General features: G+C 50.7%; 104 protein-coding genes, 3 tRNA genes, 3 rRNA genes and 6 pseudogenes (1 of these 116 only partly in view). 65 read left to right on the top strand and 51 right to left on the bottom strand.

Annotated elements, in window-relative coordinates; genetic code table 11:
- Positions 1-61 precede the first annotated feature (61 nt).
- Together FAH66_RS08390 and FAH66_RS08385 are read right to left on the bottom strand one after the other, a co-directional pair.
- Positions 62-1,051 carry a peptidylprolyl isomerase gene (locus FAH66_RS08390; RefSeq protein ID WP_137041297.1) on the bottom strand — a complete coding sequence of 330 codons (990 nt, stop codon included), beginning with the start codon at positions 1,049-1,051 and terminating at the stop codon, positions 62-64.
- On the bottom strand, positions 1,048-3,447 hold the full coding sequence (locus FAH66_RS08385) for an LPS-assembly protein LptD (RefSeq protein ID WP_372512713.1): 2,400 nt from the start codon (positions 3,445-3,447) through the stop codon (positions 1,048-1,050). The genes FAH66_RS08390 and FAH66_RS08385 overlap by 4 nt, the downstream gene beginning before the upstream one ends.
- Before the next feature lie 69 nt (positions 3,448-3,516).
- On the opposite strand from FAH66_RS08385, the gene amgK reads away from it, so the two are divergent.
- The 3 genes from amgK (at position 3,517) to FAH66_RS08370 (ending at position 8,088) form a co-directional block, all read left to right on the top strand.
- The gene (gene amgK / locus FAH66_RS08380; protein ID WP_004520257.1) at positions 3,517-4,521 is read left to right on the top strand and encodes an N-acetylmuramate/N-acetylglucosamine kinase AmgK; all 1,005 of its coding nucleotides are present in this window, start codon (positions 3,517-3,519) and stop codon (positions 4,519-4,521) included.
- 83 nt (positions 4,522-4,604) lie between these two features.
- The gene (gene mnmG / locus FAH66_RS08375; protein WP_137041296.1) at positions 4,605-6,500 is read left to right on the top strand and encodes a tRNA uridine-5-carboxymethylaminomethyl(34) synthesis enzyme MnmG; all 1,896 of its coding nucleotides are present in this window, start codon (positions 4,605-4,607) and stop codon (positions 6,498-6,500) included.
- A gap of 133 nt (positions 6,501-6,633) precedes the next feature.
- On the top strand, positions 6,634-8,088 hold the full coding sequence (locus FAH66_RS08370; protein ID WP_137041295.1) for a KAP family P-loop NTPase fold protein: 1,455 nt from the start codon (positions 6,634-6,636) through the stop codon (positions 8,086-8,088).
- 74 nt (positions 8,089-8,162) lie between these two features.
- Here FAH66_RS08370 and FAH66_RS08365 read toward each other — a convergent pair whose 3' ends face one another.
- Positions 8,163-8,756 carry a 5-formyltetrahydrofolate cyclo-ligase gene (locus FAH66_RS08365; protein ID WP_137041294.1) on the bottom strand — a complete coding sequence of 198 codons (594 nt, stop codon included), beginning with the start codon at positions 8,754-8,756 and terminating at the stop codon, positions 8,163-8,165.
- Between the two features lie 78 nt (positions 8,757-8,834).
- Here FAH66_RS08365 and FAH66_RS08360 point away from each other — a divergent pair, with 78 nt between their 5' ends.
- From FAH66_RS08360 to FAH66_RS08290, 13 genes and pseudogenes are all read left to right on the top strand, one after another.
- Positions 8,835-9,077, top strand: a complete 243-nt coding sequence (locus tag FAH66_RS08360) for a hypothetical protein (protein WP_137041293.1) — start codon at positions 8,835-8,837, stop codon at positions 9,075-9,077.
- Between the two features lie 176 nt (positions 9,078-9,253).
- Complete coding sequence (rpsB, locus tag FAH66_RS08355; RefSeq protein ID WP_002230071.1) at positions 9,254-9,982, top strand: 30S ribosomal protein S2; 729 nt, start codon at positions 9,254-9,256, stop codon at positions 9,980-9,982.
- A gap of 121 nt (positions 9,983-10,103) precedes the next feature.
- Positions 10,104-10,958 carry a translation elongation factor Ts gene (tsf, locus tag FAH66_RS08345; protein WP_137041292.1) on the top strand — a complete coding sequence of 285 codons (855 nt, stop codon included), beginning with the start codon at positions 10,104-10,106 and terminating at the stop codon, positions 10,956-10,958.
- A gap of 219 nt (positions 10,959-11,177) precedes the next feature.
- The gene (gene pyrH, locus FAH66_RS08335; protein ID WP_002243681.1) at positions 11,178-11,897 is read left to right on the top strand and encodes a UMP kinase; all 720 of its coding nucleotides are present in this window, start codon (positions 11,178-11,180) and stop codon (positions 11,895-11,897) included.
- A 163-nt stretch (positions 11,898-12,060) separates the two neighbouring features.
- Entirely contained in the window at positions 12,061-12,531 is a 471-nt protein-coding gene (gene rlmH / locus FAH66_RS08330; RefSeq protein ID WP_003682681.1) for a 23S rRNA (pseudouridine(1915)-N(3))-methyltransferase RlmH, read from the top strand.
- 169 nt (positions 12,532-12,700) lie between these two features.
- Positions 12,701-13,342 (top strand): orotate phosphoribosyltransferase, encoded by a 642-nt coding sequence (gene pyrE / locus FAH66_RS08325; protein WP_003682682.1) that lies wholly within the window; start codon positions 12,701-12,703, stop codon positions 13,340-13,342.
- A 99-nt stretch (positions 13,343-13,441) separates the two neighbouring features.
- Complete coding sequence (locus tag FAH66_RS08320) at positions 13,442-13,837, top strand: MJ0042-type zinc finger domain-containing protein (RefSeq protein ID WP_137041291.1); 396 nt, start codon at positions 13,442-13,444, stop codon at positions 13,835-13,837.
- Positions 13,834-15,147 (top strand): amino-acid N-acetyltransferase, encoded by a 1,314-nt coding sequence (gene argA / locus FAH66_RS08315; protein WP_137041290.1) that lies wholly within the window; start codon positions 13,834-13,836, stop codon positions 15,145-15,147. Before FAH66_RS08320 ends, argA begins: the two co-directional genes overlap by 4 nt.
- 44 nt (positions 15,148-15,191) lie before the next feature.
- Positions 15,192-15,971 (top strand): exodeoxyribonuclease III, encoded by a 780-nt coding sequence (locus FAH66_RS08310; protein ID WP_137041289.1) that lies wholly within the window; start codon positions 15,192-15,194, stop codon positions 15,969-15,971.
- Positions 15,958-16,302 carry a hypothetical protein gene (locus FAH66_RS08305; RefSeq protein WP_070748538.1) on the top strand — a complete coding sequence of 115 codons (345 nt, stop codon included), beginning with the start codon at positions 15,958-15,960 and terminating at the stop codon, positions 16,300-16,302. The genes FAH66_RS08310 and FAH66_RS08305 overlap by 14 nt, the downstream gene beginning before the upstream one ends.
- Before the next feature lie 10 nt (positions 16,303-16,312).
- Positions 16,313-16,846, top strand: a complete 534-nt coding sequence (locus tag FAH66_RS08300) for an alpha/beta hydrolase (RefSeq protein WP_137041288.1) — start codon at positions 16,313-16,315, stop codon at positions 16,844-16,846.
- Positions 16,847-17,005: 159 nt separating this feature from the next.
- A pseudogene (locus FAH66_RS08295) lies at positions 17,006-19,116 on the top strand (TonB-dependent receptor).
- Positions 19,117-19,286: 170 nt separating this feature from the next.
- Positions 19,287-19,982 carry a thiol:disulfide interchange protein DsbA/DsbL gene (locus FAH66_RS08290; protein WP_137041287.1) on the top strand — a complete coding sequence of 232 codons (696 nt, stop codon included), beginning with the start codon at positions 19,287-19,289 and terminating at the stop codon, positions 19,980-19,982.
- Positions 19,983-20,147: 165 nt separating this feature from the next.
- Here the strand turns inward: FAH66_RS08290 and ffh are convergent, their stop codons facing one another.
- Positions 20,148-21,518, bottom strand: a complete 1,371-nt coding sequence (gene ffh / locus FAH66_RS08285) for a signal recognition particle protein (protein ID WP_003684000.1) — start codon at positions 21,516-21,518, stop codon at positions 20,148-20,150.
- Positions 21,519-21,700: 182 nt separating this feature from the next.
- On the opposite strand from ffh, the gene FAH66_RS08280 reads away from it, so the two are divergent.
- The 6 genes from FAH66_RS08280 to rrf all read left to right on the top strand — a co-directional run bounded on the left by FAH66_RS08280 (position 21,701) and on the right by rrf (position 28,210).
- Positions 21,701-22,513, top strand: coding sequence for a cytochrome C assembly family protein (locus tag FAH66_RS08280; protein WP_070461213.1), 813 nt, complete (start codon positions 21,701-21,703; stop codon positions 22,511-22,513).
- 447 nt (positions 22,514-22,960) lie between these two features.
- Positions 22,961-24,501 (top strand): 16S ribosomal RNA (locus FAH66_RS08275).
- Between the two features lie 105 nt (positions 24,502-24,606).
- A tRNA-Ile gene (locus FAH66_RS08270) sits at positions 24,607-24,683 on the top strand.
- Positions 24,684-24,688: 5 nt separating this feature from the next.
- A tRNA-Ala gene (locus FAH66_RS08265) sits at positions 24,689-24,764 on the top strand.
- Positions 24,765-25,112: 348 nt separating this feature from the next.
- Positions 25,113-28,001 (top strand): 23S ribosomal RNA (locus FAH66_RS08260).
- 95 nt (positions 28,002-28,096) lie between these two features.
- A 5S ribosomal RNA gene (gene rrf, locus FAH66_RS08255) occupies positions 28,097-28,210 on the top strand.
- The 16S, 23S and 5S rRNA genes sit together here with 2 tRNA genes alongside, the layout of an rRNA operon.
- Positions 28,211-28,355: 145 nt before the next feature.
- On the opposite strand, the gene FAH66_RS08250 is transcribed toward rrf, so the two are convergent.
- From FAH66_RS08250 to FAH66_RS08220, 7 genes and pseudogenes are all read right to left on the bottom strand, one after another.
- Entirely contained in the window at positions 28,356-29,186 is an 831-nt protein-coding gene (locus tag FAH66_RS08250; RefSeq protein WP_137041286.1) for an integrase core domain-containing protein, read from the bottom strand.
- Between the two features lie 38 nt (positions 29,187-29,224).
- Positions 29,225-30,040 (bottom strand): stealth family protein, encoded by an 816-nt coding sequence (locus FAH66_RS08245; protein WP_244284925.1) that lies wholly within the window; start codon positions 30,038-30,040, stop codon positions 29,225-29,227.
- A 55-nt stretch (positions 30,041-30,095) separates the two neighbouring features.
- Complete coding sequence (gene rfbC / locus FAH66_RS08240; RefSeq protein ID WP_167480331.1) at positions 30,096-30,638, bottom strand: dTDP-4-dehydrorhamnose 3,5-epimerase; 543 nt, start codon at positions 30,636-30,638, stop codon at positions 30,096-30,098.
- A 53-nt stretch (positions 30,639-30,691) separates the two neighbouring features.
- The gene (gene rfbA / locus FAH66_RS08235; RefSeq protein ID WP_137041284.1) at positions 30,692-31,558 is read right to left on the bottom strand and encodes a glucose-1-phosphate thymidylyltransferase RfbA; all 867 of its coding nucleotides are present in this window, start codon (positions 31,556-31,558) and stop codon (positions 30,692-30,694) included.
- A gap of 73 nt (positions 31,559-31,631) precedes the next feature.
- Positions 31,632-32,699, bottom strand: coding sequence for a dTDP-glucose 4,6-dehydratase (gene rfbB / locus FAH66_RS08230; RefSeq protein WP_137041283.1), 1,068 nt, complete (start codon positions 32,697-32,699; stop codon positions 31,632-31,634).
- Between the two features lie 115 nt (positions 32,700-32,814).
- Positions 32,815-33,738 (bottom strand): annotated as a pseudogene (gene galE / locus FAH66_RS08225) (UDP-glucose 4-epimerase GalE); the annotation flags it as partial.
- 45 nt (positions 33,739-33,783) lie between these two features.
- The gene (locus FAH66_RS08220) at positions 33,784-34,590 is read right to left on the bottom strand and encodes an integrase core domain-containing protein (protein WP_137041282.1); all 807 of its coding nucleotides are present in this window, start codon (positions 34,588-34,590) and stop codon (positions 33,784-33,786) included.
- Positions 34,591-34,719: 129 nt separating this feature from the next.
- Between FAH66_RS08220 and FAH66_RS08215 the strand changes: the two are divergent.
- The 4 genes and pseudogenes from FAH66_RS08215 (at position 34,720) to FAH66_RS08200 (ending at position 41,457) form a co-directional block, all read left to right on the top strand.
- Positions 34,720-35,627, top strand: a pseudogene (locus FAH66_RS08215) (transposase).
- A gap of 137 nt (positions 35,628-35,764) precedes the next feature.
- On the top strand, positions 35,765-37,543 hold the full coding sequence (locus FAH66_RS08210; protein WP_137041281.1) for a transferrin-binding protein-like solute binding protein: 1,779 nt from the start codon (positions 35,765-35,767) through the stop codon (positions 37,541-37,543).
- A gap of 86 nt (positions 37,544-37,629) precedes the next feature.
- Positions 37,630-40,359 carry a lactoferrin/transferrin family TonB-dependent receptor gene (locus FAH66_RS08205; RefSeq protein ID WP_137041280.1) on the top strand — a complete coding sequence of 910 codons (2,730 nt, stop codon included), beginning with the start codon at positions 37,630-37,632 and terminating at the stop codon, positions 40,357-40,359.
- A gap of 91 nt (positions 40,360-40,450) precedes the next feature.
- A pseudogene (locus tag FAH66_RS08200) lies at positions 40,451-41,457 on the top strand (IS5 family transposase).
- 405 nt (positions 41,458-41,862) lie between these two features.
- Here the strand turns inward: FAH66_RS08200 and FAH66_RS08190 are convergent.
- Positions 41,863-42,396: an acyltransferase gene (locus FAH66_RS08190; RefSeq protein ID WP_167480330.1), complete on the bottom strand. Its 534-nt coding sequence runs from the start codon at positions 42,394-42,396 to the stop codon at positions 41,863-41,865.
- A 389-nt stretch (positions 42,397-42,785) separates the two neighbouring features.
- On the opposite strand from FAH66_RS08190, the gene FAH66_RS08185 reads away from it, so the two are divergent.
- The 3 genes from FAH66_RS08185 (at position 42,786) to FAH66_RS08175 (ending at position 46,446) form a co-directional block, all read left to right on the top strand.
- Positions 42,786-43,556 carry an abortive infection family protein gene (locus FAH66_RS08185; RefSeq protein ID WP_137041278.1) on the top strand — a complete coding sequence of 257 codons (771 nt, stop codon included), beginning with the start codon at positions 42,786-42,788 and terminating at the stop codon, positions 43,554-43,556.
- 74 nt (positions 43,557-43,630) lie between these two features.
- Positions 43,631-45,904 carry a Tex family protein gene (locus FAH66_RS08180; protein ID WP_137041277.1) on the top strand — a complete coding sequence of 758 codons (2,274 nt, stop codon included), beginning with the start codon at positions 43,631-43,633 and terminating at the stop codon, positions 45,902-45,904.
- Positions 45,905-46,104: 200 nt separating this feature from the next.
- Positions 46,105-46,446, top strand: coding sequence for a hypothetical protein (locus tag FAH66_RS08175; RefSeq protein WP_003683849.1), 342 nt, complete (start codon positions 46,105-46,107; stop codon positions 46,444-46,446).
- A 57-nt stretch (positions 46,447-46,503) separates the two neighbouring features.
- On the opposite strand, the pseudogene FAH66_RS08170 reads toward FAH66_RS08175, so the two are convergent.
- Positions 46,504-47,393, bottom strand: a pseudogene (locus FAH66_RS08170) (LysR family transcriptional regulator).
- A 128-nt stretch (positions 47,394-47,521) separates the two neighbouring features.
- Here FAH66_RS08170 and FAH66_RS08165 point away from each other — a divergent pair.
- Positions 47,522-47,917, top strand: coding sequence for a DoxX family protein (locus FAH66_RS08165; protein ID WP_137041276.1), 396 nt, complete (start codon positions 47,522-47,524; stop codon positions 47,915-47,917).
- A 15-nt stretch (positions 47,918-47,932) separates the two neighbouring features.
- On the top strand, positions 47,933-48,538 hold the full coding sequence (locus FAH66_RS08160; RefSeq protein WP_137041275.1) for a nitroreductase family protein: 606 nt from the start codon (positions 47,933-47,935) through the stop codon (positions 48,536-48,538).
- A gap of 110 nt (positions 48,539-48,648) precedes the next feature.
- On the opposite strand, the gene cysS is transcribed toward FAH66_RS08160, so the two are convergent.
- From cysS to rpmE, 17 genes are all read right to left on the bottom strand, one after another.
- A complete protein-coding gene (cysS, locus tag FAH66_RS08155) occupies positions 48,649-50,070 on the bottom strand; it encodes a cysteine--tRNA ligase (protein ID WP_137041274.1) in 1,422 nt (473 codons plus the stop codon).
- Positions 50,071-50,072: 2 nt separating this feature from the next.
- On the bottom strand, positions 50,073-50,705 hold the full coding sequence (locus FAH66_RS08150) for a MutH/Sau3AI family endonuclease (RefSeq protein ID WP_079454083.1): 633 nt from the start codon (positions 50,703-50,705) through the stop codon (positions 50,073-50,075).
- On the bottom strand, positions 50,695-51,510 hold the full coding sequence (locus FAH66_RS08145) for a DNA-methyltransferase (protein WP_137041273.1): 816 nt from the start codon (positions 51,508-51,510) through the stop codon (positions 50,695-50,697). Before FAH66_RS08145 ends, FAH66_RS08150 begins: the two co-directional genes overlap by 11 nt.
- The gene (locus FAH66_RS08140; protein ID WP_049350931.1) at positions 51,503-52,312 is read right to left on the bottom strand and encodes a Dam family site-specific DNA-(adenine-N6)-methyltransferase; all 810 of its coding nucleotides are present in this window, start codon (positions 52,310-52,312) and stop codon (positions 51,503-51,505) included. The genes FAH66_RS08145 and FAH66_RS08140 overlap by 8 nt, the downstream gene beginning before the upstream one ends.
- A 160-nt stretch (positions 52,313-52,472) precedes the next feature.
- Positions 52,473-53,627 (bottom strand): GTPase ObgE, encoded by a 1,155-nt coding sequence (gene obgE, locus FAH66_RS08135; protein WP_137041272.1) that lies wholly within the window; start codon positions 53,625-53,627, stop codon positions 52,473-52,475.
- 143 nt (positions 53,628-53,770) lie between these two features.
- Positions 53,771-54,259, bottom strand: a complete 489-nt coding sequence (locus tag FAH66_RS08130) for a peroxiredoxin family protein (RefSeq protein WP_137041271.1) — start codon at positions 54,257-54,259, stop codon at positions 53,771-53,773.
- The gene (locus FAH66_RS08125; protein WP_070826656.1) at positions 54,256-54,639 is read right to left on the bottom strand and encodes an acyl-CoA thioesterase; all 384 of its coding nucleotides are present in this window, start codon (positions 54,637-54,639) and stop codon (positions 54,256-54,258) included. Before FAH66_RS08125 ends, FAH66_RS08130 begins: the two co-directional genes overlap by 4 nt.
- Complete coding sequence (locus FAH66_RS08120; protein WP_003681812.1) at positions 54,639-55,001, bottom strand: hypothetical protein; 363 nt, start codon at positions 54,999-55,001, stop codon at positions 54,639-54,641. The genes FAH66_RS08125 and FAH66_RS08120 overlap by 1 nt, the downstream gene beginning before the upstream one ends.
- Before the next feature lie 115 nt (positions 55,002-55,116).
- The gene (locus tag FAH66_RS08115) at positions 55,117-55,944 is read right to left on the bottom strand and encodes an MlaA family lipoprotein (RefSeq protein ID WP_137041270.1); all 828 of its coding nucleotides are present in this window, start codon (positions 55,942-55,944) and stop codon (positions 55,117-55,119) included.
- On the bottom strand, positions 55,941-56,219 hold the full coding sequence (locus FAH66_RS08110; RefSeq protein WP_137041269.1) for an STAS domain-containing protein: 279 nt from the start codon (positions 56,217-56,219) through the stop codon (positions 55,941-55,943). Before FAH66_RS08110 ends, FAH66_RS08115 begins: the two co-directional genes overlap by 4 nt.
- 63 nt (positions 56,220-56,282) lie before the next feature.
- Positions 56,283-56,873 (bottom strand): MlaC/ttg2D family ABC transporter substrate-binding protein, encoded by a 591-nt coding sequence (locus FAH66_RS08105; RefSeq protein ID WP_137041268.1) that lies wholly within the window; start codon positions 56,871-56,873, stop codon positions 56,283-56,285.
- Positions 56,874-56,905: 32 nt separating this feature from the next.
- Positions 56,906-57,400 (bottom strand): outer membrane lipid asymmetry maintenance protein MlaD, encoded by a 495-nt coding sequence (mlaD, locus tag FAH66_RS08100; RefSeq protein WP_003681819.1) that lies wholly within the window; start codon positions 57,398-57,400, stop codon positions 56,906-56,908.
- A 49-nt stretch (positions 57,401-57,449) separates the two neighbouring features.
- Entirely contained in the window at positions 57,450-58,226 is a 777-nt protein-coding gene (gene mlaE, locus FAH66_RS08095) for a lipid asymmetry maintenance ABC transporter permease subunit MlaE (RefSeq protein ID WP_070748229.1), read from the bottom strand.
- 65 nt (positions 58,227-58,291) lie between these two features.
- Positions 58,292-59,092: an ABC transporter ATP-binding protein gene (locus FAH66_RS08090; protein ID WP_070712055.1), complete on the bottom strand. Its 801-nt coding sequence runs from the start codon at positions 59,090-59,092 to the stop codon at positions 58,292-58,294.
- 222 nt (positions 59,093-59,314) lie between these two features.
- A complete protein-coding gene (locus FAH66_RS08085; protein ID WP_244284917.1) occupies positions 59,315-60,202 on the bottom strand; it encodes a hypothetical protein in 888 nt (295 codons plus the stop codon).
- A gap of 138 nt (positions 60,203-60,340) precedes the next feature.
- Positions 60,341-61,999, bottom strand: coding sequence for an ArnT family glycosyltransferase (locus tag FAH66_RS08080; protein ID WP_137041266.1), 1,659 nt, complete (start codon positions 61,997-61,999; stop codon positions 60,341-60,343).
- A 235-nt stretch (positions 62,000-62,234) separates the two neighbouring features.
- Positions 62,235-62,450, bottom strand: coding sequence for a 50S ribosomal protein L31 (gene rpmE / locus FAH66_RS08075; RefSeq protein WP_003681847.1), 216 nt, complete (start codon positions 62,448-62,450; stop codon positions 62,235-62,237).
- Positions 62,451-62,731: 281 nt separating this feature from the next.
- Between rpmE and FAH66_RS08070 the strand changes: the two genes are divergently transcribed.
- Positions 62,732-63,265, top strand: coding sequence for an acyltransferase (locus FAH66_RS08070; protein WP_137041265.1), 534 nt, complete (start codon positions 62,732-62,734; stop codon positions 63,263-63,265).
- A gap of 61 nt (positions 63,266-63,326) precedes the next feature.
- On the opposite strand, the gene FAH66_RS08065 is transcribed toward FAH66_RS08070, so the two are convergent.
- The 4 genes from FAH66_RS08065 to FAH66_RS08050 all read right to left on the bottom strand — a co-directional run bounded on the left by FAH66_RS08065 (position 63,327) and on the right by FAH66_RS08050 (position 66,152).
- Positions 63,327-63,791 carry a four-helix bundle copper-binding protein gene (locus FAH66_RS08065; protein WP_137041264.1) on the bottom strand — a complete coding sequence of 155 codons (465 nt, stop codon included), beginning with the start codon at positions 63,789-63,791 and terminating at the stop codon, positions 63,327-63,329.
- Positions 63,792-64,094: 303 nt separating this feature from the next.
- Positions 64,095-64,523 carry a hypothetical protein gene (locus FAH66_RS08060; protein WP_036472499.1) on the bottom strand — a complete coding sequence of 143 codons (429 nt, stop codon included), beginning with the start codon at positions 64,521-64,523 and terminating at the stop codon, positions 64,095-64,097.
- A gap of 8 nt (positions 64,524-64,531) precedes the next feature.
- On the bottom strand, positions 64,532-65,053 hold the full coding sequence (locus tag FAH66_RS08055) for an outer membrane protein assembly factor BamE (protein ID WP_137041263.1): 522 nt from the start codon (positions 65,051-65,053) through the stop codon (positions 64,532-64,534).
- Between the two features lie 460 nt (positions 65,054-65,513).
- Positions 65,514-66,152 (bottom strand): MBL fold metallo-hydrolase, encoded by a 639-nt coding sequence (locus tag FAH66_RS08050; protein ID WP_003683764.1) that lies wholly within the window; start codon positions 66,150-66,152, stop codon positions 65,514-65,516.
- A 115-nt stretch (positions 66,153-66,267) separates the two neighbouring features.
- On the opposite strand from FAH66_RS08050, the pseudogene cysE reads away from it, so the two are divergent.
- The 5 genes and pseudogenes from cysE to FAH66_RS08025 all read left to right on the top strand — a co-directional run bounded on the left by cysE (position 66,268) and on the right by FAH66_RS08025 (position 71,316).
- Positions 66,268-67,076: pseudogene (gene cysE / locus FAH66_RS08045) on the top strand (serine O-acetyltransferase).
- Positions 67,077-67,328: 252 nt separating this feature from the next.
- The gene (locus FAH66_RS08040; protein ID WP_167480329.1) at positions 67,329-68,645 is read left to right on the top strand and encodes a hypothetical protein; all 1,317 of its coding nucleotides are present in this window, start codon (positions 67,329-67,331) and stop codon (positions 68,643-68,645) included.
- The gene (locus FAH66_RS11095; protein WP_244285059.1) at positions 68,546-69,385 is read left to right on the top strand and encodes an autotransporter outer membrane beta-barrel domain-containing protein; all 840 of its coding nucleotides are present in this window, start codon (positions 68,546-68,548) and stop codon (positions 69,383-69,385) included. Before FAH66_RS08040 ends, FAH66_RS11095 begins: the two co-directional genes overlap by 100 nt.
- A gap of 102 nt (positions 69,386-69,487) precedes the next feature.
- A complete protein-coding gene (locus FAH66_RS08030) occupies positions 69,488-70,405 on the top strand; it encodes an IS3 family transposase (RefSeq protein ID WP_208648072.1) in 918 nt (305 codons plus the stop codon).
- A 104-nt stretch (positions 70,406-70,509) separates the two neighbouring features.
- The gene (locus tag FAH66_RS08025) at positions 70,510-71,316 is read left to right on the top strand and encodes a DNA ligase (protein WP_137041259.1); all 807 of its coding nucleotides are present in this window, start codon (positions 70,510-70,512) and stop codon (positions 71,314-71,316) included.
- Between the two features lie 95 nt (positions 71,317-71,411).
- Here the strand turns inward: FAH66_RS08025 and FAH66_RS08020 are convergent, their stop codons facing one another.
- Complete coding sequence (locus FAH66_RS08020; protein WP_137041258.1) at positions 71,412-72,062, bottom strand: HAD-IA family hydrolase; 651 nt, start codon at positions 72,060-72,062, stop codon at positions 71,412-71,414.
- Between the two features lie 11 nt (positions 72,063-72,073).
- The gene (locus tag FAH66_RS08015) at positions 72,074-73,060 is read right to left on the bottom strand and encodes an RluA family pseudouridine synthase (RefSeq protein WP_137041257.1); all 987 of its coding nucleotides are present in this window, start codon (positions 73,058-73,060) and stop codon (positions 72,074-72,076) included.
- 514 nt (positions 73,061-73,574) lie between these two features.
- Between FAH66_RS08015 and FAH66_RS08005 the strand changes: the two genes are divergently transcribed.
- Positions 73,575-76,469, top strand: coding sequence for an Rne/Rng family ribonuclease (locus FAH66_RS08005; RefSeq protein ID WP_137041256.1), 2,895 nt, complete (start codon positions 73,575-73,577; stop codon positions 76,467-76,469).
- A 254-nt stretch (positions 76,470-76,723) separates the two neighbouring features.
- On the opposite strand, the gene mscL is transcribed toward FAH66_RS08005, so the two are convergent.
- Both mscL and fabI read right to left on the bottom strand, forming a co-directional pair.
- Positions 76,724-77,167, bottom strand: coding sequence for a large conductance mechanosensitive channel protein MscL (gene mscL, locus FAH66_RS08000; RefSeq protein WP_049328519.1), 444 nt, complete (start codon positions 77,165-77,167; stop codon positions 76,724-76,726).
- Positions 77,168-77,616: 449 nt separating this feature from the next.
- Positions 77,617-78,405 carry an enoyl-ACP reductase FabI gene (fabI, locus tag FAH66_RS07995; RefSeq protein WP_137041255.1) on the bottom strand — a complete coding sequence of 263 codons (789 nt, stop codon included), beginning with the start codon at positions 78,403-78,405 and terminating at the stop codon, positions 77,617-77,619.
- 208 nt (positions 78,406-78,613) lie between these two features.
- On the opposite strand from fabI, the gene ppk1 reads away from it, so the two are divergent.
- The 7 genes from ppk1 (at position 78,614) to FAH66_RS07955 (ending at position 88,266) form a co-directional block, all read left to right on the top strand.
- Positions 78,614-80,671: a polyphosphate kinase 1 gene (gene ppk1, locus FAH66_RS07985; RefSeq protein WP_137041254.1), complete on the top strand. Its 2,058-nt coding sequence runs from the start codon at positions 78,614-78,616 to the stop codon at positions 80,669-80,671.
- Positions 80,672-80,773: 102 nt separating this feature from the next.
- Positions 80,774-82,789 carry a prolyl oligopeptidase family serine peptidase gene (locus FAH66_RS07980; RefSeq protein ID WP_137041253.1) on the top strand — a complete coding sequence of 672 codons (2,016 nt, stop codon included), beginning with the start codon at positions 80,774-80,776 and terminating at the stop codon, positions 82,787-82,789.
- 397 nt (positions 82,790-83,186) lie between these two features.
- Positions 83,187-83,423, top strand: a complete 237-nt coding sequence (gene acpP, locus FAH66_RS07975; protein ID WP_137041252.1) for an acyl carrier protein — start codon at positions 83,187-83,189, stop codon at positions 83,421-83,423.
- Between the two features lie 162 nt (positions 83,424-83,585).
- Positions 83,586-84,833, top strand: coding sequence for a beta-ketoacyl-ACP synthase II (gene fabF / locus FAH66_RS07970; protein WP_039861923.1), 1,248 nt, complete (start codon positions 83,586-83,588; stop codon positions 84,831-84,833).
- 182 nt (positions 84,834-85,015) lie between these two features.
- On the top strand, positions 85,016-85,708 hold the full coding sequence (locus FAH66_RS07965) for a hypothetical protein (RefSeq protein ID WP_137041251.1): 693 nt from the start codon (positions 85,016-85,018) through the stop codon (positions 85,706-85,708).
- A gap of 141 nt (positions 85,709-85,849) precedes the next feature.
- A complete protein-coding gene (locus FAH66_RS07960) occupies positions 85,850-86,737 on the top strand; it encodes a homocysteine S-methyltransferase family protein (protein WP_137041250.1) in 888 nt (295 codons plus the stop codon).
- A gap of 98 nt (positions 86,738-86,835) precedes the next feature.
- The gene (locus tag FAH66_RS07955; protein ID WP_137041249.1) at positions 86,836-88,266 is read left to right on the top strand and encodes a basic amino acid/polyamine antiporter; all 1,431 of its coding nucleotides are present in this window, start codon (positions 86,836-86,838) and stop codon (positions 88,264-88,266) included.
- Positions 88,267-88,332: 66 nt separating this feature from the next.
- Here FAH66_RS07955 and FAH66_RS07950 read toward each other — a convergent pair whose 3' ends face one another.
- Both FAH66_RS07950 and FAH66_RS07945 read right to left on the bottom strand, forming a co-directional pair.
- Positions 88,333-88,662 (bottom strand): rhodanese-like domain-containing protein, encoded by a 330-nt coding sequence (locus FAH66_RS07950; protein WP_003683765.1) that lies wholly within the window; start codon positions 88,660-88,662, stop codon positions 88,333-88,335.
- A 52-nt stretch (positions 88,663-88,714) separates the two neighbouring features.
- Positions 88,715-89,371, bottom strand: a complete 657-nt coding sequence (locus tag FAH66_RS07945) for a protein-L-isoaspartate O-methyltransferase family protein (RefSeq protein ID WP_137041248.1) — start codon at positions 89,369-89,371, stop codon at positions 88,715-88,717.
- A gap of 182 nt (positions 89,372-89,553) precedes the next feature.
- On the opposite strand from FAH66_RS07945, the gene tpiA reads away from it, so the two are divergent.
- The 5 genes from tpiA to FAH66_RS07920 all read left to right on the top strand — a co-directional run bounded on the left by tpiA (position 89,554) and on the right by FAH66_RS07920 (position 91,929).
- Entirely contained in the window at positions 89,554-90,327 is a 774-nt protein-coding gene (tpiA, locus tag FAH66_RS07940) for a triose-phosphate isomerase (RefSeq protein ID WP_049351298.1), read from the top strand.
- A gap of 7 nt (positions 90,328-90,334) precedes the next feature.
- Positions 90,335-90,694, top strand: coding sequence for a preprotein translocase subunit SecG (gene secG / locus FAH66_RS07935; protein ID WP_004519013.1), 360 nt, complete (start codon positions 90,335-90,337; stop codon positions 90,692-90,694).
- 15 nt (positions 90,695-90,709) lie between these two features.
- Positions 90,710-90,795 (top strand) — tRNA-Leu (locus FAH66_RS07930).
- Positions 90,796-90,885: 90 nt separating this feature from the next.
- Positions 90,886-91,443 carry a UbiX family flavin prenyltransferase gene (locus FAH66_RS07925; RefSeq protein ID WP_063076774.1) on the top strand — a complete coding sequence of 186 codons (558 nt, stop codon included), beginning with the start codon at positions 90,886-90,888 and terminating at the stop codon, positions 91,441-91,443.
- Positions 91,444-91,494: 51 nt separating this feature from the next.
- Positions 91,495-91,929: a PNPOx family protein gene (locus FAH66_RS07920; protein WP_070591890.1), complete on the top strand. Its 435-nt coding sequence runs from the start codon at positions 91,495-91,497 to the stop codon at positions 91,927-91,929.
- A 53-nt stretch (positions 91,930-91,982) separates the two neighbouring features.
- Here the strand turns inward: FAH66_RS07920 and ppk2 are convergent, their stop codons facing one another.
- Complete coding sequence (gene ppk2, locus FAH66_RS07915; RefSeq protein ID WP_003683925.1) at positions 91,983-92,912, bottom strand: polyphosphate kinase 2; 930 nt, start codon at positions 92,910-92,912, stop codon at positions 91,983-91,985.
- A 167-nt stretch (positions 92,913-93,079) separates the two neighbouring features.
- Between ppk2 and FAH66_RS07910 the strand changes: the two genes are divergently transcribed.
- The 11 genes from FAH66_RS07910 to FAH66_RS07860 all read left to right on the top strand — a co-directional run bounded on the left by FAH66_RS07910 (position 93,080) and on the right by FAH66_RS07860 (position 103,026).
- A complete protein-coding gene (locus tag FAH66_RS07910) occupies positions 93,080-94,864 on the top strand; it encodes a bifunctional chorismate-binding protein/class IV aminotransferase (protein WP_137041247.1) in 1,785 nt (594 codons plus the stop codon).
- A 101-nt stretch (positions 94,865-94,965) separates the two neighbouring features.
- Positions 94,966-95,826 carry a ParB/RepB/Spo0J family partition protein gene (locus FAH66_RS07905; protein WP_039863743.1) on the top strand — a complete coding sequence of 287 codons (861 nt, stop codon included), beginning with the start codon at positions 94,966-94,968 and terminating at the stop codon, positions 95,824-95,826.
- Positions 95,827-96,104: 278 nt separating this feature from the next.
- Positions 96,105-96,458: an ATP synthase subunit I gene (locus FAH66_RS07900; RefSeq protein ID WP_049328784.1), complete on the top strand. Its 354-nt coding sequence runs from the start codon at positions 96,105-96,107 to the stop codon at positions 96,456-96,458.
- Positions 96,448-97,314: a F0F1 ATP synthase subunit A gene (atpB, locus tag FAH66_RS07895; RefSeq protein WP_049351291.1), complete on the top strand. Its 867-nt coding sequence runs from the start codon at positions 96,448-96,450 to the stop codon at positions 97,312-97,314. The genes FAH66_RS07900 and atpB overlap by 11 nt, the downstream gene beginning before the upstream one ends.
- A 63-nt stretch (positions 97,315-97,377) precedes the next feature.
- Positions 97,378-97,614 carry a F0F1 ATP synthase subunit C gene (gene atpE, locus FAH66_RS07890; protein ID WP_003676106.1) on the top strand — a complete coding sequence of 79 codons (237 nt, stop codon included), beginning with the start codon at positions 97,378-97,380 and terminating at the stop codon, positions 97,612-97,614.
- A gap of 73 nt (positions 97,615-97,687) precedes the next feature.
- Positions 97,688-98,158 (top strand): F0F1 ATP synthase subunit B, encoded by a 471-nt coding sequence (locus FAH66_RS07885; protein WP_004464459.1) that lies wholly within the window; start codon positions 97,688-97,690, stop codon positions 98,156-98,158.
- Positions 98,159-98,162: 4 nt separating this feature from the next.
- Positions 98,163-98,696 carry a F0F1 ATP synthase subunit delta gene (locus FAH66_RS07880; RefSeq protein ID WP_137041246.1) on the top strand — a complete coding sequence of 178 codons (534 nt, stop codon included), beginning with the start codon at positions 98,163-98,165 and terminating at the stop codon, positions 98,694-98,696.
- Between the two features lie 10 nt (positions 98,697-98,706).
- Positions 98,707-100,254: a F0F1 ATP synthase subunit alpha gene (atpA, locus tag FAH66_RS07875; protein ID WP_137041245.1), complete on the top strand. Its 1,548-nt coding sequence runs from the start codon at positions 98,707-98,709 to the stop codon at positions 100,252-100,254.
- Positions 100,255-100,278: 24 nt separating this feature from the next.
- Positions 100,279-101,154 carry a F0F1 ATP synthase subunit gamma gene (atpG, locus tag FAH66_RS07870; RefSeq protein ID WP_063076779.1) on the top strand — a complete coding sequence of 292 codons (876 nt, stop codon included), beginning with the start codon at positions 100,279-100,281 and terminating at the stop codon, positions 101,152-101,154.
- Positions 101,155-101,192: 38 nt separating this feature from the next.
- Entirely contained in the window at positions 101,193-102,590 is a 1,398-nt protein-coding gene (gene atpD, locus FAH66_RS07865; protein WP_003683789.1) for a F0F1 ATP synthase subunit beta, read from the top strand.
- 10 nt (positions 102,591-102,600) lie between these two features.
- The gene (locus tag FAH66_RS07860; protein WP_070591882.1) at positions 102,601-103,026 is read left to right on the top strand and encodes a F0F1 ATP synthase subunit epsilon; all 426 of its coding nucleotides are present in this window, start codon (positions 102,601-102,603) and stop codon (positions 103,024-103,026) included.
- A 367-nt stretch (positions 103,027-103,393) separates the two neighbouring features.
- Here the strand turns inward: FAH66_RS07860 and FAH66_RS07855 are convergent, their stop codons facing one another.
- The 4 genes from FAH66_RS07855 to FAH66_RS07840 form a co-directional block, all read right to left on the bottom strand.
- Positions 103,394-105,106, bottom strand: coding sequence for a flotillin family protein (locus tag FAH66_RS07855; RefSeq protein ID WP_070749116.1), 1,713 nt, complete (start codon positions 105,104-105,106; stop codon positions 103,394-103,396).
- A 189-nt stretch (positions 105,107-105,295) separates the two neighbouring features.
- Positions 105,296-105,988, bottom strand: a complete 693-nt coding sequence (locus FAH66_RS07850) for a transglycosylase (protein WP_137041244.1) — start codon at positions 105,986-105,988, stop codon at positions 105,296-105,298.
- Positions 105,989-106,072: 84 nt separating this feature from the next.
- A complete protein-coding gene (locus FAH66_RS07845; RefSeq protein WP_137041243.1) occupies positions 106,073-106,642 on the bottom strand; it encodes a hypothetical protein in 570 nt (189 codons plus the stop codon).
- A 78-nt stretch (positions 106,643-106,720) separates the two neighbouring features.
- Entirely contained in the window at positions 106,721-107,386 is a 666-nt protein-coding gene (locus FAH66_RS07840; RefSeq protein ID WP_137041242.1) for a YqiJ family protein, read from the bottom strand.
- A 4-nt stretch (positions 107,387-107,390) separates the two neighbouring features.
- Between FAH66_RS07840 and FAH66_RS11225 the strand changes: the two genes are divergently transcribed.
- Positions 107,391-107,582 carry a hypothetical protein gene (locus FAH66_RS11225; protein WP_208648071.1) on the top strand — a complete coding sequence of 64 codons (192 nt, stop codon included), beginning with the start codon at positions 107,391-107,393 and terminating at the stop codon, positions 107,580-107,582.
- 196 nt (positions 107,583-107,778) lie between these two features.
- Here FAH66_RS11225 and FAH66_RS07830 read toward each other — a convergent pair whose 3' ends face one another.
- Together FAH66_RS07830 and FAH66_RS07825 are read right to left on the bottom strand one after the other, a co-directional pair.
- Positions 107,779-108,180: a DUF596 domain-containing protein gene (locus tag FAH66_RS07830; protein ID WP_137041241.1), complete on the bottom strand. Its 402-nt coding sequence runs from the start codon at positions 108,178-108,180 to the stop codon at positions 107,779-107,781.
- A 164-nt stretch (positions 108,181-108,344) separates the two neighbouring features.
- A complete protein-coding gene (locus FAH66_RS07825; protein ID WP_137041240.1) occupies positions 108,345-108,590 on the bottom strand; it encodes a hypothetical protein in 246 nt (81 codons plus the stop codon).
- 128 nt (positions 108,591-108,718) lie between these two features.
- Here FAH66_RS07825 and FAH66_RS07820 point away from each other — a divergent pair, with 128 nt between their 5' ends.
- Positions 108,719-109,063, top strand: a complete 345-nt coding sequence (locus tag FAH66_RS07820; RefSeq protein WP_003743670.1) for a hypothetical protein — start codon at positions 108,719-108,721, stop codon at positions 109,061-109,063.
- Between the two features lie 159 nt (positions 109,064-109,222).
- On the top strand, positions 109,223-109,672 hold the full coding sequence (locus FAH66_RS11090) for a PepSY domain-containing protein (RefSeq protein WP_137041239.1): 450 nt from the start codon (positions 109,223-109,225) through the stop codon (positions 109,670-109,672).
- Positions 109,673-109,768: 96 nt separating this feature from the next.
- On the opposite strand, the gene FAH66_RS07810 is transcribed toward FAH66_RS11090, so the two are convergent.
- The 4 genes from FAH66_RS07810 to FAH66_RS07795 form a co-directional block, all read right to left on the bottom strand.
- Complete coding sequence (locus tag FAH66_RS07810) at positions 109,769-110,431, bottom strand: PspA/IM30 family protein (protein WP_137041238.1); 663 nt, start codon at positions 110,429-110,431, stop codon at positions 109,769-109,771.
- Between the two features lie 42 nt (positions 110,432-110,473).
- Positions 110,474-111,235: a hypothetical protein gene (locus FAH66_RS07805; protein ID WP_137041237.1), complete on the bottom strand. Its 762-nt coding sequence runs from the start codon at positions 111,233-111,235 to the stop codon at positions 110,474-110,476.
- Positions 111,236-111,314: 79 nt separating this feature from the next.
- Positions 111,315-111,605: an NTF2 fold immunity protein gene (locus FAH66_RS07800; RefSeq protein ID WP_137041236.1), complete on the bottom strand. Its 291-nt coding sequence runs from the start codon at positions 111,603-111,605 to the stop codon at positions 111,315-111,317.
- Between the two features lie 26 nt (positions 111,606-111,631).
- Positions 111,632-112,132, bottom strand: a complete 501-nt coding sequence (locus FAH66_RS07795) for a hypothetical protein (protein ID WP_137041235.1) — start codon at positions 112,130-112,132, stop codon at positions 111,632-111,634.
- A gap of 192 nt (positions 112,133-112,324) precedes the next feature.
- Here FAH66_RS07795 and polA point away from each other — a divergent pair, with 192 nt between their 5' ends.
- Positions 112,325-114,945, top strand: the 5' portion of a protein-coding gene (gene polA, locus FAH66_RS07790) for a DNA polymerase I (RefSeq protein ID WP_137041234.1). The gene runs 187 nt beyond the window's last position; only the first 2,621 of its 2,808 coding nucleotides appear in the window; the start codon lies at positions 112,325-112,327; its stop codon lies off the right edge, out of view.

Here is a 114,945-nt window from a genome sequence, read left to right as displayed (position 1 = left end):
GAACAATGGATTTCAGACGGCCTTATTGTACGGATTTCTGCCTTTTTAACAATACGCGCGATTAGCGTACGTCAACGTATGAGCTGCTGTGCAGTTCGCGCAGGAGGTTGGTGGTCGCCTGTTGTGCTTTTTGTTGGGACAGGTATTGGCGGACGGCGTTTTGTTGGCGCTCTTCAGGCGTACCTGCTTCGCGGACGTCGTTCAGCTTGATGATGTGCCAGCCGAATTGGGTGCGGACAGGGGCGCTGATTTGGCCGGGTTTGAGTTTGTGGACGGCTTCTTCAAACGGGGCAACCATCATGCCGTCGGCAAACCAGCCCAAATCGCCGCCATTGCCGGCACTGCTGTCTTGAGAGTATTGGCGTGCCAAACCGCCGAAATCTGCGCCGCTGCGGGCCTGTGAGTAGATTTTGCGGATGGTGCTTTCTGCGCCGACGGCGGCATTGTCGTTGTCGGCTTTAATGAGGATGTGTTGGGCATGGTATTGGCGCACAGGGTCTGCTTCAGGCAGGGTTACGCCTTGTTGTTTGGCCTGCTCGATGTAGCGTGCCACTTCGGAGTCGCTCACGCGGCTGTTTTGCATGATGGCCTGTTGACGCACTTTTTCAACAATAATGCTGTCGGCGATGTCTTGACGGACAGCGGCAGACGGATTTTTGATGTTGGGGTTATGTGCGATAACGGCTTCGATCTCGCTATCGGTCGCTTGGATGTTGCGGCGTTTGCCTGCTTGGAGGATCAGGGATTGATTGATCATTTGTGCCAAAACTTGTTGGCGCAGCTCGTTGTCGTCCATTTGTGTGCCTTTAGGCATGGTTTGACGCGCTTGCGCTACGGCTTGTGCTACTTGGCGGTGGGTAATGACTTCGTTGTCGACAACCGCGGCAATGCCGTCTGAAAGATGTACGCCGCTTTGTACGGCAGGCATGGTGGTGGCGCTGACGGCAGCTGCTTTAGCTGCGCGCGCTTTGGTCGCTTTGGCTTTAGGAGCGGCGTGTGCGCCTACTGCGAGAGTGAGTGCGGCGACGAGAATCAGGGGTTTGAAGTTCATTGTTTGACTACCTCGTTGGTTTTGCTGTAACCGGGGATGGCTAAGCGGAGTTTTTCGAATGGGTTGTTGCCGATATTGCTCAAGTCTTTGAGTTGGAGGTTGAAGAATACGGCGTTTTTGTGGCTGTTTTCGCCGGTAACATAGCGTTGGCCGACCAAGCTTGCGCTCCAGCAGCCACAGTTGCTTTTGTATTCTGCACCGATGAGCATTTCCAGCGGTTTTTTGGCTTCGATTTCGTAGTTGTAACGGGCAACGGCGTACAGGTTTTTACTCAACGGCCATTGGGCGGCAAGGTCGATTTGGCTGAGCCTGTCGTAGAAATAGTCGCCGTTGGCTTGCAGATAGATGCGTTCGTTGCGTCCGTATTTGTAGCGCGCGCTTAAGACTTTGCCGGGTTCGGGGTTGTAGGTAATCCCTGCGGCGTAGCTCTCGGCACGGCTTAGGTTTTGGTTGTAGTGGATGTCCAAATCAATGCGGGTACTCGGAGTAAGGTTGCCGTGTGCAAAGGCTACCCAGTCGGATTGGCTGCGCGGATAATTGCTGACGTTGCCGTCAGGCAGGACGTTGTCTTTTTTGAAATAAAACTTCTGGCCGATACCTGCACGGAAGAGTTCTGCACCGGTATTGGGGTTGAGGATACGGCTTTGTGTGGCCAGCGTCAGGCTGTTGGCCGAATTGATGCGGTCGTTGCCCGAATACAGGTTTTCGCGGAACAGCTGCGAATAGGTAAAGCTGTTTTCGGAGCTGTCGAAATTAGGCAGGTCGTTTTGGGACTTGGTCGGAATGTAGTTGTAAAACAGGCGCGGTTCAAGCGTTTGCAGGTATTCCCCGCCGAAGAGCCGAGCCCTGCGCTCGAAAGTCAGGCCGCTGTCGACGTTGATAATCGGCAGGACGCGGCTGACATTGCGGCCGCTTTGACCGTTGAAGCTGTTGAGGCTGTAATAAGTGGCATGTACGCCGACTTTAGGCCGGATGTAGCCCCATTGGTTGTGGAAATCCCATTTGACGCTTGGGTAGAGTACTACACGGCTGCCGTCTTGCTTGGTATCGTGGTCAAAGTGGGTGAATTGGCCTAATACGTTAAGCTGAGCCTTGCCGATATGGCTTTGCCAACGGCCGGTCAGACGGGGCATGATGGCATAAGGCTCGTCTTTATAACCGTCTTGGTTGGCCAGCGTTTGATATTTTTGTACGCGCAACGAGCCGTCGAAGCTGCCGCCCAACAGTTTGTCGCTGTAATTGAGCCATGCCTGACGGTCGAGGTTGACGTTGCGCGCGATGTCTTCGCGGCCGTAGAAGTCGCGGTAGTAATCGTCGTCAGAAACTTGGTTGTAGTTGATGCCGCCGCTGATTTTGCTGTTCAGCTGCTGCTGGTGTTTCCATTTGAACTGATAGCGGTTGTTGTGGACGCTTTTTTGGTCGTTCGGCATCCAGTCGCCATCGACTTCGCCGCTGTAATTCGGTTGCAAATAACGGACTTGGCCGCCCAGTTGCACGCCGCGTTTGCTGATGATGCCCGGGCGGATGGTGGCATCCAAATTCGGCGCAAGGTTGAAGTAGTAGGGCAGGCTCAGCTCAAGGCCGTCTGAACCTGTGGCAATGGTCGGAACGAGCAGGCCGCTTTTGCGGTTGCCGTTGATGGGGAAGTCCGCCCAAGGCGTGTAGAGGACGGGTACGCCGCCGAATACCAGCGAAGCGTGTTTGGCCACGCCGATGCCTGTCGACTCATCGGCTTCAATGCTTTGTGCTTGGATATACCAGCTGGCATCGCCGGGCGAACAGGTGTTGAATTTGGTGTTGATGAGTTTGTAGAGGCCTTTGCCTTTGAGTTCGGCTTTTTCACTGACACTTTGAAGGCGGCGGCCGCCTTGTTCGGTATTGAGGCGCACGGCGGTGCCGGAACCGGTTTGGTCTTTGAGGTTGTAAACCAATTGGTCGCCGGATACGGTCGAACCGTTTTGATATAGGGTAAAGCGGTCACCGGCGGTAACGGTATCGGTGGCTTGGTCGTATTGCGCCCAATCGGCGTTGAGAACGTCGGCATTGCGCTCGACAATGACGTCGCCTTCGGCACGGACGCCGACTTGGGTCTGACCTTCTATTTTATCGGCGTTGACGCGGGTGTAATCGGCAGGCAGGGCAGGCTCGCCGCTGCGTTTGATTTCGGCGGTTTCGGCCAGCTTGGCATCTTCGTGGTCGCAAAACAGGCAAGTGCTGCCCAAAGAAAGCGGATCGGCTTCGCTTTGGCTGGTTTTTGCCGGTTTGGATGCGGAGGTGTGGGCAGGGGTATAGTCTTCCGCCTGCGGAACAGAAGCATCTTCCGCGCGCACGGCTGTTGCGCCAAAGCTCATAATTAAGGCGAGTACCAAGGGTTTGAGTGAAAATAAACGAGCCAAAATCGCCCCTTAAATCGGTTTGCCAGTTAGAATAGCGGTTATTGTAACCTGAAATTCTGCGATACCGCTATGCAACGACAAACCGAATTACAAAACTGGCTGGAGTCTGTTTACCCGAACCAGCCGTTCGAATTGAGCTTTGCGGCAGCCGATGCTGACTTCCGTCGTTATTTCCGCGCGACGTTTTCAGACGGCCAGACCGTTATCTGTATGGATGCGCCTCCTGAGAAGATGAGTGTTGCTCCTTATTTGAAAGTGCAAAAACTGTTTAACATGGTCAATGTGCCGCAAGTGCTTCATGTGGATGAAGCGTTGGGCTTTATGGTATTGAACGATTTGGGCAATACCACATTCCTGACCGCCATGAATCAGGAAAACAGCGAAACCGCCCACAAAGCCCTGCTGCTCGAAGCCATCGACGAACTGATCGAACTGCAAAAGGCCAGCCAGCCCGGTAAACTGCCGGAATACGACCGCGAAGTCATGCTGCGCGAGATTAACTTGTTCCCCGAATGGTTTGTGGCCAAAGAATTGGGTCGCGAGCTGACTTTCAAGCAACGTCAGTTGTGGCAGCAAACCGTCGACACGCTGTTGCCGCCCTTATTGGCTCAGCCCAAAGTGTATGTCCATCGCGACTTTATCGTCCGCAACCTGATGCTGGCAAAAGGCCGTCCGGGCGTATTGGACTTCCAAGACGCGCTTTACGGCCCGATTTCCTATGATTTGGTGTCGCTGTTGCGCGATGCATTTATCGAATGGGAAGAAGAATTTGTATTGGATTTGGTCATCCGTTACTGGGAAAAAGCGCGCGCTGCCCAGCTGCCTGTGCCTGCCGAGTTTGACGAGTTCTACCGCTGGTTTGAATGGATGGGCGTACAACGCCATTTGAAAGTGGCCGGTATTTTTGCCCGCCTGTACTACCGCGACGGCAAAGACAAATACCGTCCTGAAATCCCGCGCTTCTTGAACTACTTGCGCCGCGTATCGCGCCGTTACAATGATTTGGCGCCGCTTTATGCGTTGCTGGTCGAATTGGTCGGCGATGACGAATTGGAAACAGGCTATACCTTCTAAGCTTGGTTTTTAAGATTTGATTCCACTTTTCAGACGGCCTGATCAACAAAAGGCCGTCTGAAACCTTTACAGAACACATAAACATGACTTACATGATTTACCCCAAAACCTACGACGTGATTGTCGTCGGTGGCGGCCATGCCGGTACCGAAGCCGCGCTTGCCGCCGCACGCATGGGTGCGCAAACCCTGCTGCTCTCGCATAACATCGAAACCCTCGGCCAAATGTCGTGCAATCCCTCCATCGGCGGTATCGGCAAAGGCCATCTTGTGCGCGAACTCGACGCATTAGGCGGCGCAATGGCGTTGGCTACCGACAAATCCGGTATCCAGTTCCGCCGCTTGAATGCCAGCAAAGGCGCGGCAGTACGAGCCACACGCGCGCAGGCCGACCGTATCCTATATAAAGCCGCCATCCGCGAGATGTTGGAAAACCAAGAAAACCTCGACCTTTTCCAACAAGCCGTCGAAGACGTAACGCTTGACGGTGAACGCATCAGCGGCGTGGTGACCGCAATGGGCGTGGAGTTTAAAGCACGCGCCGTCGTGTTGACCGCAGGCACGTTTTTGTCCGGCAAAATCCACATCGGTTTGGAAAACTACGAAGGTGGCCGCGCCGGCGATCCAGCCGCCAAATCCTTGGGCGGTCGTTTACGCGAATTGAACCTGCCTCAAGGCCGTCTGAAAACCGGCACGCCGCCGCGTATTGACGGACGCACGATTGACTTCTCCCAACTGACCGAACAGCCCGGCGACACACCCGTTCCCGTAATGTCTGTACGCGGCAACGCCGATATGCACCCACGCCAAGTGTCCTGCTGGATTACGCATACCAACACGCAAACCCACGACATCATCCGCTCAGGCTTCGACCGCAGCCCGATGTTTACCGGCAAAATCGAAGGCGTAGGTCCGCGTTATTGTCCGTCTATCGAAGACAAAATCAACCGCTTCGCCGACAAAGACAGCCACCAGATTTTCCTCGAACCCGAAGGCCTGACCACGCACGAATACTACCCCAACGGCATCTCCACCAGCCTGCCGTTCGACATCCAAATCGCGCTCGTGCGCAGCATGAAAGGCCTTGAAAAAGCCCATATCCTGCGCCCCGGCTACGCCATCGAATACGACTACTTCGACCCGCGCAACCTCAAAGCCAGCCTCGAAACCAAAACCATCCAAGGCCTCTTCTTCGCCGGACAAATCAACGGTACGACCGGCTACGAAGAAGCTGCCGCGCAAGGCCTACTCGCAGGCGCGAATGCCGTGCAATACGTCCGCGAACAAGACCCGCTCCTGCTGCGCCGCGAACAAGCCTACCTCGGCGTATTGGTGGACGACCTCATCACCAAAGGCGTGAATGAGCCTTACCGCATGTTCACCAGCCGCGCCGAATACCGCCTGCAACTCAGGGAGGACAACGCCGATATGCGCCTGACCGAAGACGGCTACAAAATCGGCTTGGTGGGTGAAGAGCAATGGCGCATGTTTAACGAAAAACGCGAAGCCATCGAACGCGAAATCCAACGTTTGAAAACAACGTGGTACACGCCGCAAAAACTCGCCGAAGACGAACAAATCCGCGTGTTCGGACAAAAACTCAGCCGCGAAGCCAACCTGCACGATTTGTTACGCCGCCCCAACCTCGACTACGCCGCGCTGATGACCCTGCCCGACGCACAGCCTGAAACCGCACTTGCCGACAGCGTGGTCGAACAAGTCGAAATCCAAGTCAAATACCAAGGCTATATCGACCGCCAAAACGAAGAAATCGACAGCCGCCGCGACATCGAAACCTTAAAGTTGCCCGAGGATATCGATTACAGCAAAGTCAAAGGTTTGTCGGCCGAAGTACAGCAAAAGCTCAACCAGCACAAACCCGAAACCGTCGGCCAAGCCAGCCGTATTTCCGGCGTAACGCCTGCGGCAGTGGCATTGCTGATGGTACATTTGAAACGCGGATTTAAAGATGCCAAGTAAGGTTTAATCCGAATAAAGGCCGTCTGAAACTTTCAGACGGCCTTTTTTAATAATTTTTAAAAGAATAAAAACATAAAAACTGATGACAGAGTAAAATACGTTACACAAAACCTATGACAGACAAAGGGATAATATGGAAACTCAAGCTTTAGAAAAAACTTTTGCCACACACGACGAATTTAACCGTAAGCCGATAGCCGAAAACATCATCAGGCTGCTTACCTCAGATATCGACCTTTCCCCTATGGTCATCGATGGCGGCTGGGGAACAGGCAAAACTGAATTTTGCCAAAAGCTGATTCGGCTCATGCAGCAGCAACATCCCGATTACCAGCCTATCTATATTGACGCCTTCCGTTCGGACCACAGCGGAGAGCCTTTACTGGCATTGCTTGCCGAAATCATTAAATCCTGTACGCCTGAAGATACTGATGGACAGCAGTCTGAACGCAAACGTCTCACAAGAGAAATATCGAAATTAGTAAAATTCGGAATAAAAACAGGGGCTAATGCGCTATCCCACTATTTTCTAAAACAAAGTGTGGATGATTTGGCAGAAGAATTTCAACAGATTACAAGTGATGAACAAGAAGCAAAAAATGTAGCAGAAACCGTAACCGATGTTGCTGCCAAAATTACTGACTACACTATCGATGCAACCGTCGAAGCCTTATTGAAAGAACAAATCGAAGCCGAAAAAAATCTGGAGACGCTCAAAGCCTGTCTGACAGAATTGGCAGAGGACAAACCGATTATCCTGTTTATCGACGAACTCGATCGTTGCCGTCCCGATTATGCGGTTGATATGCTGGAAGTTATCAAGCACGTCTTTGATATTGAAAACGTCAAAGTCGTGCTGGTTACGAATACCAAGCAACTGCGCGCGGCGATTAATCATCGGTATGGCGTGGAAGTGGACGCGCAAAAATATTTGGATAAGTTTTTAAAATATAGCTTTGCCTTGCCAGAGAAAGTTGTAGCTCAGTTTGAGGAAAAACAGGATTTGGTTTCAGTTGAATATTTCAAACAGTTGATACAGAGCAACGGTATAACTAGTGAGCTGAAAGGTTTGATTGGACAAGATATAACCATGAATTTCATCAGTAATTTGATTGAACGGAACAATTTATCGCTTAGAGAAACAGAAAGATTAGTCCGATTTTTAGGTATATATCACTCTTTAAGTCAAAAGCTAAGCGGTAATATTAGATGGGAATATGCTGTATTGCGTGTTACAGGTGTATTTATCTTCTGTTTCTATCCTGAATTAATGGATGGTTTTAATAAACATCGCGTTGATACTAAAGATCTTGCTCGATTGTTTAATCTTCAGTCTTTACCTAGCGTCCCATTAAATAGTTATCATATTAATTTTACAGATGTTATTGCTGTGATGCTGATTATGTATAGTAATATTAAAGATACAAGTTTTACATTTGTAATACCTCAGCATCAAGAATATTGGGAAAAGCATATAAATGAAGTTTTTTTTGAAAATCCATATATTTTCCCTCGTGGAATAGATGGGGTTCTTTCCATCATGAAAGAAACTTTCCGAGTGCTTAGTCTTGAGCAAGCAGCACAATAAAATTAAATGCCGTCTGAAACTCCAAAATCAGGTTTCAGACGGCCTTTAATCATTTTAATAAACCGATAATTATCCTATCGAGGCCGTCTGAATTTCAATACACCAAGCTCGGAAACAAAGCCGTTTAGGGGAATGTCGTGGGGTTCGGTCGGCAGGGTGTCGGTCAGTTGGCAGCCGAAGCCTACGCCCAGGGTTTGGGTTTGCAGGCGGTATTTCATGGCGGAGAGGGTGGCGTCGTAATAGCCGCCAGCCTGTCCGAGGCGGTAGCCGCGTTTATCGATGCCGACGATAGGGACAATCAGTAGGCTGAGTTGGTGGACGCGGATTTTTTTGCCGGTAAATTGGGGGACGCTCAATTTGGCGCGGCCGCGTTTGCGTTCTTGTTTGGTGCCGTCGGCAGGGTAGGGGGTGAACCACATCCGCCGCGTGTTCGGTTCGATATAGGGCAGGTAGAGTTTGGCGCCGCGTTTTTGTGCGGCACGGACAAAGCCGTCCAAACGCAATTCCTTGCCTATCGGCCAATACACACCGATTTTCCGTCCTTTTTTGATGTAGGGCTTGAGCAGGCGGTTGATGGTTTCGGTGGCGGCGTTTCGCTCGTCGGCGCTCATTTGGGCGCGTGCGCGGCGGAACTGTTTGCGTAGTGCCGATTTTTCGGGATTCCTCATTTTCAGACGGCCTTTCGGGATTGCGGTAGAATGTTGCGATTATAACGATTTTGTTAACATTCAAACAGGACGCACACGATGTGGCACATTATCGTCATCGGCTATCTTTTTGTCGCCGTGATGTTTTCCGCCGCGCAGCCCAGCATTGCGCGCGCGTTGATTTATTTGTTTTTTTGGGCAGTGTTGCCCACTGTGTTCACGGTCTTCGTCGTGACCATCCGCCGCCGCAACCGCCTGATGAAACGGCAGGAACAGACGGAGTTTGAAGCAGCCCGCCAAAAGGCGGTAGAGGCGGATGAAAAACAGGATGGAAAGGTATAAAATCCCTTTTCAGACGGCCTCTTATCCGCTATAATCCATAAGTTTTCCATTTCGGAAACACTCTTTTATTTTTTAAAACTTATGCCCACTTTCGCCGAAGGGTGCTTGACAATAGGCGCAGCCTATCAAGTTCTATGCGATTGAATGTGTGCTCTTAACCCTTTCAAGGAAATAAAATGTCTCAAATTACTATGCGTCAGATGATTGAAGCCGGTGTTCACTTCGGTCACCAAACCCGTTTCTGGAACCCGAAAATGGCTCAATACATTTTCGGTGCGCGCAACAAAATCCATATCGTAAACTTGGAAAAAACCCTGCCGATGTTCCAAGAGGCGCAAGAAGCCGTACGTCGTCTGGTTGCCAACAAAGGTACAGTATTGTTCGTAGGTACCAAACGCCAAGCCCGCGACATCATCCGCGAAGAAGCTACCCGTGCCGGTATGCCTTTCGTTGATTACCGCTGGTTGGGTGGTATGCTGACTAACTACAAAACCGTTAAGCAATCCATCAAACGCCTGGAAGAAAAAACTGCTGCCCTGGAAAACGCTGCTGAAGGCGGTTTCAACAAAAAAGAAATTCTGGAAATGCAACGCGACGTTGAAAAACTGGAACGTTCTTTGGGCGGTATCAAAAACATGAAAGGCCTGCCTGACGCGATTTTCGTTATCGATACCGGCTACCAAAAAGGTACTCTGGTTGAGGCTGAAAAACTGGGCATCCCTGTTATCGCCGTAGTCGATACCAACAACAGCCCTGACGGCGTGAAATACGTTATCCCCGGTAACGATGACTCCGCCAAAGCTATCCGCCTGTACTGCCGCGGCATCGCCGACGCAGTTTTGGAAGGCAAAAACCAAGCGCTGCAAGAAACCGTAGCCGCTGCCCAAGAAGCTGCTGCCGAGTAATCCGGCAAACCGAAGAGGGGCGTTATGCCCCTTTTCTCAAATCCCGTTCTGAAACCTTTTCAGACGACCCCATTCCCAAACACGGATACCCCGTGTTTCCCCAAAATCTAGGAGATTCAAAATGGCAGAAATTACTGCAAAAATGGTTGCCGACCTGCGCGCCGCTACCGGCCTGGGCATGATGGAATGCAAAAAAGCCTTGGTTGAAGCTGAAGGCAACTTCGACAAAGCCGAAGAAATCCTGCGTATTAAATCTGGTGCGAAAGCCGGCAAACTGGCCGGCCGTACCGCTGCCGAAGGCGTATTGGCTTACGCCATCAACGGCAATGTCGGCGCATTGGTTGAAGTAAACTGCGAAACCGACTTCGTTGCCAAAGACGCAGGCTTCGTAGAATTCGCCAACTTCGTTGCGAAAACTGCTGCCGAGAAGAAACCGGCTACCGTTGAAGAACTGAGCGAACTGGTCGAAGCAGAACGCAAAGCCATCATCGCTAAATTGGGCGAGAACATGTCTGTCCGCCGCTTCCAAGTGATCGACACAGCCAACCAACTGGTTGCCTACATCCACGGCGCATTGGCTACCGAAGGCGTATTGGTTGAGTTCAAAGGCTCTGAAGACGTAGCGCGTAAAATCGGTATGCACATCGTTGCCGCCAAACCGCAATGCGTAACCGAAGCCGAAGTAGATGCCGAAACCATCGAAAAAGAACGCCACATCTACACTGAGCAAGCCATCGCTTCCGGCAAACCTGCCGACATCGCCGCTAAAATGGTTGAAGGCCGTATCCGCAAATTCTTGGCAGAAATCACTCTGAACGGCCAAGCATTCGTAATGAACCCTGACCAAACTGTTGCCCAATTCGCTAAAGAAAACGGCACCGAAGTTGTCAGCTTCGTACGTTACAAAGTAGGCGACGGTATCGAAAAAGCCGTTGTCGACTACGCAGCCGAAGTTGCCGCTGCTGCTAAAGTGTAAGGCTGAGATGAAAAAGAAAGCACCTGGATTCCAAACGAATCAGGGTGCTTTTTTTTGAGAAAACCGTTTACGGTACCTATTTTAAGACGGCCGAATATTCAGGCTGTCTGAAAACCAAAACAATAATAGAACAACACGCCATATCATTGTAATCCGACCGTTTGAAAATTCAGACGGCCCAAACTCCGACCGACGACATTCAAGAAAGCAAGGTATCCCATGACACAGCAAATCAAATACAAACGCGTATTACTGAAACTCTCCGGTGAATCCCTGATGGGTTCCGATCCGTTCGGCATCAATCACGATACCATCGTTCAAACTGTCGGCGAAATTGCCGAAGTCGTTAAAATGGGCGTGCAAGTCGGTATCGTTGTCGGCGGCGGTAACATTTTCCGCGGCGTATCTGCACAAGCAGGCAGCATGGACCGCGCCACTGCCGACTACATGGGCATGATGGCAACTGTAATGAACGCGTTGGCACTTAAAGACGCATTTGAAACTTTGGGCATCAAAGCGCGCGTACAATCCGCACTGTCTATGCAGCAAATCGCTGAAACTTACGCCCGTCCTAAAGCCATTCAATATTTGGAAGAAGGCAAAGTCGTGATTTTTGCCGCCGGTACCGGTAACCCGTTCTTCACGACCGATACTGCCGCCGCATTGCGTGGTGCGGAAATGAACTGCGACGTGATGCTCAAAGCCACCAACGTTGACGGCGTGTACACCGCAGATCCGAAAAAAGATCCATCTGCAACACGCTACGAAACCATTACTTTTGACGAAGCCTTGTTGAAAAACCTCAAAGTGATGGATGCCACCGCTTTCGCTCTCTGCCGAGAACGCAAGCTCAATATCGTGGTATTCGGCATTGCTAAAGAAGGCTCGCTCAAACGCGTGGTAACCGGCGAAAACGAAGGTACACTGGTTCACTGCTAATCATTGAAAGGCCGTCTGAAACAGCCGAACGGGATACATTCGGCTTTCAGACGGCCTTTTATTTTCAGTCGGTTGAGGTGGGTATTGGCTCATGGTTTGAAAAGGTTAAGAACTTGCTTGACCATAATCCCCAACCGACAATTCGATAACAAAAGGATACTCCATGAATATCACCGTCTTGGCTGTCGGCACGAAAATGCCGCGTTGGGTGGATGAAGCCGTCGGCGAGTATGCCAAACGCTTCGGGCGCGATGTTAATTATGCGCTGAAAGAAATCAAGCCCGAAAAACGCGGCGCGGGTGTGAATGCGGCTCAGGGTATGGCGGCTGAAGAAAAACGCCTGTTGGAAGCCATACCGCAGGGCGCGTTTTTGGTGGTATTGGACGAGCGCGGCAAAGCGCCGACTTCGGTTGAATTGGCACAACATTTGAAAGGCTGGCAGCAAAACGGCGAACACGTCTGCTTTATTATCGGCGGTGCAGACGGCATGACCGACCGTTTGAAACAGCAGGCAAACATGATGATGCGCCTTTCCAGCCTGACCTTGCCGCACGGCATGGTGCGCGTTTTATTGACCGAGCAGCTTTATCGCGCCGTTTCGATTTTGCACAATCATCCGTATCATCGGGAATAATCCGTTTTGTTGCAGGGATAAGACGGCAATGCCGCCTTGTCGGTTTGAAAGGGAATAGGGCAAGTCGGTTTAAAGCGGGGTTGAACCTGTTTTCAGACGGCCTGATTTTTCCGCATGAATCCTTTATAATCGTTTCTTTGATAAATCAACATCTTTCGGGAGAACCCAAATGTCCGATTTCCGTCAAGACTTCCTCAAATTCGCTTTGGCACAAAACGTATTGAAATTCGGCGAATTTACGACTAAGGCCGGCCGTCAGTCGCCTTATTTTTTCAATGCCGGTTTGTTTAATGACGGCGCATCGACTTTGCAACTGGCGAAGTTTTACGCCGAGGCCATTATTGCCAGCGGCGTGAAGTTCGATATGCTGTTCGGCCCAGCCTATAAAGGCATTATTTTGGCGGCGGCAACAGCGATGATGTTGGCGGAAAAAGGCGTAAACGTACCGTTTGCCTACAATCGCAAAGAAGCCAAAGACCACGGCGAAGGCGGTGTGTTAGTGGGCGCGCCTTTGAAAGGCCGCGTGCTGATTATCGATGATGTGATTTCCGCCGGTACATCCGTGCGCGAGTCGGTCAAACTGATTGAGGCCGAAGGCGCAACGCCTGCCGCAGTGGCTATTGCGCTCGACCGTATGGAAAAAGGCACGGGCGAATTGTCAGCGGTGCAGGAAGTCGAAAAACAATACGGCCTGCCGGTGGTTTCGATTGCCAACTTGAACGACTTGTTTACGCTTTTGCAAAACAATGCCGAATTTGGCGGCTTCTTCGAGCCGGTCAAAGCCTATCGCGAACGTTACGGCGCGGTTTAAACCATAACATCATGCTCAGGTCGTCTGAAACATTTTTCAGACGGCCTGAAACATTGGCTAAAATATATTTTTGATTCAATACACTTACGGAAAATACTCATGCCTGCTTGTTCTTGTCCTCATTGTAAAACACCGCATTGGGTGAAAGATGCCCAGTTGAACGTGGCGCAGGGTTTCGTGGTCTGCACGCGTTGTTCGGGGATGTTTAAGGCCAAGGATTATCTGTCGGGCAACTTGCCGGCCGATCCGGCCCATCTGCCTGTGGCGGTAACGGATGTGCGCCTCGTGCATAATATCGGTGCGCAAATCCTCAAACATTCCAAACTCTCGCGCAAAGAAATTTCCGATTTGCTCAACAGCGCGCTCAAGGAAGAGCCTAAGGCAGAAGAGCAGGCGGCGGTCAAAACGCGCAAGGGCGGTTTCAACTGGACTTTGGCATCGCTGATTGCGCTGACGGTTTTGATTATGCAACTCTTTTATCTTGCCCTGCTATGAGTGCCATCGCCCATTTTGTCGCCAGCTTTCGTGAGGCCGCGCCCTATATCCAGTATTTGCGCGGTAAAACCATGGTAGTCGGCGTGACCGACAGCCTGTTGGAAGGCGAAACCTTGATTCGTTTGGCCGCAGATTTGAACCTGTTGGCCAGCTTGGGCTTGCGTTTGGTCTTGGTACACGGTTCGCGGCATTTGCTCGACAAATTGGCTTCGGGTCGGAATTTTGTTCCGAAATACAGCGGCAGCCGCCGGATTACCGATGAAGCGACTTTGATGGAAGTGAAGCAGGTGGCGGGGATTATCCGCAGCGATGTGGAAGCAGCCTTGTTCAGCAGCGTATCTGCACCGCAACGGAGCAAGCCGCCGGTTATCGCGTGTGGCAACTTTATTACCGCCCGGCCGTTGGGCGTTATCGATGGTGTGGACATGGGCTATACCGGTACCGTCCGCAAAATTGACGCGGAAGAAATCCGTTTGCGTTTGGATGGCGGCGCGGTGGTGCTTATCAGTCCCTTGGGACATTCGTACAGTGGCAAAACCTTCAATCTGAGTATGTGCGAAACCGCTCAGGAAGTGGCAATGGCTTTGCAGGCGGAGAAGCTGGTTTTCTTAACCGAAGAAGCCGGTATCCGCCGTGCCGACGGCTCGTTGGCCAATACTTTGTCTGTCGGCGAAGTGCAGGAATTGATACACGACAATCCGGATGCGCCGGCCGATTTATTGCATGCGGCGGTAGGCGCGTTGGAAAACGGCGTATCGCGGGTGCAGATTCTCAACGGCCGTGAAGACGGCAGCCTGTTGCGCGAGCTGTTTACCCGCGAGGGTAGCGGTACATCTATTGCGCGCGAGCCGTTTGTTTCCATCCGTCAGGCACGCAGCGACGACATTCCGCACATCATTGCCTTAATCCGTCCGCTGGCGGAACAAGGCATCTTGTTACACCGCAGCCGCGAGTATTTGGAAAACCATATTTCCAGTTTTTCTGTATTGGAACATGATCAAAACATTTACGGCTGTGTGGCGTTGAAAACCTTTTCCGAACCGGACTGCGGCGAATTGGCCTGTCTGGTGGTGTCGCCCGAAGCACGCGATGGCGGATACGGCGAATTGCTGTTGGAACATCTGTTTCAAAAAGCGCGTGCCTTAAATATCAAAACGCTTTTCGCCTTATCCACGCACACGGGCGAATGGTTTGTCGAACGGGGCTTTCAGACGGCCTCAGCCGATGACCTGCCTGCCGAACGCCGACATGAATACAATGCCAATGGTCGCAATTCCAAAGTATTTGTTTATGACTTGCAGGCCGTCTGAAAACCTCAATCCTATTATCCGTTTTTAAAAATCACGCAAATCTTATGTTGAAAATCATCTCTGCCAACGTCAACGGCATCCGCTCCGCCTATAAAAAAGGTTTTTATGAATACATCGCCGCCTCCGGTGCCGACATCGTCTGCGTGCAGGAACTGAAAGCTCAAGAGGCCGACCTGTCAGACGATATGAAAAATCCGCACGGTATGCACGGCTACTGGCATTGTGCCGAAAAGCGCGGTTACAGCGGCGTGGCGGTGTACAGCAAACGCAAACCCGACAATGTGCAAATCGGCATGGGCATTGAGGAATTTGACAGGGAAGGCCGTTTTGTCCGTTGCGATTTCGGCAAGTTGTCGGTAATTTCGCTGTATCTGCCCAGCGGCAGCAGCGCGGAAGAGCGCCAACAAGTGAAATACCGCTTTCTGGACGCGTTCTATCCCATGCTCGAAGCCATGAAAAACGAAGGACGCGACATCGTCGTCTGCGGAGACTGGAACATTGCCCACCAAAACATCGACCTGAAAAACTGGAAAGGCAACCAGAAAAACTCAGGCTTCCTGCCGGAAGAGCGCGAATGGATAGGCAAAGTCATCCATACGCTCGGCTGGACGGATATGTGGCGCACACTTTATCCCGATGTGCCGGGCTATACCTGGTGGAGCAACCGCGGACAAGCGTATGCGAAAGATGTTGGGTGGCGTATCGATTATCAGATGGTTACGCCGGAGTTGGCCGCCAAAGCCGTTTCCGCACATGTTTATAAAGACGAAAAATTCTCGGATCACGCCCCTTTAGTTGTGGAGTATGACTATGTTGCCGAATAAGGTTTTGGGTAAATATGACTGGAATGTAAACGGCAAAACCGGCGTAGGCGCGGCGTGGGTCGTGGCAGCATTTGTGCTGCCTATGCTGGTGTGGGCGGTGTTTATGCTGGCGCGGATGTCCGGCTTGGTTACACCGACCAAGGCAAATCCGACTTGGGCGTTGGTATGGCTGCTGTTTTCCCTGCCTTGCCTGCTGATTGCTGCCAAATGCTTTGCTTGGAAGGGTTGGCGACTGATTGCCAACATCGTACTTTGTCTGGCGACTTGTGCCATCCTCAGCGTGCCTGCCGCATTGCTGATTGCATTTACACTCAACGACTTGCTCAAATAGGCCGTCTGAAATGCAGAGCTTCGAACTCGAAGAAATGGCACTGTTTCTGATACGCGATGCGGATGAAGCGGAAATGTGGATAGACCGTTGGACGGTTAGCTATCCGATTGTCCACACTGCCGAAGCCGATAGTCGGCAAACCATTTCCGAATGGCAACACGCCATTCAGACGGCCTTCGAGCATATCGTCAGCAGCAATATTGCCGTCGTGGCTCATGGTGCCGGCGTGTCCGCATTTTTAGCATGGTTGTATCAAGCCGACATCCTGACGCAAAAACGCCTGACCAATATTATTTTGGTCTCGCCGCGTCCAGAAGCTTTTCCCGAGGACGAAATCCATACGTTCCCGCGTGTCCGCTGCCCTTGCCGTACAGCGCTGGTTATCGCCGAAACAAACGGCACGCCACGCGATTGGGCGCAAGAACAGGCCGACCGCTGGCATGCACGCTTGCTTCAATCACCGCATTCCGGCCAGTTAAACGGCGCACTCGGCGGCTGGCAATGGGGTGTGAAGCTGATGCAGGAAATGCTGTTAAGTAAATAGTTTAGAAGTGTCTATCAAGAAGAGAGGCCGTCTGAAACTGATATGTGTTTCAGACGGCCTTTGTTTACAAATATCATGTTAAATATAATTAAAATAAACTATTCTCATTTCTTTTTTGAAGCAATATAATTCGGTTGTTTCGTTAAATTGAGTATAAAAATGCAAATACCATTTCATTTGGCTTTATTACCCACGCTGATTATCGCTTCCTTCCCTGTTGCTGCCGCCGATACGCAGGACAATGGTGAACATTACACCGCTACTTTGCCCACTGTTTCTGTGGTCGGACAGTCCGATACCAGCGTACTCAAAGGCTACATCAACTACGACGAAGCCGCCGTTACCCGCAACGGCCAGCTCATCAAAGAAACGCCGCAAACCGTCGATACGCTCAACATCCAGAAAAACAAAAACTACGGCACGAACGATTTGAGTTCCATCCTCGAAGGCAACGCCGGTATTGACGCGGCTTACGATATGCGCGGCGAAAGCATTTTCCTGCGCGGTTTTCAAGCCGACGCCTCCGATATTTACCGCGACGGCGTGCGCGAAAGCGGACAGGTCCGCCGCAGCACCGCCAACATCGAGCGCGTGGAAATCCTGAAAGGCCCGTCTTCTGTCCTGTACGGTCGCACCAACGGCGGCGGCGTCATCAATATGGTCAGCAAATACGCCAACTTCAACAAAGCCGCAACATCGGTGCGGTTTACGGCTCGTGGGCAAACCGCAGCCTGAATATGGACATCAACGAAGTGCTGAACAAAAACGTCGCCATCCGCCTCACCGGCGAAGTCGGGCGCGCCAATTCGTTCCGCAGCGGCATAGACAGCAAAAACGTCATGGTTTCGCCCAGCATTACCGTCAAACTCGACAACGGCTTGAAATGGACGGGGCAATACACCTACGACAATGTGGAGCGCACACCCGACCGCAGCCCGACCAAGTCCGTGTACGACCGCTTCGGACTGCCTTACCGCATGGGTTTCGCCCACCCGAACGATTTTGTCAAAGACAAGCTGCAAGTTTGGCGTTCCGACCTTGAATACGCCTTCAACGACAAATGGCGCGCCCAATGGCAGCTCGCCCACCGCACGGCGGCGCAGGATTTCGACCATTTCTATGCAGGCAGCGAAAACGGCAGCCTAATCAAGCGCAATTACGCCTGGCAGCAGACCGACAACAAAACCCTGTCGTCCAACTTCACACTCAACGGCGACTACAACATCGGCCGTTTTGAAAACCACCTGACCGTAGGCATGGACTACAGCCGCGAACACCGCAACCCGACATTGGGTTACAGCCGCGCCTTCTCTGCCTCCATCGACCCCTACGATCGCGCAAGCTGGCCGGCTTCGGGCAGATTGCAGCCCGTCCTCACCCAAAACCGCCACAAAGCCGACTCCTACGGTATTTTCGTGCAAAACATCTTCTCCGCCACGCCCGATTTGAAATTCGTCCTCGGCGGCCGTTACGACAAATACACCTTTAATTCCGAAAACAAACTCACCGGCAGCAGCCGCCAATACAGCGGCCACTCGTTCAGCCCCAACATCGGCGCAGTGTGGAACGTAACACCCGCCCACACGCTCTACGCCTCGTATAACAAAGGCTTCGCGCCTTATGGCGGACGCGGCGGCTATTTGAGCATCGACACTTCGTCTTCCGCCGTGTTCAACGCCAACCCCGAATACACCCGCCAATACGAAACCGGTGTCAAAAGCAGTTGGCTGGACGACCGACTCAGCACCACATTGTCCGCCTACCAAATCGAACGCTTCAATATCCGCTACCGTCCCGACGCGCAAAATGATCCCTACACTTGGGCAGTCGGCGGCAAACACCGTTCGCGCGGCGTGGAGTTGTCCGCCATCGGACAAATCATCCCCAAAAAACTCTACCTGCGCGGCTCGTTGGGCGTGATGCAGGCGAAAGTCGTTGAAGACAAAGAAAATCCCGACCGCGTGGGCATCCATTTGGACAACACCAGCAACGTTACCGGCAACCTGTTCTTCCGTTACACGCCGACCGAAAACCTCTACGGCGAAATCGGCGTAACCGGTACGGGCAAACGCTACGACTACGATTCAAGAAACAAAGAAGTCACCACGCTTCCAGGCTTTGCCCGAGTTGATGCCATGCTCGGCTGGAACCATAAAAATGTTAACGTTACCTTTGCCGCAGCCAATCTGCTCAATCAAAAATATTGGCGTTCGGACTCTATGCCGGGTAATCCGCGTGGCTATACTGCTCGGGTAAATTACCGTTTCTGATGAAATCAGGCAAAGGCCGTCTGAAAATAAGGCTAATTATCCAAGCCATATTTCAGACGGCCTTTATAAAGGCTGAAATAAAACTAAACACATTTTTTCACTCAAATTGAACACGCCTTCAACAAAATGCCATAAAATCCGCACATTGATTTGAATGTAAAGAGATACCTATGAGACTGAAAACCTTAGCTTTGACTTCATTGACCCTGTTGGCATTGGCCGCTTGCGGCAAACAGGCTGAAACCAGCGTTCCGGCAGACAGCGCCCAAAGCAGCGCATCTGCTCCGGCAGCGCCAGCTCCATTGACCGAAGGCGTGAACTACACTGTATTGTCTACGCCTATTCCACAACAACAGGCCGGCAAAGTCGAAGTATTGGAATTTTTCGGCTACTTCTGCCCGCATTGCGCCCATTTGGAGCCGGTTTTGAGCGAACACACCAAAACGTTCAAAGACGATACCTACCTGCGTCGCGAGCATGTGATTTGGGGTGACGAAATGAAACCTTTGGCTCGTTTGGCCGCCGCAGTGGAAATAGCCGGCGAATCAGATAAAGCGAACAGCCATATTTTCGATGCGATGGTTAATCAAAAAATCAATCTAGCCGATACCGATACCCTGAAAAAATGGTTGTCCGAGCAAACTGCATTTGACGGCAAAAAAGTATTGGCTGCATTTGAAGCGCCCGAAAGTCAAGCGCGTGCGGCTCAAATGGAAGAGTTGACCAATAAATTCCAAATCAGCGGCACACCGACCGTTATCGTCGGCAGCAAATACCAAGTCGAATTTAAAGACTGGCAGTCCGGCATGACCACGATTGACCAGTTGGTGGACAAAGTACGCGAAGAGCAGAAAAAGCCGCAATAAGTTGAAGGCTGAATGAGCAAAGGTCGTCTGAAAATAAGATATTTCAGACGGCCTTTCATATTAGACGTTATAGAATAGATGGTTGCTAAAGCCTCATGGTTTTAAATTTGAATACAAAACAAAACGCCGTCTGAAATTTCAGACGGCGTTTTCTGTCAAATTAGCTTACAAACCTGGGAACATGCCTTTCATTCCCTTCATGCCTTTGGCCAAACGCATCAGTTTGCCCAAACCGTTGCCGCTGAACATCTTCATCATTTGTTGCATTTGTTCAAACTGTTTGAGCAATTTATTCACTTCCTGCACGGTTGTGCCCGCACCCATTGCAATACGGCGTTTGCGGCTGGCTTTGAGCAGGGCAGGGTTGGCGCGTTCTTTTGGAGTCATTGAGTTGATGATGGCTTCCACTTTGCCCATCGCTTTTTCAGCCGTGCCTTCGGGGATTTGTTTCGAGATTTGGCCCAGTTCGCCCGGCATTTTCGACATCAGGTTTTCCAAGCCGCCCATATTGCGCATCTGCTGGATTTGTTCTTTAAAGTCGTTGAGGTCGAAGCCTTTGCCTTTTTGCAGCTTTTTCGCCATTTTGGCGGCGGCTTCTTCATCAATACCTTTTTGAACGTCTTCAATCAGGGTCAATACGTCGCCCATGCCGAGGATACGGCTGGCAAGACGGTCGGGGTGGAAAGGTTCGAGGCCGTTGATTTTTTCGCCGACACCGATAAATTTAATTGGTTTGCCGGTCACATGGCGTACGGACAATGCCGCACCGCCGCGCGAGTCGCCGTCCATCTTGGTCAATACGACACCGGTCAGCGGTAGGGCTTCATTAAATGCCTGAGCGGTATTTACCGCATCCTGACCCAGCATGGCATCAATAACGAACAAAGTTTCAACCGGGTTGACCGCCGCATGAAGCGCTTTGATTTCGTTCATCATCTCTTCATCGATTGCCAAACGGCCGGCGGTATCGACCATCAAGACATCGTAAAAATGTTTTTTGGCGTAATCGACGGCGGCAGTTGCAATCTCAACCGGTTTTTGGTTGGTATCGGATGGGAAAAAGTCCACGCCGACCTGTTCGGCCAACAGGCGCAGCTGTTCAATCGCGGCAGGGCGGTAAACGTCGGCAGATACTACCAAGACTTTTTTCTTCTGATCGTTTTTCAGCAGGCGGGCGAGTTTGCCGACGGTTGTTGTCTTACCGGCACCCTGCAAACCGGCCATCAAAACGATGGCAGGAGGTGAAACCGATAAATCCAATGTTTTGTTTTCCTTGCCCATCAATTCGACTAAGGCTTGGTTGACCACACCAATAAAGGCTTGGTCGGGCGTCAGGCTGCCGACGACTTCTTGGCCAAGGGCCTGTTCTTTGACTGTGTTGACGAATTCTTTAACGACGGGCAATGCAACGTCGGCTTCCAGCAGGGCAAGACGAACCTCGCGCAAGGCCTCTTTAATATTGTCTTCGGTCAGCGTTGATTGGCCGCGAATATTTTTAAGTACCTTGCTGAAGCGGTTGGTCAGGTTGTCTAACATACTTATCCTTGATAATGAGAATAGCTGCCCAATACAGGGCATTCTTTGTTAAAATAAAATTCGGATTATTTTACACGATAGTCCGAAGTTATGCTTCAAGAACACAAACACGCACACCAAGGCCGTCTGAAACCCTGCCGGCTGTCCGTCAAGTGTTCACACATCTATTGAGAAAGATATTTATGCCGATTGTCTTAATCTGCCTTATGCTGGTGTATGCCGGATTGGGCGCATTTTCCTGGTTGCAACATAAAAAGCACAATAATAAGTCTTACCCGCTGAAAACCGAGCTGCTGATTTTGAGTGGCGCATTATTGGTACATGGAGCAGCATTGATGTTCCCGGTATTGCAAGATAGGGTATTGATTACCGGTTTTGGTTATTCACTCAGTCTGATAGTTTGGCTGATGTTGATGATGTACTGCCTGGGCAGCTTCTTTTACTGTCTGCGTGGGGTGCAACTCTTATTGTATCCCTGTGCCGCATTGACCTTATTGTTGGGTTTCCTTTTCCCGGGTGATTTTTCAGGCCGTCAAATCGTAGACTTATTGCCGCTGTCGCACATCGCATCATCATTGCTCGCATACGGATTATTTGGCATCGTTACCTTATTTGCCATCCTAATCCTTTTGCTCGACCGCAATCTGCACAAACGCCGTTTTTCTGCATTGGTCAGCTTCTTACCGCCATTATTGAGTTTGGAAAAACTGATGTTCCAAGGTATGTGGGCAGGATTCGTTTTATTGACCTATTCCGTTATCAGCGGTACGTTTTTTGCAGAAACCATTTTCGGCAAGCCGATGACCTTCACGCATAAAACCATCTTCAGTATTATGTCTTGGCTGATTTATGGCGCATTATTGTTGAAACACAGCATGACCGCATGGCGCGGCAAAAAAGCCGCCGTTTGGACTATTGTCGGATTTGTCAGTCTGATTTTTGCCTATGTAGGCAGTAAATTTGTCCTAGAAATTGTCCTTCAACGTATTGGATAAATAGAAATCATGTAAACAGGCCGTCTGAAATACTCTTTCAGACGGCCTTTGTTTGTATTTTTTGTATGAATGGAGAGTGTAGAAAGTTTGTTGGAGTTTTTTATAAAATAAAAACCCTTTTAAAACATGTCTGTGATTAATTTTCTGAAAATAATTTTGCGAAAGGTGTTGACTGGTTTTGTTGGGAGGCGTATAGTTCGGTTCTTCGCTGCTGACGCGGTGAAGAAAACGAAGCAGACAGTATAACACAGCTGGTTGAAATTTTCGATAATTTTAATTGACATTTGCTAAATGTACTGTATAATTCGATTTGCTCTTTAAAAAACAGATTACCGATAAGTGTGAGTGCATTAGGCCTCACACTGTTTGAAAGACAGACAAGATGATGTTTTAGACATTGTCCTGTCGGTTTCTTTGAAGCAGACCAGAAGTTATAAGTTAGAGATTGAACATAAGAGTTTGATCCTGGCTCAGATTGAACGCTGGCGGCATGCTTTACACATGCAAGTCGGACGGCAGCACAGAGAAGCTTGCTTCTTGGGTGGCGAGTGGCGAACGGGTGAGTAATATATCGGAACGTACCGAGTAATGGGGGATAACTAATCGAAAGATTAGCTAATACCGCATATTCTCTGAGGAGGAAAGCAGGGGACCTTCGGGCCTTGCGTTATTCGAGCGGCCGATATCTGATTAGCTAGTTGGTGGGGTAAAGGCCTACCAAGGCGACGATCAGTAGCGGGTCTGAGAGGATGATCCGCCACACTGGGACTGAGACACGGCCCAGACTCCTACGGGAGGCAGCAGTGGGGAATTTTGGACAATGGGCGCAAGCCTGATCCAGCCATGCCGCGTGTCTGAAGAAGGCCTTCGGGTTGTAAAGGACTTTTGTCAGGGAAGAAAAGGATAGGGTTAATACCCCTGTCTGATGACGGTACCTGAAGAATAAGCACCGGCTAACTACGTGCCAGCAGCCGCGGTAATACGTAGGGTGCGAGCGTTAATCGGAATTACTGGGCGTAAAGCGAGCGCAGACGGTTACTTAAGCAGGATGTGAAATCCCCGGGCTCAACCTGGGAACTGCGTTCTGAACTGGGTGACTAGAGTGTGTCAGAGGGAGGTAGAATTCCACGTGTAGCAGTGAAATGCGTAGAGATGTGGAGGAATACCGATGGCGAAGGCAGCCTCCTGGGATAACACTGACGTTCATGCTCGAAAGCGTGGGTAGCAAACAGGATTAGATACCCTGGTAGTCCACGCCCTAAACGATGTCAATTAGCTGTTGGGCAACTTGATTGCTTAGTAGCGTAGCTAACGCGTGAAATTGACCGCCTGGGGAGTACGGTCGCAAGATTAAAACTCAAAGGAATTGACGGGGACCCGCACAAGCGGTGGATGATGTGGATTAATTCGATGCAACGCGAAGAACCTTACCTGGTCTTGACATGTACGGAATCCTCCAGAGACGGAGGAGTGCCTTCGGGAGCCGTAACACAGGTGCTGCATGGCTGTCGTCAGCTCGTGTCGTGAGATGTTGGGTTAAGTCCCGCAACGAGCGCAACCCTTGTCATTAGTTGCCATCATTTAGTTGGGCACTCTAATGAGACTGCCGGTGACAAGCCGGAGGAAGGTGGGGATGACGTCAAGTCCTCATGGCCCTTATGACCAGGGCTTCACACGTCATACAATGGTCGGTACAGAGGGTAGCCAAGCCGCGAGGTGGAGCCAATCTCACAAAACCGATCGTAGTCCGGATTGCACTCTGCAACTCGAGTGCATGAAGTCGGAATCGCTAGTAATCGCAGGTCAGCATACTGCGGTGAATACGTTCCCGGGTCTTGTACACACCGCCCGTCACACCATGGGAGTGGGGGATACCAGAAGTAGGTAGGGTAACCGCAAGGAGCCCGCTTACCACGGTATGCTTCATGACTGGGGTGAAGTCGTAACAAGGTAGCCGTAGGGGAACCTGCGGCTGGATCACCTCCTTTCTAGAGAAAGAGGAGGTCTGATGCATTCACACTTATCGGTAAACTGTAAAAGATGCGGAAGAGAAAAGCTTGAGTGAAGACAAGATTCGCTTAAGAAGAGAATCCGGGTTTGTAGCTCAGCTGGTTAGAGCACACGCTTGATAAGCGTGGGGTCGGAGGTTCAAGTCCTCCCAGACCCACCAAGAACGGGGGCATAGCTCAGTTGGTAGAGCACCTGCTTTGCAAGCAGGGGGTCATCGGTTCGATCCCGTTTGCCTCCACCAAGAACTTTACAAATCAAAGGAAGCCTGCTATACTTAGCAGCTTATTTTGATTTGCGAAGTGAAATATCGACGCATCGATCTTTAACAAATTGGAAAGCCGAAATCAACAAACAAAGACAATGAGTTTGTTTTGATTTTTTGTTCTTTGCAAAGGATAAAAAATCTCTCGCAAGAGAAAAGAAAACAAACACAGTATTTGGGTGATGATTGTATCGACTTAATCCTGAAACACAAAAGGCAGGATTAAGACACAACAAAGCAGTAAGCTTTATCAAAGTAGGAATTTCAAGTTTGCTTCCCTAGTCAACGGGTAGGTAAACGAAGTCAAAGAGGTTCTTGAAATGATAGAGTCAAGTGAATAAGTGCATCAGGTGGATGCCTTGGCGATGATAGGCGACGAAGGACGTGTAAGCCTGCGAAAAGCGCGGGGGAGCTGGCAATAAAGCTATGATCCCGCGATGTCCGAATGGGGAAACCCACCTCTTAGGAGGTATCCTTATCTGAATACATAGGATAAGCGAAGCGAACCCGGAGAACTGAACCATCTAAGTACCCGGAGGAAAAGAAATCAACCGAGATTCCGCAAGTAGTGGCGAGCGAACGCGGAGGAGCCTGTACGTGATAACTGTCGAGATAGAAGAACAAGCTGGGAAGCTTGACCATAGTGGGTGATAGTCCCGTATTCGAAATCTCAATAGTGGTACTAAGCGTACGAAAAGTAGGGCGGGACACGTGAAATCCTGTCTGAATATGGGGGGACCATCCTCCAAGGCTAAATACTCATCATCGACCGATAGTGAACCAGTACCGTGAGGGAAAGGCGAAAAGAACCCCGGGAGGGGAGTGAAATAGAACCTGAAACCTGATGCATACAAACAGTGGGAGCACCCTTGTGGTGTGACTGCGTACCTTTTGTATAATGGGTCAACGACTTACATTCAGTAGCGAGCTTAACCGAATAGGGGAGGCGTAGGGAAACCGAGTCTTAATAGGGCGAACAGTTGCTGGGTGTAGACCCGAAACCGAGTGATCTATCCATGGCCAGGTTGAAGGTGCCGTAACAGGTACTGGAGGACCGAACCCACGCATGTTGCAAAATGCGGGGATGAGCTGTGGATAGGGGTGAAAGGCTAAACAAACTCGGAGATAGCTGGTTCTCCCCGAAAACTATTTAGGTAGTGCCTCGAGCAAGACACTGATGGGGGTAAAGCACTGTTATGGCTAGGGGGTTATTGCAACTTACCAACCCATGGCAAACTAAGAATACCATCAAGTGGTTCCTCGGGAGACAGACAGCGGGTGCTAACGTCCGTTGTCAAGAGGGAAACAACCCAGACCGCCAGCTAAGGTCCCAAATGATAGATTAAGTGGTAAACGAAGTGGGAAGGCCCAGACAGCCAGGATGTTGGCTTAGAAGCAGCCATCATTTAAAGAAAGCGTAATAGCTCACTGGTCGAGTCGTCCTGCGCGGAAGATGTAACGGGGCTCAAATCTATAACCGAAGCTGCGGATGCCAGTTTACTGGCATGGTAGGGGAGCGTTCTGTAGGCCGATGAAGGTGCATTGTAAAGTGTGCTGGAGGTATCAGAAGTGCGAATGTTGACATGAGTAGCGATAAAGCGGGTGAAAAGCCCGCTCGCCGAAAGCCCAAGGTTTCCTACGCAACGTTCATCGGCGTAGGGTGAGTCGGCCCCTAAGGCGAGGCAGAAATGCGTAGTCGATGGGAAACAGGTTAATATTCCTGTACTTGATTCAAATGCGATGTGGGGACGGAGAAGGTTAGGTTAGCAAGCTGTTGGAATAGCTTGTTTAAGCCGGTAGGTGGAAGACTTAGGCAAATCCGGGTCTTCTTAACACCGAGAAGTGATGACGAGTGTCTACGGACATGAAGTAACCGATACCACGCTTCCAGGAAAAGCCACTAAGCTTCAGTTTGAATCGAACCGTACCGCAAACCGACACAGGTGGGCAGGATGAGAATTCTAAGGCGCTTGAGAGAACTCAGGAGAAGGAACTCGGCAAATTGATACCGTAACTTCGGGAGAAGGTATGCCCTCTAAGGTTAAGGACTTGCTCCGTAAGCCCTGGAGGGTCGCAGAGAATAGGTGGCTGCGACTGTTTATTAAAAACACAGCACTCTGCTAACACGAAAGTGGACGTATAGGGTGTGACGCCTGCCCGGTGCTGGAAGGTTAATTGAAGATGTGCAAGCATCGGATCGAAGCCCCAGTAAACGGCGGCCGTAACTATAACGGTCCTAAGGTAGCGAAATTCCTTGTCGGGTAAGTTCCGACCCGCACGAATGGCGTAACGATGGCCACACTGTCTCCTCCTGAGACTCAGCGAAGTTGAAGTGGTTGTGAAGATGCAATCTACCCGCTGCTAGACGGAAAGACCCCGTGAACCTTTACTGTAGCTTTGCATTGGACTTTGAAGTCACTTGTGTAGGATAGGTGGGAGGCTTTGAAGCAGAGACGCCAGTCTCTGTGGAGCCGTCCTTGAAATACCACCCTGGTGTCTTTGAGGTTCTAACCCAGACCCGTAATCCGGGTCGGGGACCGTGCATGGTAGGCAGTTTGACTGGGGCGGTCTCCTCCCAAAGAGTAACGGAGGAGTTCGAAGGTTACCTAGGTCCGGTCGGAAATCGGACTGATAGTGCAATGGCAAAAGGTAGCTTAACTGCGAGACCGACAAGTCGAGCAGGTGCGAAAGCAGGACATAGTGATCCGGTGGTTCTGTATGGAAGGGCCATCGCTCAACGGATAAAAGGTACTCCGGGGATAACAGGCTGATTCCGCCCAAGAGTTCATATCGACGGCGGAGTTTGGCACCTCGATGTCGGCTCATCACATCCTGGGGCTGTAGTCGGTCCCAAGGGTATGGCTGTTCGCCATTTAAAGTGGTACGTGAGCTGGGTTTAAAACGTCGTGAGACAGTTTGGTCCCTATCTGCAGTGGGCGTTGGAAGTTTGACGGGGGCTGCTCCTAGTACGAGAGGACCGGAGTGGACGAACCTCTGGTGTACCGGTTGTAACGCCAGTTGCATAGCCGGGTAGCTAAGTTCGGAAGAGATAAGCGCTGAAAGCATCTAAGCGCGAAACTCGCCTGAAGATGAGACTTCCCTTGTGGTTTAACCACACTAAAGAGTCGTTCGAGACCAGGACGTTGATAGGTGGGGTGTGGAAGCGCGGTAACGCGTGAAGCTAACCCATACTAATTGCTCGTGAGGCTTGACTCTATCATTTGAAGAACTTCAAAAGATAAAAGCTTACTGACTGATTCAGTCATCACCAAATAATTGATTAAGGCTTTACCGATTTGTAACAGTTTAAGTTTGGCGGCCATAGCGAGTTGGTCCCACGCCTTCCCATCCCGAACAGGACCGTGAAACGACTCAGCGCCGATGATAGTGTGGTTCTTCCATGTGAAAGTAGGTCACCGCCAAACACCCATTCCGAAGCCCCCGACTGATGTCGGGGGCTTTTTACATACCTGTCGGTTCTATCGGTTTGGCGATAGGTGATGGGGTAAGGGTGCAAGAATATTGATGAATCGATACCTATTGAGTGTTCGTGCATTCTTGGTATTTGGATTATGTGTAGGAAAACGTTGCGTTGTTTACACCACAGGTTGAGAATGAAGCCTGCAAGACCTCAAACGGCGTATCGCCGTTCAAACTGCGGTGCGGCTTCACAGTGTTATAGAAATTAACAAAGCGGCACAACTCCTTTCGCCAGTGTTCCGGACTGTCAAACAACTGTTTCCCATGCCACATCTCCATCAGGGTGCGGATAACCCGTTCCGCCTTACCGTTGGTCTGCGGACGGGCAACCCGGGTAAACTTTTGACCAATCCCGTTCTCATAACAGGCTACACCGAAAGCATGGTTGGCCGAGCCTTTATATTCCGTACCGTTGTCGGAGTAAACGCACTCAATCAGGTATGGACAGGGATCAATCAGGTGTCCAGTCAGAAACTTGGCGGCACTGTCTGCAGTTTTGTCCGGCAAAATGGCGGAGTATAGCTCCCTTGAGAAATCGTCGATGGCGACAAACAGGTAATCCCGATTATCGGTGGCTTTCTGCCCTTTGAGCAGCGGCAGCCGTTTGGTATCGAGATGTACCAGCTCTCCGGGGTAGGATTTATTGTAGCGTTTGGCCTGCCTTTTGAGTTTTTCCTGAATGCCGCGTTCTACCTTGGCCAGGCGTTTCATTCCGTACTTTGCCTGTTTGAAACGGTTGTTGGTACTGGTTTGGGGTTTGAGCAGTCTGCCCCTTGCGGCTTTAAGTGCGCGGTAAATGGTGACGCGGCTGACTTGGTAGCGGCGTGCCAGGGAGGTTACGCTTTCCTTCCCCTGCGTGTAGGCCAGCCAAATGGCTTGGCGGTGGTGCGGGGTGAGACGGGTGTTTTTGTGCATGTTCATGTTTCAGTATTCTCCTGGAAATACTGTAAACAACGCTACTAGTTTCTACATGACCATGCTTTTTGAAAGGATGTTTTCCGTAGAGGAACGTAAGTATGTACCAACGGTGTATTGATATTAATTGTCGGATAATGTCTTTTTAAGAGCTTTAATGCGTGTTCTGATGCGGTCAATGTCGGCGTGATTAGACCCCGTTGACGCATTTTTTGAAAACTTTTATTGGCAACAAATAGGGAAGCCAAACCATTATTTTCAAAAAAGTGGTTAGGCATCAGTGGTCTTGCAACGAAAATATCATCATTGAAATAAATAAAATGTTCACTTAAATCTGGAATTTTATATAAGTTTGCTTCAATGACGTGGGAATTGAACGTTGGTAAGTATTTGGCATCAATAATTTGCGAATGATTGATTAATTTAATTTTAGAATGGGCGTTTTCATCTAACCATTTAGGTTTTTGATCTGCCGTTACAATAAAAATATTGCGGACCCACGGCATAAACTTTTGTACGGCCTGTACTGAATAAAAAAGTTCATTATGGTTGGAAAAGCGGGCAGGGTCGGTCGCATACAGGCCGATATCTTCCTGATCGATGGGTTGCAGGGTACGGTAATACTGTTCTTGCCATGCTTTATCGGTATTGTCGACCCAAGTAAAAACAACATCGATAGGAAAGTTTGGCAAAACGTTTTCTGTGAGTGATGCAAGATTGGCATCTGCATTGATTAGAGTGAATTCTTCAGTTTCAGGAATAGGCTGTTCTACATTATAAGGAGGAAAGCGTTTATTTAGAAAATCCCTAAAGAAAATATGGGGCTCTCTAAAAAATTTTCTAATTTTATTTAAATTCATTTGAAACTTTCTAATACTACAAAATAGAAACAGTTGATTCTGTTATGTTTTGAAGTTATCCAAACGTTACCGCTTCAGCCAATACTTTGCCGGCCAAGTCTTTAGGCGACAGGTTCGGCTCGCCTTGCAACGGCCAGTCGATGCCGACGGTCGGATCATTCCAAATCAGCGAGTGTTCGGCTTTTGGGTTGTAATAGTCTGTACATTTGTAGACGAACTCAGCTTCATCGCTCAGTACATAGAAGCCGTGAGCGAAACCTTCGGGTACCCACAGTTGGCGTTTGTTTTCTGCGGACAGAATCTCGCCTACCCATTTGCCGAAAGTGGGGGAGTCTTTACGCATATCGACGGCCACGTCGAATACTTCACCGACAACCACGCGTACGAGTTTGCCTTGTGTGTTTTCAGTTTGATAGTGCAGGCCGCGCAATACGCCTTTGCCGGATTTGGAGTGGTTTTCCTGCACGAAGGTGCGTTCGCAGACTTGGGTTTTAAACCACTCGTCGCGGAAGGTTTCTATAAAAAAGCCGCGCGCGTCGCCGAAGACTTGGGGCTCAAGCAGTTTTACGTCAGGAATGGCGGTATCAATGATGTTCATCTTTTTATCTTTCATCTAAAGGCCGTCTGAAAAGTTTCAGACGGCCTCAAACATTATTTTTTCAACAGACGCAGCAAATATTGGCCGTATTGGTTTTTCGCCATCGGGCGCGCCAGTTCTTCCAGTTTTTCATCGGAAAGCCAACCGTTGCGCCAAGCGATTTCTTCCAGGCAGGCGATTTGCAGGTCTTGGATGTTTTGCACGGTTTGGACGAATGAAGCGGCTTCGTGCAGGCTCTCGTGGGTGCCGGTATCCAACCATGCGAAACCGCGTCCCAAAAGTTGTACCGACAATGAACCGTCTTCCAAATACATTTGGTTGAGGTCGGAAATTTCCAATTCGCCGCGGGCGGACGGTTTGATTTGTTTGGCGAATTCGACGACGCGTCGGTCGTAGAAGTACAAGCCGGTTACCGCCCAATCGGATTTTGGCTGTTGCGGTTTCTCTTCGATAGACAGGGCGTTGAAGTTTTCGTCAAATTCGACTACGCCGAAACGCTCTGGGTCTTTGACCTGATAACCGAATACGGTTGCGCCGCGGGTCTTTGCGGCGGCCTGTTTCAATGTTTGCGTAAACGATTGACCGTAGAAAATATTGTCGCCCAAAACCAAGCAAACATTGTCGTTGCCGATAAATTCTTCGCCGATGATAAATGCCTGTGCCAAGCCGTCCGGACTGGGTTGAACGGCATAGCTGATGGAAATGCCGAAATCTCTACCGTCGCCGAGCAGACGTTTGAAAGAGGCGTTGTCTTCAGGCGTGGTAATCACCAAAATATCGCGGATTCCTGCCAGCATCAATACGGACAGGGGATAGTAAATCATAGGCTTGTCGTACACGGGCAGCAGTTGTTTGGATACGCCGCGCGTGATGGGGTAGAGGCGTGTGCCGCTGCCGCCGGCAAGGATGATGCCTTTCATGGGTTTTCTCCTGAGTAGTGTGTGTTTGCATGATTTTCAGACGGCCTAATATGGGAACAGGCCGTCTGAAAACTTATTTTCCTGTGCCTAAACGCTCTAAACGATAGCTGCCGTTCAATACGTTTTGCCACCAGTTTTTATTGTCCAAATACCATTGTACTGTTTTGCGGATGCCGGATTCGAATGTTTCCTGAGGTTTCCAGCCCAGCTCCTTGCTGATTTTGGCGGCGTCGATGGCGTAGCGTACGTCATGGCCGGGGCGGTCTTGTACGAAAGTAATCAAATCTTCATAACGTGCCACACCGGCCGGTTTTTCAGGAACAAGCTCTTCCAGCAGGGTACAGATGGTTTTGACGACTTCAATATTGGCTTTTTCATTGTGGCCGCCAATATTGTAGGTTTCGCCGACAACACCTTCGGTAACAACCTGATACAGCGCGCGCGCGTGGTCTTCGACAAACAGCCAGTCGCGGATTTGCATACCGTCGCCGTACACAGGCAGCGGTTTGCCGTCGAGCGCGTTCAGAATTATCAAAGGAATGAGTTTTTCAGGAAAATGGTAGGGGCCGTAGTTGTTGGAGCAGTTGGTTACGATGGTCGGCAAACCATAAGTACGCAACCATGCGCGGACGAGGTGGTCGCTGGACGCTTTAGAAGCAGAGTAGGGGCTGGACGGCGTGTATGGCGTGGTCTCGGTAAATAAATCGTCTGTGCCATGCAAATCGCCATAGACTTCATCGGTGGAAATATGGTGGAAACGGAAGGCTTCGCGCTTTTCAGACGGCATTTGTTGCCAGTAGGCGCGGGCCGCTTCAAGCAGATTGAATGTACCGACGATATTGGTTTGGATAAACTCACCTGCAGAATCGATAGAGCGGTCGACATGGCTTTCCGCTGCCAAGTGCATCACGGCATCAGGCTGGTGTTGTGCGAATACGCGGTCGAGTTCGGCTCGGTCGCAAATATCCACTTGCTCAAAAGCATAGCGAGGATTATCGGCTACCTCGGTCAAAGATTCCAAATTGCCGGCATAAGTCAGCTTATCGACATTGACGACAGAGTCTTGGGTGTTTTGGATAATATGACGGACAACGGCAGAGCCGATAAAGCCCGCGCCGCCGGTAACAAGGATTTTTTTCATAAATTTCAGAGGATAGCCAAAAAATATGAACGGATTATAGCAGACAGAAAGTGTGTTTTTGAGATAAAGAGACCGTCTGAAAACATCTCTTTCAGACGGCCTGTATCAGGTCAACTTAATTGTCGTAGCCATTTGGGTTGTTGCTGACCCAACTCCATGAGTCTTCCATCATCTGCGCCAAATCACGCTTGGTTTCCCAGCCGGTTTGCGCTTTGGTGTAGGCAGGGTCGGCATAGAAACAGACCAAATCGCCATCACGACGCGGTTTGATTTGGAAAGGAATGGTCAAGCCGGAGGCCGCTTCAAAGGCACGGATGATTTCTAATACCGAATAAGCACGTCCCGAACCCAAATTAAACAGATGTACGCCCGAAACATCGCTTTTCGCTTGCATCGCCGCCACATGGCCTTCCGCCAAATCCATCACATGGATATAGTCGCGCATACCTGTACCGTCTGAGGTGGGGTAGTCATCGCCAAAAACCGACAACTGCGGCAGCTTGCCTGAAGCCACTTGGCGGATATAAGGCAGCAGATTATTTGGGATGCCGTTTGGCTGCTCGCCGATCAAACCACTTTCATGCGCACCGATAGGGTTGAAATAGCGCAACAAAATCACGTTCCAACGCGGATCGGCCTTTTGGATATCCGTCAAAATGCGCTCCACCATAGACTTCGACGTGCCGTAAGGGCTGGTCGTATCTCCCGGTTGCATATCTTCCGTATAAGGCACTTTACCCGGATCGCCGTAAACCGTAGCCGATTAGCTGAACACAATCTTAAATACGCCGGCACGCGCCATTTCTTCTGCCAATACCAAGCTGCCCGACACATTGTTGTCATAGTATTTCATTGGTTCGGCCACGCTTTCGCCGACTGCCTTTAAGCCGGCAAAATGGATCACCGATTCGATTTTGTGTTCGGCAAAAATGCGCTGCAACACCGTACGGTCGCGGATGTCGTCTTGGTAAAACGGAATGTCTTTTCCGGTAATTTGTTTCAGGCGCGGCAGAATATGGATGCTGGAATTGCACAAATTGAGACCTTTGCAAAATTCCCCAAATGTAGGAAAACGTTGCGTTGTTTACACCACAGGTTGAGAAAAATAAGCCTGCAAGACCTCAAACGGCGTATCGCCGTTCAAACTGCGGTGTGGCTTCACAGTGTTATAGAAATTAACAAAGCGGCACAACTCCTTTCGCCGGTGTTCCGGACTGTCAAACAACTGTTTCTCATGCCACATCTCCATCAGGGTACGGATAACCCGTTCCGCCTTACCGTTGGTCTGCGGACGGGCAACCCGGGTAAACTTTTGACCAATCCCGTTCTCATAACAGGCTACACTGAAAGCATGGTTGGCCGAGCCTTTGTATCCCGTACCGTTATCAGAGTAAATGCACTCAATCAGATATGGGCAGGGATCAATCAGGTGTTCGGTCAGAAACTTGGCGGCACTGTCTGCGGTTTTGTCCGGCAAAATGGCGGAGTATAGCTCCCTTGAGAAATCGTCGATGGCGACAAACAGGTAATCCCGATTATCGGTGGCTTTCTGCCCTTTGAGCAGCGGCAGCCGTTTGGTATCGAGATGTACCAGCTCTCCGGGGTAGGATTTATTGTAGCGTTTGGCCTGCCTTTTGAGTTTTTCCTGAATGCTGCGTTCTACCTTAGCTAGGCGTTTCATTCCGTACTTTGCCTGTTTGAAACGGTTGTTGGTACTGGTTTGGGGTTTGAGCAGTCTGCCCCTTGCGGCTTTAAGTGCGCGGTAAATGGTGACGCGGCAGACTTGGTAGCGGCGTGCCAGGGAGGTGACGCTTTCCTTTTCCTGCGTGTAGGCCAGCCAAATGGCTTGGCGGTGGTGCGGGGTGAGACGGGTGTTTTTGTGCATGTTCATGTTTCAGTATTCTCCTGGAAATACTGTAAACAACGCTACTAGTTTCTACACCCCAAAATCCCCTAAATTCCCACAAAGACATTTAGGGGATTTCTCATGAGCACCTTCTTCCAACAAACCGCATAATCCATGATTGCCAAACACATCGACCGCTTCCCACTATTGAAGTTGGATCAAGTGATTGATTGGCAACCGATCGAACAGTACCTGAATCGTCAAAGAACCCGTTACCTTAGAGACCACCGCGGACGTCCCGCCTATCCACTGCTATCCATGTTCAAAGCCGTCCTGCTCGGACAATGGCACAGCCTCTCCGATCCCGAACTCGAACACAGCCTCATCACCCGCATCGACTTCAACCTGTTTTGCCGTTTCGACGAACTGAGCATCCCCGATTACAGCACCTTATGCCGCTACCGCAACCGGCGGCGCAAGACAACACCCTGTCCGAACTGCTGGAACTGATTAACCGCCAACTGACCGAAAAAGGCCTAAAAGTAGAGAAAGCATCCGCCGCCGTCATTGACGCCACCATTATTGAGACCGCCGGTAGCAAACAGCGTCAGGCTATAGAAGTGGATGAGGAAGGACAAGTCAGCGGCCAAACCACACCGAGCAAAGATAAAGATGCCCGTTGGATAAAGAAAAACGGCCTCTACAAACTCGGTTACAAACAACATACCCGTACCGATGCGGAAGGTTGGTTGGGACATGAAGTTACCCGCCTGACCGTATGCGAATACCTCAAACCATTGTTTGCAGACGGCATCGATACACTGGTGTTGGGCTGCACGCACTTTCCCTTGCTCAAGCCCTTAATCGGTAGGGAGGCGGGTAATGTCGCGTTGGTTGATTCTGCAATTATGATGGCTGAAGAAACAGCACGCGTCCTTGCGCAGGAGGAATTACTCAATACTGACAACAATAATCCCGACTATCGTTTTTATGTCAGCGATATTCCTTTGAAATTCAGAACGATAGGCGAACGTTTTCTGGGTAGGACGATGGAGCAGATTGAAATGGTGTCTTTGGGTTAGGCAAAGTTTGCTCAAACACCCGCATATCTGGAGTAAGGATGTGCGGGTGTTTTTTGTGAAGATACGTCAGAAAATGTTTGCAAATTACATTTTAAGTTAATAGAATATAAACTATTATCATTTTTAAAAAAGTTGATATGAAAAATTCACTTATTGCCCAAGCAGCCGGTATCCTGCCTGTGCTGCTGCTTTCTGCCTGCGCGGGCGGCGGCAGTTTCGATTTGGACAGCGTGGAAACGAAACAGCACAACCCGCAGTCCGAAGCACCGAAATACCAAGACGAACAGACTGAAAAACCGGCAAAACCCGATGAAGCACAGGCGGCGGAAAACGAACGTCCGGCTTACGGTTTTGCAGCCAAAATACCGCGTCGGAATATCCATTTCAACGTGAAGCAGGGGCATCAGCCACTGTCGGATGCGGATTGGGTGAAATTGGCGGCGGGTGAACCGGATAAGTTTCCCCAAAAGGATGACATTTTTGCGATGGATAAGGGTACGCTGAACGAATCCATTACAACGGGCGACGGCAAAAGCCGCGTGGAAGGATACACGAAATTCAAGTATGTCCGCTCGGGCTATATCTACCGCAACGGTGCCAATAAAATCGATCCCAAAAACAATATCGCCCTTTTCGGTCCGGACGGCTACCTTTTCTACAAAGGCAGCAATCCTTCCCAAGCTCTGCCGATGGGCAAAGCGATTTACAAAGGTACTTGGGATTATGTAACCGATGCCAAGGAAAAACAGAAGTTTCCCCAGTTGGGTAGTCCGCCAGCGGGGGATAGGTACGGGGCTTTGTCTGCCGAGGAAGCGGATGTGTTGCGCAATGAAAGCGAGGCACCGAAAGGTCAGACCGATTTCGGGCTGACCAGCAAGTTTGAGGTGGATTTCGCCGCCAAGACCATGACCGGCGCGCTCTACCGCAATAACCGGATTACCCATAACGAAACCGAAAATAAAACCAAACAAATTAAACGGTACGACATTCAGGCTAACCTGCACGGCAACCGCTTCAAAGGTAAGGCGTTGGCTGCGGATAAAGATACTGGGAACGGTCATCCCTTCGTTTCTGATTCTGACAGTCTGGAAGGTGGTTTCTACGGGCCTCAGGGTGACGAGTTGGGCGGTAAGTTTTTGGCAAACGATAAGAAAGTGCTTGCCGTATTCAGTGCGAAACAGAAAGACGATGCAGAAAAACCATTGGCTGAAACCTTTATGGACGCTTACCGCATCGGTGCGGATTTTGTGAAAAAACAGATTGACAGCTTCGGCAACGTGGCCAAACTGCTGATTGACGGCGTAGAGCTTGCGCTTGTGCCGTCCGAAGGCACTCAGACGGCATTCCAGCATGTATTTGAGAAAGACGGTGTGAAGGTGTCGGTATGCTGCTCCAATTTGGATTACCTGCATTTCGGGGTGTTGGAACACGGCGGTTCGCACGATATGTTCCTGCAGGGCAGCCGTACGCCGGTTTCCGATATGCCTGTAACGGCGGGAGAGGCGGTATATCGCGGTACATGGTCGGGTACTATTGTTAATGGTACGAGCTGGAGTGCCGAACCTTCCAATAAGGAAGGCGGTAACCGGGCGGAGTTTAAAGTTAATTTTGCCGAGAAAACCCTCAACGGTATGCTGACGGCGAAAGACCGCATTGCCCCCGTATTCACCATCACTGCCACGATTCAGGGCAACGGTTTTTCAGGTGTGGCGAAAACCGGTGAAAACGGCTTTGCATTAGATCCGAAAAATACCATCGATCCGAAACGGACGAATATCCGTGCAGATGTGTCCGGCGGCTTCTACGGCAAAACCGCCATTGAGATGGGCGGATCGTTCTCCGGAAATACATTGGAGGGAGAAAGCGGCAAGGCGGCAGTGGTATTCGGTACGAAACGCCAACAGCTTGTCCGGTAAACTGGGCTGCCGGTTGACAGAGGAAAGTTCTTCAGACGGCATATCGGCTTTAAATGCCGTCTGAAGGCAGTAAGTAGAGAAATGATATGAAACAGCAACATTTGTTCCGATTAAATATTTTATGCCTGTCGCTGATGACTGCGCTGCCTGCTTATGCGGATGTTTTACCGTCCGGACAAGTGTGGGAAAAGCAGCTCGATACCGTGCAGGTCAATGCGAAAAAACAGAAAACCCGCCGTGATAACGAAGTAACCGGGCTGGGCAAGCTGGTCAAATCTTCCGAGACGCTAAGTAAAGAACAGGTTTTGAATATCCGAGACCTGACCCGTTACGATCCGGGTATTGCCGTGGTCGAACAGGGTCGGGGCGCAAGTTCCGGCTATTCAATACGCGGCATGGATAAAAACCGTGTTTCCTTAACGGTAGACGGCGTTTCGCAAATACAGTCCTACACCGCGCAGGCGGCATTGGGTGGGACGAGGACGGCGGGCAGCAGCGGCGCAATCAATGAAATTGAGTATGAAAACGTTAAGGCCGTTGAAATCAGCAAGGGTTCGAATTCATCAGAATACGGAAACGGCGCATTGGCAGGTTCGGTCGCATTTCAAACCAAAACCGCAGCCGACATTATCGGAGAGGGAAAACAGTGGGGCATTCAGAGTAAAACTGCCTATTCTGGAAAAGACCATGCCCTGACACAGTCCCTTGCGCTTGCAGGACGCAGCGGCGGCGCGGAAGCCCTCCTTATTTATACTAAACGGCGGGGGCAGGAAATCCATGCGCATAAAGATGCTGGTAAAGGTGTGCAGAGTTTCAACCGGCTGATACCGGTCGAGGATACCCATCCGTACGCAAATTTCATTGTCGAAGAGGAATGTTCCAATGGATATGCGGCCTGTAAAGACAATGCGAAAAAAGATGCTTTGGCCAAAGATGAGCGCAAAACCGTCAGCACGCAGGATTATACCGGCCCCAGCCGCTTCCTTGCGGACCCGCTTGAGTATGGCAGCCAATCATGGCTGTTCCGACCGGGTTGGCATTTGGACAACCGCCATTATGTCGGAGCCGTTCTTGAACGTACGCAGCAGACCTTTGATACACGGGATATGACTGTTCCTGCCTATTTTACCGAGGCCGACCTGAATGAAAGTGTCCGGAGAAACGGTACGCCGAGCGGCTTTGGCAAATATTCGGGCAATAATAAGGCCGAAAGGCTGTTTGTTCAGGGAGAGGGCGGTACATTGCAGGGTATCGGTTACGGTACCGGCGTGTTTTATGATGAACGCCATACTAAAAACCGGTACGGGGTCGAATATGTTTACCATAATGCTGACAAGGATACCTGGGCCGATTACGCCCGACTTTCTTATGACCGGCAAGGTATAGATTTGGACAACCGTTTGCAGCAGACGCATTGCTCTCACGACGGTTCGGATAAAAATTGCCGTCCCGACGGCAATAAACCGTATTCCTTCTATAAATCCGACCGGATGATTTATGAAGAAAGCCGAAACCTGTTCCAAGCAGTATTTAAAAAGGCATTTGATACGGCCAAAATCCGTCACAATTTGAGTATCAATCTAGGGTACGATCGCTTTAAGTCGCAATTGTCCCACAGCGATTATTATCTGCAAAACGCAGTTCAGGCATATGGATCGAAAACTCCGGAAGGGGAGCAGTCGCCCAATGGAAGCCAAGGCAAACCGTATTGGGTGTCTATCGGCAAGACCACGGTCAATACATCGCCGATATGCCGTTTCGGCAATAACACCTATACAGACTGCACACCGAGGAATATCGGCGGCAACGGTTATTATGCAGCCGTTCAAGACAATGTCCGTTTGGGCAGGTGGGCAGATGTCGGAGCAGGCATACGTTACGATTACCGCAGTACGCATTCGGAAGATAAGAGTGTCTCTACCGGCACTCACCGCAACCTTTCTTGGAACGCAGGCGTAGTCCTCAAGCCTTTCACCTGGATGGATTTGACTTATCGCGCTTCTACGGGCTTCCGTCTGCCGTCGTTTGCCGAAATGTACGGCTGGAGAGCCGGGGAGTCTTTGAAAACGTTGGATCTGAAACCGGAAAAATCCTTTAATAGAGAGGCAGGTATTGTATTTAAAGGGGACTTCGGCAATTTGGAAGTCAGCTATTTCAACAATGCCTATCGCGACCTGATTGCATTCGGTTATGAAACCCGAACTCAAAACGGGCAAACTTCGGCTTCTGGCGACCCCGGATACCGAAATGCTCAAAATGCACGGATAGCCGGTATCAATATTTTGGGTAAAATCGATTGGCACGGTGTATGGGGCGGGTTGCCGGACGGGTTGTATTCCACGCTTGCCTATAACCGTATCAAGGTCAAAGATGCCGATATACGCGCCGACAGGACGTTTGTAACTTCATATCTCTTTGATGCTGTCCAACCTTCACGATATGTATTGGGTTTGGGTTACGACCATCCTGACGGAATATGGGGCATCAATACGATGTTTACTTATTCCAAGGCAAAATCTGTTGACGAACTGCTAGGCAGCCAGGCGCTGTTGAACGGTAATGCCAATGCTAAAAAAGCAGCATCACGGCGGACGCGGCCTTGGCATGTTACGGATGTTTCCGGATATTACAATATCAAGAAACACCTGACCCTGCGCGCAGGCGTGTATAACCTCTTCAACTACCGGTATACCACTTGGGAGTCTGTAAGGCAGACTGCCGAAGGAGCAGTCAATAGGCACAATAATGTCGGTAGGTATAACCGCTACGCCGCACCGGGACGAAATTACACCCTGACTTTGGAGATGAAGTTTTAACCTAAGCAACCGTGCATCAAGGCAATAGGAGACCTTTGCAAAATCCCCCCAATCCCCTAAATTCCCACCAAGACATTTAGGGGGATTTCTCATGAGCACCTTCTTCCAACAAACCGCACAGGCCATGATTGCCAAACACATCGACCGCTTCCCACTATTGAAGTTGGATCAAGTGATTGATTGGCAGCCGATCGAACAATACCTGAATCGTCAAAGAACCCGTTACCTTAGAGACCACCGCGGACGTCCCGCCTATCCACTGCTATCCATGTTCAAAGCCGTCCTGCTCGGACAATGGCACAGCCTCTCCGATCCCGAACTCGAACACAGCCTCATCACCCGCATCGACTTCAACCTGTTTTGCCGTTTCGACGAACTGAGCATCCCCGATTACAGCACCTTATGCCGCTACCGCAACCGGCGGCGCAAGACAACACCCTGTCCGAACTGCTGGAACTGATTAACCGCCAACTGACCGAAAAAGGCCTAAAAGTAGAGAAAGCATCCGCCGCCGTCATTGACGCCACCATTATTGAGACCGCCGGCAGCAAACAGCGTCAGGCTATAGAAGTGGATGAGGAAGGACAAGTCAGCGGCCAAACCACACCGAGCAAAGATAAAGATGCCCGTTGGACAAAGAAAAACGGCATCTACAAACTCGGTTACAAACAACATACCCGTACAGATGCGGAAGGCTATATCGAGAAACTGCACATTACCCCCGCCAATACCCATGAGTGCAACCATCTGTCGCCTTTGCTGGAAGGTATAGCCGAAGATACGACCGTCTATGCCGACAAAGGCTATGACAGTGCGGAAAACCGACAACATCTGAAAGAACATCGGTTGCTGGACGGCATTATGCGCAAAGCCTGCCGCAACCGTCCGCTGACGGAAGCGCAAACCAAACGTAACCGATATTTGTCGAAAACCCGTTATGTGGTCGAACAAAGCTTCGGTACGCTGCACCGTAAATTCCGCTATGCGCGGGCAGCCTATTTCGGGCTGATTAAAGTGAGTGCGCAAAGCCATCTGAAGGCGATGTGTTTAAACCTGTTGAAAGCGGCTAACAGGCTAAGTGCGCCTGTTAGCGCCTAAAAGGCGGCTCGGATGCCTGATTAATCAGGTATACAAGGATAATTAAGGGGGTATTTGAGTAGAATCAGTGGATATTTGAAACAAAAACAGCCGAAAACCTGTGTTTGGATTTCGGCTGTTGGAGGAAAGGCTTTTTTGCAAAGGTCTCAGGCCGTCTGAAAGTGTTCAAGACGGCCTATCTATATTTTAAAGTATAAATTATGAATTGTTTCAGTTGGAAATTGATGGGTTGCTTACACTCTTATGCAAAACGGCTTTTATCTTCTGCCTGAAAGGATTGTTTTAGGATTTCGGATTATCAAGAACTATGTTGTCGTGCCATTCGTCATTTTTAACAATACCTAAAATCCTAAAATTGATCTTCAGGCAGAAAAGGAAAAGTGTAAAAAAAAACGCTAGGATTTCTTATATATCCGGATAAGCAATTTCATCTTCTGCGTATGGATTATTGAGCAAAAGAGGGCGTTTCCAGAAAATATTTTCACGCACCACTTTTGCAGGCACGCCAGCCAGTACACAGTTTTCAGGAAACTGTTTCTTGGCTAGAGAAAATGCCCCCAACACACAACCGTTACCAATATGTGCACCACCTAACACGGTTGCGCCATAGGCTAGCCACACATGGTCACCGATAAAAATATCTTTGGAACGGTTGAGTCGTTTGCCGGTGTCTAAATCATAGATACCATGCGAATCATCGGTACGGATTTGGTTGTTGGTAGCCAGTATACAATCATTGCCGATATGGATATTGGTTTTTTCGGCACAAGTTACATAAACGGGATTGGTGCTAGTTACGCCATTACCAATTTTAATGTTGCAATCATGGCCAACACGAAATGTGCCGAAAATACCGGCTTTTTCTCCAATGCTGAAGGTTCCGTTATTGCCTTTAAATTCAATAAAAGTATTTTTTAAGGCTGAGTTGTTGTGTAGCACAACACGATTATTTTTACCGAAAAATTGGACTTGTACATTATGCAGGCTTATTTTTCTCAACCTGTGGTGTAAACAACGCAACGTGTTCCTACACTTAAAGCTTTGTTTCTTAAATCCGCAGAGTATGCCATGGTTAGACCTTCAAAGTTGAGTATTGTACTATTTTATTTTTAATTTACTATAATCACTTTTTCAGACGACCTTCCCTACACCATATCTCGAAAATTATTACCTTGAGCAAACGAGATATACTACTCAAATAAAACCTTTTAGCACAAATATCTCGTCAGATAGGAATAGACAATATTGCCACGCTTAAAGCGTTGAGGCTTTACTGTATATTCAAGCCGCCTGAGGTGAATAGACTAAATGAACAAATAGGTATAAAAATGCAAGATTTATTAATTCAAGCGCAAAGTCTACAAAATTTATTAATTTCTCGTGCTACTGGTGGAATTACATCCGCCAACGAAAGAGAATCTAATGCACAATATTTGCAGCTAAGGCAATTATTTATCACAAACAAAGAATTTGAAAAATACATCCCAACTTTTTTACTTACATGCAGGGATTTACATCAATTTTGGAATGAAGTAAAAGCACCGCGATTTGAGAAATACGCAGAGCGCAGAGATTTTATTTATAAAGAATTTGAACCATTATTGAATTTTATAGAATTTAGTTATAGCAAGACTTGTCCTTCTGATGAATTAATCAATCAAAGCATTAAAAAACTCGATGCTATACATATAGAAAATGCTTGGAAAAAGGCTCTCGAAAGACGGATTGATGACCCAGAAGGAGCAATTACATCTGCACGAACACTGATAGAAAGTGTATGCAAATATATCTTAGATGAAGCAAAAATTACTTACGATGACAGACAGGATTTACAAAAACTGTATAAACAAACAGCCGAATATCTCAACCTTGCACCATCACAACATACGGAAGATATTTTCAAGCAAATACTAGGTGGCTGCACTGCTACCATTGAAGGATTAGGTGCATTACGAAACCGTTTGAGCGATGCGCACGGTAAGGGAAAAATAGGAGTTAATCCCAAGCCCCGTCATGCACAATTAGCCGTTAATTTATCAGGAGCACTGGCAATTTATTTACTTGAAACTTGGGAACACAAACAAAATCCTCAAAAATAACCTTTCAGGTTACCTGAAAATTTCATTTCAACCTGCACCCCAAAAAGCAGCCTGCATCCATCAAAAGGACCCCCATGAACATCACCCAAATCCTCTCTCAAGAACTCTCCGCCACCGCCGCGCAAATTACCGCCGCCGTTTCTCTTTTGGACGACGGCGCGACCGTGCCGTTTATCGCCCGCTACCGCAAGGAAGCCACGGGCGGGCTGGACGATACGCAGCTACGCCAGCTTGCCGAGCGGCTGCAATACCTGCGTGAGTTGGAAGAGCGCAAAGCCGTTGTGTTAAAAAGCATTGAAGAGCAAGGCAAGCTTTCAGACGACCTCAGGGCGCAAATCGAAGCCGCCGACAATAAAACCGCGCTGGAAGACCTGTATCTGCCCTACAAGCCCAAACGCCGCACCAAAGCACAAATCGCGCGCGAACACGGTTTGCAGCCGCTGGCGGACGTGTTGCTTGCCGAGCAACCGCAAGATGTGGAAGCCGCCGCGCAGGGCTACCTGAACGAAAACGTCCCCGACACCAAAGCCGCGCTGGACGGCGCGCGCGCGATTCTGATGGAGCAGTTTGCCGAAGACGCGGAACTCATCGGCACGCTGCGCGACAAGCTGTGGAACGAAGCCGAAATCCACGCGCAAGTCGTTGAAGGCAAAGAAACCGAAGGCGAAAAATTCAGCGATTATTTCGACCACCGCGAACCCGTGCGCGCCATGCCCAGCCACCGCGCGCTGGCGGTTTTGCGCGGCCGCAACGAAGGCGTGTTGAACATCGCGCTCAAATACCAGCCCGACGACACGCCGATTACCCAGCAAAGCGAATACGAGCAACTCATCGCCCGCCGTTTCAAGGTTTCAGACGGCCACAAATGGCTGCGTGACACCGTGCGCCTGACTTGGCGCGCGAAAATCTTTTTGTCGCTGGAACTCGAAGCCTTAGGCCGTCTGAAAGAAGCCGCCGATACCGACGCGATTACCGTGTTCGCCCGCAATCTCAAAGACTTGCTGCTCGCCGCGCCCGCCGGACGGCTGACCACGCTGGGGCTCGATCCCGGCTACCGCAACGGCGTGAAATGCTCCATAGTGGACGACACGGGCAAGCTGCTGGATACGGTCATCGTCTATTTGCACCAAGAAAACAATATGTTGGCAACGCTGTCACGCCTGATTAAACAACACGGCGTGAAGCTCATCGCCATCGGCAACGGCACTGCCAGCCGCGAAACCGACAAAATTGCGGGCGAACTGGTGCGCGGAATGCCGGAAATGGGGCTGCACAAAATCGTCGTCTCCGAAGCCGGCGCGTCGATTTATTCCGCGTCCGAACTGGCGGCGCGCGAGTTCCCCGACTTGGACGTTTCCCTGCGCGGCGCGGTGTCCATCGCCCGCAGGCTGCAAGACCCGCTTGCCGAGTTGGTCAAAATCGACCCCAAATCCATCGGCGTGGGGCAGTATCAGCACGACGTGAACCAAAGCCAGCTCGCCAAATCGCTGGACGCAGTGGTCGAAGACTGCGTGAACGCCGTCGGCGTGGACGTGAACACCGCCTCCGCCCCGCTCTTGGCGCGGATTTCCGGTTTGAATCAAACCCTTGCCCAAAACATCGTTGCCTACCGCGATGAAAACGGCGCGTTCGACAGCCGCAAAAAACTGCTGAAAGTGCCGCGTTTGGGCGAAAAAACCTTCGAGCAGGCGGCGGGCTTTTTGCGGATTAACGGCGGCAAAGAGCCGCTGGACGCAAGCGCCGTCCACCCCGAAGCCTACCCCGTCGTCGCCAAAATGCTGGCGCAACAAGGCATTACCGCCGCCGAACTCATCGGCAACCGCGAGCGCGTGAAGCAAATCAAAGCGTCCGACTTCACCGACGAACGCTTCGGCCTGCCGACCATTCTGGACATCCTGTCCGAGCTGGAAAAACCCGGCCGCGACCCGCGCGGCGAGTTTCAGACGGCCTCCTTCGCCGAAGGCATCCACGAAATCAGCGACTTGCAAGTCGGCATGATACTCGAAGGCGTGGTTTCCAACGTCGCCAACTTCGGCGCGTTCGTGGACATCGGCGTCCATCAGGACGGCTTGGTGCACATCTCCGCCCTGTCCAATAAATTCGTCCAAGACCCGCGCGAAGTCGTGAAAGCCGGCGACGTGGTGAAAGTGAAAGTGCTGGAAGTCGATGCTGCCAGAAAACGCATCGCGCTGACCATGCGCTTGGATGACGAACCGGGCGGCGCAACCAAAGGCAACAGGTCGTCTGAAACCCGACATCAGGAACGCCGCGACCGCAAACCCCAACGCAACGACCGCGCCCCAACCAATTCGGCGATGGCGGATGCGTTTGCGAAGTTGAAGCGTTAAGGTAGAAAACCAATTGAAGGCCGTCTGAAAAGTGATGTTCAGACGGCCTTTATCGTATGGGGCGAATGAGATAATTGGTGGAATGGATATAGTAATGCGCCCGTTGAATGTTACCGATACATTTTGTAGTGGGTATCTGCAAATAAGCGTATAGTTCCAAATATTACAAATCCATCATCACAACCCAAGGAGTTCAAACCATGAAACCTGTTTTGTTTGCCGCGTTGATTTCCTGTTTCTCCGTTGCTGCGTATGCGGCCTGTACCGACAGCCAGCAGCAGTGCGTGATTTATAAAAACGGCAATGTTGCGACAGAAGGCGGCTGTACGGTCAGCAAGTGTCAAAGTGCCGATGCACAAGTGTTGAAATGGAAGCTGAAAAACGGCAAAGGCGTAACCGTGGAAATCGGAAAAAACGGTAAGGTTTTGGTGAACAAGAAACCGGGTGCGAAAGCGAACAACAGCAATGCGTCAGGCATGGGTTTGACATGCTATGCCGCCGATGCGGACAAACGCGAACAGTTCTGCTCGACCAATTATTGATTGGATTGTTGCTTTGATTAAAGGCCGTCTGAAAAGTGTTTCAGACGGCCTTGATGTTTATCCTTCCGATATTTTTTCATTGAGAAAGTCGATAAAGCTGCGTACTTTCGCGCTGAGAAAGGCCCTGTCGACATAAGTGGCGTTCAGTTGGTCTGCCCAGATGGTGTAATCGGGCAGGAGTTGGATCAATGTGCCGTCCTTCAATTCCTGCTGAACTGCCCAAAGGGGCTGATAGCCTATGCCTGCGCCTGCTTTAATCAGCTCGCGGATCATCAATGTGTTGTCGCTGCGGATAACCGGGGAGAGATGGAGAATGGCTTTTTCTGCGGTAGCGCGGTGGGTAATTTCCTGGTCTTGTTGACTGGTATAGGAAGGCAGGATGGCTTGGTGCTGCATGACGGCTTCGGGTGTATCGGGTGTGCCGTGTCGGGCAAGATAGTCGGGGCGGCAAGCAGAACGAACTCGATTTTGGCCAGCGGTTTGACGATCAGCGAAGGGGAGGGGGTTTTGGAAACGCGCAAGGCGAGATCGAAGCCTTCGGCGATAAGGTCGATATGGCGGTTGTCGAGGACGAGGTCGAGCGTGACTTTGGGATAACGCTGGCGGTATTCGGCCAACCATGCGCTCATATTACCGCCTGCAAACCACAGGGGCATGGTTACGCGCAACATACCTTGCGGCGTGTCGGCGCCGCCTGCCGCTTTTTGGGCGGCGGTGTCCAAGGTATCCAGCGCGTAGCTGCATTGGCGGTAGTATTCTTCGCCTGCTTCGGTCAGGTGGAGGTTGCGGCTGTTGCGGTGTAAGAGCTTGGCTTGAATGGTGTTTTCCAGATGGCTGACGTGTTCGCTGGCCATGGCGGTGGAGATGTCGAGCTGATCGGCGGCACGGGTAAAACTGCCGCTTTGAACCACTTGGCGGAAAACTTTTAGGCTGAATAGGGTATCCATGATTTCTTATTAGGAAACGTTGTATCAACAATTCGAGTATATATCTCTTACTGGGAATTATCTATACTGCACTTATTGAAATTGCTCACTACCTCTTTCAGGTAGCCATTAAAATAAGGATTATTAAGATGTCAGCCCTCAAATCATTCCAACCTATTGTATTGTCTGTCTTGCGTATTGTTGCGGCGTATCTGTTTTTGCTGCATGGCACGGCCAAGTTTTTCAGTTTCCCGATGTCCATGGGCGGCGCACCTGAAGGCTTGATGCTGGTGGCCGGTATTTTGGAAATTGTCGGCGGTATCTTATTGATATTGGGCCTGCTTACCCGTCCGACCGCGTTTATTTTGTCCGGTCAGATGGCTGTCGCCTACTTTATGGCCCACGCGTCTTCCGGTAATGTTTTGTTCCCATTGGCCAACCATGGCGAATCTGCCGTTTTGTTTTGCTTCGTGTTTTTGTATCTGGCAGTAGCCGGTGGCGGAGCGTGGGCTTTGGATAATGTTTTTGGTAAAGATAAAGATTAATTTAAGGAAAAGATCATGACTTATTCTGTTTTGCAACAAGCTGCTGAAACCCGTCGTTCTATCTATGCATTGAACAATATCCTGCCTCTGTCCAATGAGGAAGTAACCAAAATCATCGAACACGCCGTTTTGCATACGCCGTCTGCTTTCAATTCGCAATCTGCCCGAGTGGTCGTATTGTTTGGCGAAGAACATGCCAAAGTGTGGCATTTTGTCGAAGAAGCGTTGCGTGCGGTTGTTCCTGCCGAGCAGTTTGAAGCCACTGCACAAAAACTGAACTTGTTTAAAGCAGGCGCGGTGACAGTTTTGTTCTTTGAAGATCAAGATGTTGTCAAAGGTTTGCAAGAGCAGTTCCCATCTTATGCGGCCAACTTTCCGATCTGGGCGGATCAGGCAAATGCCATGGTTCAATATGCCGTTTGGACAACATTGGCGGCTACCGGTATCGGCGCCAATCTGCAACACTACAATCCGCTGCCTGATGCGGCTATTGCTAAAGAATGGAATCTGCCGGAAAGCTGGTTGTTGCGTGCGCAAATGGTGATTGGCGGTATCGCGGCTCCAGCCGGTGAAAAAACCTTCCAACCAATCGAAGGCCGTCTGAAAGTATTCGGCGCATAAATGAAATGATGTTTTACATAAAGGGCGCGATGTTTGCGCCTTTTTTGAAATTGCAAAATAAAAGGCCGTCTGAAAACAGTTTCAGACGGCCTTTTATCTATGCCATTAAATCAACCGCGGCGCCAAGTCGTACCGCCGGCGTTGTCTTCCAGAATAATTTTGTGTTCGTTCAGAAGGTCGCGGATACGGTCGGATTCCTCCCAGTTTTTATCCGCGCGTGCCTGTTTGCGTTGGGCGATCAAATCGTCGATTTCCTCGTTGGACAGGCCGTCTGAAACAGCACCGCCTTGCAGAAATTCAATCGGATCGCGTTGCAACAGGCCGATGATACCGCCCAAAGCTTTCAGGCAGCCGGCGAGGTGGGCGTCATTGGTTTTGTTCACTTCACCTGCCAGTTCGAACAACACGGCAACTGCTTCAACCGTACCGAAATCGTCGTTCATGGCGGCGTAGAAACGGTGGGTGTAGTCATTGGCGTTTTCAGACAAATCAAACTCAGCTGCTGGTGTGTTTTTCAACGTGGTGTACAGACGGGTCAGCGCACCTTTTGCGTCGTCCAAATGCGCGTCGGAGTAGTTCAACGGGCTGCGGTAGTGGGCGCGCAGGATGAAGAAACGCACGACTTCCGGGTCGTATTGTTTCAACACTTCGCGGATGGTGAAGAAGTTGCCCAACGATTTGGACATTTTTTCGCCGTCCACACGGATGAAGCCGTTGTGCAGCCAGTATTTGACATGGCTGGCAATGCTTTGACCGTGGTGGGTTTGCGCGTGGTCGTGGCCGCAGGTATGACCGCTGGCGCCGACGCTTTGGGCGATTTCATTTTCATGGTGTGGGAACTGCAAGTCCGCGCCGCCGCCGTGGATGTCGAAAGTATCACCGAACAGGTTTTCACTCATGGCAGAGCATTCAATATGCCAACCCGGACGGCCGTTGCCCCAAGGGCTTTCCCATGCCGGTTCGCCTGCTTTGGCCGCTTTCCACAACACAAAATCAAGCGGATCGCGTTTGAAACTGTCTACTTCCACGCGCTCGCCTGCGCGCAGGTCATCCAACGATTTGCCCGACAATTGGCCGTAAGCGGAAAATTCGCGCACGGCGTAGTAAACGTCGCCGTTTGCGGCAGGATATGCCTTGCCGTTTTGAATCAGGGTTTCAATCATGGCAATCATTTGCGGAATATTTTCTGTTGCCTTCGGCTCAATATCCGGACGCAACACACCCAAAGCATCGGCATCTTCGTGCATAGCCTGAATGAAACGCGCGGTCAGCTCGCCGATGGTCTCGCCGTTTTCAGCTGCGCGGGCAATGATTTTGTCGTCGATATCGGTGATGTTGCGCACATAAGTGAGCGGATAACCGCACTCGCGCAACCAGCGGGCAATCATGTCGAATACCACCATCACGCGGGCATGGCCTAAGTGGCAATAGTCGTAAACAGTCATGCCGCAAACGTACATACGCACGTTTTTAGGATCGATGGGATAGAAGGATTCTTTTTGACGGGTAAGGGTGTTGTAGATGGTGGTCATGTTTAATTTTCTGTACTATTTAAATTAATGAATTTAGCCAAAAATGAAGGACGAGCATAAAATGCTCTGGATGTAGAACCATGTCCTGATCCTTTTGTTCTTGGTTGGATATATATACCCATCTTGCCTGTCAGGAAATTAAATCCTTTATTTGGGTCTAGAATGGTCTGACGTACTAAATTGTAATCAGCTTTTACTGATTCATATAAATCAGAACCTTCATTCAAATCAAATTCGACAATATCATAAACAAAACTAGGGTCATCAACAGTTCTCCCAACAGTTCTTGCAACAACGACTGCTTTTTTTAATTTTGATAGTAAGTGGCTATCTTCAAATTCTTTCTGACAAACATTGACAGGATCAATCATAGTAATAGCCATCGTTTCTTTGAATGCTAATCTACCATTTCTTAGGGTTTTTATTGGGATAGATTTTAATTCCCATGAACCGAAGTTGGGTGATTGGGCAGAATTTAACGGCAACTCCAAAAAACGTTCTACTACATGTCCCGCCCAACCTTTATTAACTTTTCCTGATGGAGCATAGACAGTAACATTATATTCTCTTGCTAAATCATGTAGGTTCTTTCCAAGTAAATCCTGCATTTTCACAATAGCCTCTCTACGTTCCATTAGTTATCCTTTTCTCTGCCAATTCAAAAAAATTTTGCTTCATCTCACATCCGCAAAATTTCCGTCCATTTTTTATAGCAGCAACGCCTGTTGTTCCACTGCCCATAAATGGGTCGAAAATCAAATCGCCAACATTAGATGCAGCTAATATACAGCGCTCTAGCAATGCTAGCGGTTTTTGCGTTGGGTGTTTACCGAACGTTTTTTCCGTTTTGTTTGGTGGCGGGAACATCCAGACACTTTTCATCTGTTTGCCATTGTTTTGTATTTTCATCATGTCGTAATGGAAAATATGCTTTGCCTTCTTATCTTTCTTTGCCCATAACAGTGTTTCGGTGGAATGGGTAAAAAATCGGCAGGACAAATTAGGTGGGGGATTAGATTTTTCCCAGGTAATATTGTTCAGAATATGATACCCGATGGTCTGCATCAAGTAGCCGATCAGATAAATATTATGAAATGTGCCACATACCCAAATCGTGCCGTTCGGTTTTAGCAAGGCATAGCATAAGCGCAGCCATTCTTCGTAAAAAACTAAATCCGCCGCCATGCCTTTAGATTTATCCCAACTACCTTTATTGACGGAAACCATTTGCCCGTTTTGGCAGGTAAAGCCATCATTGGATAAAAAATAAGGAGGATCGGCAAAAATCATATCAAAACAGCCATCCGAGTGTTTGTCCAAGATACGGCGCATCACATGAAGAGAGTCTTCGTTATAAATAATGGAGTCGTCTGAAACCAGTTTTTTCAGACTGCGTCCATAATGTGCTACTTCTTCCGATAGTTTGTTAAATTCACTCATAAATTGCTAGTAATTCTCCGACTTTTTTCCTACTGCTTCCTTTGGCGGCAATACTGCGTTGAACTTCGACTGTTTTAATAACAGCACCACGGTAAATCTCACGGGTAAATGTGGTATCGTGATTGGAAATTAGAATACCGTGCGCCCGCCGTGCTGTTTGTTTGGCAGTTTCTGCCAAGCGTTTTTGTTCGTCCAAATCGAAACCGCTTTTGGAGTAGGAGGTAAAGGACGAGGTTTCGCTCAAAGGTGCATAAGGTGGGTCGCAATAAATGGTGTCGCCATCTTCCGCTGCATCTAATGCCGTCTGGAAATCGCTGCAGGTCAAATCTATCCGTTCGGATTTCTGTACAAAAGCCTGCATTTCGGTTTCGGGAAAATAAGGAGATTTGTAGCGTCCGAACGGTACGTTGAAACAGCCTTTGCTGTTGTAACGGCACAATCCGTTGAAGGCATGGCGGTTCAGATAAACAAACAGAGCTGCGCGCTCAATGGTGTCAGTACTGTGGTTAAATCTGTCACGTAAGTCATAATATTTTTTTTCGTTATTATTTTCAGGGATAAAGAAAGAATGTGCGTAGTCGATAAAACTATGTTTTTCTGTTTTTAAGTTTGAAAACAGAACAATCAAGTCAGTATTAATGTCATTGAGCAAATACCTCTCAAAATCCAAAGACAGTGATAAGGCAGCAGAGCCTGAAAACGGTTCAATCAGGCGTTTTCGTTTTTTTGTGGGGATGTGGGTTTCAATAAAGGGGACAAGTTTATACTTCCCTCCAGCCCATTTCAGAAAGGGTTTGGACATATCTTGCTCATAGCCGCCCGTAAGCGGCTATATCATATTCGGTTACTTAATAATCGCCCGTAGACGATTAGCTTGTTCGTGGTAGTTACGATTCTTTCTAAGAATACTTTGTTGAATTTCAGACGGCCTTTTACGTCATCAATAGGCCGTCTGAAATTTTTTACTCCGGCTTAAATACACCTGTGTCCGTTTTAGGCTGCTGCTCGGCAATTTCGGCTTTTGCCGCTGCCTGTTCCGCTTCTGCTTTTTCGGCTTCGATGCGTTTTTTCTCGGTCAGGTATTGGTTGATTTGGTGTACCAACTCCTGCGTGCCTTGGTGGGTCAATGCGCTGATTTGGAAGAGGCGTGGGGTTTCCATGTCGAATTGGAAGCGGTCGTCTGGTTTTGGGTAGTCCCAGCCGATGGCTTCGAGGAAGGCGGCGCTACGCGCTTGGGCTTCTTCTTCATCGAGCATGTCGAGTTTGTTCAGTACCAGCCAGCGCGGTTTGTCGTAGAGCTCTTCGTCGTATTTGCGCAATTCGTTGATGATGGCGAGGGCTTCTTCTGCTGGGTTGACGGCTTCGTCAAAGGGAGCCAAATCGACGACGTGCAACAGCAGGCCGGTACGCGATAAGTGTTTGAGGAAGCGGTGGCCGAGGCCTGCGCCTTCTGCCGCGCCTTCAATCAGGCCGGGGATGTCTGCCATGACGAAGCTGTGGTTTTCGTCGATGCGCACGACGCCCAAGTTCGGATGCAGGGTGGTGAAGGGGTAGTTGGCGATTTTGGGGCGTGCGGCGGATACGGCGGTAATCAGGGTGGATTTACCGGCGTTAGGCATGCCCAACAAGCCGACATCGGCGAGAACTTTAAGCTCGAGTTGCAGGGAGCGGGTTTCGCCTTCTTCGCCGGGTGTGGATTGTTTGGGTGCGCGGTTGACGGAGGATTTGAAGTGGATGTTGCCCAAGCCGCCTTTGCCACCTTTGGCGAGACAGACGCGCTGGCCGTGATAAGTGAGGTCGGCGACGATTTCGTCGGTATCGAGGTCGCGGATAAGGGTGCCGACGGGCATTTTGAGGACGATGTCGTCCGCACCTGCGCCGTAGCGGTCGGAGCCGTGGCCTTTTTCGCCGTTTTTGGCTTGGTAGCGTTTGACGAAGCGGTATTCGACGAGGGTGTTGGTGTTTTCGTCGGCTTCTGCCCAAACGCTGCCACCTTTGCCACCGTCGCCGCCGTCAGGGCCGCCGCGGGGTACGAATTTTTCGCGGCGGAAACTGGTTGCGCCATTACCGCCTTTGCCTGCGGCGACTTCGATTTTTGCTTCGTCGATAAATTTCATGATGTTCTCTTATGGGTATTCGGTTGTTTCAGACGGCCTTTGTTGATAGAGGAGCTTGGTGTCTGAACGGATAAAATGTTGCTTATTATAAAGGATATTTCGGTTTTAGGCCGTCTGAAATATGGTTTCAGACGGCCTTGGATTTATTGGGTGAGGGCTTGGTCGATTTCTTGATAGAGTTGGGAGAAATTGGGTTCGCCAACGTAGGTTTTGAGGATGTTGCCGTTTTTGTCGATCAGGACGGAAGTCGGGTAAACCTGTGTGCCAAAGGCTTTTGCGGCAGTTTTGTCGGTATCGTACATGACGGTGAAAGGCAGGCCGTATTCTTTAACGTACTGATGGACGCTCTCAATAGGGTCAATGGGCTGTGCTATGCCGAGGACTTGGAAGTTTTTGCCTTGATAATCTTGGGCGGTTTTGATGATTTTAGGCATTTCGCTCACGCAACCGGGGCAGGAGGGAAACCAGAAGTTGATGAGGGTGACTTTGCCTTTCAAGTCGGCGTTGGTAATACTTTTGCCTTGCAGGTCGGGCAGGGCGAAATCAGGGGCGGCTTTGTTGCTGGGGATAAGGACGAAGGTAAGAAGCGCGCCAATCGTGGCAACGACAAGGAGTGTGAGTATTTTTTTCATGATTCGAGGTTTTGAATTGCGTGTGCTAAGGTTTGAGGAACGCTGATGCTGCGGCCGCTTTCGCTGCTGACGGGCATAAGGGTAACTTCGGCTTCGATGGCGGCTTTGCCGTTGGGCAGGGTCGCGGTTTGGCTAAGGATGATGTGGCGTGTGCCGATGTCTTTCAGACGGCCTGTGAAGGTTAAAACATCGCCTTCAAGCGACGGACGGCGGTAGCGGATATCGACGCGTGCAACAACGAGCATGATGCCTTCGAGTTCGGACAGAAGGTCATGCTCTTGAAAAAACGTCCAGCGCGCTTCTTCGAGAAATTCGAGATAGCGCGCATTGTTGACGTGGCCGTAGCCGTCGAGGTGGTAGTTGCGGACGGTCAGTTTCATCAGTTGAGATTGATGGGTTGGAACTCTTCGCGTGCGATTGGTTCGTGTTCGAGGTCGGTAATCACGGTAGAGAGTTGGATGTCGAACCATTCGTTGAAAATGTCAGCATCCAAATCCGGCCATTCGCTTTCGTCTTCGCACCAGTCGGCCAATTCGGCAGCAAAAATATCTTCAAAACGCGCTTCGATTTCATCCCATACTTCGTCGGCAGTTTCGCACGGGCGAACGAGGTAGGAATTGGCATCGGCTTGAATGTCTTCCAGTGTCAGGCCATCCAAGTGATTGCCGGGCAGGGATTTCAGCCAGTTCCAAAAAGGATCGAGGGGGATAAGCAGGAAGACGCTGCGGTTGACTTCGTACATGGTGTTTTCCTTGGTTTCTGTATAGTTGAATGATATAGCAAAGGTGGTGGACTGGCTATCTTTTGGGGGATAAAGGCCGTCTGAATTTCAGACGGCCTTTAATTTATGGAAACCATCAGGGATTTTCTGATGGTGTTTGATACAGGGTTTGAGGATTGGCTGTATCGGGGATTTCTGCCGGAGCGGTTTGGGGTGCTGCTACCGGTTCGGAAGAGGCGTTGCTGTCCACCAAGTCATCGATGTCGATGTTGTCGTCTTCGCTTTGAGGGAGCGTGCCGCCGGTTTGTTGGGTGCGGACTTTCATGTAAAGGTCGCGTGTGTAGCTGTATTTGTCGATGGCTGCACCTTCTAGGCTGTCGGTCAGGTCGAGCAGTTCTTCACGGGTATTGATGGCTTGCAGACCGGTCGTGCTCCAGCGTCCTGCACTGGTGTGAAAGACGGCGTTTTTAACCGGATAGACGGTGGTAACGGCGTTGCCGACGGTATCGCGTACGGTAGACGGGCCGAGTAGGGGGACGACGAAGTAGTTGCTGTTTTTCCAGCCCCATGAGGCGAAGGTGTCGCCGAGTGTGTTTTTATTGCTGGGTACGCCGCCTGCACCGGCTATGTCGATTAAACCGCCAAGGCCGAAGGTGGTGTTGATGCCGACGCGGACGAGGTCTTCGCTGGCGCGTTTGACGTCAAGGCGCAGCACATTGCTGCCGAAGCTGACGACATCGCGCAGGTTGTTGAAGAAGTTGCTCACGCCGGTACGTACCGGTTTGGGCGTTACTTTGCGATAACCGCGTGCGACAGGGGAAAGGACGTATTTGTCTGCTTTGTCGTTGAACTTGGAAACGGTACGGTTGTAGCCTTCGTAAGGATCGGCCGGATTGCGTTCGGCAAGTGCGGGAGTGGAGGCAAGGCTGATGAGGAGGCAGAGTGAAGCGGTGGTTTTTTTCATGATTGCAACCAGTCTTTGATTTCGTAAAGTTCGGCCAGTGCGCGGACGGAATTGGGAATGTTTTGAATGGTCGGTTTTTTATCTGTCCGGCGCAGAGCGTTGAGCAGCAGGGAAACGCAGGCGGAATCTGCTTTGCCTACTTGGCTGAAGTCTATGCTGTCTGTTTCTTTCAGACGGCATTGCTGTTCGTAGCGCGCAAAGGCGGAGGCAGTCAGGGTTTTGACGGTAACGTCGCCGCTGATGTAGAGCGTGCCGTTGCGGATTTCTGTTTGCATGGTGTCTTTATGATGTAAGGCACCATGCCGTCTGAACATCAGGCGGCATGGTGCGGGGGTGGATTATTTACCGCCGTTTTTGGCTTTCAAGTCGGCAATTAGGCCGTCGATGCCTTTGGCTTTGATGGTTTCGCCGAATTGGTTGCGGTATACGGTAACCAGGCTTGCGCCTTCGACTGCGACATTGTATGCGCGGTATTTGCTGCCGCTTTGGTAGGTGGTGAAGTCCATGTTGACCGGTTTTTGGCCGGAAACGTTGATTTCGGCGCGGACAACGACTTCTTTACCGCCTTTGTTTACGACCGGGTTGTCTTTGATGTTGACCTTGGCGTTTTTGAATTTCAGCATGGTGCCGGAGTAGGTGCGGATCAGCAGGGTTTGGAACTCTTTGGTCAACGCTTGTTTTTGTGCGTCAGTTGCTGTACGCCATGGGTTGCCGACAGCCAAAGCGGTCATGCGTTGGAAGTCGAAGTAGGGAATGGCGTAGGCTTCGGCTTTTTGGCGTGCGGTGTTGGCCTCGCCGCTGTTGAGGATTTTCAGCACTTGAACGGAGTTTTCACGGACTTGGTTGACTGCGTCGGCAGGAGAGGCAAATGCCATGCTGATGCTCAATACGCCGATGCTCAATGCGCTGATGAAGGATGTTTTTTTCATGGGAGTGTCCTGAATATTGGGTTGATATGTGTTTATTGTTCGTTTTGACCGGCAGATTCACTGTCTGCGTTTTTCTCGGCAAAGCTGGTCATGAATTTGCCGATAAGGTTTTCTAAAACCATGGCGGAGCTGGTGACGGTAATGGTGTCGCCTGCCGCCAAAGAATCGGTATCGCCACCTTGTTGCAGGCCGATGTATTGTTCGCCCAACAGGCCTGAAGTCAGGATTTGTGCGGAAACGTCGCTGCTGAACTGATATTGGCTGTCCAGATTGAGGGCGACTTTTGCTTGATAGGATTTAGGGTCGAGCTGAATGGAGGCAACGCGGCCCACCAGTACGCCTGCGGATTTGACCGGAGCGTTGGTTTTCAAGCCGCCGATGTCGCTGAAATCGGCATAGACGGTGTAGGTTTGTGAGGATTTGCCGAACGATTGTCCGCCGGCGGCGCGGAAGGCGAGAAAGCCGATAGCGGCCGCGCCCAGTAAGACAAACAGTCCTACCCAAAATTCCAAAGCATTTTTTTTCATGTGCTATTGTCCTTGTTTCATTCTTTTTAAGTGTCGTTTCAGACGGCCTTTAGTCGGTAAACATCCACGCAGTCAACATGAAGTCGACAGCGAGGATGGTCAGGGCGGAAGACACTACTGTGCGTGTACTGGCGCGCAAAATACCTTCGGAAGTCGGTACGCAGTGGAAACCCTGATGTACGGCGATTAACGTAACGGCTACGCCGAAAGCGGCGGATTTGATTAAGCCGTTGAGTACGTCGTAATGGAAGGTAATGTTGTTTTGCATTTGCGACCAGAAAATACCGCCGTCCAAACCTAGCCATTCGACGCCGACCAAATACGCGCCGTAAATGCCGGCAACGTTGAAAATCGAAGCCAGCAAAGGCATGGAAAACACGCCCGCCCAAAAGCGCGGCGCAACCACGCGTGCAACAGGGTCGACCGCCATTACGTTCATTGCTTCAAGCTGCTCGGTGGTTTTCATCAAGCCGATTTCGCTGGTCATGGCACCGCCCGCGCTGCTGGCAAACAGAATGGCCGCCAATACGGGACCCAATTCGCGCAACAGGGAAGCGGCAACCATATAGCCTAAAATATCGGCGGATTTGAATTTTGCCAGCTGCGTATAGCCTTGTAAGCCCAATACCATGCCGACAAACAGGCCGGACACGGCAACAATCAGGACAGACAACACGCCTGCAAAGTAAATCTGGCGGATGCTCAGGCGCGGACGGGCGAATGCCGTGCCTGATTTGGCCAAGATATGCAGGAAAAACAGCGTAATGCTGCCCAGCGATTGGATGAAGCCGAGGGTTTTTGCCCCGACGGAACGGATAAAATTCATAGGTTTCAGTTGATTGGTTAAATGGTTTTCAGACGGCCTTGTTTAAGTTTCAGGCCGTCTGAACATCAGCCCAGCAAGTCTTGTTTTAAAGTCGTTTGCGCCGGATAGCGGTAGGCGACAGGGCCGTCTGCCAAACCACCGACAAACTGGCGTACCCAAGGCGAGTCGAGTTCGCGCATTTCTTTGGGCGAGCCGGAGAACATGATTTCGCCGTGTGCCAGGAAAATGACTTGATCGACAATTTCCAGCGATTTTTCGATGTCATGCGTTACCATCACGCTGGTTGAGCGCAGGGCTTTGTTGGCACGGCTGATGAGGTGGGCAATGACGCCTAGAGAAATCGGGTCGAGGCCGGTGAAAGGCTCGTCATACAACATGATTTCAGGGTCGAGCGCAATCGTACGCGCGAGGGCGACACGGCGTGACATACCGCCGGAAAGCTCGGAAGGCATCAGGTTTTCAACACCGCGCAAACCGACTGCATTCAGTTTCAACACCACCAAATCGCGGATGACTGCTTCGGGCAAATCCGTCAGCTCGCGCATGGGGAAGGCGATGTTGTCGAAGACAGATAAGTCGGTGAACAATGCACCGTGTTGGAACAAAACGCCCATGCGGCGGCGGTGTTCGTATAGCTCCTGCGCCGAAAATGCGGCCAAATCTCGCCCTTCAATCAGCACTTTGCCCGATTGCGGGTGGATTTGACCCGTAATCAGGCGCATCAGCGTGGTTTTACCGCTGCCCGAACCACCCATTACGGCGGCGAAATTGCCTTGTGGAATGCTGAAGTTGATGTTGTTCAGAATAGGACGGTCGCCATATGCGAAGGCAACGTCTTTCATTTCGATGAAGGGTGTGGAACTCATGCAGGAGAGGGGTGTCGAAAAATGTATTTTAATTACGGGTATTGTAAAGGGTATTGGATATTCGGGCAATTTTCAGACGGCCTGCGCGTAGGAATAACGGGTAAAAACGTGTGAAAGAATGCAGAAGCGTTGGTAGCACGGTCGTTTTGTCGCGTGTTGTGTCAAACATACAGACAGCTGTGTAGGTATATAAAGAGGCGGGCAAATATGCCCGCCTTGTTTTTAATATTTCTGCAAACCTTCTACCTTGATTTCTTTGGCATTGGCATTGATGAAGGCTTGAGTCGCTTTCATCGTGGCTTGGATGCGCGGATCGTTCCAACGCACGATTTGGTTGTTTTCATCGCGCTTGTCTGACCAGATAATCACGCCGTCGGTGTATTTTTTGCTGATTTCGAGCATTTGGCGCCAGCGGATAGGGTTGATGAACTGTTTGAAATAAGGGCTGTTGGTGGCAGAATAATATTGCGGCCAGATGTAGCCGATGATTTTTTTGTTGGGAAAGCGTTGATGGATGTCGTCGACGGCGGTTTTCACGTCTTTTTCCCATTGCACCAAATCGGGGGAAGTGATGTAGAACACAGGATTGGCATAGTCGCTGATGGCGGCAGTGGGCGCACGGCGTTTGCTGACTTGCCGCCATTTGGCCAAGATGGCTTCGTTGTCAACGTTGGGGCAGTAGTGGCGGATGCCGTGCAGGTGTTCGGAAGGCATGCCGTAGTTGCTGATGACGGCGCGCGGGTTTTCTTCTCTGAAGATTTGGTACATCCGTTCGAAGTCGGTTCTCAATTCGTCGGGTGTCAGCAGTTGGCCGTCTTTTTCGGCAAACCAGCTTTCGATGTCGGTGGAAATGGTGCGGTAGCCTTCGCGGCGCGATTGCTTGGCCAATTCGCGGATACGCGCTTCATTGAGTACGCCGTGTTTGCGTTTGCCCGTCGGATCGGGTTTGACCAATTCGCTTTCGTAAACCAAGAACACTTTGGAGAGTTTGTCGGCGGTCAGGTCGGGTTTGCCGACGTAGTCCATGCGGTCGTAGATGATGAAATCTTTGGCATGAGCGGAGAGGGCGGTCAATAAGAGGACGAGAGGCAAAAGGCGGTTGGGCTTCATATTTTTAGGCAGATAAGGGAAAAGGGCCATTGTACGGGAAGCGGTGTTAAAGTGAGCCAAAGGCCGTCTGAAAGGATAAAAGTTCTTTCAGACGGCCTTTGTTGCATTGGGAATGTTCAGTTTTGAGGCTGGTGTGATTTATTGCGCCGCAGTTTTTTCCAGCAATAGGAAAGTCTCGGTTTTGTTGCGCGGTCTTGCACCTTGCCACAAGGTTTGCCAACCCGAAGGCGCGCCGACATTGGCGGCTTGGCGGATGAGGCGGTAGCGGCAGGTCGGGTTGTCGGTCGTGGTTTTAATATGGCTGTATTGTATCCACGCGATGCGTGTGCGCTGGTCTTGGCTGTCGATGTTGATACATTCGAGGCCGTCTGAAAGTTGCTGTTTCAATTCGGAAGAAAGCGCGGCTTCCATTTGGTGAACCACCGGCGCATGGCTTTTGGCGGCGTTGAGCCACGGTAAAAACAGAGTCATCAGCAAGGCCCAGGCCAAGGTAACGCCGGCCGCCCAGTTGGTCACGGCTTGGCGGCCGCGGATGTTTTTACGCGTAATCGCCCAAAGCCACAATGGGGTAAACAGCAGGGCGACGGCCATCGGAATCGGGTCGATGTCGGGGATGTAATACGGGCTGAAATAGGCGGCGCGCTCGGCTAGTTTGGCAGGCCAGCCGTAGTTCATGGCGAAGAAGCCCAGCCACAGGAAGGTGGCAATCAGACCAAATGCCATGATGCCGAACCAGTTGATAAATGCCGCTGCACCGCGACGCAGGCCGTCCAGTTGTGCCGCGCCGAGCAGGGCGAGCGATGGCAACAGCCAAACGAGGTTGTCTTGCAAGCGTTGCGGGTTGATGGCGAGCAGGGCTGTCATGATAACCAGCCAAGACAGGCTCAGAATGCCCCAGTTTTTATCGTGGATACGCGTGCGGCTGAGCGTCCATGCCGCCAGCGGCCAAGCAGGCAGGGTAAACCACAGCAGGTTTTTCAGATAATAGGGCAGGTTGAAGGCCGTCTGAATTTGATGGAAACCGCCGAATACGCCTAAGGAATAATGGTTGAACCAAATATCAAACCATTCGGGATTGGTTTTGGATAAAACCAGCGGATACAGAATCAGCAGGGGCAGGGAAACGACGATGGCGCCAATCAGGGTCAGCAAATAGCGTTTGCTTTGCCAAGTGGAATGGAACGACAGGGCAAGTGCCAAAAACATCATGGCCGCGGTCAGCAGGTAGCCTGAGGAGAGGGAGAGTAAAACCCAGCCGCCGCACAACAGTAAAATGGCGATAATGACGCGGCGGCGTGCCAGTGAAAAGCCGCACAGAATCAATCCAAATGCGGCAAAAGCGGCCGACATGGGATTGAGGAAGTGGGCGATGGGCAGCAAACCGATGCTGCCGATAAGGATCAAGACAACGCTGCGGCCGTGGTGTCTGCCGAGAAAGTTGAAGCCGGCAAAACCGCAGGCGGTCAGTCCGATGGCGGTAAATACCACGCCGGCAAAACGCGCGGCATCATAGGCATCGGCCGCCCAAGGTGAAAACAGGGTTTGGAATGCAGTTGCCGCCCACAAAAAAGCAGGGGAGAGGGTGAAATCGGGTTGGCCGAAGATTTGTGCAATCAGCAGGCTGCCGCCGTTTTTCATGGACTCGGAGGCGGTAAAGAGAGAGGGTTCGGCAGGGTTCCACAAGTCATGCGAGAACACGCCCGGCCACAGCCAGGCAAAGGCCATCAGCAGCAGAAGCCATGGTTTTTCATGGGTTTTTTGGGGGCGGCGCGGATCGGGTGGTGTGTAAGTCAGCATGGAAGGTCAAAAAACGGTTGGTTTGAATAGCAATGGTACAGGGTTTGACGGGTTTGCGCGATATGCCGGACCGGAGAGCTTTGTAAAATAATGCTTACGGCTCGTTTTTATCGAATATTGGGAATGATATGGCATTCGGTTGATGACAAAAGGCTCAGGCCGTCTGAAAGAAATGTTTCAGACGGCCTGAATGCAAAAAAGACTGCACGAAGCAGTCTTTTTGACAAAGCGGCAATTAGCGTTTGAACAGGTTGCCGAATTTGTTGTTGAATTTGTCCACACGACCGGTAGTGTCGACGATTTTTTGAGTACCGGTGTAGAAAGGGTGGCACAGAGAGCAAACCTCAACGTTGAAGCTGTCTTTTTCCATTGCGGATTTGGTCACGAATTTGTTGCCGCAAGAGCAGGTAACGTTGATTTCGTGGTAGTTCGGGTGAATACCTTGTTTCATTTGATTTCCTTTCGATTAAGCGGGCACAGGGGTTTTGCCTGTACTTCAGTTAAGCGTGGAATTTTCGCTATTTTTGGCTGTTTCGTCAAGAGGATATTTTGTATGCAGGGCAGTTTCGCAACAGACGAGATCAGTTTAGAATAGAATATCGAACCAAATATTATGCGGTCAGATTGTAATCTAACTGAAAAGAGGATGTAAAACCTCCTCTAGATGTGAAACTTTAAGAAAAATAATAGTCTGATTAATATTTACGCTTTTACGAACAGGAGACGGAATCCATGCAAAAAAGGATATTGACGCGTATTTTGCGTGTTTGGGGAGGGATGTTGCCTCCGTCTTATTGCAAACCCTTCGGCAGAATTGCGCAAAAATTCCGCGCCGCTTTGGCTGCGTGCATTTCCCCAAACATCGGCAAAAACGTCAATATTGAAAAAGGCGGATATGTTTTTCCAGATACGGTAATCGGCGACAATTCGGGTATCGGCGTAAATTGCGAAATCTGCCGCGGTTTGACCCTCGGCAAGAACGTGATAATGGGGCCGGAATGCCTGTTTTATTCGACCAACCACAAATTCAACCCTGAAACCCGCCGCTTTGAAGGTTATACAGATATCAGCCCGATTGTGATTGAAGATGATGTTTGGATTGGTCGGCGTGCGATTATCATGGGCGGTGTTACCATCGGCAAGGGCGCGGTAATCGGCGCAGGTTCGGTGGTCACCAAAGATGTGCCGCCTTATTGCGTGGCTGCGGGCAATCCTGCGATTGTTCGGAAAAAACTGCTGGATGAGCAAGAGCTTGCAGCCGAATAGCATGAACAAAATAGCAAAATAAAAGGCCGTCTGAAATTCAGACGGCCTTTTTTAATATTGATTAAGCGGCAATTTTTTCGCATTCTTTAATGCAAGCCAAGCAAGACTCGTAGCAGGCTTTGCATTCAGCGTGGTGGCCGGCGTGTTCTTTGCAGGCTGCAGCACATTGTTTGCAGGCTTCGATGCACACTTTTGCCAAAGATGGGGTCAGGCGTGAATTTTGGGCAGCGAGGTTTTGCAATGTGCCGCACAGTGCCAACATTTGGTTAGCGCCGGCTGCGCAGTCTTTCATAGAGGTATCGCCTTCGCTCAACAGGGCGATGCAGTGCGCCAAACAGATTTGGCCGGCTTCAACGCAATGTGCAGCCGCTTTGCGCGCAGCTTCGTAGGCGCGCGGTGCAGAATGCGCGTGACCAGTATGACCAGCGTGGTGTGCATGGCCTGCATGGTCGTGAGCACGGGCAAAAGAAGCGGCGGCGGTGAGGGAAACAGCAGCAGCGCTGCCGATAAATTGACGACGGTTCATAAGATAGAGTCCTTTTTGCTTTGTGAAATAATATTACGAATGATTAAGTCTATTCGATAACAAGAGGTTAACATATTCTTTGTTTGTAAACAATAAAGGCTGCCTGAATTTTTAGGCAGCCTTTCTTTTAGATTTACGCGTTAGATTGATAGAGTTTTCTTTTCCTGAATCAGCAGCTTCAACAAAGTTGCCGCGCTGTCCAAGACTGTATCAGCATATCCAACAATAAAGGTTTTTGCCAATAAAAAAGAAAAGGCCGTCTGAAAAATATTCAGACGGCCTTTATTCAAACTAAAGCCTACATCAGATGATTTCTAAAATGAAGTACTGACGCAGTTTTTCGTACACATGGCTTTGTACGTTGATACAACCATTGGTTATGATGCGGTCGGCCACATGAGGGGAGACGATGCGTTCCATGCGTCTTTCTTGTGGCTTGAGCGTCCATACCCTATGTAACGCAAACAGAAAGTCATTTTCTTCTTTGAAGCCGATAACTTCGCCACCGTAACCCGGTTTGCTGGTCATCATCGGCGTCATATTGAATTTGCCTTTCGGCGTGGTCTTGCCAATCAGTACCGGATGGCACTGACCGTCATCGGCAAAGCAAAGCTCCGCCTTAGCTGTATTGACCACAACTTTTTTGCGTTGGATACAGTCGCTGACAGCATCGGCAGCGGCCAAAGAATTCAGGCCTGCTGCCAAGGCTATACCCAATAGGATCCGTTTCAAATTTGTCCTTATTGACGGATGTGTTTAGGAGTTTCTTTAATGATCTCGCGGATGATCACTTGAGGCTCTTGTTTAGGTTTAGGTGTAGGTGCTGGAGGAGGACATACGGCATCTTTAGGGAATACTGGATTCCAGAAGAAGCTGCGTGCAAATTTGTCTTTGTCGAAGATCACTTTGTATTGGCAAGTAGTGATGCCTTCAACGCCGGAAGTGTTTTCAGGGTCAACACCTACGCCTGGGGTGTAGAAGTGGAACAGATAGTCCCATTCACGCACGTCAACCATGCCTTCGTCGTAGTGAGGACGGCCGAGGATTTTGTAGATGGCGTTTTTGGTCAGACCAGGACGCATTTGATCCAGCTCGTCAAAAGTCGGGAATGTACCGCGGCCTTTGTTGAAGGTCAGGGAGTAAGGTTTAGGGAAGCGTGGCTCGTCTGTAGTGCCTTCAGGAGTGATTTTGCTCTTAGTAGCACAGGCGGCCAGCAGGCCGGTAGCCAGCAGAACGAAGCCCACTTTTGCGATTTTTTTCATTTGATAATCCTTTTATTGATTTTACCGGCCGAACTTTTCAGACGGCCTGTTAGTGCCGGCAGCGAGTTTGCCGGTTTACCCAAATAATGTTGTGCTTCTTAAAGATGTCCCCGACGGTTTGACAAACAGAACATCGGCACATTCCGGCAGGGCATTGCACCTCATCTCCGTTGTATCCGCCTGAATCGGCAGAACCGTTCAGACGGCCTGACTGACATTTATTGTCACTTTGTAACAATTTCACTGCGAGTAAGGCTTGGGGTTTAGAGATGTCCGGTTTTCGATAAATCAGGTTGTATTGCGTAATACCTTGTTATCTTTGTGCTTTAGTTCTTTTTGGCATTTGCCGGAGATTAGGTACTTAATCTTTCGGGTGTTATTCCTGCAAATTGTATGTCAGTTTTCCTTTATACGCATAATCTGTGTATGCCAGAATGTTGGCTTTATACAATAATTCATACTAACGAACCAGAAACGGATTGTACCTTTTCTCATGCCCGATACTGGTCATGCGGCCGTGTCCGGCTATAACTTGCGTGGTTTCGGGCAGAGTTAATAGTTTAGCGCAGATATTGTTTATGAGGTCATCATGATTGCCGCGCGGAAAATCTGTGCGACCAACGGTCTCATAAAATAAAACATCGCCTGCGACTAAAAGACCGTTTTCGGCGTTATAGAAAACGACTTGGCCGGGAGTGTGGCCGGGAATGTGGAGGACTTGGAAGCTGTGGTTGCCGACCTTGAGCGATTCTCCTTCTTCCAACCAGCGTGTCGGCGTGAATGACGGAGAAACGGGGAAGCCGTATTGCGCCGTCGTTTGCGGAAGGGCTTGGAGCAGGAATTCGTCGTCTTTGTGCGGGCCGAGAACGGGTATATCGCAGGTTTTCAAAAGTTCAACTACGCCGCCTGCGTGGTCAAGATGGCCGTGGGTCAGCCAAATGGCGGTCAGCTTGAGGCCTTTGTTTTGGACTTGTTGCAATAAATAGGGTACATCGCCGCCGACATCGGTCAAAACGGCTTCTTTGGTTTCATCGTCCCAAATCAGCGTGCAGTTTTGACGGAAGGGGGTAACGGCGTTGATTTCAAATTGGAGTGCCATGGGTGTTCCTAGGAAAGGCTTGTTTAATGTTGTTTACGTTTCAGACGGCCTTTTGCACATGGGTGCATACTTTCGGTTACAAGCGCAGCTTTTACGCAACAGAGGCCGTCTGAAAATGGAAAATACCTATTTTAACCTATGGCAGACCATACGCAACGAAGCCGAGCAGTCGGCGGCGGAAGAACCTATGCTGGCCAGCTTCCTCCACATGACCGTGCTGCGGCACGACAGTTTGGAGCGGGTGCTGGCCTTCCACCTGTCGAGCAAGCTGGCAATCCGACCATGGATATGCGTACGCTGTACGAACTCTACCTGCACGCGCTGGGAAAAGAACCGTCCATCGGCGAAGCCGTCCGCGCCGACATCACCGCTTATTACGAGCGCGACCCGGCCTGCGACCAATACTGCCTGCCGCTTTTGTATTTCAAAGGATACCACACCATTCAGGCGCACCGCATCAACCACTGCCTGTGGAAGGAAGGACGCAAAACGCTGGCCTATTTCCTGCAAAACCGCGCTTCCGAAGTGTTCGGCGTCGATATCCATCCGGCCGCCCGTTTCGGGCAGGGGATTATGATTGACCACGGCACCGGCGTCGTTATCGGCGAAACCGCCGTTTTAGGCAACGACATTTCCATCTTTCACGGCATAACCCTCGGCGGTTCGGGCAAAGAGGGCGGCGACCGCCATCCGAAAATCGGCGACGGCGTGATGATAGGCGCGAACGCTTCCGTGTTGGGCAACATCCGCGTGAACGAATGCGCGAAAATCGGCGCGGGCAGCGTGGTGGTGGCGGATGTACCCGCCTACAGCACCGTCGTCGGCGTGCCCGCCCGCGTGGTCGGCAACAAATCGCAAGCCAAACCGGCGGAGGAAATGAATCAGAATTTTTATGAGGAAAGGAATCAGGATTTCTATATCTGAACCTGTCCGTTCGGTAAGCGGTAAAACCTTGAGGCCGTCTGAAAACAAAACATCCCTGTTTTTCAGACGGCCTTCCTGCCGCCCTTAACTTTTTAAAAGTTTTGTCTGATTTCTTAAAATTTTGAAAACACACAAAAAACCGCATACCAAACTGCTACAATAACACCATTTGTGTAGCACCAACCAAGCTGCGGCGGACACCCGCCGCTTTTTATAACCTGAATTTTATAACCTAAAAAGGGAAACATGACTATGCAAAAACCATTTTCCGCACACCGCCTTTTAACCCTCGCCGCCCTGCTGGCCGCCCTGCCGGTCGCCGCCGCGCCTGATAACATCACCGACCTCGGCACGCTGAAACGCGATAATTCAAGCCATTCGGATGCAAACGCCATCAGTGCCGACGGCTCGGTGGTGGCCGGCACGGCGCAAAGCGACAGTGACTTCTTCAACCGCGCCTCCGTCTGGTCGGGCAGCGGCTGGACAACCAAAACCGACCTCGGCACGCTGAGAAGCGACAATTCGGGCTGGTCGTCCGCAGATGCCGTCAGCAGGGACGGTTCGGTAGTGGCCGGAATAGCAGACATCGACAGCGGAGAACCCCATGCCGCCATTTGGTCTGGCAGAGGCTGGAGCACCAAAACCGACCTCGGCACACTGAGAAGCAACAATTCCGGGAGATCTGAAGTACTTGCCGTCAGTGACGATGCTTCGGTAGTAGTCGGTAAAGCCCAACACGACAATGACCCCTACTCAGAACATGCTACCGTCTGGTCGGGCAGCGGCTGGACAACCAAAACCGACCTCGGCACGCTGAAAAACGAAAATTCCGGGTACTCTATAGCACGTGCCGTCAGCAGGGACGGTTCGGTGATCGCCGGTGATTCGCGCAGCGACGTTGCTTACGTCGACTACCGCGCCATCGTCTGGTCGGGCAGTGGCTGGAGCACCAAAACCGACCTCGGCACACTGAGAAGCGACAATTTGGGCGTCTCATCCGCAACCTTCGTCAGCAGCGACGGTTCGGTGATCGCCGGAGAGGCGGAAAACGACAACGGCAGAAAACGCGCCACCGTCTGGTCGGGCAGCGGCTGGGGCACAAAAACCGACCTCGGCACGCTGAAAAGCGACAATTCCGGGTACTCATCTGCACAGGCCGTCAGCAGGGACAGTTCGGTAGTGGCCGGAAAGGCGGAAAACGACGACGGCACATTCCGTGCCACAATCTGGTCGGGCAGCGGCTGGGGCACCAAAACCGACCTCGGCACATTGAAGGCCGACAATTCGGGTGCGTCGTTTGCAAACGGCATCAGTGGCGATGGAAATTTTGCGATCGGAAGTGCAGAAAACGACAATGACGACTACCGCGCCGTCGTTTGGAACCTGCGCAACCTCAACAACGCCCGCCCCACGGATACCGCCAACACCCGCGCCCCTCCCTGTCGCTGCTGTCCGCCGACACCGCCTCCCTGCTCGCACAGCGCGCACGCGCGGCTGAAAACCTGCTGGGCGGCTGCCGCGCCGACGGCGGTAAATTCTGCTACAGCGCCGGATACCGCCGCGACATAGGACACGGCGCCCGTTCGCGCGGCGCAGACTTCGCCTTCGGCTACGGCATCTCCGACAACTTCGATGCCGCCGTCTCCCTGGCGGTTCCCGCCCGTGCCGAAGAAAACGGCAGCCACCGCCTGAAATCCGGCGTCGGCATCGGCCTGTCCGTACGCCTCCATAACGGTGCGGGCTGGTATGCCGTACCCGCCGCCGCCTTCGAAACGGATAAAACCCGCATCCGCCGCCCCCATCTGGACGGCACGGAAAGCCCTGAAAATACCGTCCGCACCAAAGGCCGCGCATACAGCCTGACGGCCGGCCGCGACTACGGTACGTCCGGTGAAAAAACCTTAGGCTGGTACGCCGCGCTGCGCCGCACCGAAGCCGAACGCCCCTCTTATAGCGAAGATGCGGGCCTGTCCTTCCCGTTTGCCTACGGCGCGGCCAAGCTGAAGGAAACCTCATTGGCGGCAGGCATAAAAGGCCGCCTGCCCCTGACCGGCAAGCTGGCATGGTACGGCAATGCGGAAGTTGCCCAGCGCGTGGGTGGAGGCAAAGCCCGCTTCACCGCCGAGGCTCCTTTCTTCGGCAAATATGAAACGGAGCGCGAAACCTCGCGTACCCGTCCGTCCGTACAGACCGGCGTAGACTACGCCTTCAGCCCCTCCGCCGTGCTGTCGCTGGGCGGCTATGTCGGCCGCAACGCCTTCTCCGGCACCGACAAAGGCATATTCCTGAAGCTGAACGGCAAGTTCTAACCGTTGTAAGCCGATAAGTAAGGCCGTCTGAAACCCGAAAACGGGTTGAACTGCACCCCAAAAGTTGGACATCCCCTCCAACTCACAAGGTGCAGTTTTTTTATGAGCAAATATACATTACACTTCAAATACCAAGCCGTACTCCACTATCTGCACATACGCAGCCAACAGCGTACCGCAGACCACTACGGCATCTCCCGAACCCACCTGCGACGATGGATACGCGCCTATCAAGAAGGTGGTATCGGCACACTCGAACATCCCCAATCCAAAACCATGACCGACCACCGCCAAGGCCGGCCCGACCCCGACGCAGCCGACAAAGCCCTTATCGCCGAAATCTACGAACGGCATAAAGGGCGATACGGACAAAGGCGCATTGCCGCAGCATTGGATTGGAACCGCAAAAAAGCAGCTCGGTTGATGAAACAGATGGGGCTGAAAGCCAAAATACGGGCGAAAAAAGCCTACTGCCATCCCGCCATGGGCGAAATATCGGAACACCTCCTCAAACGCCGGTTCAAAGCCGAAAAGCCCAACGAGAAATGGCTGACCGACGTGACCGAACTCAAAGGGAGCGACGGCAAACTGTACCTCTCGCCAATCTTGGACTTGTTCAACCGCGAGATCGTCGCCTACGCCATGAGCCGCAATGCTAACAGCGAAATGGTGAAGGAAATGCTCGAAAAAGCCGCCCCCCGGCTGACCGGCGAAGGAACGATGCTGCATTCCGACCAAGGTGTGCTGTACCGTACGTCGGGATATAGGGAATTGCTTGCCCAACATTCCATGGTTCAAAGCATGTCGCGAAAGGCGAACTGCTGGGACAATGCGCCGATGGAAAGCTTCTTTGCGGTGTTGAAGACGGAGTGTTTCTATAACGCAGGTGAATTGACGGCGGACGAATTGATGAAACAGATAGATGACTATATGGATTACTACAACCGGGAGCGTTGCAGTTTGAAATTGAAAAAGCTGAGTCCTGTCGCATACAGAACCCAGCTTACACAGAGCGCCTGAATAGGCTTTTATGAGTGTCCAAGATTTGGGGGCCAGTTCATTTTTTTGCTATTATGTATATATAATAAAAAGCAAGTCTGGAAAAATGTCTTATGAATAATGTAATGCGGATCATGATATCGATTTTTGCGGCTTCTTTCATCTCTGCGGCGTTTGGTGCAGATTTGTTGTTGGCGCAGGAATATAAAAATCAAGATATTGCCGGTTGGGCCATGAGTGAAAAGTTGGATGGCGTACGTGCGTATTGGGACGGCAGGCGGCTGGTCAGTCGTCAGGGTTATGCGTTTACACCGCCCAAAGGTTTTACAGCAGGTTTTCCGCCGTTTCCGATGGATGGTGAGTTGTACAGCGGACGAGGGCGGTTTGAGCAAATTTCCGCGACGGTGCGTTCTGCCTCGGGAAATTGGGACGGCATCCGTTTGCATGTTTTTGATGTGCCGCAGGCGCAGGGTAATCTGTATCAGCGGCTGGAAACGGCTTCGAAATGGCTGAAATCACACCCGTCGGCACGGTTTACGGTCATTCCGCAAGTCAAGGTGCGCGACAAACAGCATGCTTTGGATTTTTTGAAACAAGTTGAAGCGTTGGGTGGGGAAGGGGTGATGCTGCGTCAACCTGAAGCCCGTTATGCAAGCGGTAGAAATGGGCAGCTGTTGAAGCTGAAAAGTGAATATGATGATGAATGTACGGTAACGCGTCATTATGAGGGCAAAGGGCGCAATGTCGGGCGTTTGGGTGCGATAGGATGCAAAAACCAATATGGCGAGTTTCGTATCGGCAGCGGTTTTAAGGATAAAGACCGCGACCATCCGCCGAAAATCGGTGCACTAATTACTTACCGTTATCGTGGTTTTACGCAAAAGGGAACGCCGAAATTTGCAACATTTGTCAGGGTGCGCTCGGATCGATAAAACAAATGAAAGGCCGTCTGAAAATAGGTTTCAGACGGCCTTTAATATAGATGTTGCATAGCCTTTAGGGCTAATCTACGTCAGCCCCTAGCCTTTTATAAGGTTTCCAATACATCAGGCAATTCGGCCAAGCTGTTGAGTATGGCGATATGGGGCAGGGCGGAAAGCTGTTGGGCAGTATGTGCGCCGGTGGCAACTGCGATGGCGCGGATTTTGGCGTTGGCGGCCATTTCTAGGTCGTGGGTGGTGTCGCCGACGACGACGGCCTCTTCCGGTTCAACACCCAGTCGGTCGCAGAGGGCAAGTACCATGTCGGGCGCGGGTTTGGACGGATATTCGCTAGCGCAGGCAGTTTCCAGCCAAAAGGCTTGGGTGTCGGTTTGTGCAATGGCTTTGTCCAAGCCGCTTCGGCCTTTGCCGGTGGCGATGGCAAGCCAATAACCTTGTTGTTGCAAGCGTTGCAGGCAGGACAGGGCTTCGGGGAACAGGGTCATATTGTGATTGTTGGGATTGAGGTAGTGCGCGGCATAGGTCTCAATCAGTGTTTCCTGAACGTGTTCGCTGACGTTGTGGGCAAGGCGGCGGATGATGCCGGAGAGGCTGTATCCGATGAGCGGACGGATTTGGTCGGCTTCGGGAACGGGCAGGCCGCAATCGGCAAAGCTTTGTTGAAAGGTGTGGATGATGGGGTTGGTGGTGTCGGCAAGCGTACCGTCCCAGTCGAAAATAATGAGTTTGGGTTTCATGGGGTTTCCTTTCAGACGGCCTTTTCCTGATTTTCCAACATTACAATGAATTGCGCCAATTCTTGCGGCAGGGGGGCTTTCAGGATCAGTTTTTCGCCGGTCAGCGGATGGGCGAGGTGCAGCTCGGAAGCGTGCAGGAACATTCTTTTCAAACCGAGTTTTTGCAGGCGTTTGTTGGCTTGATAGTCGCCGTAGCGTTCATCGCCTGCAATAGGGCAGTCTTGCGATTGCAGGTGGACGCGGATTTGGTGGGTGCGGCCGGTTTTCAGGGTGGCTTCGACAAAGGTCAGGTCGGAAAGGCCGACTTGGTGCAAAAGGCCGTCTGAAAAACGGTTTAACACGCGGAAGATGGTGTGGGCGGATTGGCCGTCTTCGCTGACGCGTACCATTTTTTCGCCTTGTGCGCCGGTGTATTTGAACAGGGGGAGCTTGACGTGGAAGCGGTCGTTCGGCAGCCTGCCGACACCCAGCGCAAGATAGATTTTTTTCGGATGGTCGTTGCGGATGGCTTCGTGCAGTTTTACCAAGGCGCTGCGTTTTTTGGCAATCATCAAAAGGCCGCTGGTGTCTTTGTCGAGGCGGTGGACGAGTTCGAGATAGCGCGCTTCGGGACGGGCGCGGCGGATTTGTTCGATGACGCCGAAGCTCACGCCGCTACCGCCGTGGACGGCAACGCCGGAAGGTTTGTTGATGACCAAAAGCGCATCGTCTTCGTAAACGATGTCAAACTCGCGCGCAGGCGCGGCCTGGCTTTCAGACGGCCTTTGTTTTTCGGCGATGCGTATCGGCGGAATGCGGACGGTATCGCCTGCCTGAATGCGGTTGTCGGGTTTGCAGCGTTTTTTGTTCAGCCGCACTTCGCCGGCGCGGATAATGCGGTGGATATGGCTTTTCGGGACGCCTTTGAGGATTTTTATCAGATAGTTATCAAGGCGTTGGCCTTCCTCGTGTTCGGCAACGGCAATCAGGCTGACTGAATCTTTGCGTATTGCGTGCATTTTCTCTATAATCCCAAACGTCCGTTTCGGGACCCGAACCTGCCGTTGCAGGCCATCTGAAACGGATTTATTGTTAAAACGAGATTTTATATTAAAAACGCACTCCGCAAAGCATTTCCTTGTGTTTGTTCAAAGCCGGCAAACGCAATCCCGTAATTAAGTTTGAATTGAACCTGCCGTCCGGCCGGGCGTAAGACGCAGTCCGCGCAGCACCGTCCGAAATTACCGGCGCTACGATAATAAGAAGATGTAGGCTGCCTTATTTTGTCCGAAGCATCAGCATTCGGACGGCAGCGGAACCATCAACCTTTCCGCCGCATTGTTCTTTATTTCCTTCTTTATCCGAATCCGTCCGCACATGGCTTGAGCTCAAGCATGCAACCTTGCGGATTTCAAATCAAATACTGGTTACACGGGGATTTTCCCATCTTGCCTTTGAAGAGTGCCAACCGGACAGACAGGCCGTCTGAAAAAGATATTCACAAATCAAACGGCCGCTGTTCACGAGGTGACTATGAAAAGAATGTTATTCAACGCAACGCAGGCCGAAGAGCTGCGCGTTGCCATTGTCGATGGCCAAAACCTTTTGGACTTGGACATCGAAACGCTGGGCAAAGAACAGCGTAAAGGCAATATCTACAAAGGTATCATTACCCGCATCGAGCCGTCGCTGGAAGCGTGTTTCGTCGATTACGGAACCGACCGCCACGGCTTTTTGCCGTTTAAGGAAGTATCGCGTTCGTATTTCCGCGATTACGAAGGCGGCAGGGCGCGAATTCAAGACGTGCTCAAAGAAGGCATGGAAGTTATCGTCCAAGTTGAAAAAGACGAACGTGGCAACAAAGGCGCGGCGCTGACCACTTTCATCAGCCTGGCTGGCCGCTATTTGGTATTGATGCCGAACAACCCGCGCGGCGGCGGCGTATCCCGCCGTATCGAAGGCGAGGAGCGTCAAGAGTTGAAAGCCGCCATGGCCGAACTCGACATTCCGAACGGCATGAGCATTATTGCTCGCACAGCCGGCATCGGCCGCAGCGCGGAAGAGTTGGAATGGGACTTGAACTACCTCAAGCAACTCTGGCAAGCCATTGAAGAAGCAGGAAAAGCACACCATGACCCTTACCTGCTCTTCATGGAAAGCTCGCTGCTCATCCGCGCTATCCGCGACTATTTCCGTCCCGACATCGGCGAAATTCTGGTGGACAATCAAGAGGTTTATGACCAAGTCGCCGAGTTTATGAGCTACGTCATGCCGAGCAACGTAGGTCGTCTGAAACTCTATCAAGACCACACGCCGCTGTTCTCACGCTTCCAAATCGAACACCAAATCGAAAGCGCGTTTGCCCGCAGCGTCAGCCTGCCTTCCGGCGGCGCGATTGTGATTGACCACACCGAAGCCCTGGTTTCCATCGATGTCAACTCCGCCCGCGCGACACGCGGCGCGGACATCGAAGACACCGCGTTCAAAACCAATATGGAAGCCGCCGAAGAAGTCGCCCGCCAAATGCGTTTGCGCGACTTGGGCGGCTTGGTCGTCATCGACTTCATCGACATGGAAAACCCCAAGCACCAGCGCGATGTTGAAAACGTCCTGCGCGACGCGCTCAAAAAAGACCGCGCCCGCGTGCAAATGGGCAAACTTTCCCGCTTCGGCCTCTTGGAATTAAGCCGCCAACGCCTGAAACCCGCTTTGGGCGAAAGCAGCCACGTCGCCTGCCCGCGCTGCGCCGGTACCGGCGTCATCCGCGGCATCGAATCAACCGCCCTGCACGTTTTGCGCATCATTCAAGAAGAAGCGATGAAAGACAATACCGGCGAAGTGCATGCGCAAGTGCCCGTCGATGTTGCTACCTTCCTGCTGAACGAAAAACGCGCCGAGCTGTTTGCGATGGAAGAGCGTTTGGACGTCAACGTCGTCCTGATTCCGAATATCCACTTGGAAAATCCGCACTACGAAATCAACCGCATCCGCATCGACGACGTAGAAGAAGACGGCGAACCGAGCTACAAACGCGTCGCCGAGCCGGAAGAAGACGAATCCGCCAAACCTTTCGGCAGCGAAAGAGCCAAAGCCGCCCGTCCCGAACCCGCCGTCAAAGGCGTGCGCCATACCCAACCCGCCCCGACCATATCCGAGCAGAAAAGCGGTTCATGGTGGGATACCTTCAAAGCATGGCTCAAACGCATTTTCGGCGGCAATACCGCAGCCGAAACCGTGCCTGTTGCCGAAGTGGCAGAAAAACGCACTTCAAACGGCAACAACCGCAACGGCAATTCCGGCAACCGCCGCGCAAACAACCGCCGCCAAAACCCGCGCCGCAACAATAGGCACGACGGCAGCAAGGTAGAAGTGCGCGAAGTGAATGCCGAAGCTGTTGACAGCAAGTTTGAAGAAAACAAATCAAACGAAAGCCGCAACGACGAGCGTAAAGACAATCGTCGCAACCGCAACCGTAACAACCGCCGCGATGATCGCAACAACGAGCGCAACCGTGTTGAGGAAGTGGTTGAAGACGTAAACGTTCAAGAAGTAGCTGCACTGGTTGAGATGCCGTCTGAAAACCAAGCGGAACAAAACGGCAATAAACGCCGCCGCAACAACGGCCGTAACGAGCGCAACCGTCATCAATCTGCGGAAAACCGTGTTGAGGACGTGAACGTTCAAGCCGATGGCGAACAGGCGCAAGTTGAAGCGGACGACAACGCCCGCAGCGAAGAGGGTGTGAAAAACAACGGCCGTCAAGGACGCGACCGCAACAACCGTCAGCGCAACAACCGTAACGACCGCCGTTCCAACAGCAAAAAACGCAATATTCCGTCTTCGGCAAAAATCGAGCAATACCTGAACATTACCGATACCGCTGACAAAGTCCTCTTTGCCGTAGCGCATGTTTTAGGTTTGAACGAAACGGTTGAAGCTGCAAATGCAACATTGTCTTCTGAAAGCGACCAAGCCGAGCCGCTGGTGATTGTGGTATCCGAGCCTGAAGTTACCAGCGCAGAGCCATTCGTATTTGCGATTGAAAGCGAAGACGAGCCTGCCGTAGCGCAAACTGAAGGCGCTGATGCCGAACAAGCCCTGCTTGCTTCTGCCGTCAGCAACGTTAAAGAAGCCATTTCTGCAGTATTGTCTCCGAATGAAACGGCTACTGTTGCACCGGTTGAAGCACCAGCCGAAACTGTTGCCACACCAGCTGAAGCCGTAGCTCAAGCAGCGCCTGTCGCAATCGTTGTGCCTGAGAGCTTGGGCGATTTGATCTTCGTTGAAACCGATCCGCAAGCCGTTGCCGCTTTTGCTGCGCAGCCACAACCTGAACCGGTTGCTAAAACACGCCGTTCGGATGTGCCTAAAGTAGAAGTGGAAGACGTAGCAGTCGAAATGATTTTGGTGGAAACACGCAAAGATTAAGATTGGTTTTCCAGTTAAAAGCCCGATGTTGAACGCATCGGGCTTTTTTATTGACAAGGAGTTGTGCTGCTCATTTTCTTTGTATTTAACATGAGCGTTGCTTCATGGTTAAAAAGCAGGATAGCTTGCTGAGAAAGGGAAGGGCGTGATTCTTTCAATGGGAAGGGTTTAACGATAAATAAATTGGTATGAGAAAAGGCCGTCTGAAACGGTTTCAGACGGCCTTGATTTGTGTGTATGTTTAGGTATTGTGATTAGTTTTTGTTCAGAGAGTCACGGATTTCGCGCAACAACAGAACTTCTTCGCTAGGCTCTGCTGGTGCTTCTTCAGCAGGAGCTTCGGTTTTTTTCACGGAGTTGATGGCTTTAACCACGCAGAAGATGGCAGCGGCGATGATCAGGAAGCTGATCACAGTGTTGATGAACAGACCGATGTTCAAAGTAACGGCACCGGCTGCTTGAGCGGCTGCCAGGTTGGCGTAACCTTCTGCAGGAGCGGCTTGTGCGCCGTCTTTCAGTGTAATGAACAGGTTGGAGAAATCAACGCCGCCGATCAACAGACCGATAGGAGGCATGATTACATCGTCAACCAATGATTTGACGATGCCGCTGAATGCTGTACCGACAACCATACCGACTGCGAGGTCGATCACGTTGCCACGCATAATAAATTCTTTAAATTCTGAAGCGATTGACATAATTAATCTCCTGTATGTGTTTGAGTCAAAATCAGATGTGATTCAATAAATCGGCAGGCATATTAACGCTTTATCAGTTAAGAAAAATTCAATAATGTTAAATTTTGTATTTTATGCCAAAAATCTCCTGCTTCTATGCCTTCTGTATGAAAAACAGGCCGTCTGAAATTTTTCTGTTACTTTTTTACACCATTTTTTATCAGCGGCTAAGTATCAGATAATATGAATGTTATCTTTGGAATCAATGCTCTATCTTATCTTTTAAATGAGATTAAATGATAACGTTGTAATGTTATTAACATAATACGCCAAAGCATACGACAATCATGTTTCATGCGTGTATTTGAATTTCAGACGGCCTTATCGGTTATGCAGTCATTCAAACCATAATGTAATGGCCATAAAAAAACGCACTTTCATGATGAAAGTGCGTTTTGTGCGAAAACTGTTTAGTCCTCTTCATCGTTCAGCGCGTTGATGCTGTAACCGCCATCAACGTAGGTAATCTCGCCGGTGATGCCGGAAGCGAGGTCGGACAGCAGGAAGGCGGCTGTGTTGCCGACTTCTTCGGTGGTCACGTTGCGGCCCAATGGGTTGTGGGAAGCGACGTGGCCCAAGAGTTTGCTGAAATCGGCGATGCCGGAAGCGGCCAGGGTTTTGATCGGGCCTGCGGAGATGCCGTTGCAGCGGATGCCTTCTTTGCCCAGGCAGGCGGCAGTGAAGCGGATGCCGGCTTCGAGGCTGGCTTTGGCCATGCCCATAACGTTGTAGTTAGGAATGGCACGAACAGCGCCCAAGTAGCTCAGGGCAATGATTGCGGCGTTGCGGCCCTGCATCATCGGACGGGCGGCTTTTGCCAGTGCAGGCAGGCTGTATGCGGAGATTTCGTGAGCGGTGTTGAACGCTTCGCGGCTGATGCTGTCGAGGAAGTCGCCGCTCAAAGCTTCTTTAGGGGCGAAGCCGATGGAGTGAACCAAGCCGTCCAAGCCGTCCCAGTGTTTGCCCAAGTCAACGAAAACTTGGTTGATTTCGTCGTCGCTGGCAACGTCGCAGCGGAACACGAGTTCGGAGCCGAGTTCGGCCGCCATTTTACGGACGCGCTCTTCCAGTTTGTCGACAACATAAGTGAATGCCAATTCCGCGCCTTGTTCGCGGCAGGCTTTGGCGATGCCGTAAGCGATGGAACGCTCGGAGATCATGCCGGTAATCAGAATTTTTTTGCCTTGCAAAAAGCCCATTTTCTTATCCTTTAGCAGTGGTATTGCGGTTGCATTAAACGGCGCATTATAGCAAAAACCGCTGTTTCGGTATAGAAAACAACGGATAACCCTTTGTCTTGCCTCAAATAGAGATGAGGTTGTCTGCCGAGGCCGTCTGAAACCTGACGGAACGGCGGCAAAACGTTATACTTGATGGTGTTAATGACTGATGTTTCAGGAGTAAACCATGCCCGAGCAAAACCGCATTCTTTGCCGAGAACTCAGCCTGTTGGCGTTCAACCGCCGTGTACTGGCTCAGGCGCAGGATACGAAAGTTCCTTTGTTGGAACGTTTGCGTTTCCTGTGCATCGTGTCTTCCAATTTGGACGAATTTTTTGAAGTGCGCATGGCGTGGTTGAAACGCGAAAACAAATTGCGCCCGCATCAGCTGCTCGACAACGGCAAAACCGCGGCCGAAACCATCGAAGCGGTGGCGAAAGAGGCACAGGCCTTGATTCGCGAGCAGTACGACCTGTTTAACAAAGTATTGCAGCCTGCACTCAGCCGCGCCGGCATTCATTTCTATCGCCGCTACAAATGGACGGCTGCGCAGAAAAAATGGATCGAAAACTATTTCGACAACGAGCTGCTGCCCATTCTCACGCCCATCGGTCTTGATCCGTCACACCCGTTCCCGCGCCCGTTAAACAAATCGCTTAATTTCGCCGTCGAACTCGAAGGCACGGATGCGTTCGGCCGTCCGTCAGGAATGGCGATTGTACAGGCTCCGCGCATTTTGCCGCGCGTTGTCCCCATGCCGTCTGAAATTTGCGGCGGCGATGCAGGTTTTGTGTTCTTGTCTTCGATTTTGCACGCCCATGTCGGCAAACTCTTTCCCGGTATGAAGGTTAAAGACTGCCATCAGTTCCGTCTCACGCGTGATAGCGATTTGACGGTCGATGAAGAAGATTTGAAAAACCTGCGTGCCGCGATTCAAAACGAGTTGCACGACCGCGAATACGGCGACGGCGTGCGCTTGGAAGTGGCAGACACTTGTCCGGCGCATATTCACGATTTCCTGCTTGCCCAGTTCAAACTGACTTCTGCCGAGCTGTATCAGGTCAAAGGGCCGGTCAATTTGGTGCGCCTCAATGCCGTTCCCGATTTGGTGGATAGGCCGGATTTGAAGTTCCCACCGCGCAATGCAGGCCGTCTGAAAGCCTTGCGCAAAAACGGCTCAGTGTTCAAACTGGTCAAACAGTCGCCGATTTTGCTGCACCACCCGTATCAGTCTTTTGATCCGGTTGTCCAAATGATACGCGAAGCCGCAGCCGATCCGGATGTATTGGCTGTCAAAATGACCATCTATCGTACCGGCAGCAATTCCGAGCTTGTGCGCGCATTGATGAAGGCTGCACTGGCGGGCAAGCAGGTTACCGTCGTGGTTGAACTCATGGCACGTTTTGACGAAGCCAACAACGTCAACTGGGCGAAACAGCTCGAAGAGGCGGGCGCGCACGTCGTGTACGGCGTATTCGGCTACAAAGTCCACGCCAAAATGGCTTTGGTTATCCGCCGCGAAGACGGTGTGCTTAAGCGTTATGCCCACCTCGGTACCGGCAACTACCACCAAGGCACATCGCGCATCTACACCGACTTCGGCATTATCACCGCCGACGAACAAATCACTGCCGATGTGAACATTCTGTTTATGGAAATCACAGGTTTGGGCAAGCCTGGCCGTCTGAACAAGCTCTATCAAAGCCCGTTTACCCTGCACAAAATGGTCATCGACCGCATCAAGCAGGAAACCGAACACGCCAAAGCCGGCAAACCGGCGCGGATTACCGCCAAGATGAACTCCCTCATCGAGCCGAGTGTGATTGATGCGCTGTATCAGGCCAGCGCGGCAGGCGTGCAAATTGATCTGATTGTGCGCGGTATGTGTACTTTACGCCCGGGTGTAAAAGGCTTGTCCGAGAACATCCGCGTCCGCTCTATTATCGGCCGCCAACTCGAACACTCGCGCGTGTATTGCTTCCATAACAACGGCGCAGACGATACCTTTATCTCCAGCGCCGACTGGATGGGTCGCAATTTCTTCCGCCGCATTGAGGTCGCCACGCCGATTACCACGCCCGAACTCAAAGAACGTGTGATCCGCGAAGGTTTGGAAATGGCCTTGGAAGACAATACCCAGGCTTGGCTGATGCAGCCTGACGGCAGCTACGTTCGCATCCAGCCGCAAGACGGCGAGCCTGCGTTTGGTTTGCAGGAAGGTTTGTGGAAAATATACGGACGTTGAGTTGAATAATGTCTCAGGCCGTCTGAAACGCAGGTTTCAGACGGCCTTTTTTGATTTTGCCGTTATAATTCCGTTTCCCAATCTTTCAGACGGCCTTTTCCTATGAAATCTTACCCCGATTCCTATCTCCATTTTGAAAACCTCGAATCTCCCGAAACGCAAGAGTTTGCCGCTGCGGCGCATGCCGAAACGCGCGCCCGTTTTTTAGAAAATGACAAGGCGCGCGCATTGTCTGACGGCATTTTGGCGCAGTTGCAGGACACGCGGCAGATTCCGTTTTGTCAGGAACACCGCGCACGGATGTACCATTTCCATCAGGATGCAGAATATCCGAAGGGCGTGTACCGCGTGTGTACCGCGGCGACTTACCGTTCCGGCTATCCTGAGTGGAAAATCCTGTTTTCAGTGGCGGACTTCGACGAATTGCTCGGTGATGATGTGTATTTGGGCGGCGTGTCGCACTTGGTGGAAAAGCCCAACCGCGCGTTGTTAACACTGAGCAAATCGGGCGGCGATACGGCGTACACGCTGGAAGTGGATTTGGAAGCAGGGGAATTGGTAGAAGGCGGTTTTCACTTTCCGGCAGGCAAAAACCATGTGTCGTGGCGCGATGAAAACAGCGTGTGGGTGTGTCCGGCTTGGGACGAACGCCAGTTGACCGAATCGGGCTATCCGCGTGAAGTATGGCTGGTGGAACGCGGCAAAAGTTTCGAGGAAAGCCTGCCGGTGTATCAAATTGCCGAAGACGGCATGATGGTGAACGCGTGGCGTTATCTCGATCCTCAGGGTTCGCCGATTGATTTGATTGAAGCGTCTGACGGTTTTTACACCAAAACCTATTTGCAGGTGTCGGCCGAAGGCGAGGCGAAACCGTTGAACCTGCCCGCCGATTGCGACGTGGTCGGCTATCTGGCGGGGTATCTTTTGCTGACGCTGCGCAAGGACTGGAACCGCGCGAACCAAAGCTATCCGAGCGGCGCGCTGGTGGCGGTGAAGCTGAATCGGGGCGAACTCGGGGCGGCGCAGCTTTTGTTTGCGCCCGATGAAACGCAGGCATTGGAAAGCGTGGAAACGACTAAGCGTTTTGTCGTGGCGAGCCTGTTGGAGAACGTACAAGGCCGTCTGAAAGCATGGCGCTTTACCGACGGCAAATGGCAGGAAGTCGAACTGCCGCGCCTGCCTTCGGGTGCGTTGGAAATGACCGACCAACCGTGGGGCGGAGACGTGGTTTACCTTGCCGCCAGCGATTTCACCACGCCGCTGACGCTGTTTGCGCTGGATTTGAACGTGATGGAACTGACCGTCATGCGCCGTCAGCCGCAGCAGTTCGATTCAGACGGCATCAACGTGCAGCAGTTTTGGACGACGTCGGCCGACGGCGAGCGCATTCCTTATTTCCACGTCGGCAAAAACGCGACGACCGACACGCCGACTTTGGTCTATGCATACGGCGGTTTCGGCATTCCCGAATTGCCGCATTATCTGGGCAGCATTGGCAAATATTGGCTGGAAGAGGGCAATGCCTTTGTATTGGCGAACATCCGCGGCGGCGGCGAATTCGGCCCACGTTGGCATCAGGCGGCGCAGGGAATCAGCAAACATAAAAGCGTTGATGATTTATTGGCAGTCGTGCGCGATTTGTCCGAACGCGGCATGAGTTCGCCCAAACACATCGGTTTGCAGGGTGGTAGCAACGGCGGCCTGATTACCGCCGCCGCCTTCGTGCGTGAGCCACAAAGTATCGGCGCGCTGGTGTGCGAAGTGCCGCTGACCGACATGATCCGCTATCCGCTGCTGTCCGCCGGTTCAAGCTGGACGGACGAATACGGCAATCCGCAGAAATACGAAGTCTGCAAACGCTGGCTGGGCGAATTGTCGCCGTATCACAATCTTTCAGACGGCATCAATTATCCGCCTGCGCTCATTACCACCAGCCTCAGCGACGACCGAGTCCATCCCGCCCACGCGCTCAAGTTCTACGCCAAACTGCGCGAAACCTCCGCGCAATCGTGGCTCTACGCTCCCGACGGCGGCGGCCATACCGGTAACGGTACCCAACGCGAATCCGCCGACGAACTCGCCTGCGTCTTGCTGTTTTTGAAAGAGTTTTTGGCTTAAAAAGAACGCTGTTTGATTTGCCCGCTTATTTCAGGCCGTCTGAAAGAGCGGGCAAAAAAAGCGAGTTTGATGGCATTGTGAAACCTTATTTAAGGCATTTTTTATTCGTTTTACGCACCCGGCAGGCGCGTGAAAACGGAAAGAAAAAATGGCGAAACCTGCTTTTCAGACGGCCGCGATTTACGATAATCAAACTTAACCCTATGATATCAAATAAAAACAATTTCCTGCTTGTAGGTTAAAATCAGCCTATGCTAATATGCGCAACAACAGGTTTTTACTGAATAATCTGTGCTAAAATGCAGGATTAGATGGAAAACTCTATCCGAATTCGGTACAATACCGACGAATTATTTCCCTTAAACAACCTGCCGCAAGGCGAAAAGGAACGACTGACATGTCAAACATCGAACAACAAGTTAAAAAAATTGTTGCTGAACAACTGGGCGTAAATGAAGCCGAAGTGAAAAACGAATCTTCTTTCCAAAACGATTTGGGTGCTGACTCTCTGGACACCGTAGAACTGGTGATGGCTTTGGAAGAAGCTTTCGGCTGCGAAATCCCTGACGAAGACGCTGAAAAAATCACTACCGTACAATTGGCTATCGACTACATCAACGCCCACCAAGGCTAATCGGTCGCACCAAACATCCAGCCTCTGCTGCGCCATCGCAATAGAGGCTTTTACCTTATTATTAAACCCCTGAAATTTCAGACGGCATGAGTTTTGCCCGTTTTCACAAAGAAAATGAGCAAGGCTGCCGCGAAAATCCCGACAACCAACAGCGAGATTATCATGAGTCAGAGAAGAGTAGTCATCACAGGTCTTGGCCAAGTATCACCGGTCGGCAACGACGTCGCCACCGCATGGAGCAATCTGCTCGCAGGCAAAAGCGGCATCGGACGGATTACCCGCTTTGACGCATCCGACATCAACAGCCAAATCGCCGGCGAAGTGCGCGATTTCGACATCGGCCAATACATCAGCGCAAAAGAAGCGCGCCGTATGGACGTGTTCATCCACTACGGTATCGCTGCCGCCCTGCAAGCCATCAATGATTCAGGCTTGGACGATTTGGAAACCCTCGACAAAGACCGCGTCGGTGTCAACATCGGCTCCGGTATCGGCGGCCTGCCCAGCATCGAAGCGACCGGCAAAGCCGTTATCGAAGGCGGCGCGCGCAAAATCAATCCTTTCTTTATCCCAGGCTCGCTGATTAACCTGATTTCCGGCCATGTGACCATCCTCAAAGGCTACCGTGGCCCGAGCTACGGCATGGTTTCTGCCTGTACGACCGGCGCACACTCCATCGGCGACTCTGCGCGACTGATTAAGTACGGCGACGCAGACGTGATGATTGCCGGCGGTGCGGAAGGCGCGATCAGCACTTTGGGCGTTGGCGGCTTTGCTGCCATGAAGGCACTTTCCACCCGCAACGACGATCCTGCTACCGCTTCCCGTCCGTGGGACAAAGGCCGTGACGGTTTCGTTATCGGCGAAGGCGCGGGCGTGCTGGTGTTGGAAGAATTAGAACACGCCAAAAAACGCGGTGCGAAAATTTACGCCGAAATCGTCGGCTTCGGTATGAGCTCCGATGCTTACCACATTACCGCGCCTAACGAAGAAGGCCCTGCATTGGCCGTTACCCGCGCGCTAAAAGATGCTGGACTGAATCCCGAAGACGTCGATTACGTCAACGCACACGGCACGTCCACTCCGCTGGGTGATGCCAACGAAACCAAAGCCATCAAACGCGCTTTGGGCGATCATGCGCGCAAAGTCATCGTTAACTCCACCAAATCCATGACCGGCCACTTGCTTGGCGCAGCCGGCGGTGTGGAAGCGTTGTACAGCGTGTTGGCAGTACACGAGCAAAAATCTCCACCGACCATCAACATCTTTGAACAAGACGTTGAAGCCGGTTGCGATTTGGACTACTGCGCCAACGAAGCGCGTGACGCGAAAATCGACGTTGCCATCTCCAATTCCTTCGGCTTTGGCGGTACCAACGGCACATTGGTATTCAAACGCTTCAAAGACTGATAGAAGGTTTTAAGCCAAATTGAAAAGGCCGTCTGAAACTGGTTTTCAGACGGCCTTTTTTATTTTAAAAGCTAAATATTCTTGATAATCTGTATCATTTGTATAAAAATACCGATTCCTATCAATATCGCCCGGATTTTATCGGGTAATCAACCCAATTACATTTTTATCAGGAGTCTGCAATGAAAACTATCCGTATTCTGGCATTGGCCGCCGCACTGGCCGCCGTGCCTGCATTTGCATCTGATTTCGGTCATGAACAGGCATTGACCATAGACGGTAAGCCCGCCCATCTGGCAGAAACTTCAGCCCGTATTTTGGCAAACGAAACCCTGACTGCGCCGCAACTGGTCGAAGACATTACCGACGGATTAGGTTCGAAAAAAATTCCGGGTTATAAATTGATGATTATGGGCCGCACTTATTCGGTGGCGGCAGAAACCAAACCGCCGAAAGAGGGCCAAACTCAGTGGCGGGACAATACGTTTATTCATCGCGGCGTAAAACTGTTTGTCGGTATTCCGGTTAAAAACGGCAAGATGGATTTAGCGTCTGCCCGGTTGATTAATATCGGCGTGGTTGACGACAACGGTGGTGCTGCGCCTCATGATGAGGGTGAAAAAATCCGTCCGGTCGGCAAGCAGCTGATGTCTCCCGATACCAAAGTGGAAAATGCGAAACTCAATATTGCCAAACTGACGTTGCCAAATATGAAATTAGGCGAAACCAGTGGCGGTGGTGTGAAATTGGAAGCATCGGCAACATTGGACGGTAAGCCGATACAGACTAAAATCGACAGCACGTTCTCCCGCTTCTATTCCGCTAAACCGGCCGCTACACGGCCGTTTATGGCAGATGCACGGTTTGTGAAATAATCGCAAAGGCCGTCTGAAACCCAGTTTCAGACGGCCTTTTATATGCCAAAACTGTATAAGTTTAGTTCTTTATAGATTAAAGGTAAGGAGTTAAAAAAGCGTAGAATGGCGATTTTAAAAAATCATCATTGGAGGTCGATCATGACGGTAACGATTTTAGACGGTGGAATGGGGCGTGAACTGCATCGGCGCGGCGCACCGTTTCGTCAGCCGGAATGGTCTGCTTTGGCTTTGATGGAAACGCCGGAGATTGTACGCGAAACGCATTTGGACTTTCTTCGAGCAGGCGCACAAGTAGTTACGACCAACAGCTATGCGCTTGTTCCGTTTCATATCGGGCAGGAGCGCTTTGATGCTCAAGCTACCGAATGGGCAAGGCTGGCGGGCCGTTTGGCGCGTGAAGCGGTGGAACAAAGCGGGACTACTGCAAAAGTGGCCGCAAGCCTGCCGCCGTTGTTCGGTTCTTACCGCCCTGACTTGTTTGACAAACAAGTCGCACCTGCTTTGGCGCGCCCTTTAATATCGGGTTTGATGCCGTTTGCTGATATTTGGTTGGCAGAAACCGTATCCAGCTTGGAAGAAGCGCGTTTCTGGCGCAGCAGTCTGCCTGATGATGGTAAGCCGTTTTGGGTGTCGTTTACTTTGGAAGATACGATGCCGCATGATGTACCGGTGTTGCGTTCGGGAGAAAACGTGCACGAGGCGGCGGATTTCGCGGTAGAGATAGGTGCGGCGGCAATGTTGTTCAATTGCAGTCAGCCTGAAGTGATGGCGGAAGCTTTGAAAGTGGCACATGAAGCCCAAGGCCGTCTGAAACTGGGTGTTTACGCCAATGCATTTGAGCCGGTACAAGGACAGATGAACGAGGCCAACGATGGTTTGGATCCGATTCGTGCCGATGCTACGCCGGAAAATTATTTGGCGTGGGCGAGACAATGGGCGGATTTGGGTGCTGAAATCATCGGTGGGTGCTGCGGTATCGCACCTGAACATATCCGTGCGTTGGCGCAAGGATTTAAGGCCGTCTGAAAGTGGTCGCATAATATTTTGATACGGTTAGAACAGGCTAAAAAAGCCGGTAATGCCGTTGCTTCACAAACACATAATTATAAAAATCAGGAATAAACATGTCGCAAAAATCTCAAATCGGCTTGGCCGCGCTGACGGCCTTGGTTATCAGTTCCATGATTGGTTCGGGTATTTTCAGCCTGCCGCAGAATATGGCTGCCGTCGCAGGTTCGCAGGCTTTGCTGCTGGGTTGGCTGATTACCGGTGTGGGCATTATCTTTCTCGGCCTGTCATTTTCGGCCTTGTCCAAACTTAAGCCCGAATTGGATGGCGGTATTTATACGTACGCCCGCGACGGCTTTGGCGATTTGATGGGTTTTTTCTCAGCGTGGGGCTATTGGCTTTGCACCACGGTCGGTATTGTCGGCTATTTGGTGGTTGCGTTTGAAGCAGTAGGCGGATTTGTCGATACACCGGACAATGTGATTTTCGGTAAAGGCAACACATTTGCCGCTTTTGTCGGTGAATCGGTAATTGTATGGCTGATTTACTGGTTGGTAGTGCGCGGTATTAAAGAAGCGGCAGGAGTGAACCTGATTGCGACGGCAGTCAAAGTGTTTCCGCTGATTTTATTTATCGGTATGGCAGCCTATTTCTTTCAAACCGAAGTGTTTATGTCCGATTGGACAGGGGCGAGCCTTGCTACGCCTGAAAATCCTGATGTCAGCCTGATGACGCAGGTGAAAAACACAATGCTGATTACGCTGTGGGTGTTTACCGGTATTGAGGGTGCGGCGGTTTTGTCCAAGCATGCGCGAAGTCGTGCTGATGTCGGTCGAGCAACCATTATCGGAGTCAGCTTGACGCTGGCAATGTATGTGGCAATTACCGTCTTGGCTCAAGGCATTTTGCCTCGTGTGGATATTGCAGCAATGGCTAATCCGTCTATGGCGGGCGTGTTGGCGCACATGGTCGGCCCTTGGGGTAAAGTGCTGATTTCTTCCTGCCTGATTGTGTCTGTGCTGTCGTCTTATTTAAGCTGGACGCTGTATGCGACCGAGATTCCGCACATGGGTGCGAGAAACGGCGCATTTCCAAAATCGTTTATTCCGTTGAATAAAAACGAAGTGCCGCAGGGTTCGTTGATGTTTACCACCTTGACCGTGCAGGTTTGCCTATTGCTGGTGTGGTTAAAAGGCGAGGATTATTCTGCCTTGCTGATGGTATCGACTTCCATGATTTTGATACCGTATCTGTTAATTGGTGCATATCTGCTCAAATTATCGCTGACACAAAAGGCTGCGGCAAAATACCGTCTTATCGGCGCGGTAGCAACGCTTTATGCGGCTTGGATTGTCTATGCGGCAGGCACGGAATATTTGCTGCTTTCAGTCTTGCTCTATTTGCCCGGCGTATTGCTGTTTCTCTATTCGCAAAAGAAACACTACGGAAGTTGTCAGTTCAACCGTATGGAAAAAGCCGTATTGGTATTGCTGTTGATTTTGGCTGTGCCGGCCGTACAGCAGTTTGTCTCTAGCTTACAAGCGTAAACAGAAAGGTTTGAAAAAGGCCGTCTGAAATCCAGTTTCAGACGGCCTTTTATTGATAAAACCGATTCAATACCGCATCATTTTGCTGTCTACCTGCATTGCCCAAGCATCGATACCGCCTTGCAGGTTGTAGAGGTTTTCAAATCCGGCGTCTTCTAAATACATTGCCGTGTGCAGGCTGCGGATGCCGTGGTGGCAGTAAACGACGATGGGTAAATCGTCGTCGGGCAGCTCGTTTTGGCGCAGTGGGATGAGGTTCATCGGGATATGAATGGCAGTGGGCAGGGTGCAGATGGCGCGCTCTTCATCGGTGCGGACGTCGAGCAGATGAAATGCGCGGCCTTCGTTCTGCCATTGTTTCAGTTCGGTGGGCGAGAGTTGGATGATGTCGGTCATAGGGTAGGGTGTAAAAGTATGAGGCCGTCTGAACTTTCAGACGGCCTGTTGTTTAAAAATCGAAATCGCCGAACGGATTGGCCGATTTGTCTTCCAAGTGTGCTACGACGGTGTCGAACAATACCTTTTCGGAAAACTCATTGTCGTTACGCGTCAGCAAAAGCGCGCGTTGTACCGGTTTACGGCCGACGATGACCACCATACGGCCGCCGTCTTTCAGTTGCTCTTTCAGAATTTCAGGTATGCTGTCTACTGCGCCGCCCACATAAATCGCATCAAAAGGAGCGCCTTGCGATGCTTCGGTCAGGCCGTTGTTTTGTACATAATCGACGTTGGCAAAGCCCAATTCGTCCAAAACTTTTTTGGCGCGTTGCTGTTGCTCAGCATCGATGTCGTCAGTGACGACTTTGCCGGCCAGTTTGGACAGCAGGGCGGTTGCATAGCCTGAACCTGTACCGATTTCTAAGACGGTTTCGTCTTTTTTCAGTTTCAAACCTTGAGCCAGGCGGGCAACGACTTTGGGTTCCAACATCTTATGGCCGTTGGTCAGTGGCAGCTCCATATCCGCATAGGCCAAACCTTGAAAAGCCTCGCCGACAAAATGTTCGCGCTCGATCTCCTCCAAAGCATCCAAAATGTCGAAGTCCAAGACATCCCACGGACGAATCTGCTGTTCAACCATATTGAAACGCGCTTTTTCAAAGTCCATATTTGTGCTCCGTTCAATTCTTAATTTTATCGAAGCATACATTATAAATCCTTGTCGGAGAGTGTGCCATCTTTCAGACGGCCCAGAGGCTCGTTAATAATTGCCAAGCGCACATATATCCACTAAACTTTCACATTACACGACGCTACAGCAAGCAACAACCAACACACGGAGCAATAAAGATGTATCACCAAATCGGAATGTGGGATCAAAAATGGGTTATCGGCAACTGGAAAATGAACGGCCGACTCCAAAACAACAATGCGCTTATGCACCGCTTCCGTGTCATGCCAACCGCAGAACGCGTGTTAATCGGTCTGGCTGCTCCGACCGTTTATCTGTTGCAACTGCACAACGCCATGCAGATTGTTTTGAACAACCGTATCTTGACCTGTGCGCAAGACGTGAGCCGTTTCCCGAATAACGGCGCGTACACCGGCGAAGTGTCCGCCGAAATGCTTGCCGACATCGGTACTGACATCGTCCTCATCGGCCACTCCGAGCGCAGCCTTTATTTCGGCGAGAAAAACGAAATCCAACGCCGCAAAATGGAAAACGTCCTCAACGTCGGCCTGATTCCATTGTTGTGTGTCGGTGAAAGTCTGGAAGAACGCGAAGCCGGCAAAGAACACGAAGTCATTACCCACCAGCTTTCCATCCTGCAAGGTTTGAACACCAAAAACATCGCCGTTGCCTACGAGCCGGTTTGGGCGATCGGTACAGGCAAAGTCGCCACTGTCGAACAAATCGCCGACATGCACGCATTTATCTACAAAGAAATCTTGTCTTTGTGCGGAAGCGATGTTAAAATCCGCGTTCTTTACGGCGGAAGTGTGAAAGCGGATAACGCGGCCGACATCTTCGCAGTACCTCATGTAGACGGCGCATTGGTTGGTGGCGCGTCATTATCATATGACTCCTTTACCGCCATCATCAACGCAGCACAAGCCTCGTAGAAAACATATGGAAGCCTTTAAAACCCTTATCTGGATTATTAATATTATTTCCGCTCTATTCGTAATCGTGTTAGTATTGCTGCAACACGGTAAAGGTGCGGATGCCGGCGCAACGTTCGGTTCCGGCAGCGGTAGCGCGCAAGGCGTATTCGGTTCTGCCGGTAATGCCAACTTCCTCAGCCGCTCGACTGCCGTTGCTGCAACATTTTTCTTTGCGACCTGCATGGCGATGGTGTATATTCACACCCACTCCAGTAAGCACGGTTTAGACTTCAGCGATGTGAAGCAGACCCAGCAAGCTCCTAAGCCTGCAACGCCTGCACAAAACAATACAACTCCTGTTGCACCGAATCCTCAGCAGCAGTAAGACAATTTGATTTATGCCGACATGGTGGAATTGGTAGACACGCTATCTTGAGGGGGTAGTGGCCGTAGGCTGTGCGAGTTCAAATCTCGCTGTCGGCACCACATTAGAAAATCTAACCGCTTTTTAGCGGTTATTTTTTCGTCTTGAGAATCTGCCTTTCATTTATCTTTAGACCGAGACAGGGAAATACAATGAAGCGTTTGGTTGTCGGCATCAGCGGTGCCAGCGGTTTTCAGTATGGCGTGAAGGCTTTACAGCTTTTGCGTGAGCATCAGGTAGAAACGCATTTGGTGGTTTCGCAAGGGGCGGAGATGACCCGCGCTTTGGAAACGGATTACACCAAGGAAGATGTTTATGCTTTGGCGGATGTCGTGCATTCCGTCCGTAATGTCGGGGCAAGTATTGCCAGTGGATCGTTTTTGACGGATGGAATGTTGATTGCGCCGTGTTCAATGAAAACTTTGGCTTCGGTTGCTCATGGATTTGCCGATAATTTGCTCAGCCGTGCGGCGGATGTAACGTTGAAAGAGCGGCGCAAGCTGGTGTTGATGGTGCGTGAAGCGCCGTTAAACTTGGCGCACATTGAAAATATGCGCCGCGTGACAGAGATGGGCGGCATTGTGTTTCCTCCCGTTCCGGCTTTATATCAGAAGCCTGAATCCATCGAAGATATGATTACGCACAGCGTCTCTCATGCTTTGGACTTGTTCGGTATCATTCAAAACAATGTGCCGCGCTGGCAGGGCTGATGTTTCAGACGGCCTGAGTATAAGTTACGACTGAGAAGGAAGATAAAAAACATGCAAACGATTCCTGCCAATATAGTGAAGTTTTTGAGCAATCATCATGTCGTCAGTATTGCTGCTGCGGAAGAGGGCGAAGTTTGGGCAGCTTGCTGTTTTTATGTGTTTGATGAGGCGAATGCCCGATTGATTGTGCTGACATCTTTGAAAACGAAACATGGCGGAATGATGAGTCGGTCAGCCAAAGTAGCTGGTACCATTGCCGGACAACCTGATAGCATCGCAAAAATCAGCGGCATTCAGTTTGCGGCGACTGCCGCTTTGATTGAGGATGAAGCGGATTTGAAAGCGGCGCAGTCTTTGTATTACAAAGCGCATCCTGCTGCCAGAGTAATGAAAAGCGATGTTTGGGCATTGAATTTGGACAGTGTGAAATTCACTGACAATAAATTGGTATTCGCACAAAAAACGTACTGGAATCGCGAGGATTAAGAAAAGGCCGTCTGAAAGATGAAATTTCAGACGGCCTTTGGTAAGGTTACAAATTAATCGTGTCCGAGATCGACAGTTTTTTCTTTGTAACGTGTATCAGGAACCAAAACGATTTTCTCGTCCACTTTACCGATGGCTTTCACGTCTTTGCCCGGATAGTCCAGCTGATGCAGGAAGTAGCGGATACAGTTCAAACGTGCACGTTTTTTGTCATCGGAACGGATGATGACCCAAGGCGCGTCGCCGGTGTGGGTGTGGAAGAACATGGCGTTTTTGGCTTCGGTGTAGTCGTCCCAGCGGTCGAGCGACTGGATATCCACTGGAGACAGTTTCCAGTGTTTCAGCGGGTCGTCACGACGGGAGATGAAGCGACGGAGTTGTTCTTCACGGGATACGGAGAACCAGAATTTGAACAGATGGATGCCGCTGGCAACAAGCATACGTTCCAATTCAGGGGTTTGACGCATGAAGAGCAGGTATTCGTTAGGTTCGCAGAAGCCCATTACGCGTTCTACGCCGGCACGGTTGTACCATGAGCGGTCGAAGAATACCATTTCGCCTGCGGTCGGCAGGTTTTGGATGTAGCGTTGGAAATACCATTGGCCGCGTTCGGTAGTGGTTGGTTTCTCCAAAGCAACCACGCGCGCGCCACGAGGATTCAGGTGTTCCATAAAGCGTTTGATGGTACCGCCTTTACCGGCTGCGTCGCGGCCTTCAAACAGGCTGACGATACGCTGACCGGAATCTTTAACCCAGCTTTGTACTTTCAATAATTCGATTTGCAGCTTCTGTTTTTCTTTTTCGTAAACAGAGCGGCGCATACGTTGTTTGTACGGGTAGTTGGCAGGAAGCGGTGCACTGCTGGAATCTTCGTCAGTGCCGCGTCCTTCGTGTTCCAAAACAGCCTTTTCGAATACTTGCAGCTGGTCTTGTTTCTCGCCCAGTTCAACATTCTCGAACGGTTCTAATTGGTGGTCTGCCATAAAGTCTCCTTATCGATTAAGTTTTAAATGATATGGTGTGGTATGACTTGATTTTACCTCTTTATGCTGTGTTAGCCTACATAAAATTACACATAAGCGATTTTTTTCGGCTTGTTTGATAATTTTTGTAAAAACAGCGTATAATCAGCCTATTTGTATAATACATCATGCCTTATTTCGCCCTGTTCGACGATGCGTTAAGCGGTCGTGCAAAACTCTATCAAAATCATGTGGAAAGCTGCCTTTTTCATCATAACGAACTGGCGTCGTTGGATGATGTTTTGCAGGCAGGTTGGAAAAAAGGCCTGCATGCAGTGTTGTTTGCAGACTACGAATTCGGATTGCCACTGATGGATATTTCATCCGCGCGCAGTGGCAATTTGCGTTTGCACTGGTTTGCTACTTGTACAGAAATCGATGCCGAAAGCTGGCTGTCCAATCATTCAGACGGCCTTGAAGCAGGCATCTCCACTCCCCGATTCTCCGTATCCGAAGCCGATTATCTCGAGCATATCAACCAAATCCACGAAGCCATCCGCCGCGGCGATACCTATCAAATCAATTACACCGCACGTCTGCACCTGCAAACTTACGGCAATCCGATTCAGCTTTACCGCCGCTTGCGCCAGCCTGTGCCGTATGCCGTTTTGTCTTGTCTGCCCGACGAGGCAGGGCAGGAAGCGTGGACTTTGTGTTTTTCTCCCGAACTTTTCCTCAAAATCGATTCAGACGGCCTGATCACAACCGAGCCGATGAAAGGCACTGCGCCGATTCTTCATGACGGACAAGATGAACGCCGTGCCGTTGAATTGCAAAACGACCCAAAAAATCGCGCCGAAAATGTGATGATTGTCGATTTATTACGAAACGACCTCGGCAAAATCGCGCAAACGGGCAAAGTACGCGTGCCTGAACCGTTTAAAGTTTCCCGTTTCGGCAGTGTTTGGCAGATGACCAGTGCCATCGAGGCGCAGGCGCTACCTGATGTTTCGGTTGCTGATATTCTCCGTGCAGCCTTCCCATGCGGCAGTATTACCGGCGCGCCCAAACGTATGAGTATGCAGATTATTGAGTCCCTTGAATCCGAACCGCGCGGTTTGTACACAGGCAGCATCGGCTTTTTGCATCCGTGCGATACGGGTTTGGGATTTGAAGGCGTATTTAATGTCGTGATTCGTACCTTATCCCTGAAGCCGGTTTCAGACGGCCTTTATCAAGGTATTTATGGCGTGGGTTCGGGGATTGTGATTGATAGCGATCCTGAAGCCGAATATCGCGAGTGCGGTTGGAAAGCGCGTTTCCTCAATGACTTACGGCCTGATTTCGGTATTTTTGAAACCATGCGCGTGGAAGACAAACAATGCCGTTTGCTCGATTTGCACTTAGGCCGTCTGAACAGCTCGGCACAAGCGCTCAACCTGCCTTGGTCTGAAAATGCGGCAGAGCAAATCCAACACTATATAGATGCGTTGCCAAGTGGGTTATTTAGAATCAAAGCCGCTTTGTTTTCAGACGGCCTTGCATTGAGCCATGCGGCTGTTTCTGAATTGGATGGGCAACAATACGTCATCTTGAGTGAGCATACATTAAGTCAACGAGATTATCTGCGCCGTTTCAAAACCACACGCCGTGAAATTTTTGACCAAGCATGGAAAACGGCAGAAGGGCAGGGGGCATTTGACAGCCTGTTTTTCAATTCAGATGGCCTGTTGTTAGAGGGCGGAAGAAGTAATGTGTTCGTTAAATATCAAGGACAATGGCTCACGCCGTCTTTGGATTTGGATATTTTGAACGGGGTAATGCGCCAAGCGGTATTGAAGCAGCCGCAGTTATATTTAGGTGCGGATACAATCAAGGAAACCCATATCACGCGCGCCATGTTGGAAAACGCGGAAGAAATCCGCTTGAGCAACGCTTTAAGGGGCGTGTTTGCGGTTTCGCTCCGTAAATAAATGGCAATAGTCAAATCATCGTGATTCAAATTGTCGTAAAGCGGCAATATCCGATAGAATACGTCATTTCAACAATGAGGCCGTCTGAAAGGGAAAACAATATGGCAAAAGCAAAAGGTGGATTGGGACGCGGTTTGGATTCGCTGATTTCCAATGCAGTGGACAGCAGTAGTAGCGACCGCCTGACAACGGTTGCCATCGCCGATATTCAGCCCGGCCGTTATCAGGCGCGTGTGCAAATTGATGACGAAGCTTTGCAGGAATTGGCCGATTCCATCAAGGCACAAGGTATTATCCAGCCGGTTATCGTACGCGAACGTGGTCTGTCTCAATATGAATTGATTGCCGGCGAACGCCGTTGGCGCGCTTCCCAGTTGGCCGGTTTGACCGAAATTCCCGTCGTTATCAAAACCATTAGCGATGAAACCGCGTTAGCCATGGGTTTGATTGAAAACCTGCAACGTGAAAACCTCAATCCGATTGAAGAAGCGCAAGGTTTGAAACGCCTTGCCGACGAATTCGGCCTGACTCACGAAACCATCGCAAAAGCCGTCGGTAAAAGCCGTAGTGCCATCTCTAACAGCCTGCGCCTGCTGAGCCTGCCTGAGCCGGTTCAGGAAATGCTTTATCAACGCCGTCTGGAAATGGGTCATGCCCGTGCGTTGCTGACCTTGCATGTGGTTGACCAATTGGAGTTGGCGCAAAAAGCTGTCAAAAACGGTTGGTCGGTGCGCGAGGTAGAACGCCGCAGCCAGTTGGCGCATCAAAAAGCCAAGCCGGAAGCAGCCAAAACTATTAGCCCGGATATCCGCCGTATTAATGATGCCCTGACCGAGCGTTTGGGTGTCAATGCCGAAGTCAAAACCAGCAATCAGAAAAAAGGCAAAATCGTACTGCATTTTGATACGCCGGAAACATTTGAATACCTGCTGAAACAGTTAGGCATTAATCAAGAGTTTTAACGGTTTTATAAACAGAGGCCGTCTGAAAAAAGTTTTTCAGACGGCCTGAATTTTTGATAAAAGGACTGGTCGTACAGATGTTTACAATACAAATCAAAATCTTCTGTAAAATCTGTGTAGCAACATGTAATTTGTGTTAAACTCCGTTCCTGCAAAGATTTGTTTTATATGTGTTAATCATTTATCTGTGAAAGGTTCACAAAGATTAACATATTGCTTGACGTTAACAAACTTCTTGATTATATTAATTTACCTTGCGTTTTGGGGTGTGAAGTACAATGAATCGGATAGTCCCATTGCAAGTGATTGTATTGTTAATAATTTCAGTTGTTTGTGCGTTATTTTCCGGGTTGCCCGGCTTCCTCTCTGCTTTGGCGGGAGGATTTTCGTACATTTTACCTACCCTGGTTGCAGTTTTACTTTTAAAGTTTTCCCGACGAAATCCCGATCTGCAAAGTTCAATGTTTGTCGGTGGAGAGGTTTTAAAAGTAGTGCTGTCGCTGGTATCTATGTCGGTCGTTTTTGCGATATGGCATCAATCGCTGGTATTTTTCCCATTCTTATTGGGGTTACTCAGTGTCAGTCATTTGGTTTTTTTAGTATTGTTGAGAGTGAAACACTATGGCAGGTGAAACTATGACCGCTGCCGACTACATCAAGCACCACTTGCAAAGCTTGACCAGTATGTCGGATGTTACTCAGGGTCAAGGACTGAAAAACATCGCTGATTTTTCGTTCATTAACCTTGATGCAATCTTTTTTGCTGTTCTGTTAGGCGTAATCGGCAGCTTCCTTTTGTGGCGCGGTGCCAAAAAAGCAACGGCTGGCGTGCCTGGTCGTTTTCAAGCAGCTGTTGAAATTTTGTTCGAATTCGTGGATAACATGTGTAAGAGTATTATTCATAACGAACAATCGCGTAAAGCCGTTGCGCCTTTGGGTTTGACCCTGTTTGTCTGGATTTTCCTGATGAACGCCATGGATATGTTGCCGGTTGATTTGCTGCCGATGGTATGGCAAGGCGTTACCGGTAATCATCATGCACTGTTGCGCGTTGTACCGACTGCTGACTTGAATACGACTTTGGCTTTGGCAATCGGCGTATTGTTGGTATGTATTTATTACAATATCAAAATCAAAGGCTTTGGCGGTTGGATTCACGAATTGTTCAGCGCACCTTTTGGCCCGATGCTCGCTCCGGCCAACTTTCTGTTGAACTTGGTAGAGTTTTTGTCCAAAACCGTATCCCACGGTATGCGGTTGTTTGGTAATATGTATGCCGGTGAGCTGGTGTTCCTGCTGATTGCTTTGTTGGGTGGTGCATGGGCGTCAACCGGCAGTATCGAGACTTTGGATCCAATTTTATTTGTGTTCCACCTGATTGCCGGTTTGGCTTGGGCGATTTTCCACATTTTGGTTATCACCTTGCAGGCATTTATTTTCATGGCGTTGGCGTTCGTATACATCGGACAAGCGCATGATGCACACTAATCAAGTAGTTTTTTCGTAGTTTGTTTTTGTAGTTTAACCTTTACTATCTTAAGGAGTTTAAAAATGGGTTTGATTGCTATCGCATGTGGTTTGATCGTTGCCTTGGGTGCATTGGGTGCCTCTATCGGTATCGCAATGGTTGGTTCTAAATACTTGGAATCTTCTGCTCGCCAACCTGAGCTGATCGGTCCTCTGCAAACCAAACTGTTCTTGATTGCTGGTCTGATCGACGCGGCCTTCTTGATCGGTGTGGCTATTGCCCTGTTGTTCGCCTTCGTTAACCCGTTTGGTGCTGCGTAATCAAGACGGAGCGATCCGTTCAGATACAGGCTTATGGTCTGTTTGATTAACCCAGATACGAAGGTTAAGTAACGTGAATATTAATGCAACCTTATTTGCGCAAATCCTGGTTTTCTTTGGCTTGGTTTGGTTTACGATGAAATTCGTATGGCCTCCGATTGCCAAAGCATTGGATGAGCGTGCCGCAAAAATCGCCGAGGGCTTGGCTGCTGCCGAGCGCGGTAAGAGCGATTTTGAGCAGGCAGAGAAAAAAGTTGCAGAACTTATGGCCGAAGGGCGTAATCAGGTAACCGAAATGGTTGCCAACGCCGAAAAACGTGCTGCAAAAATTGTAGAAGAAGCCAAAGAGCAAGCTTCTCATGAAGCAGCACGCATTGCAGCCCAAGCAAAAGCTGATGTGGAGCAAGAAGTTAACCGTGCGCGCGAAGTGTTGCGCGAACAGGTTGCTACACTGGCTGTTAAAGGTGCGGAATCTATCTTGCGTAAGGAAGTTGATGCTTCCAAACATGCAGATTTGCTCAGTACCTTAAAACAGGAGCTGTAATCTTATGGCAGAGTTCGCAACGATTGCCAGACCTTATGCGAAAGCATTGTTTAGTCTGGCTCAGGAAAAAAACCAAATCGAGTCTTGGTTGGGTGAACTGAAAGAACTCGCAGCGGTTGTTCAAGATGAGAAAGTCATTGCTTTCATCGAGCAACCGGAAACGGAAGCTTCCGAAAAAGCAGAAACGCTCAAAGGTCTTGTCGGTATCAAAAATGTCGAATTGGCAAATTTCATTACCGTTTTGGCCGAGCAAAAGCGTTTGCTGGTATTGCCGGAAATTTATGCCCAATATCAAGATTTGACCTTGATACACAACAATACGAAATCGGCAGTAATTTACAGCGCGTATGAGCTCAGTTCTCAGCAGCTGGCCGATGTTACCGATATCCTGACAAAACGCTTCAACAGCAAATTGGATGTGGTAGCTAAAGTTGCCCCTGAATTAATCGGCGGCATCAAAGTAGAAGTGGGTGATCAGGTCTTGGATTTGTCCGTACAAGGCAAACTGAATGCTTTGTATGCGACTATGACAAATTAGGAGAGTTTTCATGCAGCTTAATCCTGCTGAAATTAGCGATTTGATTAAAGCCAAAATCGAAAATCTGTCCGTCAATGCAGAAGTGCGTACCCGTGGTACTGTTGTTTCTGTTACAGACGGCATTGTGCGCATTCATGGCTTGTCAGACGCGATGCAAGGTGAGATGCTCGAATTCCCCGGTAACACTTTCGGTCTGGCCATGAACTTGGAGCGTGACTCCGTTGGTGCCGTAGTGTTGGGTGAGTACGAACACATTAAAGAAGGCGATACAGTTACCTGTACCGGCCGTATTTTGGAAGTGCCGATCGGTCGTGAACTGGTTGGCCGCGTGGTTGATGCATTGGGTCGTCCTATCGATGGTAAAGGTCCAATCAACACAACATTGACTGCTCCAATCGAAAAAATTGCACCAGGTGTGATTGCGCGTAAATCGGTTGACCAACCAATGCAAACCGGCCTGAAAGCTATTGACTCTATGGTTCCGGTTGGTCGTGGCCAACGTGAGTTGATCATCGGTGACCGTCAAACCGGTAAAACTGCCGTAGCATTGGATGCCATCGTTAACCAAAAAGGTACAGGCGTTATCTGTATTTATGTGGCTATCGGTCAAAAAGCATCTTCTATTGCCAACGTAGTACGCAAATTGGAAGAGCATGGCGCGATGGAACATACTATCGTGGTTGCTGCAACTGCTTCTGAAGCCGCTGCACTGCAATACATCGCTCCTTACTCTGGTTGTACCATGGGTGAATTCTTCCGTGACCGTGGTGAAGATGCACTGATCGTATACGATGACTTGTCTAAACAAGCCGTTGCATACCGTCAAATTTCCCTGCTATTGCGCCGTCCTCCTGGTCGTGAAGCATATCCTGGCGACGTATTCTATCTGCACTCCCGTCTGTTGGAACGTGCGGCTCGCGTCAGCGAAAACGAAGTTGAAAAGCTTACCAATGGCGAAGTAAAAGGCAAAACCGGTTCTCTGACTGCGTTGCCAATTATTGAAACCCAAGCCGGTGACGTATCAGCATTCGTACCAACCAACGTAATTTCGATTACAGACGGCCAAATCTTCTTGGAAACCGACTTGTTCAACGCCGGTATCCGTCCTGCAATCAATGCCGGTATTTCCGTATCGCGCGTGGGTGGTGCAGCACAAACCAAAGTCATCAAAAAACTGGGTGGCGGTATCCGTTTGGCGTTGGCACAGTACCGTGAATTGGCGGCGTTCTCGCAATTTGCTTCCGATTTGGACGAAGCAACACGCAAACAGCTGCAACACGGTGAAGTGGTTACTGAATTGATGAAACAAAAACAATTCAGCACATTGAACACTGCCGAAATGACATTGACTTTGTGGGCGATTAACAACGGTTCTTACGCAGATGTTCCGGTATCCAAAGCCTTGGCTTTCGAAGCAGAATTCTTGAGTTTCGTACGTACGCAACATCCTGAGGTTCTGGAAGCGATTAATGCATCAGGCGCAATGTCTGACGAAAGCGAAAAAGCATTAACCGAAGCCATGAAATCTTTCAAATCTTCTTACGCTTACCAAGCATAAGTATTGAGATGAAAGGAGTCTGAAATGGCAGTCGGAAAAGAGATTCTCACCAAAATCCGTAGTGTTCAAAATACCCAAAAGATCACTAAAGCGATGCAAATGGTGTCGACCTCTAAAATGCGGAAGACTCAAGACCGGATGCGCTTAGCGCGTCCGTACGCCGAAAAAGTGCGTACAGTGATGAGCCATCTTGCACAGACCCATGCCGATCATGGTATCAAATTGTTGGAGCCACACCGCGAAGTGCGTCGTGCCGGTTTCATTTTGATTACCTCGGATAAAGGTTTGTGCGGTGGCTTGAACGCAAACGTACTGAAAAAGTTTTTGGCGCAAGTTCAAGAGTATCAGGAACAAGGCATCGAAGTCGAAGTCGTGTGCCTGGGTAGTAAAGGTTTGGCTGCATGCCAAAGCATCGGTTTGAATGTTATTGCCAGCGCAACCAATTTGGGCGATACCCCAAAAATGGAATTGCTGCTCGGTCCTCTGACCGAAATCTTCCAACGTTATGAGAAGCATGAATTAGACCGTATCCATATGGTTTACTCACGTTTCGTCAATACAATGCGCCAAGAGCCGCGTATGGAAGTTTTGCTGCCTATCGGTGAAAACGTTATTGACGACGAAGCGGGTCATTCTTCATTTACTTGGGAATACCGCTACGAGCCGAGTCCTATCGCCGTATTGGAATATTTGGTTCGCCGCTATTTAGAGTCTGTGGTCTATCAGGCATTGAGCGACAACATGGCATCTGAACAAGCCGCGCGTATGGTAGCGATGAAAGCCGCAACCGACAACGCAGGCAATGCCATTAAAGAATTGCGCTTGGTGTACAACAAATCGCGTCAAGCCGCGATTACCACAGAATTGTCAGAAATTGTAGCAGGTGCAGCGGCAGTTTAATGCCGTCTGAAGCCTGAACAGGAAATTAGGATACGATAATGAGCCAAGGCAAAATCGTACAAGTTATTGGTGCGGTGGTTGACGTGGAATTTCCACGCGACGCTATCCCGCATGTTTACGATGCCCTGAAATTGGACGAGAACGGTCTGACTCTGGAAGTTCAACAGCTTCTGGGTGACGGCGTTGTCCGTACTATTGCAATGGGTAGTTCAGACGGCCTGAAACGCGGTATGTCTGTAAGCAATACTGGTGCGCCAATCACTGTGCCGGTAGGTAAAGGTACATTGGGCCGTATTGTCGACGTATTGGGTACGCCTGTTGATGAAGCAGGTCCGATCGATACCGACAAGAGCCGTGCCATTCACCAAACTGCTCCGAAATTCGATGAGTTGTCTTCAACTACCGAATTGTTGGAAACCGGTATTAAAGTGATCGACTTGCTGTGTCCGTTTGCTAAGGGCGGTAAAGTAGGTCTGTTCGGTGGTGCCGGTGTGGGCAAAACCGTGAATATGATGGAATTGATCAACAACATCGCCAAAGCGCACAGCGGTCTGTCCGTGTTCGCAGGTGTGGGTGAACGTACCCGTGAAGGTAACGACTTCTACCACGAGATGAAAGATTCCAACGTATTGGATAAAGTAGCCATGGTGTATGGCCAAATGAACGAACCTCCAGGCAACCGTCTGCGCGTTGCTTTGACCGGTTTGACTATGGCCGAATACTTCCGTGACGAAAAAGACGAAAACGGTAAAGGTCGCGACGTATTGTTCTTCGTTGACAATATCTACCGTTACACTCTGGCCGGTACCGAAGTATCTGCACTGTTGGGCCGTATGCCTTCTGCAGTGGGTTACCAACCGACATTGGCTGAAGAAATGGGTCGTTTGCAAGAGCGTATTACCTCTACCCAAACCGGTTCCATTACTTCCATCCAAGCCGTATATGTACCTGCGGATGACTTGACTGACCCGTCTCCAGCGACAACTTTCGCCCACTTGGACGCAACCGTCGTATTGAGCCGTGATATTGCATCTTTGGGTATTTACCCGGCAGTTGACCCGCTTGATTCTACTTCACGCCAATTGGATCCGATGGTATTGGGTCAAGAGCACTATGACGTAGCACGCGGTGTACAGTCTACTCTGCAAAAATACAAAGAATTGCGCGACATTATCGCCATTCTGGGTATGGACGAATTGTCTGACGAAGACAAACTGACTGTGATGCGTGCCCGTAAAATCCAACGCTTCCTGTCTCAACCGTTCCACGTTGCCGAAGTATTTACCGGTTCTCCAGGCAAATACGTTTCATTGCGTGACACCATCGCCGGCTTTAAAGCCATCTTGAACGGCGAATACGACCATCTGCCTGAACAAGCGTTCTACATGGTAGGCGGTATCGAAGAAGCGGCTGAGAAAGCGAAAACCTTAAACTAAGGAGGCCGGCATGAGCACCATGCAAGTTGAAGTGGTTAGTAGCGAGCAAAACATCTATTCGGGCGAGGCCAGCTTTGTGGTGGTTCCGACCGTTCAAGGTGAGCTTGGTATTTATCCACGACACGAGCCGATTATGAGTTTGGTACGCCCCGGAGCATTACGTTTGACTGTTCCGGGTGAAACTGAAGAAGTGCTGGTTGCCGTTTCCGGTGGCGTTTTAGAAGTACAGCCTGATAAGATTACCGTATTGGCAGACGTTGCCGTCCGCAGTACAGAAATGGATCAGGCGCGTGCTGAAGCAGCTAAAAAAGCAGCCGAAACAGGTGTTTCTGAAGCCAGAGACGAAAAATCTTTGGCCGAAGCGCACAAAGCATTGGCAGCAGCCATTGCCCAGCTGAAAACTTTGGATTACCTTCGTTCGCAAAAAAACAAGTAATGTGGGTTCATCAAGAAAAAGCACAACGAAATGTTGTGCTTTTTTATTTGCCTGAAGATAAGCGGCTTGATATTGAAATGTCGATAGATGAGTAGATGGTAAACTTGAAATCGAAACGGTAGAACTGGCTTTTATGATTAAATTGTTGGTGGATCATTGTCGAAGCAGCTAGCCTTATGAGTCATTTAAAATAGCCTGCCCAATCTTTTTATCCTTGAAAACAGATTGGATGATTCCTAATTTATTGCAATCGTAATAGAATTGAATTTATCAGTATTGAAAATATTAGCGTTTCTCTGAGCTCGCATACAAAAAAGGCTGTCTGATACTTTTCAGACGGCCTTTAAACCATTATTACGGCATCCGTTTATGATTGGTCGATAGTTTTATCCAGTCCTTGGGTCAGACCGTTGATGTCGCCACCATTCAGTCCCAACTCTTTCAAGAGACCGTCAACCAACGGGGCTTGGCTGCGGTAGCGCAGGGCGCTGTTGACCATTTGGTCGGCGAGGCTGGCTTGTGTGGTTTGTCCGTCCGACACGCCTTCGGAGCCGTTGGCAGCGCCGCTGAATCCGCCCAAGCCGTTGACTTGCAGAATCTTGATGTCGTCGATGTTTTCCATCGGGCGCACGGATTCGCGGATGATGTCGGGCAGGTGTTTCAACAGGGCGAGGCGCACTTGCATTTCGACTTGCTCGACGCTCAGGACGTTGGCGGCTTCGTTCACGGCGCGGGTACCTTCGGCATCGACTTTGTATTGCTGCTCTTGCGCTTGTGCCAGCAGGACTTTGGCATCGGCTTCACCTTTGGCTTGCAGGCGTTGTTTCTCAGCTTCAGCTTCGGCGGCGATGCGCACGGCTTCGGCGCGGTCTTGCGCGGCCTGTTTCTCGGCTTCGGCGGCGACGGTGAGCGAAATCGCGTCTTTTTGTGCGGCTTCTTCGGCGGCAATCAGTTCGACGGCTTTGGCACGTTCGGCACGTTCGGTTTCGCGCACGGTAATCACGCTCTCTTCTTCACGCACGGCGGCAGCGCGGGCTTTGTCTGCCTCGGCTTTGGCTTCGGATTCGGCACGCGATTTCTCGGCGACGGCGATGGCGCGGTCTTGTTCGGCAAGCTCGATGGCTTTGCGGCGTTCGACCTCCGCCTGCTCGACGGCTTGGGCTTTGCGAATGTCTTCGTTTTTAATGTCGCGTTCGGCGGCGATGCGTTTCAAATCCACTTCGCGTTCGGCGGCAATTTTGGCTTCTTCCGCTTCGCGTTTTTTCTGCGCTTCCTGCTCGGCGATGCTGGCTTCCTGTTCGGCGCGGCGCACGGCGATTTCTCGTTCTTGCTCGAGTTTGGCGTATTCTTCTTCGCGCGAGATTTTCAGGCGTTGCTGCTCGGCTTCGAGGTTTTTGGTTTTAATCGCCAAATCGGTGTCTTGTTCGATTTCGTTGCGTTTTTTGCGGCGGCCTTCGATAGTTTCGGTCAGTTTGGTCAAACCTTCCGCGTCAAAGGCATTTTGCGGGTTGAAAAACTCGAAGCTGGTTTGGTCGAGGCCGGTCAGGGAAACGGTTTCGAGTTCGAGGCCATTTTTAAACAAGTCTTCGCTCACGACTTGTTGCACTTTTTGAACGAAATCAACACGTTTCTCGTGCAGCTCTTCCATTGCCATTTCGGCGGCAACGGCGCGCAGGGCATCGACGAATTTACCTTCGACGAGGTCTTTCAATTCGTCGGGCGACATGGTTTTCATACCCAGCGTTTGCGCGGCGGTGGCGATGCTCTCCGCGCTGGGTTTGACGCGGACGTAAAACTCCGCCATCACATCGACGCGCATCCGGTCGCGGGTAATCAACGCCTGCTGCGCCGCGCGGCGCACTTCGAGGCGCAGCGTGTTCATGTTGACGGGGATGATTTCGTGCAGCACGGGCAGCACCATCGCACCGCCGTTCATGATGACTTTTTCGCCGCCGAAGCCGGTACGGACGAAGGAGACTTCTTTGCTGGCGCGGCGGTACAGGCGGGTGAGGATAAGGCCGAGTACGAACAGCGCGACGAGTATGACGCCGGCGATGATGCCGATGGAAACTAAGTTCATGGGTTTTCCTTTCTTGTTGTCGATATACCCTTGAGGGGCGCGGGTTCAGACGGTTTTTTTAGGGTTTGGGGTCGTCTGAAAGGTTAAAAATTTTGGGTTTTAAAGGTAGGTCGGATTCTTGAATCCGACAATTTGGGTTATGTGCAATACGGCTGAAGCGGAACGATTCGTCGGATTCTTGAATCTGACCTACCACGTTTTCTGTTGTTGTGCATATTTTTGGAACAATTTTGCCAACCCATTCCAGCAGTAATATGCAGCACATCCCGACAGTATGGTTAGGATGAAGATAAAGCAGAAAGTAGCAGGCTCAATTCCTTCAGGCAATACCATTTGGCGCAGAAGCGCATACAGGCAGAGCAAGATGGTTGCCGACCATAACAGTGCAAAAATAAAGCTCCATATCAGCCGCCCTACCGTTGCGCGGACTTCGGTATTTTTCCGTAGCCGGTAATCGGCAATCAGCCGTTTACCGCGCAAATATGCAGACACGCCCGCCAAGCCGCTAAAAATCAGGCAAAAAACCACCAATCCTATGTTTTGTTTATCAAAAATGATGCTTGCAAAAAATAAGGCGAAAAATGTTTCAAGCGTCCATATTACCCAATGAATGGCGGGGTAGTGGATTTGCGGGTTTTCAGACGACCTGAACCAGCCTGTCAGTCGTCCGCCGAAATAGATACCGTACCACGCCCCTGCCGACAATAAGGCGACGAGTATCAGATTTGCAGGTTCACTGCCCGCTCTGGTCAGACCATACAAAGCCGTTACACCCGACAGAAACGCGGCAAGCCACAATATTAAGGCCGTTGTCCGTTTCAGCCATAATGCTGCCGAGTTGGATTTTTCCAAACTTGGCTCGTTGTTAAGAGAGTTATCCATACAAATTTGTTTTCCTGATTATTGTTTTGTGTTTTATCAATATTCTTGGGTGTTTCTTTTTTCGCAGTCTGATAGCTGGGTATCTTACCTTGAATTCCACTGCCAACCTGTTAATTCAATAAATTCGTTTTGGGAAGCTGTTGTACAAATATTGTGTCTTCCTAAGCCCAGCAACCCGCCGATGACTGTTGTTCCTCTGCGTTCGGTAATCAGACTGACTCCGACGATGTCCCGCATATGTATACGGTCAAACTTCCTGTAAGCCCCGTCATGTCCGCCTTGATAACGGATGCGTCCGAATGCACCGTAAATAATCAATTTTTCGCGATCAATATAAATCGATTTTCGGGTCGTCAGCCCGCACCACCAACGTTCCGCACGCCACAACCACCATAGCGTGAATACAATAGCCAGCAGCCAAGTCATGTTGCTTGAAAGCGATGGATCCATCCATTTCACCGTCTTCAGCCAGACGCCGCCCACGCCGATGAGACCGAACAAGAAAGCAACCAAGGGTTGAAACAACAAACCTCTGAATAACGAATGCTGAAACAGCAGCCCGTCGCCGACAACGATAACCCCTCGCGGCAGCTTGTTTTTCAACGCTTCGATGCGGGATTGCATATCGCGCTCAGGCTGCGCCAAATGATCCATATCTATCCCCGTTTTGTTTTTCTAATCTGATAAAAATGATGTTTCATTGCAAACCGGCGTTTATCTTTTCAGACGACCTCAATCCACCAAGCTCCCGCTCGGGTTCAAAATTGCCTTAAACGTATTTCCCTCCAGCGACACCAGCAACACCGCGTCGCCCTGTTTTAACACTTCGTCGGCATCCGGTTCTGCCATCACATAATGCTGCTGTCCGTACACATCTCTCACCCGCACCTGCGCCGCGCTGCCTGCCCGTGCTTCGCCCAGCACCACTGTGCCGATGCGTCCGATCAGGCTTTCCTGCGAAACGGCGGTGGTTTCGTCTTTGGGCATGATTTTGTACAGTCCGCCCGCCGTCAGGCGCACCAGCGGCAGCGAGAAGAACCACACAGCGACTGCCGCCAGCCATCCGTTCAGATAGCTGCCGAACACGGCGGCAAAGGTCGTCTGAAACAGGTAGCCCGTCAGTCCGTACACGGCAAGGAACACGACCATCAGCATCAACACCGGCACGCGACCGACATACAGCCAGCTTAAAAACCTGACGAACACGCCTGCGTCCGCCGCGTCCAGCCCGACTTCGGTATGCGCGGTTTCGGTCAGGCTATCGGGCAGCAGGTTGTCCAGCCAGTCGCTGATGCCGCCCGCCAGCATGGAGATGACTTCCAACACGCCGAGTAAAACCATCAGCGCGATGGCGATGCCGAAGATTTCCGTTTCGGGGGCGTTGATTAGATTCCACATTATTGTGTTCCTTTTTATTCTTGCATTTCAAACAGGTATTGGGTTTTCAGACGACCTCTCCGCTCTCAATTTCGGCGCGGCATTCAATCGGAAAGTTGACCGAGTTGGCGATGAAACACAGGCGGTGCGCTTCGTGGTGCAGTTCCAAAGCCTTGGCGCGGTCGCTTCCTGCGGCGATGGTAACGCGCGGCTTTAATATTCCAGATATTGTTTTTTTGTGGCATTAAGCTTCCCATTTCCCAACTTCTCCGCATAAGCAAAAACTTCCTTGCGTAATTGCGCATCGACGTACCGGATGCCGAGCGCACATTAACCGTTTCGCTGTCAGCAATAAATAATGCATGTCTGACAAGTTGTTTTTCAGACAGGCATTTGTTACAAACATTGGTATGTTATCCCGCCCAGTATTCGCTACCGTCTTCGGGATCTATCCATACGGCGTAGGCAGGAGCCTCGACCGTAAGCCACATTCCAATATCAAACGGGGCATAGCCGGGAAGTGGATTGGGTTCGATTTCATATTCAGGCCATACTTCCCTAAATATCCGTTCCCATTCTTCAGGCGTATGCTCGATGATTTGCCCATCGCGTTGCAATTTCAGATGGCCTCTGCGCAGCAGCTCTTTGAAAAGAATAAAGAACGCTTCGGTTTGCTCTTCAAAATCGTTGGAAAAGTCTTTGATGGTCGACCACAAACAGCTCAAAGGAAGCCCATAGTTGATAGTAAACTCTACATCCCCTTCTAAACGATTTTGATACCGTTTATGAACATCGCCATTATTTAATTTTCTCATTTGAATTTTATTTCCCTATCTGGATTTCTAATACTCATTTTATCTTTAATAAGACTATTTAATTTTTGATCTCCCTGAATATCGATCTTTCACCTCGGCTTACTGCCGTCAGGCAAAGAAGTGTAGATACCGAGCGTACATTAATCATTGCGCCGTCAGTAGTTTCAACGCTGAGCCAGAAAAACGCTGAGCCAGAAATAGGCAGATACGCCAGCCATCACGCTGATGCCCAGCCACAGCAGGATTTTGGTTTCCGCCCATACGTCATCCCAATACCGCCCCCGCAGCGCGCTGAAAATGTCGGGTGTGCAACAGAATTCGATGCATTCGACAAATTCGTCCCAATCCTTAAACATCACAAAGTAAAGCAATACGGCGGTTAGCAAGCCGATCAAAATGGCAAAAATCATCAAATTCCCCTATTTTTCAGACGACCTGTGCGTATCGTAAAGAAAGGTCGTCTGAAAACGCTCCTAACTTTTCCCTAAGTCCTGCGTGTTTAAATGTCTATACCGACAACAGACGCAAAGGGAACGAAATGAAACATTCTCAGTCGCAATATACAAAGCCGTCCAAACCGCTTTTGAAAAAACTGCTGCTTCCTGTCGCCGCTGTTTGCGCCATTTTTCTTGCAGCAGAAGGTTTCGACCTTTACGAAGACTACGCCCAATACCGCATGGAGACAGACCCAGCGTTCGCACAACACCACGACCGCGCTTTGTCCATCCTGCACAGCAGGGGCTATGAGGTCCACGATTCCGACACCGACCTGCATTGGGCAAGACCCGTTTTGGAATTTGAGGCCTACAAAGGCAGCTTGGAATACAAAATCGTAATGTCTTATCCCGATTTAAACATTCTCGTAGAGCGCGTCGATTTATAGTAGATTAACTTTAAACCAGTACGGCGTTGCCTCGCCTTGCCGTACTATCTGTACTGTCTGCGGCTTCGTCGCCTTGTCCTGATTTAAATTTAATCCACTATATAATCCGCTTCCGAATATTCTTGATTTGACTTACCCCACGTCCCGAAAGGATACGACATGAAAAAACTTTTACCGGTATTACTCTTAGGCAGTATCGCACTGACCGCTTGTGCCGCTCCTTATCCTTACGACTATTACGATGACGACTATCGTACCGACCGCTACGAGCAGCGTTATGATCGTTACGATAACCGCTATGATGATCGTTACGATGACCGTTATGAGCGCGATTATGACCGTTATGACGACTACCGTTACCGCGACGGCAAGTATTACGATGACGACTACATCGAACACCAAATTTACAGCGATCCGTCTTTCGAGCAAAAACGCGCACAAGTGATGCGGATTCTCGAACGACGCGGCTACCAAGTTCACGAAATCGAAGCCGATGACCGCCGCGGTCGCCCCGTATTGAAAGCCGAAGCCTTCAAAAACGGACGCGAATACGACATCGTTTTCTCATGGCCGGATTTGCGCATCATTAGCGAACGCATCGACTACTGATTCGATTAATCCGTTCCACCAACGCCGTAAGGACAAGCTCCGCGCGGCGTTTTTCTTTTCAGACGACCTTTCCGACAAAGGAGGTTGTCTGAAAACTTATTTTCCTGCCTTCAAGGCTGCCAATCGTTCGGCAATACGGTTGTTGCGGCTCAAGTCTTCCAATTCCTTCAATTTTGCCAACTGCGCCGCATCGGTGCTGCTGTGTACTGCGTTTTGACGACCCATCACGCGGTCGAAGGCGTTGCCGCTTTTTTCGGCATCACGGGCGATGCGGTTGAGATCACTGCCGCCTGCCACTTTGCCTGCGCCTACACTTTGCTGCGCCGCGCGCCAGTCTTGCAACTGCTGCTGCATCTCGCGTTTTTTCGCCTGCAAGGCGGCGATAAAACCTTCAAGTTCTTTTTCCTGTGCGGCGCAGTCGGCGATGGTGTTTTCCAAAACAGGCAGCCGCGCTTCGATGTCCATTTGTTCGGCGATACCCGCCTCGGCAAGATCGTCGCGCCCAGCGGCTACGGCAGCTTGCAGGTTGGCATCGATGGCTTCGTGGCGGTTGCTCTCGTCCGCCATTTTCTTAGCGGCAAGGTGTTTCTGCGCCAACACTTTGCCCAACTCAGCACGCACTTCATCTACTGCGCGCTCAATTTCGCGGATGCTTTCGTTCATTACCGCCTCAGGCGCAAGGTTCTCCGCCGCATCAATCAGGGCATGAAAACCGCCGCTCACCAGACGGCCCACTCTGCGGGATAGGGTTTCGCTCATTTGGATTTTCCTTTCTTTATGAAATCATGAGAAATATTGTGTTTAGCCGGCATCCGATTGTGCCAACCAGTCGTAACATTGCTCCCATGACAATGTTTCGTTTTCATCTTCTTTGCCTTCCAGCAGGGCTTGTTCTAAAGCCCGTCTGAATGTGGCGCGGGTATCCGGGTGGGTAAACCAAGCCGACAGTCGGGCGGCGAATTGCGTTCTATTCGGACAATGCTCGGGCAGATAGCAAACTTTGTACCAATCCGGCTCGTCGCTTCCATACGGAATCTCTAAGTACAAGTCGACAAATTCGCGTAAAGCTGCCGTTTTATCCGCCTGTTCCGTCCACACTGCCAACAGTTCGTCGACAACATCCAATCCGGCAAATTGAAACATATTCAGCCAAACAACCAAGCAGCCTTCATAGCGGGGCGCGGTCAGTTGCGAGTCAAACCAAGCGGCGGCGAAACGTTTTAACCAATCGATTTCTTCTTTTTTCCAACATTCGGGAAAATTGCAACACAACTTATCGAGCAACGTTTCATCAAGCGGTCGGACATCTTCGTCGTTGACCAAAGCCTGCAAAATACGCGGCAGAAAATGTTTCATGTCTAAAGCCGTCGCGGCTCCGTTGTCCAAAGGCACGCTGCCCAAATACGCCTGCAACATATCGGTAGGAATCTCGCGTAACGGATATTCCAGCAACGCCTGTTGGAAATCTTCGGGAGAGCAGCTGTTGCAAGTGCAGATATTCAGCGGGAAGCGCACGCTGTAAGGTGCAAATAATTCGTATGCTTCTGCTATCCATTTTTCCATCTTGTTGCCTTGCCTTTGATATTGGACATGGGTATTCAGGACTGAGGGAGAAGCCTTTCAGACGACCTCAAACCTTACACTACTTGCTATGCGTGATTTCTTCCAGCCGACCGTTTGCTCCGATAACGGCGCGGAAATTGCCGCCCAATGCTTTAGGTGGTTTGCCGCTGATAATCCAATGTTCCCCGTCTTTTCTCACCCGATACGGCTTTTGCGCTTGAGCGGTTTGTTTACCGTAATGCTGCGTCACATAAATTTCGGTCAGCCGCAGGACTTGCTGCTCGGTAACAGGTTGTACGCCGCCGTCCGCGTTCACTGCCAAAGAGGGATAGATGAACATAAAGGTCAGAAGCCAATGGTGGATTTTCATTTTTCAGTCAGCCTTTCCTTCACGCCTCAAACCTCGCCCGCCTGCTGCACAATCTTCGCCAGTTTCAAAGTGTTTTCAAGCTGTTGCAGCACGGTATCGTCGTATGCCGCGCCTTTGCCGGTTACGGCGAGCTGCAGGATGCTGTCGGTCAGGCGGACGATGCGCCACATCAGTTCGCGTTCGTATTTTTTCAAACTGTCGAGGTCGGCTTCTTCGGGCAGGTCGGCGGCGAGCGTCGCGCCCAAGTCGGGCAGCTGCTCAAACAATCGCGCAACGATATGCGAATGCACCCCCGCCTGCTTTTCCGCGTGCAGCACGTCATGTTTCGCCGCTTGGAAAAACTGCTCCTGCGCCGTCAGTGCGGAACCGTAATCGCGCGTCTGCGTATGCGCCAAACGCGCCTGCTTGAGCAGCTCGCGGATTTTTTCAGACGGCGTATTCGCGCCTTCGATTTTAAATTCGGCAATAAAATCAGCGTCTTCCTGGGTGATTCTCACGCTGACTGGGATACGGTTTGTCGCATTCATATTCGTTTGATTTGTTTTGTATTCATTTGTATGCAAATATACAAGATGAAATGACAAGGTGCAATATTTGAAATGGTTTATTTTTGTAAACCCTAAAACTCGCTAAAACACGATTGCGGATACATGGGGAGAACCGAGCTTTTCCTTTATAATCCGTCCATCTATTTTTCACTTATTTCAAGCAGGTTCGCTATGTCCAAACCCACTCTCCTCCTCGTTGACGGCTCTTCTTATCTCTACCGCGCGTATCATGCAATGGCGCAATTGACCGCGCCTGACGGTGCGCCGACGGGTGCGCTTTATGGTGTGTTGAACATGCTGCGCCGGTTGCGGGCGGATTATGTGCACGATTATTGCGCGGTGGTGTTTGATGCGAAGGGCAAAAATTTCCGCCACGAGATGTTCCCCGACTATAAGGCGACGCGCCCGCCGATGCCGGACGATTTGCGCCCGCAGGCGGAAGCCTTGCCGGATTTGGTGCGGTTGATGGGCTGGCCGGTGCTGGTGATTCCGCAAGTCGAAGCGGACGATGTTATCGGCACGCTGGCGGTGATGGCCGGCGAAGCGGGTTGGAATGTGGTGGTGTCCACCGGCGATAAGGATATGGCGCAGTTGGTGAACGAGCGCGTGACGCTGGTGAACACGATGAGCGGCGAAACGCTGGACATTGAAGGCGTGAAGGAAAAATTCGGCGTGCGTCCCGACCAAATCCGCGATTATCTCGCGCTGATGGGCGACAAGGTGGACAACGTGCCGGGCGTGGAGAAGTGCGGTCCGAAAACGGCGGTGAAGTGGCTGGAAGCCTACGGCTCGTTGGCTGGTGTGATGGAACACGCTGCGGAAATCAAGGGCAAGGTCGGCGAAAACCTGCAAGCCGCGCTGCCCCAACTGCCGCTGTCGTATGATTTGGTGACGATTAAAACCGATGTGGACTTGCATTCGGAGCTTTCAGACGGCCTCGAAAGCCTGCGCCGCACTTCGCCGAAATGGTCGCAGCTTGCGGTCGATTTCAAACGCTGGGGCTTCCGCACTTGGCTGAAAGAAGCGGAAAGCCGTATGCACGAAGCGGCAGACGGCGATTTGTTCGGCAGCGATACGATAGGCGAACAGGCGGCGTTGGACATGGAAACGTCGTCTAAAAAAATCATAGAACATGCACCCGCCCCCGAAAAGCTGGATTATCAAGCCGTTACCACCGAAGCGCAGTTTGCCGCCTTGTTGGACAAATTGTCGCAGGCGGACAAAATTGGCATCGATACGGAAACCACGTCCCTAGACGCGATGAATGCCTCGTTGGTCGGCATCAGCATCGCGTTCCAGGCAGGCGAAGCGGTTTACATCCCCGTAGGACACAGCCTGACTGCTGCGCCCGAACAGCTTGATTTGCAGGACGTATTAGGTCGTCTGAAACCGCATTTGGAAAACCCCGCCCTGAAAAAAATCGGGCAAAACCTCAAATACGACCAACACGTTTTCGCCAACTACGGCATCGCCCTGAACGGCATTGCCGGCGACGCCATGCTCGCTTCCTACATCATCGAGAGCCATCTCGGACACGGCTTGGACGAATTGTCCGAACGCTGGCTCGGCTTGGAAACCATTACCTACGAATCGCTGTGTGGCAAAGGCGCGAAGCAAATCGGTTTTGCCGACGTCGCCATTGAGCAGGCGACCGAATACGCCGCCCAAGACGCAGATTTCGCCCTGCGCCTCGAAGCGCACCTGCGCGCGCAGATGGACGCCAAACAGCTTGAAATGTATGAAAAAATGGAGCTGCCCGTCGCGCAAGTATTGTTTGAAATGGAACGCAACGGTGTGCAAATCGACCGCGCCGAACTCGCCCGCCAAAGCGCAGAACTCGGCGCCGAACTGATGAAGCTCGAACAAGAAGCCTACGCCGCCGCAGGCCAGCCGTTCAACCTCAACTCGCCCAAACAGCTTCAAGAAATCCTGTTCGACAAAATGGGCATCCCCACCAAAGGCCTGAAAAAAACCGCCAAAGGCGGCATTTCCACCAACGAAGCCGTGCTCGAACAGCTCGCGCCCGACTACCCCCTGCCCAAAATCATCCTGCAAAACCGCAGCCTAGCAAAACTCAAATCCACCTACACCGACAAACTGCCCGAAATGATTTCCCCCAAAGACGGCCGCGTGCATACCACCTACGCCCAAGCCGTCGCCATCACCGGCCGCCTCGCCAGCAATAACCCCAACCTGCAAAACATCCCCATCCGCACCGCCGAAGGCCGCCGCGTGCGCCGCGCCTTTACCGCACCGCAAGGCAGCGTCATCGTTTCCGCCGACTATTCCCAAATCGAGCTGCGCATCATGGCGCACCTCTCCGGCGACAAAACCCTGATTACAGCGTTCCAAAAAGGCGAAGACGTACACCGCCGCACCGCCGCCGAAGTGTTCGGCATCGCCCCTGAAAACGTCTCGTCCGAACAACGCCGCTACGCCAAAACCATCAACTTCGGCCTCATTTACGGCATGGGCCAATACGGCCTCGCCAAATCGCTGGGCATAGACAACCTGTCCGCCAAAACCTTCATCGACCGCTACTTCGCCCGCTACCCCGGCGTCGCCGAATACATGCAGCGCACCAAAGAACAAGCCGCCGCGCAAGGCTTCGTCGAAACCCTGTTCGGCCGCCGCCTCTACCTGCCCGACATCCGCAACAAAAACGCCAACGCCCGCGCCGGAGCCGAACGCGCCGCCATCAACGCCCCCATGCAAGGCACCGCGTCCGATCTTATCAAACGCGCCATGATAGACGTATCCCGCTGGCTTTCAGAGTGCGAAGCCTCCCCGTG

This window comes from Neisseria subflava (assembly GCF_005221305.1).
Taxonomy (GTDB): domain Bacteria; phylum Pseudomonadota; class Gammaproteobacteria; order Burkholderiales; family Neisseriaceae; genus Neisseria; species Neisseria subflava.
The sequence above is the reverse complement of the archived record's forward strand: the minus strand, read 5'-3'. Positions and strand labels throughout refer to the sequence as shown.

Excerpts from the sequence above, each read along its gene's own strand:
- FAH66_RS08390 (WP_137041297.1), bottom strand. The coding sequence starts at position 1,051 with ATGAACTTCAAACCCCTGATTCTCGTCGCCGCACTCACTCTCGCAGTA.
- amgK (WP_004520257.1), top strand. The coding sequence starts at position 3,517 with ATGCAACGACAAACCGAATTACAAAACTGGCTGGAGTCTGTTTACCCG.
- mnmG (WP_137041296.1), top strand. The coding sequence starts at position 4,605 with ATGACTTACATGATTTACCCCAAAACCTACGACGTGATTGTCGTCGGT.
- FAH66_RS08370 (WP_137041295.1), top strand. The coding sequence starts at position 6,634 with ATGGAAACTCAAGCTTTAGAAAAAACTTTTGCCACACACGACGAATTT.
- FAH66_RS08365 (WP_137041294.1), bottom strand. The coding sequence starts at position 8,756 with ATGAGGAATCCCGAAAAATCGGCACTACGCAAACAGTTCCGCCGCGCA.
- FAH66_RS08360 (WP_137041293.1), top strand. The coding sequence starts at position 8,835 with ATGTGGCACATTATCGTCATCGGCTATCTTTTTGTCGCCGTGATGTTT.
- rpsB (WP_002230071.1), top strand. The coding sequence starts at position 9,254 with ATGTCTCAAATTACTATGCGTCAGATGATTGAAGCCGGTGTTCACTTC.
- tsf (WP_137041292.1), top strand. The coding sequence starts at position 10,104 with ATGGCAGAAATTACTGCAAAAATGGTTGCCGACCTGCGCGCCGCTACC.
- pyrH (WP_002243681.1), top strand. The coding sequence starts at position 11,178 with ATGACACAGCAAATCAAATACAAACGCGTATTACTGAAACTCTCCGGT.
- rlmH (WP_003682681.1), top strand. The coding sequence starts at position 12,061 with ATGAATATCACCGTCTTGGCTGTCGGCACGAAAATGCCGCGTTGGGTG.
- pyrE (WP_003682682.1), top strand. The coding sequence starts at position 12,701 with ATGTCCGATTTCCGTCAAGACTTCCTCAAATTCGCTTTGGCACAAAAC.
- FAH66_RS08320 (WP_137041291.1), top strand. The coding sequence starts at position 13,442 with ATGCCTGCTTGTTCTTGTCCTCATTGTAAAACACCGCATTGGGTGAAA.
- argA (WP_137041290.1), top strand. The coding sequence starts at position 13,834 with ATGAGTGCCATCGCCCATTTTGTCGCCAGCTTTCGTGAGGCCGCGCCC.
- FAH66_RS08310 (WP_137041289.1), top strand. The coding sequence starts at position 15,192 with ATGTTGAAAATCATCTCTGCCAACGTCAACGGCATCCGCTCCGCCTAT.
- FAH66_RS08305 (WP_070748538.1), top strand. The coding sequence starts at position 15,958 with ATGTTGCCGAATAAGGTTTTGGGTAAATATGACTGGAATGTAAACGGC.
- FAH66_RS08300 (WP_137041288.1), top strand. The coding sequence starts at position 16,313 with ATGCAGAGCTTCGAACTCGAAGAAATGGCACTGTTTCTGATACGCGAT.
- FAH66_RS08290 (WP_137041287.1), top strand. The coding sequence starts at position 19,287 with ATGAGACTGAAAACCTTAGCTTTGACTTCATTGACCCTGTTGGCATTG.
- ffh (WP_003684000.1), bottom strand. The coding sequence starts at position 21,518 with ATGTTAGACAACCTGACCAACCGCTTCAGCAAGGTACTTAAAAATATT.
- FAH66_RS08280 (WP_070461213.1), top strand. The coding sequence starts at position 21,701 with ATGCCGATTGTCTTAATCTGCCTTATGCTGGTGTATGCCGGATTGGGC.
- FAH66_RS08250 (WP_137041286.1), bottom strand. The coding sequence starts at position 29,186 with ATGAACATGCACAAAAACACCCGTCTCACCCCGCACCACCGCCAAGCC.
- FAH66_RS08245 (WP_244284925.1), bottom strand. The coding sequence starts at position 30,040 with ATGAATTTAAATAAAATTAGAAAATTTTTTAGAGAGCCCCATATTTTC.
- rfbC (WP_167480331.1), bottom strand. The coding sequence starts at position 30,638 with ATGAACATCATTGATACCGCCATTCCTGACGTAAAACTGCTTGAGCCC.
- rfbA (WP_137041284.1), bottom strand. The coding sequence starts at position 31,558 with ATGAAAGGCATCATCCTTGCCGGCGGCAGCGGCACACGCCTCTACCCC.
- rfbB (WP_137041283.1), bottom strand. The coding sequence starts at position 32,699 with ATGAAAAAAATCCTTGTTACCGGCGGCGCGGGCTTTATCGGCTCTGCC.
- FAH66_RS08220 (WP_137041282.1), bottom strand. The coding sequence starts at position 34,590 with ATGAACATGCACAAAAACACCCGTCTCACCCCGCACCACCGCCAAGCC.
- FAH66_RS08210 (WP_137041281.1), top strand. The coding sequence starts at position 35,765 with ATGAAAAATTCACTTATTGCCCAAGCAGCCGGTATCCTGCCTGTGCTG.
- FAH66_RS08205 (WP_137041280.1), top strand. The coding sequence starts at position 37,630 with ATGAAACAGCAACATTTGTTCCGATTAAATATTTTATGCCTGTCGCTG.
- FAH66_RS08185 (WP_137041278.1), top strand. The coding sequence starts at position 42,786 with ATGCAAGATTTATTAATTCAAGCGCAAAGTCTACAAAATTTATTAATT.
- FAH66_RS08180 (WP_137041277.1), top strand. The coding sequence starts at position 43,631 with ATGAACATCACCCAAATCCTCTCTCAAGAACTCTCCGCCACCGCCGCG.
- FAH66_RS08175 (WP_003683849.1), top strand. The coding sequence starts at position 46,105 with ATGAAACCTGTTTTGTTTGCCGCGTTGATTTCCTGTTTCTCCGTTGCT.
- FAH66_RS08165 (WP_137041276.1), top strand. The coding sequence starts at position 47,522 with ATGTCAGCCCTCAAATCATTCCAACCTATTGTATTGTCTGTCTTGCGT.
- FAH66_RS08160 (WP_137041275.1), top strand. The coding sequence starts at position 47,933 with ATGACTTATTCTGTTTTGCAACAAGCTGCTGAAACCCGTCGTTCTATC.
- cysS (WP_137041274.1), bottom strand. The coding sequence starts at position 50,070 with ATGACCACCATCTACAACACCCTTACCCGTCAAAAAGAATCCTTCTAT.
- FAH66_RS08150 (WP_079454083.1), bottom strand. The coding sequence starts at position 50,705 with ATGGAACGTAGAGAGGCTATTGTGAAAATGCAGGATTTACTTGGAAAG.
- FAH66_RS08145 (WP_137041273.1), bottom strand. The coding sequence starts at position 51,510 with ATGAGTGAATTTAACAAACTATCGGAAGAAGTAGCACATTATGGACGC.
- FAH66_RS08140 (WP_049350931.1), bottom strand. The coding sequence starts at position 52,312 with ATGTCCAAACCCTTTCTGAAATGGGCTGGAGGGAAGTATAAACTTGTC.
- obgE (WP_137041272.1), bottom strand. The coding sequence starts at position 53,627 with ATGAAATTTATCGACGAAGCAAAAATCGAAGTCGCCGCAGGCAAAGGC.
- FAH66_RS08130 (WP_137041271.1), bottom strand. The coding sequence starts at position 54,259 with ATGAAAAAAATACTCACACTCCTTGTCGTTGCCACGATTGGCGCGCTT.
- FAH66_RS08125 (WP_070826656.1), bottom strand. The coding sequence starts at position 54,639 with ATGAAACTGACCGTCCGCAACTACCACCTCGACGGCTACGGCCACGTC.
- FAH66_RS08120 (WP_003681812.1), bottom strand. The coding sequence starts at position 55,001 with ATGTACGAAGTCAACCGCAGCGTCTTCCTGCTTATCCCCCTCGATCCT.
- FAH66_RS08115 (WP_137041270.1), bottom strand. The coding sequence starts at position 55,944 with ATGAAAAAAACCACCGCTTCACTCTGCCTCCTCATCAGCCTTGCCTCC.
- FAH66_RS08110 (WP_137041269.1), bottom strand. The coding sequence starts at position 56,219 with ATGCAAACAGAAATCCGCAACGGCACGCTCTACATCAGCGGCGACGTT.
- FAH66_RS08105 (WP_137041268.1), bottom strand. The coding sequence starts at position 56,873 with ATGAAAAAAACATCCTTCATCAGCGCATTGAGCATCGGCGTATTGAGC.
- mlaD (WP_003681819.1), bottom strand. The coding sequence starts at position 57,400 with ATGAAAAAAAATGCTTTGGAATTTTGGGTAGGACTGTTTGTCTTACTG.
- mlaE (WP_070748229.1), bottom strand. The coding sequence starts at position 58,226 with ATGAATTTTATCCGTTCCGTCGGGGCAAAAACCCTCGGCTTCATCCAA.
- FAH66_RS08090 (WP_070712055.1), bottom strand. The coding sequence starts at position 59,092 with ATGAGTTCCACACCCTTCATCGAAATGAAAGACGTTGCCTTCGCATAT.
- FAH66_RS08085 (WP_244284917.1), bottom strand. The coding sequence starts at position 60,202 with ATGAAGCCCAACCGCCTTTTGCCTCTCGTCCTCTTATTGACCGCCCTC.
- FAH66_RS08080 (WP_137041266.1), bottom strand. The coding sequence starts at position 61,999 with ATGCTGACTTACACACCACCCGATCCGCGCCGCCCCCAAAAAACCCAT.
- rpmE (WP_003681847.1), bottom strand. The coding sequence starts at position 62,450 with ATGAAACAAGGTATTCACCCGAACTACCACGAAATCAACGTTACCTGC.
- FAH66_RS08070 (WP_137041265.1), top strand. The coding sequence starts at position 62,732 with ATGCAAAAAAGGATATTGACGCGTATTTTGCGTGTTTGGGGAGGGATG.
- FAH66_RS08065 (WP_137041264.1), bottom strand. The coding sequence starts at position 63,791 with ATGAACCGTCGTCAATTTATCGGCAGCGCTGCTGCTGTTTCCCTCACC.
- FAH66_RS08055 (WP_137041263.1), bottom strand. The coding sequence starts at position 65,053 with ATGAAAAAAATCGCAAAAGTGGGCTTCGTTCTGCTGGCTACCGGCCTG.
- FAH66_RS08050 (WP_003683764.1), bottom strand. The coding sequence starts at position 66,152 with ATGGCACTCCAATTTGAAATCAACGCCGTTACCCCCTTCCGTCAAAAC.
- FAH66_RS08040 (WP_167480329.1), top strand. The coding sequence starts at position 67,329 with ATGCAAAAACCATTTTCCGCACACCGCCTTTTAACCCTCGCCGCCCTG.
- FAH66_RS08030 (WP_208648072.1), top strand. The coding sequence starts at position 69,488 with ATGAGCAAATATACATTACACTTCAAATACCAAGCCGTACTCCACTAT.
- FAH66_RS08025 (WP_137041259.1), top strand. The coding sequence starts at position 70,510 with ATGCGGATCATGATATCGATTTTTGCGGCTTCTTTCATCTCTGCGGCG.
- FAH66_RS08020 (WP_137041258.1), bottom strand. The coding sequence starts at position 72,062 with ATGAAACCCAAACTCATTATTTTCGACTGGGACGGTACGCTTGCCGAC.
- FAH66_RS08015 (WP_137041257.1), bottom strand. The coding sequence starts at position 73,060 with ATGCACGCAATACGCAAAGATTCAGTCAGCCTGATTGCCGTTGCCGAA.
- FAH66_RS08005 (WP_137041256.1), top strand. The coding sequence starts at position 73,575 with ATGAAAAGAATGTTATTCAACGCAACGCAGGCCGAAGAGCTGCGCGTT.
- mscL (WP_049328519.1), bottom strand. The coding sequence starts at position 77,167 with ATGTCAATCGCTTCAGAATTTAAAGAATTTATTATGCGTGGCAACGTG.
- fabI (WP_137041255.1), bottom strand. The coding sequence starts at position 78,405 with ATGGGCTTTTTGCAAGGCAAAAAAATTCTGATTACCGGCATGATCTCC.
- ppk1 (WP_137041254.1), top strand. The coding sequence starts at position 78,614 with ATGCCCGAGCAAAACCGCATTCTTTGCCGAGAACTCAGCCTGTTGGCG.
- FAH66_RS07980 (WP_137041253.1), top strand. The coding sequence starts at position 80,774 with ATGAAATCTTACCCCGATTCCTATCTCCATTTTGAAAACCTCGAATCT.
- acpP (WP_137041252.1), top strand. The coding sequence starts at position 83,187 with ATGTCAAACATCGAACAACAAGTTAAAAAAATTGTTGCTGAACAACTG.
- fabF (WP_039861923.1), top strand. The coding sequence starts at position 83,586 with ATGAGTCAGAGAAGAGTAGTCATCACAGGTCTTGGCCAAGTATCACCG.
- FAH66_RS07965 (WP_137041251.1), top strand. The coding sequence starts at position 85,016 with ATGAAAACTATCCGTATTCTGGCATTGGCCGCCGCACTGGCCGCCGTG.
- FAH66_RS07960 (WP_137041250.1), top strand. The coding sequence starts at position 85,850 with ATGACGGTAACGATTTTAGACGGTGGAATGGGGCGTGAACTGCATCGG.
- FAH66_RS07955 (WP_137041249.1), top strand. The coding sequence starts at position 86,836 with ATGTCGCAAAAATCTCAAATCGGCTTGGCCGCGCTGACGGCCTTGGTT.
- FAH66_RS07950 (WP_003683765.1), bottom strand. The coding sequence starts at position 88,662 with ATGACCGACATCATCCAACTCTCGCCCACCGAACTGAAACAATGGCAG.
- FAH66_RS07945 (WP_137041248.1), bottom strand. The coding sequence starts at position 89,371 with ATGGACTTTGAAAAAGCGCGTTTCAATATGGTTGAACAGCAGATTCGT.
- tpiA (WP_049351298.1), top strand. The coding sequence starts at position 89,554 with ATGTATCACCAAATCGGAATGTGGGATCAAAAATGGGTTATCGGCAAC.
- secG (WP_004519013.1), top strand. The coding sequence starts at position 90,335 with ATGGAAGCCTTTAAAACCCTTATCTGGATTATTAATATTATTTCCGCT.
- FAH66_RS07925 (WP_063076774.1), top strand. The coding sequence starts at position 90,886 with ATGAAGCGTTTGGTTGTCGGCATCAGCGGTGCCAGCGGTTTTCAGTAT.
- FAH66_RS07920 (WP_070591890.1), top strand. The coding sequence starts at position 91,495 with ATGCAAACGATTCCTGCCAATATAGTGAAGTTTTTGAGCAATCATCAT.
- ppk2 (WP_003683925.1), bottom strand. The coding sequence starts at position 92,912 with ATGGCAGACCACCAATTAGAACCGTTCGAGAATGTTGAACTGGGCGAG.
- FAH66_RS07910 (WP_137041247.1), top strand. The coding sequence starts at position 93,080 with ATGCCTTATTTCGCCCTGTTCGACGATGCGTTAAGCGGTCGTGCAAAA.
- FAH66_RS07905 (WP_039863743.1), top strand. The coding sequence starts at position 94,966 with ATGGCAAAAGCAAAAGGTGGATTGGGACGCGGTTTGGATTCGCTGATT.
- FAH66_RS07900 (WP_049328784.1), top strand. The coding sequence starts at position 96,105 with ATGAATCGGATAGTCCCATTGCAAGTGATTGTATTGTTAATAATTTCA.
- atpB (WP_049351291.1), top strand. The coding sequence starts at position 96,448 with ATGGCAGGTGAAACTATGACCGCTGCCGACTACATCAAGCACCACTTG.
- atpE (WP_003676106.1), top strand. The coding sequence starts at position 97,378 with ATGGGTTTGATTGCTATCGCATGTGGTTTGATCGTTGCCTTGGGTGCA.
- FAH66_RS07880 (WP_137041246.1), top strand. The coding sequence starts at position 98,163 with ATGGCAGAGTTCGCAACGATTGCCAGACCTTATGCGAAAGCATTGTTT.
- atpA (WP_137041245.1), top strand. The coding sequence starts at position 98,707 with ATGCAGCTTAATCCTGCTGAAATTAGCGATTTGATTAAAGCCAAAATC.
- atpG (WP_063076779.1), top strand. The coding sequence starts at position 100,279 with ATGGCAGTCGGAAAAGAGATTCTCACCAAAATCCGTAGTGTTCAAAAT.
- atpD (WP_003683789.1), top strand. The coding sequence starts at position 101,193 with ATGAGCCAAGGCAAAATCGTACAAGTTATTGGTGCGGTGGTTGACGTG.
- FAH66_RS07860 (WP_070591882.1), top strand. The coding sequence starts at position 102,601 with ATGAGCACCATGCAAGTTGAAGTGGTTAGTAGCGAGCAAAACATCTAT.
- FAH66_RS07855 (WP_070749116.1), bottom strand. The coding sequence starts at position 105,106 with ATGAACTTAGTTTCCATCGGCATCATCGCCGGCGTCATACTCGTCGCG.
- FAH66_RS07850 (WP_137041244.1), bottom strand. The coding sequence starts at position 105,988 with ATGGATAACTCTCTTAACAACGAGCCAAGTTTGGAAAAATCCAACTCG.
- FAH66_RS07845 (WP_137041243.1), bottom strand. The coding sequence starts at position 106,642 with ATGGATCATTTGGCGCAGCCTGAGCGCGATATGCAATCCCGCATCGAA.
- FAH66_RS07840 (WP_137041242.1), bottom strand. The coding sequence starts at position 107,386 with ATGTGGAATCTAATCAACGCCCCCGAAACGGAAATCTTCGGCATCGCC.
- FAH66_RS07830 (WP_137041241.1), bottom strand. The coding sequence starts at position 108,180 with ATGAGAAAATTAAATAATGGCGATGTTCATAAACGGTATCAAAATCGT.
- FAH66_RS07825 (WP_137041240.1), bottom strand. The coding sequence starts at position 108,590 with ATGATTTTTGCCATTTTGATCGGCTTGCTAACCGCCGTATTGCTTTAC.
- FAH66_RS07820 (WP_003743670.1), top strand. The coding sequence starts at position 108,719 with ATGAAACATTCTCAGTCGCAATATACAAAGCCGTCCAAACCGCTTTTG.
- FAH66_RS11090 (WP_137041239.1), top strand. The coding sequence starts at position 109,223 with ATGAAAAAACTTTTACCGGTATTACTCTTAGGCAGTATCGCACTGACC.
- FAH66_RS07810 (WP_137041238.1), bottom strand. The coding sequence starts at position 110,431 with ATGAGCGAAACCCTATCCCGCAGAGTGGGCCGTCTGGTGAGCGGCGGT.
- FAH66_RS07805 (WP_137041237.1), bottom strand. The coding sequence starts at position 111,235 with ATGGAAAAATGGATAGCAGAAGCATACGAATTATTTGCACCTTACAGC.
- FAH66_RS07800 (WP_137041236.1), bottom strand. The coding sequence starts at position 111,605 with ATGAAAATCCACCATTGGCTTCTGACCTTTATGTTCATCTATCCCTCT.
- FAH66_RS07795 (WP_137041235.1), bottom strand. The coding sequence starts at position 112,132 with ATGAATGCGACAAACCGTATCCCAGTCAGCGTGAGAATCACCCAGGAA.